This window comes from Blastocatellia bacterium (assembly GCA_025055075.1).
GTDB lineage: Bacteria > Acidobacteriota > Blastocatellia > HR10 > HR10 > HR10.
The window spans coordinates 1-113,229 of record JANWYV010000024.1; the positions used below are offsets into that span (position 1 = coordinate 1).

Below are 113,229 nucleotides of genomic sequence, written 5' to 3' on the forward strand. Positions count from 1 at the left end.
GGCATCATAAAGAATGCTCAAGCCAAGAGCCATAATAAAGACCACGATCACGAATTTAAGATTGCGTTTGATGGTTCTACTCATAGATCACCTCCAGAAGTAAAGTTGAAACACCAGAGAACTCAGATCATAGGCGAGACAGTTATCTGATACGAGGTCGTGTCAGGCCTGGCGCTGACTTGACCCGTCTCAGTGACGCATTGTTGATCAACGGCTCGAAAGCATCCAGAAGCGGAACTCATTCACTGACTCCCTTCATCAGGATTTCATTCCTTATCAGTCCGGCACGCGGCAAAATCATACAAGCTGATAAGCGGAGCGAACCCTTGGTCAGCATTTCATTCCTTATCGGTCCAGCACAGGGTCGTTGTTTTCGGCGCGGCTTGTCTACATCGCCTGCAACCGCGCTTCGAGTTGTTTCAGTTCATTCGTGATTTCCTGTGGGAGTCGCTCGCCGAACTGGCTATAGAATTCTTCCAGCTCACGGACAGCATTGAGCCAGCCCGGCACATCCACTGAGGTGAGCTCTTGCATTGCTCCCGGTTTCAGTGGAAGGTCGCTTACATCAATAGCGTCAGGCGTTGGCAAGAGGCCAATGGGTGTTTCCTTCGCTTCGCCCTTACCGCGTACGCGGTCTACGATCCATTTCAGCACGCGGGCATTTTCTCCGAATCCGGGCCAGAGAAAGTCGCCTTCAGCATCCTTTCGGAACCAATTGACGCGAAAGATGAGCGGGGGCTTCTTGAGGCGCTTTCCCATCTCAAGCCAGTGGCGGAAGTAGTCGCCCATGTGATAGCCGCAGAAGGGAAGCATGGCCATCGGGTCACGCCGCTTGACGCCCACACGGCCGACGGCTGCTGCGGTCGTCTCGGCGCCCATGCCGGAGCCCATAAAGACTCCATGTTGCCAGGAGAGCGCCTGCATCACCAGTGGCACGACGGCTGAGCGCCGGCTGCCAAAGATGATGGCCGAAATCGGGACGCCCTTGGGGTCTTCCCAGTGCGGCGAGATGATCGGGCATTGACGGAGCGGCGTGGTGAACCGCGAGTTTGGATGAGCGACCGGCTCGCCTTCGGGTTTCCATGGTTCTCCTTTCCAGTTGACCAGTCCTTCCATCGGCTCTGTCCCGATGCCTTCCCACCACGGTTCCTTCGTCGGGGTTAGACCGACGTTGGTGAACAGCGAGTTCTTCTTGAGCATCTCCAGCGCGACCGGATTGGTGTGCGGTCCGGTGCCGGGAGCGACGCCGAACATGCCGGCTTCGGGATTGATCGCTCGCAATTGTCCTTCCTCGTCAATGAACATCCAGGCGATGTCATCGCCGACCGTCCAGACTTTATAGCCCGCCAACGCAGGGAGCATAAGCGCGAAATTGGTCTTGCCCGAGGCGCTCGGAAATGCAGCAGCCACGTAGGTGATCTCGCCGCTCGGTTCTTCAAACCCGATAATCAGCATGTGCTCGGCCATCCATCCTTCCTGTCGCGCGAGCCAACTGGCGATGCGCAGTGAGAAGCATTTCTTTCCGAGCAGCGCATTGCCTCCGTAACCCGAGCCGTAGCTCCAAATCAATTGCTCTTCAGGAAAATGAAGGATGTACCGGCGCTCCGGCGACAGGTCGCCAACGGAGTGTAACCCCGGCACAAAGTTGTTGGTCTGCTTCAGGTGGTCCAATGCAGGCTTTCCCACCCGTGTCATGATATGCATGCTGGCGGCGACATAGAGGCTATCGGTTGCCTGCACACCGACGCGACTGTAAGGCGAACCAACCGGTCCCATCAAGTAGGGAATGACATACATTGTTCGTCCCTTCATGCAGCCGCGGAACAGCGCTCCCACTCTCTCTTTGGCTTCGGCGGGGTCCATCCAGTTGTTGTTTGGGCCTGCATCATCGCGATGGCGCGTGCAAATGAACGTCAGATGCTCGGTTCGAGCTACATCCTGTGGGTGGCTGCGGTGCAGGTAGCAGTTGGGATACGTTTGCCGGTTTAGCTCCAGGAATGTTCCGTCTCGCAACCCCTGTTCGATAAAGCGGTCATATTCCTGTTGCGACCCATCGCACCAGTAAATGTTGTCGGGTGTGGTCAGTGCTGCTGCCTGATCAACCCATGCATTCAGGTCTGTGTGGTTCATACGTTTCCTCTCAGGACTAAAATTGGTTTGATTCTGTGTCAATCCCATCAACCGATCGGTATCCCGCCCTGGCGCCGAATCTTGCTCGCCGGCGAAGTATAATCCGGGAGAATCATCGGGGCGATCAACCCGTTGAGGCTGCCGGTGGCAGCCAGCGCGTGATGGTATTGCTCAACGTGCCTCAGCGTCAGCGCTCCGAGTCTGGTCTGCAGAGCGGCGCGCGCGGCCGTTTGCCCGGCGCGACGGCCAAACACAAGGATGTCGAGCAAGGAATTTCCCATCAGACGGTTTCGCCCGTGCACGCCGCCGCTGGCTTCACCAGCCACATAGAGACCTGGGATACTGGTCTCAGCTCGTTCATTGATCAGGATGCCCCCATTTTGATAATGCTGTGTAGGATAGACAAGGATCGGCTCGCTGGTGATGTCAATGCCGTAGCGTTTGTACTGTCGCACCATCGCGGGCAGCGCTCGCGCTGTCGTTCCGGGTCCGCGTTTGATGTCAATCATCGGCGTATCGAGCCAGACGCCGAGCATGCCGGTGGGTGTGACGACGCCACGATTGCGCTGAGTGCATTCCCGGATGATGGCGGCTGAGACCAGATCGCGCGTCTCTAATTCGTTGACGAACTGCTCGCCTTCGACGTTGAGCAACTGAGCGCCTAAGCCACGCACTTTTTCGGTCACTAGTTGACCGAGAATCTGTTCGGGATAGGCCACGCCGGTGGGATGGTACTGAACCGTGTCCATAAAGACGAGTCGGGCGCCTGCTCGGTATGCCAGTACGATGCCGTCGGCTGTGGCGCCGTAATGATTGGTCGTGGGGAATCCCTGCACGTGCAATCGTCCCATGCCGCCGGTGGCGATGATGGTCGAGCGCGCGCGCACGACAAAGAATTCTTCCGTCTCCAGATCACACAAGATCGCGCCGGCGCACTGGCCGGACTCGTCCAGCAGCAATTCGACGGCTGGAGAAAATTCCAGGACCTGGATGCCGCGATTGCGAGCCTCGTCGCGCAGCACGCGCATGATTTCCATGCCGGTATAGTCACGACACGAATGCATCCGTCGGCGCGACGTGCCGCCGCCATGTACGGTGCGCATCGTTCCATCCGGCTCCTTATCGAACATGACGCCGAGCTCCTCGAGCCAGCGGATGATAGCCGGCGCGTCTGTCACTAATGCGCGGGCCAATTCCGGGATATTCACAAAGCCGCCTCCACCGACAAGGTCCAGGTAATGTTGAGCGGGCGAGTCATTCTCCTTGTCTGCGGCCTGGATGCCGCCTTGCGCCATGATGGTGTTGGAATCGCCCCAGCGCAATTTGGTGGCGAGCAACACGCGGACGCCTTGCTCCGCGGCTGTCAATGCGGCTGCTGTCCCTGCGCCCCCGCCGCCCAGAATCAACACGTCAGTATCGTAGTCAATGCGGGTCACATCGAACATGGCCGGATCAATGCGGCTGCGAGCTTCTAGCAGGTCGGCCAGCTCGTGAGGGACGCGGTCACCTCTATTCGGCCCAACGGCCAGTGGCCGAAAGCTCTCAGCTCGATAGTCGGGATGAAACGACTCCAGCACCTGCTGTTTTGCAGCGAGCGACATGCGGGGCATGGTCTCTTTCAATCGGCGAGCGCGCGTGGCCTCGACTGCAAGAAGCGAAGCGTGCATACATTCCGGATATGGCATAGCATTCTGCTCCTTTTAATCTTCGTCTTTCTTTGCCGGCGTGGTTTCTTCCGGCTCAATCTCGCGCTGCGCGTAGAGCGACTCCAACTCCTGTCGGCTCATGCGCTGCAATCTGGACAGTTCATCATCGAACTGCCCCTCGGTGATTTCTGCCAAACGTCGGCTCAGATGCGCCGCCAGTGGCTGCCGATACCGTCCGTACAAGCGCCTTCCCAACTGCGCCACGTGGTAGTGGGCGATCTCTGCCGGACAACGGCTCGCGCACAGGCCGCACTGTAAACAATCGAACGACAGATCGGCGACGCGGTCTACCTCGCCCCGCTGCGCGGCGGCGATGTAGCGCATGACGTCAAGGTCTTGGGGACAAACTTTTCGACAGGTGTTGCACTGTAAGCAGCGGAGGATTTCCGGATAAAAACGGATGAACACGTCGCCAGCAGGGCGCAGCGCCCGCAGGTCGTATGTCGCCTTTTGCGCGGGATAGAAGGGAATCTGCGTCAGGTACATATTCTCTTCGATCATCGTCTGGCAGGCCAAGCCGATCTTCAGACGGTAATCGTCAGCGACCCGGTAGACCGTGGCGCATGCGCCGCAGAAGCCCCCACGACAGCCAACGCCGCGCACGAGTCGGTAGCCGGCATACTCCAGCGCCTTCAGGATTGTCAGCCCTTCCGGCACGGCGTAGCGCTTGCCGGCAATCGAGATGCTGATCAGGCGAGGCTGCACCGCTTCATTCAATTCGCTCTGTTTTTCGAGCACTTCAACGAGTGTTTCCATAAGCGCCTCTCATCCTGATAATTTTTCTTCGACACTGCGCACTTTGTCTTCCATCGTTTGATCGCGATCAACACGGGTTCCGATCTTCACAAAACTGGAGATGCGCGGCACGCCGCGCTGATGGATCACTTCGTGACACTGCCGAATGGCCGCCATGACCTCATCCCATTCGCCTTCAATATTGGTTCCATGCGCATGCAGATGAATCTTCAATCCGCTTTCTTTGAGAATCTTCTCGCACTCGGCGATGTATGGTGAAAGCGAAATGCCAACACCGAGCGGAATCAATGAAAAGTCAGCGATCACCTTCATATTGCTCCTCCTTTCCATTGTGAGGTCATCTGTTGGTGAAGCGCGTCCGTGCGCAAGCCGAGTTGGTCCTGATCGAGCCCCAGCGCCAAGCCCAGAAGCTGGGTAAAGTACGCGACCGTCATCGCCGTATGATTCGGTCCCATATAGGCGATGTTGTAGGAGCAAAGCGGACAGGTTGTCACAAGCATCTCGGCTCCAAGCTGGGTCGCCCGCTGAACAATCGTTTGTGAACATTGACGCGCCAGTTCCGGCTTGCTGACCGAGAGAAACGAGCCGCAGCACTCAGTCTTCCAGGGAAAGTCCACTACGGTGCAGCCGAGCGTGTGCAGCAGGTCCTCCAAGATGGTGGGCTGTTCCGGGTCGTCCATGCCGATTTCGTCTGAAGGTCGCAGTAACAAGCAACCGTAATACGGAGCGACGCGCGCGCCCTGAAGGGCCTGCACAGCGCCGTTGGCCGCGATTTTCTGACTGATCGCTTCATAGCCGATGTCGTCTCGCAGCACCTCCAGCAGATGCACCACCCGGACCTCAGCTCGATAGGGTTCTTCCAGATATTCGGAGACGATGGCGCGTTTTTGGGCATCCTGCGCCAGCGTGTAATGGGTGCGCTTGAGCGTGTTGTAGCAGAACGTGCAGAGCGTCATCAGGCGCTGTGCAGGATCGGTGCGTTGCGCGTGTACCAGCACGCGCGCCGGCGCAAGCAAAGACATAAGGTTGTCGGTCGTCTGCGGGAATAGGCCGCCACAGCAGGTGAAATCGGTCAGCTCCACCAGTTCAATATCCAGCGCAGCGGCCACCGCTTTGGCCGAGAGGTCGAACGTCTGGGCGACCGTGCGCAACGTGCAACCTGGATAGTAGAGCAGTTTCATTTTTCACCCCGAATGTTTTCTCAACGCGCTGACGGCTGCTTGCTGTGGCAACTGAGCCGCCAGTTCCGCTGGCAAGCGAAAGACCTGAATCGGCGCGTATCCCGCGCGAATCAGCAGCGCGCGTAATGCTTCCATCACACGCGCCAGATCAACCCCCTTCGGACAGCGTGAAGAGCATGTCAGACACGCCGCGCAGTGCCAAGGCGTATTGCTGCTGAGCACGGGTTCCAGTTGACCAAGCTGCATCAATCGAATGATCGTATGTGGCAGAATGTCCATCGAAAACGCAAGCGGACAGCCCGCCGTGCACTTGCCACACTGGTAGCAGGCATAAAGGTTCTGGCCGCTCAGTTCTTCGACTTCACGAAGCAGGTCCTTCTCCTGCATGTTGTTTTTGTGAATGAGCGCGCGCATGGTTACCTCACGGCAAGGGTGACGGAGTCCATCTCTTGAACCGAAACGCCGAACTGATAGCCGGCTTCGAATGCTTTGAGATTGAGCTGCTCCGTCCCCTTAGGCACGGTTGTGGCAATTGCGTGCTTGAGCGCCTCTTTGCCCACGCACGAAGTGATGGCTGCTACGAATCCTAACATCACCATGTTAGCAACGATCTTTTTGCCTAATTCTTCGGCCATCCGCGTGGCCGGAATGGCGTAGACGGTCTGCTGTTTGTCCTCGTCGCTGAGTTCGACCAGCTCTTCCTCAATAATAAACGTGCAATGCTGCGGGCGCTTTCGTCCGTAGGTATTATAGGCGTCTTGCGAGAGCACGACTAAAACGTCCGGCTCAGTGACCTTTGGATAATCAATTTCATCAGGCGAGATGAGCACGTCGCAGGCGCTCGCGCCGCCGCGCGATTCCGGCCCATACGATTGGGAGAGCGTGGCGTTTTTCTGCTCGAAAATGGAGGCGGCTTTTCCGAGCACGTATCCCATCATCACGACACCCTGACCGCCGAATCCACTGATGCGTATCTGAAGCAGCTCAGGCATTCTCATGGTTCACCTCACCGACAAGGGGGCTGCCTTTTCTTTTGCCCAGCGTCTCTGAGGCAGCTCAAGCATTCTCATGGTTCACTCCTGTTGAGCCTTTCGATCAATTTCGGCCCGCACCAGATCAAGGAACGTAGGCTTTTCCTTATCAACGAACCTCCCACACACAATGGGACCGCCCAGCCTCAGTTCTGTTTCGTCAAACGAGGCATTATGTTTGATAACGGTGTTTTCCCGGTAGTAGCGCATCTCCTCGATCGCTTCGCCGATTTTGTTTCGCCTGCCGTAATTGGTTGGGCACGGCGAGATCACTTCCACGAACGAGAAACCTCGCTTGTTGAGCGCTTCGACCATCGAGTGTCGGAGTCGTCGTGGGTCCAGCGTTGTCCAGCGGGCGACATAGGTGGCTCCGCTGGCTGCCGCCAGCAGCGGCAGATTGAACCCGTACTCAACATTCCCGTAAGGCGTGGTTGTGGTCTTTCCGCCCATGTGAGTCGTCGGGCCGCTCTGTCCACCGGTCATGCCGTAGTTGAAGTTGTTCACACAGATCACCGTGATGTCCACATTGCGCCGCGCAGCATGGATGAAATGGTTGCCGCCGATGGCCACAATATCGCCGTCTCCGCTGAAGACCACGACCTTCAACTCCGGGTTGACAAGATGCAACCCGATGGCAAATGGAATGGCGCGACCATGTGTCGTGTGGAAGCTGTTACAGTGCATATAGCCGGCCACACGCCCGGTGCAGCCAATGCCGGAGACGACGCAGAGCTTATGCAGATCAATCTGCAGCTCTTTCAATGCTTCGATGAAGGCAACCAAAGCCGTTCCGATTCCGCAGCCTGAACACCAAATGTGCGGAATACGATCAACGCGCAGCGCCCATTCTGCCGGGTGAACGAGCTGTTCCAGCACATCCTCGTACCGTTCTTCCTCGATGAATTCTATCGAGCGTTCCTCGCGTACCATTGGCATAGGTTTAGAACTCCTTGGGCAGTCGCTCCAATTGCGCTGCTGTAAACACTGGTCCATCTTTGCACACATAGACGCTGCCCACGTTGCAACGTCCGCATTTTCCGAATCCGCATTTCATCTTGTTTTCCAACGTCGTCACGACGCGCTCTTTGGGATAGCCGCATTTTTCCAGTGTCAGCAGCATGAAATGAATCATGATGGGCGGACCACAGGTGATGACAATTGAATCGCTCGGCGTGGGCGCGATTTTTTCAAACACGTGCGGCACCAGTCCGACCTCGCCGTCCCACTCCGGCGTCTCCCCGCCGGGATCAACCGTGCGAATGAGTTTCACGCCATCAAACGCGCTCCATTCGTTCATCTCCTCTTTGTAGACGAGATCAGCCACGGTCCGCGCGCCATTGAGGATGAGAATCTCGCCATAGTCCTTGCGATGATCGAGCACAAACTGCAAAGGCGCTCGCAACGCTGCCATCCCGATGCCGCCCCCGACGAAGATCAAATTGCGTCCGCGCCAGCTCTCCAGCGGGAAGAAATTCCCATAGGGACCACGCAAGCCGACCGCGTCTCCGACGGCGAGCTCGCGCAATGCGCCGGTCACTTTGCCCATCAGTTTGAATGTGCATTCGACGTACTCGGCGCGTGTCGGCGAGTTGGCAAACGTGAACGGGCACTCGCCGACACCGAATACAGTAAATTGGGCAAACTGGCCGGCGCGCCAGCTCAGTCGGCTGCCGTTGCTCGGCAAGCGCAAGCGTAGCGTGCGGACATCGGGCGTCTCATCCCGGATCTCATCCACCGTGAGAATACTCGGTACGTAAGGATTCTTCATGGCCATCGCGCTCTCGCTTGATAAATGTCTAGGCCGACAGGGCAGAATTTAACGCAGCGCCCGCACCCGACGCACATATTGGCGCCGGTGGCCTCAAGAAAGTAGCAGAACTTATGCATCACCCGTTGCCGATACCGCTCCAGAGCGGTTGGACGTGGATTGTGCCCCGACGCATGAAGGGTGAAGTAGCCAAACGCGCAGGAATCCCAATTCCGGCAGCGGCTCCAGATGCGCCCCTGGCGCTCTTCAGACAGGTCGTAGCAATGACACGTGGGGCAAACGAACGCGCATACGCCGCAGCTCAAACAGGCGCGGGCAATCTCTTCCCAGGCGGGATGCTCGAAATCTTTCTTCAGCTCATCTGGCGAAGGAGTGAGCGCCCGTCGAGGCAGCATCTCCGCCTGCACGGCGCGCAGGTGAGCGGCTTTCAGCTCATTCAACCAGGTGCTGTGGTCGCTGCCGTTCGGCTTAACCCACGTAGCCTTCACATTGGCCACCAGTGCTTCGCCCTTTTCACTCAGGACTTCCGCGACAAATCCGGAACCAATATCGAGTTCATCACACAGATCAGCTCCGAGCGGCATGAGGAAGATGTCGCAGCCCTGGGTCGAAACAGGCGACAGGCCAACCGTCGTGCAGAAGCACTCCGGCTGCGCATGCGAACAACTACGCCCGATGACGATGAGGTTCTCTCTTCGCCGCGCATAGAACGGATCAGGCGGATCAGCAAGAAAGACATGATCCAACACAAGCAGCGAAGCAGCATCGCACGGCGTGGCGCCGACAACAACCACCTCGCCTTGGACGGATGCGCTAGCATTCTCCGCGTCGGCGCTCGTTTCTGCGGCAGCATCTTCAACAACGGGCCTTCGCTCTCTCCACTCGTACCGAAACACGGTCTCCGTCTGCGGGAAGAGTATGTGCTTGAACGAGAAGTCCGGCTTGGCGCGCGCGTGAAGATCAATCGTCTCGGCGCGGGTGACCTCACGATAGACGACAAGGCCGTTCTCTGATTGAGGCGCGATCACGCGTCTGCCGGTAGCTATGATCTCAGCCAACCAGTCACGCAGATACTGCTCTTGAATCAGGTAAAGAGTCATCGGATGAACTCCTGCTGATCATCGGGCCGATAAGTAGCCAGTGGCGGCGCGCTCTCCACCGACTGTCCCGCTTCATAATCAAATTCGTTCTTAATCTCGATAGCGATCTTTCGATTGAGAATGTCCAATCGTATGTTGACAGGGCAAACCCGAGCGCACTCGTTGCAACCGACGCATCGGCCTGCCAAGTGCGCGGCGCGAATGATATTCCAGGCCGTGTTTCCTTCTGGCTGCGCGCTTGGCGTGATCCACTGTGGCCGATGTTTATCGGTGATGCACGTCTCGCAATAGCAGAAAGGACAGACCGCGCGGCACGCATAGCAGCGAATGCAGCGGCTGAATTCGTCCTGCCAGAAGTTCCATCGTTGCTCTGGCGAGGCGTTGTCGAGCAGGCGAACAATCTCGTCCAGTGGATTGCTCGAAGCGGTCGGTCGTTCACCGCCTGCTCCGATGAGCGTGTCATACAACGTTGGCGTGCGCTGCGTGCAGGAGAGACATTTCAGTGCCATCGCTCCGCCCGTCTCAACGCCTTGACACACCATACCGATGAGATGCACCTCGTGGCGCTGAATCTGATGTTCCTGCAGAAGCCCGACGACGGCCCTCGCATCACACGGTTTGACGACCACGGCGATCTTACCAAGCTTGCGAACGAGCGGCCGGGTCAGGTACACAGCCAGATTCGTCTGACAGTAGCGATTCCAAACGAGTTGATCGGCGACGTCTGGCGACAATGCGAAGAATGAGTTCGCTGTTTGGGGGAGCGTTCCACTGGTGTAGCCCAGCACAGCGTTGACCTCGCTCGCGTCTAACAATTGCTTGGCCTGTTGCCGCAATTGCTGCGTCATGGCGGCTTCCTGGGCTTCAATACTTGACTCCTGGAATGCAACGCGGTGAGCCTGTTCAATCGCTGCGATTTGCTCGCGCAGTGATTGTGCCTTTTTACCGTCGGCAGGAGGCGTTGCCCAGGTGAATGGTTCGCCGCTCAACTGCTTGATCTCATCGGCGACGGTATTGACCACTGCTGTCCATTTCGCGCCTTCGGCTGCCGAAACCCAGGCAAATTGCAGCCGCCGCTCATCCAGTCCCAAAAACAGCATCAATTTGCGGAAGATGTTGAATCGCCTCCGCGCCAACAGATTGCCGGTCGCGTAATGACAATCGCCAGGATGGCAACCGGAGACCAAAACGCCGTCAACGCCCTGTTCCAGTGCTTTGATGATGAAGAGCGGATCAATCCGCCCTGTGCAAGGAAATCGAATAATGCGCACGCCGTCGTCGTATTGCAGGCGGCTCGTCCCGGCAGCGTCTGCGCCGGCGTAACTGCACCAGTTGCAGACGAAGGCAGCAATCTTTGTTTTCCGTTCGACCTGGTCTTTCATAATCCTATGCTAGAGCTAACACCTCTGAGAATATCTCTTCGTCGGTGTATCCCAGCAGGTCCATGCTGTGGTTGCGACAAGCGACGGCGCACGCGCCGCATCCGCTACAGACAGCTTCGTTGACACCGGCAACGGTTTTCATGAGGCGTCCTTGTTTGTCGCGAATTTCTTTTGCTTCGATCGCCCCGAAAGGACAGACGCGACGACAATCGAAGCAGGCCACGCAGGTCGCTTCGTTGACGCGCGCCACGGTCGGCTCTCGCTCGATCTCACCTCTGGAAAAGAGCTCCAGCGCCTTGCTGGCAGCGCCGCTTGCTTGCGCGACCGTCTCCAGAATATCTTTCGGAGCCTGCGCCGCTCCGGCAATAAACACGCCTGAAGTCAGCGTCTCAACGGGACGCAGTTTCGGATGCGCTTCTTTGAAAAAGCCGTGCTCATCGGCGACAATGCGCAGTTTGCTGGCCAGGCCGTTTTGCGACGATGCCACCATGGCCGTGGCCAGCACCACCAGGTCTGCCGGTATTTCAACCTTTTGATTGCTGAGCGTGTCAACTCCCTGCACGAGCATCTTCCCATCCAACGGGATCACCCGCGAAACACGCCCGCGAATGTAAAGCACGCGCTCTTGTTCCATCACGCGCTGAATGAACTCTTCAAATCCTTTTCCGCCGGCGCGGATGTCCATGTAGAAAACATAGGCCCTACCGTCGTGCACCTTGTGCTTGTAGAGCAGCGCATGCTTGGCCGTATACATGCAGCAGATCTTCGAGCAGTACGGAACGCCGTGCGCCGGGTCGCGCGAACCGACACATTGAATGAAGACGACGTTCTTGGGAACGCGATGATCCGATGGCCTACGTACTTCTCCGCCCGTCGGTCCCGAAGCCGAAAGCATCCGTTCAAATTCCAAGCCATCCACCACGTCAGGATGCACGCCCCATCCATATTCGCGCGCCTGCTCGGCAGGAAGTAACTCGTACCCAGTGGCAACGATGATGGCTCCAACGTCGCGCTCCAGCACCTGCGGCTTTTGATCAAAGTCAATTGCCTTGGGAAGGCATGTCTGCGCGCATTTTTCGCAGGCTAGCGGACTGAGCCCAAGGCAATTCTTCTCATCGAGCGTGTAGACAGCGGGCACAGCCTGTGGAAACGGAATGTAGATGGCCTTGCGCCAGCTCAAGCCACGATCAAACTCATTGGGCACTGACACAGGGCACACGGCGACACAGTCGTTACAGGCGGTGCAGAGGTCTTCCCGCACGTAGCGCGGTTTTCTCAGAATCTTCACTTTGAAGTTCCCGATGTAACCCGACACTTCCTCGACTTCAGAATAGGTCAAGAGTTCTACATTGGGGTGGCGGCTGACCTCCACCATACGCGGCGTGAGGATGCACTGTGAGCAATCGAGCGTAGGAAATGTTTCGGACAGCCGCGCCATGTTCCCGCCGATGGTCGGCGCGCGTTCCACCAGCGTGACCTTGTAGCCAGCATTGGCCAGATCAAGCGTCGCCTGGATGCCGGCGATGCCGCCGCCGATGACCAGCGCCGTTCGCGTGATCGGAACCCGAATCGGTTGCAGCGGTCGCGCGCGCTTGACCTTTTCGACAAGCATCCGAATCAGCTCGCTCGCTTTTGCTGTGGCTGCCTCTCGGTCTTGATGCACCCATGAGCAATGTTCTCGGATGTTGGCCATCTCCACTCGATAGGGATTTAACCCAGCGGCGGCCGAAGCGCGACGGAACGTTGTCTCGTGCATGAGTGGAGAACACGCGGCGACCACAACGCCGGTCAGGCGATGCTCGCTGATTGCCTCACGGATCAGTTTTTGTCCAGGCTCGGAGCAGACGTAGCGGTAATCGCACGCGCAGACAACACCGGGCAGCGAGCGTGCCTCTTCGGTGATGCGCGCCACGTCAACCGTGCGAGCAATGTTTTCGCCACAATGACAGACAAAGACTCCAATCCGCGCCATAACCTAAACCCGACTTTCGTTGGTTTTGACCATGTTCAAATCTCAGCTCCGCTTCTTTCCGACAGGGATGAGGTAAATAGGTTCTTCATGACCCTTCATGCCCATCACCTGCCGCAGTTCGTGATCGTAAAAGGCGCCGATCGGCACAGCGCCGAGTCCTAGCGCGACGGCCTGCAACAATACATTTTGCGCCGCGTGCCCGACTTCGATCAGGGCGTATTGCCTTCCACGCTCACGATACTTCTGTGTGGTGCGCTCATAGATGACGGAAAAGACGATGGTGGCAGGAGCTTCATACAATGCCTCTTGCTGTAGGGCCGCGCGAGCTATCTGCTTTCGTCGGTCGCCAAGCGCCACGCGCCTGAGCTGATGGCCGTCCGGTTGGTAGTGGTAAATGCCCGCTGGCAGGTTTTGTACGTGGCCTGCCACCAGGTAGACTTCAAGCGGATAGAGCGCGCCGGCCGAAGGGGCTGTCCGAAACCCTCCGCTGGCCGTGATGCCTTGAGCCGACCAGAGCAGTTGTGAAATCTCTTCCAACGAGATCATCCGCTTGCTGTCGAATTCTCGAACCGAGCGGCGTTGATGCAACGCTCGTTCCAGCGACACCGCGCTCTCCAGTCGTGGCGTGGGCAGGCGCAGCCGTTCCGTTTCGCCCGCCTCCTTGCTCTGTGGCGCATGGGCGACAGCCAGCGTCACTGGTATGATGAATTGCGCTATCATCGTCTTGACAACCCACATTGTGTTCATTGGCATGCTCACGCATGCGCCCGGTTATCAGCAGCACAAATCCCCTCGCCTTGGCGCTTTCCCTTGATGGACTCGCATGATGGCTTCCAAGATTGTCTCCGGCTCGTGAATATCGCCGCCAGCGTGCGGCACCAGCAACACCTGACACGCGTCAACGGCGGCGCGTTCGACTTCGCGCGCCATCTGCCCATAGTTGATTTCCGGAACGACAAAGCCTTTGATGTTTTTGGAAATGGCTGTCACACGTTCGTCGGGGAACGGCCAGGCCGTGATCAGCCGGAATAGACCAACCTTGACGCCTTTGGACCGCGCCAGCGCAATAGCTCGTCTGGCGATGCGGGCAGAGATGCCGTAGGAGAGCACGACCACCTCGGCGTCGCCAATGTCGCGCTCTTCCCACTGCATGATGTCATGTCTGTTGACGTGGATTTTCTGAATCAGTCGCCGGACCAGCCTTTCGTGTGCATCGGCTTTCATCACAGGATAACCGCGATCATCGTGCGTGAGGCTTTCAAAAAAGACTCGATATGGACTGCCCGCATGCGCCATCGCCGGGACGAGGTCACTGTTGGTTTGGTACGTCTTGAAAAACTGCGGCTCGACCGTAGGCTGTCTTCGTTGCCAGATGTCCAGTTTTTCCGCCGGCGGGATGACGACTTTCTCCGTGAGGTGTCCGATCTCTTCATCGGTCATGACGAACACCGGCAGGCGATACCGCTCCGACAGATTGAACGCGCGGATGGTCAAATCGAAGCATTCCTGCGCTGATGCTGGCACAACCGCAATGATTTCATAAGGACCATGCGAACCCCATCGCACCTGCATCATATCGCCCTGACCGACCATTGTGGGTAAGCCTGTCGAAGGCCCAGCCCGTTGCACGTTGATGATCACAGTCGGCGTTTCGGTCAACACGCCAAGCCCAATCGCTTCCATCATGAGCGAGAAACCGGGACCGGAGGTAGACGTCATCGTTTTCGCGCCAGCCCAGGCGGCGCCCAAAATCGCCGTTGCCGAAGCAATCTCATCTTCCATTTGAATGTACAAACCGCCAATCTCCGGCAACCGCTCCGCCATCCGCTCAGCGACCTCCGTGCTGGGCGTGATCGGGTAGCCCGCAAAGAATGTGCAGCCGGCTGCCAGCGCGCCTTCAGCGCAAGCAAAATCGCCTAAGAGAAAATGTTCACCTGTCAGTACTGCTGGGCGACGCATCCTTAACCCTCTTTCAATAGTCTGTTCTTTCGATTCTCATTCCTTTCGTTTACTGCCGTGACGAAGATCGCAAATTCGGGACACAGGTAGTAGCACAGTTGACAGTTGACGCACTCCTCCGCTCGCACCGCGACAGGGAAGTGATACCCTTTCGCATTAAATTTTGGCGACATCGCCAGGACATCCTTGGGACAGAACTCAACGCAAAACTCGCAGCCTTTGCACCGTCCCTCCAACACCGTGACTCGTCCGCGTGGTCGCTTCGGAGCCTCGACAATCGGCTGACGCCTTTTCTGCTGGTTCATCATTGGACTTCTCATCGCAGGTCTCCCCTGTGTGCAATCATTCAATCTCCAGCCGCCGTATTGACGCGATCTTCCTCATGCGATCTATCGTCACAATCGAGCTTCTACTGAGTCTTCGTAAGTTTCCAAGTCCTAAGAGCGGACACTCTGGCGCAGCGCCTTTCACGCACAGGGCTGTCTGGCGCTCTATGCCATGATGTACGCCTGCGCGTGAGCCTGCAGGCGAGCGCATGTTCAATAAAAATTCGCCAATGGTGAGCGATCAGGCCGATTCACTCGTTTGCTGTGGGCAGCACATCCATCATCCACGTGATGGCAGCAAATGCGCCCGACCAACCAATCGTCGTGATGGCCAGAAGCCCCACATGAATCAACTCGTCGGCGCTCACGCCGGCTTTCAAAGCGCGTCGCGCATGTGAATGCACGGCTCCTTGCCGACCGGCGCCGATTGCGAGCGCCAATTTCACCAATCGTTGTGTTCGCTCATCCAGTGGTCCGGCCTCAGCCGCGGCTTTTCCCAGTTGATTATACGCTTCCCACACTTGCGGGTACTTCTGGGCAAACTCGCGCAAAGCTTGAGGCAACTCGTTCTCCTGATTCACCATTGTCAGCGCCTCCGATTCAAACGCTCTCCGAAAGAGCTGTCTCTTGGGGCAGCGTCCCCCCTGACCATTGTCAAGTAGCTCAGGTCACTCTCGATGAACGTTGTCGTGCAGTCGGCCAAGCTTCGGTAAAAGAGGTTGCTCGTTCCGTCCTTGATAGCCTGGGCAAAGTCTCGAACCCAAGCTCCCAAGTGCCGCGCCAAAAAGGCCTGTTGGTCTTCGAGTCGTTGCCGGGCAGCTTCACCATCTCCCACCCGCCATGCCTCTCTCTCTTTCCAGATCAAGTAGCTCATGAACTCTAACTCTACGGCGATATGATCCGGCAGGTCCTTTTGTGCGTGATCAAAGCTGACGCCCGCCTGTTGATACCAGCGGATCACATCGGCTGTAGAATCACCCATGAGCTTGCGCTCCGGCTCCAGGTAAACGGAGCCATAGGGCGGAGCCAGCAGTTTGAACGGGCCGAGGAAGAGCTTTGAGTAATCCACCAGCAGCGCCCTCTCGGTGTACTGGGACAAAGCGGCTTTCATCTGCTCGGCAAAACCGACGGCCTCACGACACACACCATCAAGCGAACCCGTCAAGCGATCCAGCAACGCCGGCTCGCGCAGCTCAGGCTCCGGCACGCAGTAGCAGGCCGAAAGCAGCCTGTAGACATCTTCCCGGTGGCCTTCCGTCTCTAGAAACTTGTCGGGCAATTTCATTGGCGATTCCTCCAAGAATCTCCCTGTGAGCGCACGCCCTGCCCCTGCGGGGAAACTCGAAGCACGAAATCCCAAATCCGAAACGTTTCGGATTTCGATATTCGGATTTTGGATTTCCTGTTGCAAGGGCACTCCCAAGGTCGCATCGTTTCTGAGCAGGGCCGGGACTCCATGAATAACTCCTTCAGAGGAGGATCGAAGACCGAGGGGCGCACCAACTGTCCTCACGTCTCGATCCTCCATTTTCAGTTGTTCACACGCGGAAGCTGAACTTGTCCCAGTTCTTGTAATAGACCTGGGGCGAAAGCCACGCTGCTGTTGGGTCGTTAGGCTCGACGAACTCCGGATAGAGTCGGCTTCCCGGCTTCAAGACGCGGGCGCCGGGTGAAGGCGATTCGCCGGGCTTGAGCAGTCGTCTAGCGCCTGCCGGACAAGCCAACACGCAGTACGGCCGCCGTGCGCCTTCCCCTGCAGTTGGACCAAGGTTGCTGTCCAGAATCCGGTGGATGCAGAGGTGGCACTTCTCCACAGCTCCCTGACGCCGCACGTTGGAGAAACCGGGGAGATCACCGCCCACGTAGCGCGTCCGATTCGGTGGCGCGTTGCCTCCTGCGGCTGTCCTCACTTCTCTGGGTGTGGCTGTGCCGCCGGCAATGACCGCTTCCGTGCCATTCCAGAATTGATGCGGCGTTTCGGCGTTGAAGCTGATGACGCTGAATTGCGCACGACCTGTGGTTCCATTCTGGCTGATGGGAGCGGTCATGCTCAAGGCGCTGTACGGACAGGCTTGCTGGCAGCTTCGGCAGCCGATGCACCGATCACTGTTGGTGACCACAATGCCGGCGCCTGGCTGGCCAGCCGGTATCTTGTAGACTGCCTTTCGGCCTTGCGCATCTGGAGGCACCGGGCACACAGCAACACAGGCCGGATTCGCGCAATGGTTACAGTTGACCGGAGTCGCTTGCCACCTGGTGTTGGGGAATCGTCCCGTCGTGTTGAACAAGAAATCTGCCCAGTTGAAGCTCTGGTCAGAACTTCTCCATGGCGTATTATTGCCGGCCTTACAAGCCAGCCCACATGCGCCACATCCTGTGCACTTTAATAGGTCAATTTCCATTCTCCACTGAGTCATACTTGCCTCCTATGTTTGACGATTCCCTCACAAGGGTTCGATTCTCACCCTTGTGATCGCGTGTCTGGCTCCGGAGCCGCTCAGGCGCTCTGGATTATTCGGAATGATGTGATTGTTGCTGCCGCCCCGAGCGCTCAGACCGAATCGCTCAGAGGCAAACCGTCCATAAGCCCAATGCCCCTGACCAAAGGCTTTGGCTGCCGTTTCGGGTCCGACTCCTTCCCAGAGTTTCAACGTGCACACGATTCCATGATTCGGGTTCGAGGGCGAGGTGACCTTGACTTTCTGTCCATCACGTAGCCCGAAGCGAGCGGCATCAGCCGGGTTGATCTTGATGACATCGTCCCACCGCTCATCGCCAGGGTCAGCCGCTTTGAACTGGAAGTACCACGGACAGTTCTGGCTCCTTCCCTCGCGGTTTAGCCGTGACTTGTAATCAATCAGGATAAAGGGATACACGGCTGGGTCACCGGCAACATCCGGAGGCTCCCAGTGTGGCATGAACGCCAGATCATTGATCGGATCAGTGTCTACTTCGGTCATCCGGCTAGCCGTCGCGGGATAATTGGTCGCGGCCAGTACACTTTTCAGATTGACGCCGTGATTGGCTGCGTGGGTTCGGAGCATCCGGTTCAGATCGCTTCCAGTGGCGGCTGTGCGAGCGCCCACATCAACAAACTCAAACTTCCCACTTCGCGTGGGGAAGTTCGGACTGGGCGGTGTCGCAGCCAGCGCATTGCGCCATCGTGCGCCTCGGCCTTGCTCATCGAAGTATCCCGCTGCATACGTGATCTGACGGATGCCGTTGCCAACGCCAGTATTGGCACCAGTTGCCGCGTAGGGACCAAGCAACGCCTCCCAGTTGGCCTTACCCGTAGCTCCACTGCCACAGGTGCGGAACTGAACGGCAAATCGGTGGAACTGCTCAGCGGTTCTTGGCTCCATCCCGACAGTTTCACCCGGCGTCCCATCATCAAACGGCTTGGTGTAACTCTGAACGTAGGTCCACAACGGCGTCCAGTTGTAAGGCGCTCGACGCAAGCGTTCGGCCAGTAGCCAAACGAATTCCGTCTCAGCCTCACGCACGTCGTAGAGCGGATCAATCACCTTCTGGTTCAATGTGAGCACGTTGTACCGGCGTGCTTTTTGAACCATGTAAGCCAGCGATTCAAACATGTGATGCGGCGTCGGCAGCACAATGTCGGCAAACGTCGTTGACTCGCAGGCATGGGTTCCAAGCTGAACGAAAAAGACTTTGCTGAGCGCTTGCTCCCAGCGCTGCGCTTCGTAGCAACTGAAAGCGAAGTTCTGCCAGTAGCCGATCACCATCTCGACCTTGTACGGCGATTCGTCGTTGATGGCATCGGCCACGCGGTTGGTCACCGCCACGCCGCCCAGCGATTTGGACATCGCCGGCATGTCCAGTGGGACGGCTGGTCCCGATTTCACATATCGGTCTACTCTTCTGGCTGCGGTTCCTGGTCCGGGATTGCCGTAAGGCGCACCTGTAGGCCGACTGCGCCACGCGGTCAATCCAGGTACTACTTCAGGCCACCACGGGAGCACGCCGCCGATGTGATCGGCTGAGCCAACAAGCCCGTTGAGGGCGGCAATCGCAAATCCGGCGTAATGACCCCGCGGTTGCATCGAGGGGCCAGGTCCGAGCCAGGAAATCGCCTTGGGTTTAGCATTGGCAAATTCCTCGGCGACGGCCTTGATCGTCTCCGCCGGTATTCCAGTGATGGCTTCGGCCCATTCAGGCGTCCTGTCCTTTAGCTCCAGGTTCCACCACGCGACTAAGCCCTTGGTGCCACGCTCGACAAAGGTGCCCGTGAATTCCTTGCCGGCGACAAATTGCCCAGGCGCAGGCTCTTGCTCGACACCGCCGACGCTGACTTTCCCTACGAATTCGCCATTCCACAGTCCCCGCACGAGAATCCAGTGGGCGATTGCCAATGCCAGCGCACCGTCTGTTCCCGGCCTGATGGGAAGCCAGCGATGGGCCTTGGCTGCCGTGGTGTGGAGCCTCGGATCAATGACGGTGACTTTCTTGGTTGCAAGAATATCGCCAAGGGTCGCAATTGACCCCGAAACCAGTCTGTTGGACGACACGGGATCAACGCCCCAAAGCAGCAAGTAATCAGCGTTGTCTATGTCATAATCGGGATAGCCAAATATGCCCATCGTGTCGCGGTAGCCAGCTTTCTCGGCCTCGGCACAGATGCTGCTATGAGAAATACTATTCGGCGTGCCATAGATCGCCGCGAAGTCACTGAAGAGAATGGGATTCATCTCCGTGTATCTTCCTCTCAGGATGACCACCGTATGGCTCTTTCCCGCCTGCCAGAGTTCCATCAATTTATTGGCGATTATATCTATGGCCTCGTCCCACGTGATGGGAACAAATCCCGGATCCACTCCTCGACCTTTGTTTGGATTGGTGCGCTTCATGGGCACTTTGATCCGATCGGGATCGTACACCTCTTGCAAGGCGAGAAGACCTCGTGGACAGGTAAAGCCGTTGTGCGTATGCGACGCTTGGTTGCCTCTGACCCACACAGCGCGTTTGATCCCCGCTTCTTCTTGTACACCAATTTCCACCGCACACCAGGTTGTGCATCCTTCGCAGACGCTCGGCTTCCATGTGATGGTCGGCGTCTCGCCGATGAGAGTGGACGCTTCGGAGGAGAGGATCTGAAGGGAATTGAGAAAAGGGTGACTGAGAGCGGCTGCGCCGCCGATCATACCACACGTCTTCAGAAAGTCTCTTCGTCTGATCCGAATCATATGGCTTTGCCTCCTTAGACCATTTCCCTTCGTTTTTCTGCCGGCTTAGTAATGCAATTCCTATGCCAAAGTGAGCTATCGGCGCTGGTAGGTCGGACGGCCTGCAACTCAAAGAATTTGAGCGGGTTAAACCATCTCTCCCAGCGAGTCCGCAGCCTCCGGGATTGATCGAACCGCCCTTGCTGGGGGATTTCCCCCGAGCAAAGCAAAAATGCGCATTTCTTTGAAGCGCTTTGGGCTCGTGTTGCCATTGGGACCGACACTCGTCGGCGCGAGGAGATCTGGCCGAGGCGAATCACTTGGGCCAGCTCTTTAGGCCATCTTGCTTGTTTTGCGACCAAGTCGCCCTGGTTACCCATCCGCTTCAACTGGATGGGCACTCGCGATGGATTTTGCGCTGATCATCCTATGCCTCTTCAAGCTCTTCGAAGTAGACTTCGGCCTTAGCCGCAGTTTTCAGCATCTTCACCGCATCGTGGCAACTCGGACGTTTCCGGCGCTTGATTAAGCGAGCATCTCCATGTAAAATCTCACTTAAATTATCAGGGGCGGACGAGACGTCTCATGGGTATCGCTTGTGTGGAAGGCCGTGAGTATAGGGGAGACCACAGGAGATTTAGTGTGACCGCGAGGTAAGCGTTCGTATGGCGCAGATCTTTCATCGCAGTACGAATCTCATCGCGAGGGTGAGCATTCTCGGAGCGGTGTTCATCATCGGGGCTGTGACATGGGCCTTAGCGGCGCTCAATCGGTCCCCTTATGTGACGCAGGTGGGTGTAGCCCGTGAACAACCTGTTCCATTCAGCCATAAGCATCATGTGAAGCAGCTCGGTATTGATTGCCGCTATTGTCATACTTCGGTTGAGGAGAGCAACTCTGCGGGGATTCCGCCGACGGAGACGTGCATGACCTGTCATTCGCAAATTCACGCGACGAGCCCCATGTTGGAACCCGTGCGCGAGAGCTGGCGTACGAATCGGCCGATCCCGTGGACGAAGGTTTACGATCTGCCGGATTTCGTCTATTTCGACCATTCGATCCACGTGAAGAAAGGGGTCGCGTGCGTCACCTGTCATGGTCCGGTGGATGAAATGCCGCTCGTGTGGAAGGCAAGTACGTTGCATATGGAGTGGTGCTTGGAGTGCCACCGGAAGCCGGAGCTATACGTCCGTCCGCGGGAGTATGTCTTCCGCACGGATTGGGTTCCATCTGAAGATCAGCGGGAATTAGGACGACGGCTTGTGCGTGAGTACAGGATTGATCGACCCGAGAAATTGACCGATTGCTCTGTGTGCCATCGGTGAGAGGGAGGCAGAAGGTGGTGAGGAAGGAAGACGGAGCGTCTTGGGATATCGCCGCGGTGCGAGCACGTTTAGCTGAGCAACGCGGCCTGGTCTTCTGGCGCAGTTTGGAGGAGTTGGCCGAGGATCCAACGTTCGTTCAATTTTTGAAGAGCGAGTTTCCGACACCGGCTCCGGAGGGAGTGGATCGGCGCACGTTCTTGAAGCTGATGGGGGCATCGCTTGCGCTTGCGGGGCTCTCCTCGGCATGCACGCGCCAGCCGACCGAACAGATCTTCCCCTATACGCGGGCTCCGGAAGAGATCATCCCTGGTAAGCCGCTCTTTTATGCGACGGCGATGGTATTTGGAGGATTTGCTACTGGCCTCATCGTCGAGAGTCACATGGGGCGGCCGACTAAGATCGAAGGGAACCCGCAGCATCCATCGAGCTTGGGAGCCACGGACGTCTTCGCGCAAGCTGCGATCTTGATGTTGTACGATCCCGATCGTTCGCAGGTCGTTTTGCATCGTGGCGGGATCAATACGTGGACGGCATTCTGGGGAGCGTTGGGGATAGAACGAGAACGATGGGAAGCGACGCGTGGAGCTGGCCTGCGCATTTTGACGGAGACGGTGACTTCTCCAACGTTGGCGGATCAGTTGCGACAGGTCCTCGCTCGCTTCCCCGAGGCTCGATGGCATCAATACGAACCTGTCTCGCGAGATCATCAGAAGGCGGGAGCGCGCTTGGCCTTCGGCCGCATCGTGGACGCGCAGTATCGCTTGCGAGAAGCGCGCGTGGTGCTCTCGCTGGAGGCGGACTTTCTGACGTGGGGGCCGAACCATCTCCGACAAGCACGCGAGTTCATCTCACGACGGCGCGCGGAGACGGAGATGGCTCAGTGGAATCGCCTTTACGTGTTCGAGAGCACGCCCTCATTGACGGGGGCGATCGCTGATCATCGGTTCTCGGTGCGATCGAGCGCGATCGAGCTGATCGCGCGAGCGCTCGCGCGGCGACTGGGGGTGGAAGTGCCGGAGCCGGATCTGGCGTCGCTCGGTGTTGATCCGCGCCTTGTGGAAGCGATCGCGCGCGATTTAGAGCGACATCGCGGAGAGAGCCTGGTACTCGTCGGCGAGACGCAGCCGCCGTTTGTACACGCCATCGGGCATGCGTTGAACTCCCGCTTGGGGAACGTCGGGCGCACGGTCGTCTACACCGAGCCTGTGGAAGCCGAGCCGATGGAGCAGATGGCCTCGCTTCGAGAACTGGCGGAGGATATGGAGGCCGGTCGCGTGGATGTCCTTTTCATCTTCGGAGCGAATCCGGTTTACACGGCGCCGGCTGATCTTCAGTTCGCCGAGCGAATGAACCGTGTTCGTCTGCGCGTCCATCTGGGGCTCTATGCGGACGAGACGGCGCAGCTCTGTCACTGGCATCTCCCGGAGAGTCACTTCTTAGAGGCGTGGAGCGACGGGCGCGCGCCTGATGGAACGGTGACGATCATGCAGCCGCTCATTGCTCCCCTCTACGAGACGCGATCGGCACACGAAGTGCTCGCGGCACTTCTCGGGCAAGTGGAGCGCTCCGGCTATGAGATCGTGCGCGAGTATTGGCAGCGGCGGTTCGAGGCGGGGCGTATCGGAGCGTTCCCCGATTTCGAGACGTTTTGGCGAACGGCCCTGCACGAGGGGATCGTCCCCGACACTCATCTTCCGCCCGTCTCGGTCTCGGTGCAATGGGAGGCGATCAAAGCAGAGGCGGCGAAGCGACCCGCGCGGGCGCCCGAGGGCGTGGAGATCGTCTTCCGTCCGGATCCGACCGTTTGGGATGGGCGCTTCGCGAATAACGGGTGGCTGCAAGAGTTGCCGAAGCCGCTCACGAAGCTGACGTGGGACAATGCGGCGCTTATTTCGCCGTCGCTAGCGGAACGCCTTGGGGTGAAGAATGGAGACGTCATTGAGCTGCAGCGGGGAGATCGTCGGGTGCTTGCTCCGGTTTGGATTATGCCCGGGCAGGCGACGGAGACGGTGACCGTACATCTCGGGTACGGGCGGTGGCGCGCCGGACGCGTGGGATCACATCTGGGATTCAACGCCTATCGCCTGCGCACGTCAGCGGCGCCATGGTTCGAAGCGGGGATCGAACTTCGACGGACCGATCGTCGTCATGAGCTCGTCAGCACGCAAAATCATCACAGCATGGAAGGACGGCATCTTGTGCGCGTGGCGACGCTCGATGAGTATCAAGCGAATCCTCAGTTCGCTCGGGAGCTCGGACATGATCCGCCGCCCGATCTCACGCTTTATCCTGAGCATCGGTACGACGGTTACTCTTGGGGCATGGTCATTGACCTGAACGCCTGCATCGGGTGCAATGCCTGCGTCATTGCCTGCCAGGCTGAGAATAACATCCCCGTTGTCGGAAAGCGCGAGGTGAAGATCGGGCGCGCGATGCATTGGATCCGCATCGACCGATACTTCGAGGGGCGCGATCTGGAGCGTCCGGACATCTACCATCAACCGGTCCTGTGCATGCATTGTGACCAGGCGCCGTGCGAGGTCGTGTGCCCAACGGGAGCGACGGTTCACAGCCACGAGGGCTTGAACCAAATGGCGTACAATCGATGCGTGGGAACCCGCTATTGCTCGAACAACTGCCCGTACAAGGTGCGCCGGTTCAACTTCCGGCTCTACGCGGATTGGACGACCGAGACCTTGAAGATGCAGCGGAATCCCGACGTGACCGTGCGCAGCCGCGGCGTCATGGAGAAATGCACCTATTGCGTGCAGCGGATCAACGCCGCGCGCATCGAGGCGAAGAAACAGGAGCGGACGATTCGAGACGGAGAGATCCTGACGGCGTGTCAGCAGGCTTGTCCGACCGAGGCGATCATCTTCGGGAATTTGAACGATCCTGAGAGCCGCGTGGCGCGGTTGAAGGCGCACGTACTCAATTATGGAATTCTGACCGAGCTGAACACGCGACCGCGCACGACTTATCTGGCGCGGTTGCGGAATCCGAATTCGGAAGTGGTCGCGCTTCTGGGAGAGGAGACGTCATGAGTGAGGAGAGGAGGCGAACAGTAGAGATCGCGACGCCATTTGATCCACAGGCGACGATCTTAGCCCCCGGGTATACGTATGCTTCGATCACGGATAAGATCAGCGCCATCGTGCTCACGCGGCGCACGCCGCGCGAGTGGTTCCTGGGGTTCACGATCGCTTTCCTTTTGCTCATGTTGCTCCTCTTCACGGCGGCTTATCTGCTCGCGGTCGGCGTGGGCATTTGGGGCGTCACGGTCCCGGTCGGCTGGGGATTCGACATCATCAATTTCGTCTGGTGGATTGGGATCGGGCATGCGGGGACGTTGATCTCGGCGATCCTGCTGCTCTTGCGGCAGAAGTGGCGGACTTCGATCAACCGCTTCGCGGAAGCGATGACGCTCTTCGCCGTCGCGTGCGCTGGGTTGTATCCCCTGTTGCACATGGGCCGACCGTGGCTCTTCTACTGGCTTTTGCCCTATCCGAACACGATGGGGACGTGGCCGCAGCCGCGCAGCCCTTTGGTTTGGGACGTCTTCGCGATCACGACGTACGCGACGGTCTCGTTCCTCTTCTGGTTCATCGGACTGATCCCCGATCTGGCGACGCTGCGAGATCGCGCGCGGCGTCGGTTCTGGCGCATCCTCTATGGATTCCTCGCCATGGGATGGCGTGGATCGGCCCGCCATTGGGCGCGATATGAGATGGCGTATTTGCTATTGGCGGGATTGGCGACTCCGCTGGTTGTCTCCGTGCATACCGTGGTGAGCTTCGATTTCGCCATCTCGATTATTCCCGGATGGCACGCGACGATCTTCCCGCCGTATTTCGTCGCCGGAGCGATTTATTCGGGGTTCGCCATGGTGATGACCTTGGCCATTCCGCTCCGAAAGTATTACGAGCTGGAGGACTTCATCACGATGAAGCATTTGGACAACATGGCCAAGGTCATGCTGGCGACGGGACTCATCGTCGGCTACGGCTACATGATGGAAGCCTTCATGGCGTGGTATAGTGGGAACCCGTACGAGCGCTACATGCTCCTCAATCGGTTACGTGGTCCGTATGCGCCCATCTATTGGGCGTTGCTCGTGTGTAATGTGGGGATCATTCAAGCGCTCTGGTCGGCGCGCGTGCGGCAGAACGTGCGCGCGCTCTTTGCTATCGCGCTTGTCGTGAACGTGGGAATGTGGCTGGAGCGCTTCGTGATCGTTGTGACGAGCTTGCATCGGGATTTCCTCCCCTCATCGTGGGGGATGTACAGGCCGACCGTCTTCGATTGGACGATGTTCCTGGGCTCGATCGGACTCTTCCTGACGCTGATGTTTCTGTTCATTCGACTGCTGCCGGTCATCTCGATCTTCGAGATGCGAGCGCTCTTGCCGGAGGTCGCTCCGACGCCTCATGGCGGAGCGGGACGACCGGCGGAGGCCTCGACGGCCTCGTGAGGAGGGGATGGCATGGCCGAGCGAACGGACATTTATGGACTATTGGCCGAGTTCGATGCGCCGGAGAAAGTCGTCGTGGCGGCGCAGCGCGCGTATGCCGAGGGGTATCGGCGGATGGACGCTTACACGCCGTTCCCGGTCGAGGGATTGGCCGAGGCCATTGGCTTTCATCGCACGCGCCTGCCAGTAATCGTGTTGCTCGGCGGACTCTTCGGTGGCGCCCTCGGTTATGCGCTTCTCTACTATGCCGAGGTCATTGATTATCCGCTCATCGTCGGTGGGAAGCCTTTTCATAGCTGGCCGACATTCATCCCCATCGTGTTCGAGACGACGATCTTTTTCGCTGCGCTCTCAGCCGTTCTGGGGATGCTCGCGTTGAACGGATTGCCAATGCCCTATCATCCCGTCTTCAATGTGCCGCGCTTCGCATTGGCCAGTCGCGATCGCTTCTTCCTTCTGATCGAAGCGCGCGATCCGAAATTCGACCGGGAGGCCACGCGCCACTTTTTGGAGAGCTTGGGAGCTGACGGCGTCTGGGAGGTGGAGCCGTGAGAGGGATCGCTCGACAGACCAGCGCGCGCACACGAGGTTGGTGGGGAGTGGGCCTTCTCCTTGCGCTCGCCTTGGGCGGAAGCGCGTGCCGCCAGGATATGCATGATCAGCCGAGATATGAACCGCTAGAGGGAAGCACCTTTTTCGCGGATAGTCGGGCCTCTCGTCCCTTGGTCGAAGGGACGGTCCCGCGCGGCTTTGCGAGGATGGATGAGCATCTGTATACCGGCAAGGTGAGAGGGCAGCTCGCCGAGACTTTCCCATTCCCCATTACGCGTTCCATCCTCGAGCGCGGACGCGAGCGCTACGACATCTTCTGCGCGCCATGTCATGGGCGCGATGGTTATGGCGAGGGGATGATCGTCCAGCGCGGATTCCGGCAACCGTCCTCATTTCACACGGACCGGTTGCGACAGGCTCCAGTTGGATATTTCTTCGATGTCATCACAAATGGCTTCGGGACGATGTACAGCTATGCGTCCCGCATCCCGCCGGAAGATCGGTGGGCGATCGTCGCTTACATTCGCGCCTTGCAACTCAGTCAAAACGCGAGGCTGCAGGACGTGCCGCCGGCTGAGCGACGACGCTTGACGGAGGGAGGGGAGTGAACGTGCAGGGCCTCGAAACACTGTCGCGTCGTGCCGCAAGCATTGGTATCGCGGGGATCGTGTTGGCGCTCATCGCGGCGCTTACGGATCCCGAACATTTCTGGCCGTCGTATCTCTTCGGATATCTCTTTTGGCTTGGGATCTCAATCGGCTCTGCGGGGTTGGTGATGCTGCATCATCTGACCGGCGGTCGTTGGGGAATCCCCATCCGGCGTATCTTGGAAGCGGGAGCGCGAACGATCTTCTTGATGGCTGCGCTCTTCGTCCCTCTCTTCTTCGGGCTCTCTCACCTCTATGAGTGGACCCATGCGGAAGTGGTCGCTGCTGACGAGGTCCTCCGACACAAGAGCCGGTATTTGAATGTCCCCTTCTTCTCCCTTCGCGCTGTCCTCTATTTCGTCGTGTGGATCGCGCTGGCGTATCTGGTGACGAAATGGTCCTACGAGCAAGATCGCACCGGAGAGCCCACGCTCGGGAATCGAATGCGAGCGCTCAGCGGGCCAGGACTGGTCCTCTATGGAGGAGCGATCACCTTCGCGGCCGTGGACTGGGTCATGTCGTTGGAGCCGCATTGGTATTCGACGATCTACGGCATCAAATTCATCCTCGGGCAGGTGCTCACGGCATTCGCTGCCGCGATCCTTATCGCAGCCTGGCTCTCGCGCGCTCGACCGCTCTCGGAACTTGCGACGAGCGACGTGTTCCATGATCTGGGGAATCTCTTGCTGGCGTTCGTCATGCTGTGGGCGTATGTCGCTTTCTCGCAGTTCCTGATCATCTGGTCGGGGAATCTGCCGGAGGAGATCCCGTGGTACCTGCGCCGGATGAGAGGGCACTGGGAGGTGGTGGCTGGACTTTTGATCGTCTTTCATTTCCTGATCCCGTTCCTGTTGTTGCTCTCTCGTGCGATGAAGCGAAATGTGCGAACGCTGGCGATCTTGGCTGGGATGATCTTGATCATGCGCGTAGTGGACCTGTATTGGATCGTCATGCCAGCGTTCGAGGAGAAGGGGATCGGAGTCCATTGGTCGAACGCCGCCGTGTTCTTGGGAATTGGGGGATTCTGGCTCGCTTTCTGGGCGAGGGAGGTGAAGCGACATGAGCTGATCCCCATCCACGATCCTCGGATACTGGAGGTGCGAGCTGCTTATGAGTGAGCCGACCGAACCGCGCTATGAAAAACGGGATGTGAGTCCGCGAATGATCGCGGCCTTGGTCTTGGGATTGGCTGCCCTGACGGTGGGGGCTGGACTCCTCATGTGGGGGGGCTTCGCCTTCTTCCAGAAGCGCGTGGAACGAGCCGAGGAGCCGCCTTCGCCTTTTCGTGAAGAGCGCGTGTTGCCACCTCAACCGCGGTTGCAGGTCGTTCCGGAGCTGGATCTGCAAGCGCTTCGTCAGCGGGAGGAAGAACGGTTGAACAGCTACGCATGGATTGATCGGGGGGCGGGCGTCGTTCGCATCCCTATCGAACGGGCGATGGACCTCCTCTTGGAACGCGGCGTTCCGGTTCGCCCCCATGGCCAGGTGAGGGAATCTTCTCCTCCTTCTGCACGAGACCTTCGCGCCGATGGGGACCCGGCGCGAGAGAACAGGAGCGAAAGACGATGAGGATTCAAGGGACTTGCGTTCGCGCGATATCATGGGCGAGCCTCGGCCTGGTGTTGGCCGTGAGCTTTGGGCTCTTGGTCGTCCGCGAGGGGCGAGGGCAGAACGTGTCTTCGGAGCAACCGGCGCCGATCTTACAAAATGTCGGCATTGACCAAAAACTCGATGCGCAGATTCCGCTCGAGCTTGTTTTCCGCGACGAACAGGGGCGCGCCGTCTCGCTCCGGGAATATTTCGGCGAGAAGCCAGTCATCCTCTCGCTCGTCTACTACGAGTGCCCGATGCTCTGCACGCTCATTCTCAACGGATTATTGCGGAGCTTGCGCGCGCTCCCGCTGACGGTGGGGAAGGAGTTCACTGTCGTGACCGTGAGTTTCGATCCCCGCGAGGGACCGGAGCTGGCGGCGGCGAAAAAGCGCACGTATGTGCAGAGTTATGGGCGTCCGGAAGCCGAGGCGGGCTGGCATTTCCTGACTGGAGAGCAGGAGAGCATTCGACGGCTGACGGAAGCCGTGGGCTTCCGCTATGCCTTCGATCCCCAGACCGGACAGTTCGCTCATGCCAGTGGGATCATGGTGCTCACACCACAAGGACGCGTCGCTCGATACTTTTACGGGATCGAATATGCACCGCGAGACCTGCGGCTTGGCTTGATCGAAGCGGCGCAAGGAAAAATCGGCTCGCCAGTGGATCAGATTTTGCTCTACTGCTACCACTACGATCCGAAGACGGGCCGATATAGCCTGCTCATCATGAACGTCCTTCGGCTGGCTGGGATAGCGACCGTGCTTGTTCTGGGGGGCTTCATATTTGTGATGTTCCGCCGCGATCGGCGGAAGAAGCGTATGGTGGGATAAGAGGGAGCTATGTGGGAAAACTTTCCACTTTTGCCTAAGCGCGCTTCCTCGTTCGCGCCTGAAGTGGACGCGCTCTACGGGTTCTTGGTCGGGGTGAGCCTTTTCTTCATTGCCCTCATCTTCCTCTTGATCACGGTCTTCGCGATCAAATATCGGCGGCGTTCCGAGGCGGAGGTGCCGCCACCGGTTCGCGGTTCGCTAGCGCTCGAGATCACGTGGATCGTCATTCCCTTGGGGATTGTGTTGGTGGTCTTCGGATGGGGAGCAGTCTTGTACTTCAAGATGTACGGGCCAGCGCCGAAAGAAGCGCTAGAAGTCTATGTCGTCGGTAAGCAGTGGATGTGGCATATCCAGCATCCGACGGGTCAGCGGGAGATCAACGAGTTGCATGTTCCAGCTGGTCGTCCCATCAAACTGACGATGGCGACTGAGGATGTGATTCACAGCTTCTACATCCCCGACTTTCGCGTGAAGAAAGACGTGGTGCCGGGTCGCTACACCACGCTCTGGTTCGAAGCAACGCAACCCGGGCGGTACCGCTTCTTCTGCGCGGAATATTGCGGTACGAAGCATTCGGAGATGGGCGGGTGGGTCATCGTCATGGATCCGGTCGAATATCAAAATTGGCTGGGTAGCGGAGGAGCAAGCGCGCCCACGGAATCGCTGGCCCAAGCGGGGGAGCGTCTGTTTCAACAGTTGGCCTGTCATACTTGCCATCGCGAGGACACTCAAGAATTGGGCCCATCACTGCGCGGGCTCTTCGGTCGCTCGGTGAGATTGGCTGATGGGCGGACGGTCGTCGCCGACGAAGCGTACCTGCGGGAATCCATCTTGAATCCCGACGCGAAGATCGTCGCTGGATTCTCATCGCCGTCAGTCATGCCGACTTATCAAGGGCAGATCACCGAGGAGCAACTGCTGCAGCTTGTGGCCTATCTCAAATCGCTCGGAGGGGAACAGCGATGAGCACGCCTTTGGTGGAATTGCCGCGCACGTCGCGCGTGAACTATTTGAACGTGAGCTACGGGATACGGTCGTGGCTGTTCACGACCGACCACAAGCGGATCGCCCTGCTTTATCTGGCTTCGGTCACGCTCTTCTTCTTCCTGGGGGGATTCTTCGCTGTCCTGATCCGTTTGGAGCTGATGACGCCGCAGGGAGATTTGGTGCAATCGGAGACGTACAATCGGCTCTTCACGATGCATGGCGTCATCATGATCTTCTTCTTCCTCATTCCGGCTATTCCCGCCGTGCTCGGGAATTTCCTCGTACCGCTGATGATCGGGGCGCGCGATCTGGCCTTTCCGCGGTTGAACCTGTTGAGCTGGTATATCTACACGCTGGGAGGACTGTTCACGCTGGCGGCGACCGTCTTCGGCGGGGTGGACACGGGTTGGACGTTCTACACGCCCTACAGCAGTACGTACTCGAACTCTAACGTCATGCTCACGGCCGTGGGGATCTTCATCACGGGATTCTCCTCGATCCTGACGGGGCTGAATTTCCTGGTGACCATTCATAAGATGCGAGCGCCGGGGATGACATGGTTCCGGTTACCGCTCTTCATCTGGGCGCACTACGCGACGAGCATCATCATGATCCTGGGGACGCCGGTCGTTGCCATCGCTATCCTGCTTGTGGGCTTGGAGCGGCTGTTCCACATCGGCATCTTCGATCCGAAGCTCGGCGGCGATCCGTTGCTCTTTCAACATCTGTTTTGGTTCTACTCGCATCCGGCCGTGTACATCATGATCCTCCCAGCCATGGGGGTCATCAATGAATTGATCACTTGCTTCTCTCGGCGACGCATCTTCGGCTATTCCTTCATCGCCTTCTCCAGCATTGCCATCGCGGTCTTGGGCTTTCTCGTGTGGGGTCACCACATGTTCACGAGCGGACAATCCATCTACGCCGGCATGGTGTTTTCCGTGCTCACGATGTTGGTGGCGATCCCCTCAGCCGTGAAAGTATTCAACTGGACGGCTACGCTGTATAAGGGCTCGGTCTCCTACCAAGCGCCGATGCTCTACGCGCTTGGCTTTATCGGGCTCTTCACCATTGGCGGGCTGACGGGGATCTTCTTGGCGACGCTGGCAGTGGACGTGCACGTGCACGACACGTATTTCGTCGTCGCGCATTTCCACTACATTATGGTGGGCGGGACGATCATGGCTTATTTGGGCGGGCTGCACTATTGGTGGCCGAAGATGACGGGAAAGATTTACCCAGAGGGGTGGGCCCGCTTCGCCGCGCTCGTGATCTTCGTAGGGTTCAACTTGACTTTCTTCCCGCAGTTCATCCTCGGATATTTGGGGATGCCGCGGCGGTATCACGTGTATCCGGAGGAGTTCCAAGTGTTGAATGTCATGTCCTCGGCGGGCGCTTCGATCTTGGGCGTTGGCTACCTCATCCCGATGATCTACTTCATTTGGTCGCTGCGCTACGGGCCGAAGGCGCCGGAGAACCCCTGGGGAGCGAAAGGTCTGGAGTGGCTTGTGCCTTCGCCACCGCCTCCACATAATTTCGACGTGACACCGGTGGTCACGGGCGAGCCTTACGATTACACGCCAGAATCGGAGGAGGCCCATGCGCGCTGAGATGGCATCGGGAGCATCTTCAGCGACATCCGTCGAATTGGGACGTTCGCCGTTGGCTCATCATTTCGATGATCTAGAGCAGCAATTCGAGGCCTCTACGCTCGGCATGTGGGTGTTCCTCATCACGGAGGTCATGTTCTTCGGTGGCCTGTTCGCCAGCTATGCCGTCTATCGTTCGCTCTATCCGGAAGGGTTCGCCGTGGCGAGTCGGCGTCTCGACTATCTGCTCGGAGCCTTCAATACGGCCGTGCTCATTTGCAGCAGCTTGACGATGGCGCTCGCCGTGCGCAGCGCGCAACTCGGGCAATCGCGTGCGCTGCGACTCTTTCTGGCCGTGACGATGGCTTTGGGGTTGGTCTTCCTCGGAGTGAAGGTCGTCGAATACTCGCATAAGATTCATGAGCATTTGGTGCCCGGGCCCTCCTTTCGCTTCGAGGGACCGCATGCGCGTGCGGCGCAGCTCTTCTTCTCCCTGTACTTCGCGATGACCGGACTTCATGCTCTTCACATGGTCGTGGGGATCGGCATCCTGGCCGTGCTTTGGATCCTGGCATGGCGCGGACGTTTCTCCCCGCAATATTACACTCCGGTGGAGGTCGCCGGGCTCTATTGGCACTTCGTGGACATCGTTTGGATTTATCTCTTCCCCTTGCTGTATTTGATCAGCCGGACGTGAGGAGGGAACTATATGGCGCATTCGCCCATCGTCCCGCAGCGGGTCTATTGGCTCGTCTTCATCACGTTGTTACTGCTGACGCTCGTGACGGTGGACGTGGCCTTTTACGATTTCGGATGGTTGAACATCTATCTGGCGCTCGCCCTGGCGACGACTAAGGCGCTCCTCGTCGTCCTCTATTTCATGCATTTGAAGTACAGCTCGCGCTTGATCTGGGGATTTGTCGGAGCTGCGCTCTTTTGGTTCCTCCTGCTCGTCGGCCTGACGGGAGCCGATATCTTCACCCGAGAGTGGGTGCCAGATCCGCCCGGATGGGGGGCAAACGGAAGCGGGCCATGACGGCGGGGTACCCGGAGACGGCCGCCAGCGTCGAGCACCCGTCGTTGACAGCCTCCATCCCCCTGGCGTAGATTTCCCAAGGGTTTTCTCGGGGAGCAACGCGATCGAGGCGATGGAGGCCATGGTGATCCAAGGCTTGCGATTCGACGAGCGCGGATTGATCCCCGTGATCATTCAGGATCATGAGACGGGTCGCATCCTCATGCTCGCCCATATGAATGCCGAGGCGTTGGCCCTCACGCTGCGAACGGGCGAGACGCATACTTGGAGCGCGCACGCACGGCGCGTGCGGCGGGAAGTCGGCGCGGAAGGGAATACACAGCGCGTCGTGGACATCATCGTGGATTGCGACGGAGATGCTTTGATCGTGAAGGTAGATCCGCGGGGACCGGCCTGCCACACGGGCGAGGAGACATGTTTTTCCCGAGCGCTCACGGAACTTGAGGAGAAGCGGGAGGGAGTCTCGGTCGTGGGGCTCGCTTCGATGGAGATGGGGATTTTGCTCGGCGAGTTGTTCGAGTTCATCCAGGAGCGAAATCGTGAGCGTCCGGAGAATTCGTACACGGCCTTGTTGCTCAGCAGCGGCGTGGATGCGATCTTGCGGCGTCTGGGGGAACAGCTCGTGGACGTGACCATCGCGGCCAAGGCGGGATCGAAGAAAGAGCTGAGCGGCAAGATCGCCGATCTCTTCTATCATCTGCTCGTGCTCATGGCCGATCGAGAGCTGAATCCGCGAGATATCCTCTTCGAGCTGCGGAGTCGCACGGGGCGAGCGAGTGAGAGCCGTGTCTTGCCCTCGAGGTGAACGCATGGGCGTGATTCGACCGACATTCGGAGAAGTGCGCGAGCTGGCGCGGCGGGGGAATATCATCCCCGTGACGAAGGTGATCGCTGCCGATCTCCTCACGCCCGTCTTGGCCTTCCTGCGCCTTCGCCCTCAGGCGCGATTTCCCTTTCTCCTCGAGTCGGTCGAGGGGGGAGAGAAGATCGCTCGATACTCTTTCATCGGGGCGAATCCGCACACGGTCATTCGCGCGCGGGAAGATCGCTGCGTGATCGAAACAAATCACGAACGAGTCGAGCGGGCCGACGCCTTTCTCGATCTCTTGCGAGAGCTGACGGCATCGTATCATCCCGTGACATGGCCGGGCTTGCCGCCCTTCACGGCGGGCGCAGTCGGTTACATGTCCTACGATGCGGTCCGATGGTTCGAGCGCATTCCGGCGCGCGCGCGGAACGATCTGCCGCTCGATCTCGCGCAGATGATGTTCTACTCGACGCTCTTGGCCTTCGATCACGCGCGCCATCAAATTCATCTCATCGCCAACGTCTTCACCGGTGGGCGCGAGCATCGGTTGAAGGAGAAATATGAGCAAGCCGTCGCGGAAATCGAGGCGATGGAAGCGCGGCTGCAGCGCTCCGTGGAAGTGCCACGGGCGAAGGCACCCGCGTCCTCGCTCCTTGTGCGCTCGAACATGATGCGGGACGAATTCGAGCAAAGGGTCCGGCAGGCGAAAGATTATATCGCGCGCGGCGAGGCCTTTCAGATCGTCCTCTCGCAGCGATTCGAGGTCGAGGTGGGCGATCTGGATCCGTTCCAAGTGTATCGCGCGCTGCGAATGCTCAATCCCTCGCCGTACATGTTCTACATGGAGTTGGAGGAGACGCATCTGGTCGGCGCGTCGCCGGAGATGCTCGTACGGATTGTGGGGGATGAGATCACCTACCGTCCGATCGCGGGGACGCGCCCGCGGGGGATGACCGACGCTGAGGATCGCGCGCTCGAAGCCGACTTGCTCGCGGATGAGAAAGAGAGAGCGGAGCATGTGATGCTCGTGGACCTGGGGCGCAACGATGTCGGGCGCGTAGCCGAATATGGTTCGGTAGAGGTCACCGACCTCATGGTCGTCGAACGCTATTCGCACGTCATGCATTTGGTCTCGACGATCCGAGGCCGGCGCCGGCCGGACAAGGATCGCTTCGATGTGCTGGCCGCGTGTTTCCCGGCCGGCACGGTCACCGGCGCTCCGAAAATTCGCGCCATGGAGATCATTGACGAGTTGGAGCCGACGCGGCGCGGCATTTATGCTGGGACCGTTCTTTACGCCGATTATTCGGGGAATCTTGATTCCTGCATCGTCATCCGCACGGCGCTCATCCGGAATGGGCGGGCGTACGTCCAAGCGGGTGCGGGAATCGTCGCTGATTCCATTCCCGAACGGGAGTATCAGGAGACGGTGAACAAAGCCCGTTCGGTGATTCGGGCCATCGAAGTGGCGAGCACAGAGTTATGAGGGCACGGGAGATTGCGCTCGTGATGTTTATGCTCGCGGTCGTGGCGTCGCTTCCTGGAGGTATCGCCCAACAGCGACGCCCACGGGCGGAAGCGCCGCCGCCTCCTGAGCGGATTGACGTCGAGGAGTTGAAAGACCTCCAGGCGGTCATCGAGACGGAGTTTGGAACGATCGTGATCGAGTTCTTCATTCAGGATGCGCCGCGGCATGTCGCGTATTTCATCCATCTGGCGCGGCAGGGGTTTTACGACGGGACGACGTTCCATCGCATCTTGCCGAAGAGTTTGATTCAAGGAGGCGATCCTCTGAGTCGCGATCCGCGCACGCCGCGCGAGGCATTGGGGCGAGGCGGATTGGACCGATTGTCGCCGGAATTCAATGACCGTCCGTTCACGCGGGGAGTCGTAGGAGCGGTCCTGCGTCCGGGAGATCCCAATAGTGCGGGCTCGCAGTTCTTCATCTGCGTCACCGACCAGGGTCAGCTCGATCGGAAGTTCACGGCCTTCGGGCGCGTTGTCGAAGGAATGGACGTCGTGGAGAAGATCGCAGAGACGCCGACTGATGCTGACGGATTGGCTCGTCAGCGCATCGTGATGAAGTCGGTGCGGATTCGTCCGTCACCGCTCGCGCATCCGGAGGAGTTGAAGAAGTATCGCGTTGTCCTGGAGAGCCCCTTGGGGAGTATCGCGATCGCGATGATGCCGGAAGTTGCCCCGCGTCATGCGCGGCATTTCGTCGCGCTCGCTGGCGGCGGCTTTTATGACGGCACGACCTTTCATCGTATCTATCCGGGGTATCTGTTGCTCGGCGGCGATCCGTTGACGCGTGGCGAGGATCGGTCGCTCTGGGGGCGCGGTTGGTCGGGTGAATTCCTCCCGGCTGAGATCGGTCGGATCGAGTTCGATCGTGGAATCGTGGGGATGTTGCCGATGAAACCGGACGATCCGAATTCGGGGAGCGCCATCTTCTTCATTTGCTTGGGTCGTGCTCCTCATCTCGATGGGAAGTATACGGCTTTCGGACGCGTCGTCGAGGGAATGGAGGTCCTGGAGAAATTCGAGAAACTCGAGACCGATGCCCAGAAAGCTCCGGTGACCAAAGTGCCGATCCGCTTCCGTGTCGTGCGGGTGGAGGAAGGGCGATGATTCTCGTCATTGATAACTACGACTCGTTCACCTTCAATCTCGTGCAATATCTGGCCGAATTGGGGGCGGAGGTCGAAGTCTATCGGAACGATCGAATCCGCGTGGAAGAAATCGCGGCTCGTTCGCCGCGAGCGATCGTGATCTCGCCGGGGCCGGGCACGCCGGAGGAAGCCGGGATCACGTTGGACGTGATCCGGACGTTCGCCGGACGTATTCCTCTTCTCGGTGTCTGTTTGGGGCATCAAGCCATCGGACAGGCTTTTGGCGGGCGTATCGTGCGCGCTCCCGTGCTCATGCATGGGAAGACGAGCATGATCATGCACGACGGCCGCACGATCTTTCGCGATCTTCCCAATCCCTTCCCGGCCACGCGCTACCACTCGCTCGTCGTGGATCGAGGATCGGTGCCTTCGTGCTTGGAGATCTCAGCCACCTCCTCGGATGGATTGATCATGGGCTTGCGGCATCGAGAATTTCTATGCGAGGGGGTGCAGTTCCATCCCGAATCCATCATGACGGGACAGGTGGGGAAACTCCTGCTCAGAAATTTCCTCGCATTGTGCGGGTCCTTCTCATGATTCGCGCGTGGATGAGAGCGGTTTCGTTGCCTTGCGCGATCCTCGCCCACGAGGCTATGATCTTCTCTTGATTCGAGAGAGCCGTGGGCAAGAAGTGGGGCGATGCCGATGTGAGCGTTTGCCTCTTCGGATGTGCACGACGCATGCCCGCGTGAGACGGGGGAGACGATGATACCCATTCGCGATGACATTCCATCTCGGCGCTATCCCATTGTCACCGTCGTCTTGATCGTCATCAATGTCCTCGCCTTCTTCTACGAATTGTCTCTGGGGCCAGAGGAGCTTCAACAATTCTTCTACGCTTACGCCGTCGTCCCGGTGAGATATTTCGCGGAAGGACAGTTCGACGTATGGGGGGGCTTTCACAGGTACGAGGCGTCCGATCTGATCCTCCCGATCTTCACGGCGATGTTCTTGCACGGCGGGTGGCTGCATCTTGGGGGGAACATGCTCTATCTTTGGATCTTCGGAGACAACGTGGAGGATCGGATGGGGCATTTCCGATTTTTGATCTTCTATCTTCTGTGCGGCGTGCTGGCGACGGCGGCGCACGTGGTGACCAATGCCGACTCGCACGTTCCGAGTTTAGGGGCGAGCGGCGCGATCAGCGGCGTGCTGGGCGCGTATTTCATGCTCTATCCTGGCGCACGCGTGGTGACGCTCCTTCCGATTTGGATCTTCCTGCAGCTCATCGAGATTCCGGCCTTCTTCTTTCTCGCTTTCTGGTTCGTGCAGCAATTCTTCTATGGGGCGTTGAGCCTCGGCGTTGAATCGGCGCAAACGGGGGGAGTCGCCTGGTGGGCGCATATTGGTGGGTTCGTCTCCGGCGCCGCCCTCGTTCACGTCTTCAAACGGCGCGATTACTTCAATTACTTTCGCCCGAGGCGCCTTTCTTGGTGAGATGGAGTTCGGAGACCGCCCGGAAGGGATGCGGGCGGGAGGATGAGTGAGGAGCTTATGGCAGAACGAGAGCGTATGGCGGTGCAGCCGCTCCTTGCCGAAGAGCGCCTGCGTACGCTGATTCATACCTTTCGGTTGGTGAGCGTTTCGCTCGATCTCGGCGAGATCCTGCAAGGGATCTTGCGCGCGGTGAAGCAGCTCATCCCGTACGATGCGGCTGGCGTCTTCATCTTCGATCCCGCGACCGGGCTTCTGCATGGGTACGAGACGGTGGGGTATCCGGGGAATTTGGCGCATGCTGGTCCGCTCCATTGCTGCGAGGGGATCGTCGGACACGTCTTACAGACGAGCCGAGGGCGCGTCGTTCCCGATGTCACGGCGGATCCGTATTATGTCCGGGCGCGCGAGGAGACGCGATCGGAGCTGGCGGCACCTCTGATCGGAAGCGGAGGGAAGACCATCGGAGTGATCAACTTGGAGTCGGATACGCCGAATGCGTACAGCGAGGCGGACCTGGAGCTGCTCACGTTGTTCGCGAGTTTGGTCGCCATCGCTATCGAAAAGGCCGACTTGCATCAGGAGATGTTAGAGAAGCGACGTCTGGAGAGCGAGCTGCGCGTCGCGCGTCAGGTCATGGAGGCGCTTATGCCGGCGCGCGCGCCCGAGGTCGTGAACTTCGAGATCTTCGGACGTATGATCCCCTCGGCCGAAGTGGGCGGCGATTATTACGATTTCATTGATGTGGCCGATGGGCGCTTGGGCATCGTGATCGCCGACGTCTCGGGCAAGGGGGTTCCAGCAGCGCTGATCATGGCGACGTTCCGCGCTTCCTTACATGCGCTTTTGGGGAATGACTTCGCCTTGCGCGCAGTCTTCTCTCGGCTCAATCGGCTGCTTTTAGAAAGCACGCACGATCGCCATTTCGTCACGGCGTTCTATGGGGAGTTGGATGCAGAGGGGCGTCGGATGTTCTATCTGAACGCGGGGCATAATCCGCCTCTCTTCATCCGCGAAGGAGAACCGGTGCGATTGCTCTCCACTGGCGGCATTCCGCTCGGCGTCTTGAAGAATGCCGCTTTCTCCGAGGACATCGTGTATTTCATGCCGGGGGATAGCCTCATCCTCTATACCGACGGCGTCACCGAAGCGGAGAACGCGGAGGGTGAACCCTATGGCGTTCATCGGCTCGAGCAGATCGTTCGGCGCAACCTTCGACGTTCCGCTTCCGAATTGTGCGACGCTATAATTGAGGACGTGCGACAACACGTGGATTCCGAAACACGATCCGATGATTTGACGGTCGTCGTGGTTCGCGCCGTGTGAGCAGAGGAGAGGGAGCCGGACGATGGCGGAGAGGCGAGATCTGCTCTGGCTGCTCATGCGTGGCGAACGGGTTTCCGAGATGACCTGGAGCCCAGCCGCCGATGTCTATCGAACGCCTTATGGATGGTTGGTGAAAGTCGAATTGGCGGGGGTGAGTTTGGAGGATGTGGAGATCTCGCTCGATGGAGCGGATCTCTACATTCGCGGTGTGCGCCGCGATATGGAGCTGGGCGAATGCTTGGAATGCTACCAGATGGAGTTGGTTTACAGTCGCTTCGAGCGCATCGTCTCGTTTCCTCGCACTCCGAATCCTTGTCGCATCGAGACCGACTACCTGAATGGACTGCTCATCATCCGGTTAGTCTGCGAGGAAGGATGAAAGGAGGGGGACGGTGAAAGAGGGCACGAATGCAGTCCTCAAGGAAGAGACAATTGCGTCCGGACGAAAGGTCTTGGAGCTTCCCGTCCTGCCGCTTCGCAATACGGTGGTCTTCCCGTTCATGCCGGTTCCACTGGTGGTGGGGCGGCGACGATCGGTCGCGGCCGTGGAATCGGCGGTGGCCACGGAGGAGCGATGGCTCGTCGCGGTCGCCCAACGGCGTCAGGTGGAAGATGAACCGGCGCCGGAGGACCTCTATACGGTAGGCACGCTGGTGGTCGTCAAGAAGATGCTGCGCACCTCCGAAGATACGATTCAGATCCTCGTCCAAGGGATGGAACGGGTGCGCGTCCTGGAGTATCGTCAAGGTGAGCGCTATCTGTCGGCCCAGGTCGAAGTCATGGAGTTGCCCGAGGAGGAGAGCCTCGAGATCGAAGCCCTGCATCGGAACATTCTCGATCTCCTCCAACGTGGACTGAACCTATTGCCAAATGTGCCGCAGGAGATCGCGACAGCCATTACGACTTCGACGGATGATCCGGTGCGCTTGGCGTTCACGCTGGCTGCGCTCTTGAATCTGGAGGTGGAGAAAGAGCAAGCGCTGTTGGAGGCGCCGACCCGTCGTGAGCTGCTGCGGTTGATCCACCGATACCTTGCCCGCGAGATTGACATCTTAGAGTTGCGGCGGAAGGTCGCCGGAGAAGCGCAAGCGGAGATGGACCGCGCTCAGCGGGAGTACTTCTTGCGCCAGCAGTTGAAAGCGATCCAGCGGGAATTGGGTGAGGAAGAGCCAGAGATGGCCGAGGTCAATCTCCTGCGGGAACGATTAGAGGCGACCGATCTCCCCGACGAGGTGCGCGCCGAAGCCGAGCGCGAATTGCGTCGTATGGAGCGGTTGCCCGCGACGGCTCCGGATTATCACGTCATTCGGACGTATCTGGAATGGATCCTGGAACTGCCCTGGCGCAAGAGCACAGAGGATAACCTCGATCTGGAACATGCGCGTCAGATCCTGGAGGAGGATCACTATGACTTGGAGGAAGTGAAGGATCGTATCCTCGAGTTCTTGGCGGTGCTCAAGCTCAAGCCGGGGGCCAAGAGTCCGATCCTCTGCTTCGTCGGACCGCCGGGTGTGGGGAAGACGAGCCTGGGACAATCCATTGCGCGCGCGCTCGGGCGGAGATTCGAGCGCATGAGCTTGGGGGGCGTCCGCGATGAGGCAGAACTGCGCGGACATCGTCGGACGTATGTGGGGGCCTTGCCCGGACGCATCATTCAAGCGCTGCGCCGAGCCGGGACGAATAATCCCGTCCTCATGCTCGACGAGGTGGATAAGCTCGGCGTGGATTTCCGCGGAGATCCGGCGGCCGCCCTCCTGGAGGTGCTCGATCCGCAGCAGAACCATACCTTCCGCGATCACTATCTCGACCTGCCGTTCGATCTCTCCCGTGTCTTCTTCATCTGCACGGCGAATACGCTGGCGACGGTTCCTCCAGCCTTGCGCGATCGCATGGAGGTCATCCCCTTGCCCGGATACAGCGAGGAGCAGAAGTTCGAGATCGCACGTCGGTTCTTGCTGCCGCGGCAGATCCATGAGAATGGGCTGCAGCCGGAACAGCTGACGCTCACCGATGAAGCCCTGCGGCACATCATCTCTCGGTACACGCGCGAGGCCGGCGTGCGTCAGCTCGAACGGAGCATCGGGCAGATCGCGCGCAAGGTCGCGCGAAAGGTGGCCGAAGGGAAGGCAGCCGCCGTCTGTGTGGACGTCGCGGAGGTGAAGGAATATCTCGGGCCGGAGAAGTTCTTCACTGAGCAAGCGCGGAAGACGTTGCCTCCAGGGGTGGCGCCCGGATTGGCATGGACGGAGACCGGAGGAGAAGTCATCTACGTCGAAGCGACATTATTGCCTGGTGGCAAGGGACTGACGCTCACGGGACAGTTGGGCGAAATCATGCAAGAATCCGCACGGGCCGCTCAAAGCTATCTCTGGGCGCATGCGCGCCAGTTGGGCATCGCGCTGTCGCTCTTCGAGAAAAACGGCGTGCATTTGCACGTCCCAGCCGGAGCGGTGCCTAAGGATGGCCCATCGGCCGGCGTGACGATGGTCGCCGCACTGGCTTCGCTCTACTTGAATCGTCCCGTGCGAGCTGACGTGGCGATGACCGGGGAGATCACTCTCTCGGGCCTAGTGCTTCCCATCGGAGGGGTGAAGGAGAAAGTCTTGGCTGCACGACGCGCCGGCATTCGAACGGTCATTCTCCCCAAGCCGAATCTGCAAGAGGTGGACGCGCTGCCTCCGGAAGTGCGGGCGGATCTCACGATCCTCCCCGTCGAAACGATTGATGAGGTCTTACAGCATGTCTTCGTGGACTCTCCGACGGGGAATCGCAATGGACACAAGCGGCGACTCTCCATGAGCGCCCGAAGCAAACGAGCGCACAAGGCGGTCAGAAGATAAGGTCGCGGGCGTGGCGGAGGGCACTGGACCGCCACGCCCGCAGATGCAAGGGCTCACGGTAGGTCCAAACCGAGCGCCTTCCGGATCGTTCGCCGAGGCTCTGGGCTGAGATCCACATCCAGCAGGCCGAGGGAGAGGAAAGCGGGAGCCGCCTGTTGGTTCTCCACGAATTGTTCCAGACCTGCGAGCCTCCGCTTCTGAGCTTCCGTCAGAAGGGCGAGGAACCCGTTGCGGAACGTATCTTGAACATTCTCGATTTGAGCCCGCGTGCCTCGCAACGCGATGACGACGCTCCCGACGGCGACCGGATCGGGACTCGGCGCTTGAAGTAAGCGAGAGAGTTCCGCCGATTGAGCCGCAAGGGCCCGAAGCAAAGGAGCCAATGTTTCCTCCCGCGTGCGCAGCAACGCGGTCAGGCGTTCGGTCTGCGACGGCGTCAAGCTCAGATAGGTTCGGACGACCTCCACGCGCGGATCCGGAGGCGATGAACCCTGCGCCGCCTCTTGATCCTGCGCGTTGGCCGAGAATCGGCCCGAAATAGCGAGCATAAGAAGGATGAAAAGGCCGAGCAATCTATGTTTCCAACCCATCGCCGTTCACCTCCTCATTACGGTATCACCACTTGGATAAGACGGTCCTCCTCGGGTGAAAGTCTGGCGACATTTTCGCCGGGGAGGGGTGGCCATTACGATGGCTTTCGCGCTAGGAGGAGACGAAGGTCGCGGACATTATTCCCCGTCGGCCCAGTGATTACCGTGTCCCCGAGGTGGTGGAAGAACGTGTATGAGTCGTTCTCCTGAAGGAAGCGCTCCGGATCGAGGCCCAAAGCACGCGCGCGAGCAACCGTCTGCGCGTCAGCGACGGCGCCAGCAGCCGGGCTGATCCCGTCAATTCCATCCGTGCCGGCGCTCAGCACGGCGATCTCGCCGCCAGCCGCCAATTCGGGGAGTCGCAGCGCCGCGTAGAGGACGAATTCCTGATTCCGCCCACCAATTCCTGATCCGCGCACGGGGCAGCTTACTTCGCCACCCGCGATCAAGCAAACAGGATCTCCCACGTGGGCTTCGCGCAGGAGGACGAGCTGGGCCAGGAGGTGATCGGCCACGTCGCGATAATACCCCTCATACGGTTCGGGATCCACACTCACGTAGAACCCAAGCGATGTCGCGATGTCGGCCGCCGCTTGAAGGGCCGTCCGGTTATCCATGAGCAAGTGGTAGCTGCTGCGCGAGAAGATCGGGTCACCCGGCTTCGGAGTCTCGCGCAAACGGCGTTCCCGAATGAGTCGAGCGATTCGCTCGGGAAGGCGCGGCAGAAGATCATAGCGTTCGATCACTCGATAGACGTCTTCGAGCGTCGTCTCATCAGGTCCCGTCGGATTCGAAGCGATGGAGGAGAGATCGCCGGGATTCACATCGGAGATGTACAGCGTCACCTGTCGCGCCGGATAAGCGAGGGCGGCCAATCGCCCCCCTTTGATAGCCGAGAGATGCTTCCGAATGGCGTTGATCTCCGCGATGGTCGCTCCTGCCGTGACCAGGATGCGATTCAATTGCTGCAGGTCGTCTAGGGTGATCGAATCCTCGAAGGGCTTCTCGACTAAGGCCGATCCGCCTCCGGAAACGAGGAAGATGACGAGCGTGCGATCGTCGGCGGTGCGAAGGTGATTCATAATCCGCTCGGCTGCTTCTAGGCTCCCTGCGTTAGGAATGGGATGACCGCCCTCGATCAGGATGAAGTGCTTCGCCTCGCGGAGATCATGCTGCGGAGGGAGCGCGTTCGTGACGACAATGCCAGCGGTGATGCGCGGTCCCAGTAATTCGTGAAAGGCATTCGCCATGGCGAGGGCCGCCTTTCCGAACGCGATCACAAAGAGGCGCGAGTAACGGGACAGATCGAACGCTTCCCCGCAGAGCACAAGTCGTTCACCCTCTAATACAGCTTGAGCACGCACGACGGCGCGCACATCAATCCGCTCGAGCGTGCGCAAGAAGATGTCCCGCGCTGCTTCCTTCATCGCTCCCGAATTGTAGCATACGCGAGTCGGCTTTCCAGGCGGAGAGGTGCGTGCCGATGATCGTTCTCGTCCCGCAACGACGGCGGGCACAGGAGGGAGAGCAGCGTTCGTCTCGGCGAGAAGAGACCCCGCCCTTTGTGCCTTCCCACGATGTGGTATAATTAACCGCGCTTTTCATCGCGCGGGGCTGGAATCGAGGGGGAGATCGTCGCCGATGGCACAGGTGCCTTTTGCGACATTACGGAACGGAGTGCCGAAGCGGGCGATCGTCACGAGCACGTTCTCCCACTTTCTCGCCAATGAGCTGCCGACCTCGGCGGCAGCCATCTCCTATTTCGCCATGCTCGGCCTCTATCCGTTTTTGCTTCTCCTCTTCACGTTGAGCCAGGAGTACCCGACGTTCCGAGAGCTGAATCTTCGGGCGATTGAGATCATCCTTGCCTTCTTACCGGCCTCGCATGAGGCCATCAGAGGGCATCTGAGTTCCTTCCCCTCGCTTTCGCGGGGACAAGTGCTCACCTGTCTCGCCATCATCCTATGGGTCGCTTCGTGGGCGTTCACGATCACAGAGAAGGCCATCAATCGCATCTGGCGCACGCCTTGCCGCTCGTTCGTGCGAGGGCGGTTGTTGACGCTCGCGATGCTGATCGTCGTGGGGATCCTCTTGGTCCTCTCCGCGCTGATGACAGGGCTTCTCACCTTCCTTCAGTCGGGAATAGGGAGTTTCTCAGCAGCGGGAATGGCGCTCGTCCTGGATGGATATTTCTGGCAAGTGGTCTTCGGAGCGGTCGGTCTCGTTCTCACCGTGGCCCTCTTCCTCCTCGTTTACAAGATCATGCCGAACACGAGGGTGACTGTGATCGAGGCCCTGCCGGGAGCCCTCATTGCGGGACTCGCGTGGGAGATCGCCAAGTACCTCTTCGCGTGGAGTCTTGTGAAGTTCCCTTACGATCAGCTCTACGGCTCCATCGCCGCCGTCGTAGCGACGTTGACGTGGATTTACATTTCGAGCCTCATCATGCTCTTTGGCGCTCAGATGACGGCGGTGCTGCACTGCGCGCATCTGATCGAGGAACGGGGAGGCCGATTGGCGACCGTGCGCATTGTTGCGACACGAGGTGAGCCGTTGCCACACTGAAGGGGATCCTTCTTGACAACCTTCGGCTAGTCGCTATGATTGATGGGCGAACCGGAGGGATCGTGCGGGCGAAGGAAGGGACATGATGGATTTCTATCGGGAGACACACTGGTTCGCCATTCACACGAAGCCTCATCGAGAGGAGGTAGCCGCTTTGAACATCGCGCGCCTCGATCTGGAAGTCTTCCTTCCGAAGGTCAGGCAGGAGCGCTTGATTTATGGCGTTCCGCGCGAGGTGATCAAGCCCCTCTTCCCGGGATATCTCTTCGCGCGGTTCTGCCCGGCGACCTATCTTCATCTCATCCGATATGCGCGCGGGGTCTTGCGCGTCATCAGCTGCGGCGACGTCCCTCTCCCGGTGGACGAAATGATCATTCGGGAGATCCGATCGCGCGTCGGTCCGGATGGGTATGTCCGTTTGGAGGACCGATCGCCTCAACCTGGCGATCGCGTTCTCGTCCGCGAAGGGCCTCTGCGCGGGCTGACGGGCATCTTCGAGCGCGAGTTGGATGATCGCGAGCGCGTGATCTTGCTCTTGGAAGCCATCGAGTATCAAGCCCGTGTGGTGATCGAACGGCGATGCCTCTCGCGAGCGGAAGATCCGACATGATCATCGTGCGCTTGCTTCCGTCGCCATTCCTTCCATGAGAGCGGTCGCGCTTGGGATTGGGATTCTCAACCTCTTAGTGTGGGGAGGTTCTTTGACCCTTGCTCTCGCGGCTCCGCGCGAGAGCATATCCCGGCCTTTGGGGGAGGCATCCTCATCCACTTTTGCCCGCGTCCGTTACGCCCGCTCGCTGCAAGCGCTTCAGGTCGAGATTGAGGCCGATCGTCTCTCGCGCGAAGGAGGGCGCGTCACATACGAGGGAAGGGTGGAGATCCGATACGCGACGGTTCGTCTGGAAGCAGACCGCGTGGTCTATAACGAGGCGACCGAGGATGCAGAGGCCATCGGGAACGTCGTTCTCCTGGCTGAGGGACAGCGTTTCACCGGACGTCGAGCTTGGTTCAATTTCAAGACGGGGCAGGGGACGGTGTGGGAGGTTCAAGGATTTACCGATCGGACCCCGGATGGGACGAGACTCTATATCGAGGCAGCGCGGGTGGATCGAATTGCTCCCCACACGTTCATCATCTCACATGGCCGTGTTACCTCTTGCGAGGAGCGGGTTCCGAAGTGGAGCTTCACCACGCGCCGAATGACGCTGCGGGTGAACGAACGGGTATCGCTCCTTTGGCCGGCCTTTCGCGTGAAGGGAGTCCCAGTATTCGCCCTCCCATATGCGTCCGTCCCGATCAGCAAGCGGGTGCGAAATTCGGGCTTCCTGCTGCCGGGGTTCAGTAATTCCACTGTGAAGGGGATCTCCCTCACGATTCCCTATTACCAGACCCTCGGGCGCAGCGCCGACATCACGCCGCGCTTCCACATCTTCACCGCTCGAGGATTGGGCTATGGAGCCGACCTCCGGTGGCGAACGCGCGAAGACTCCTCGGTGGAAACCGGGTTCTTCCTCGTCCAAGATCGGCTCTTTGGGCCTCCCGGTCCCAATCAGGGAGGGAGCGCCTATTACCTGCGGGCGGTGCAATACTTCCCGATGGGATTCGTAGGAACGGCCGACGTCAGCCTCACGAGCAGTTTCGCCTTTCGACAGGTCTTCTCGGATAACTTCCAGCAGGCCATTTCTCCGGAAGAACGCATTCAGATCTCGCTCTCGAACAATTTCGGCGATTACAGCTTCAACATGCTCTTCCTTTCGCGCGATGTTATTCTCCCCGGGGCTCTTGTCACGCTGCGCCAGCTTCCTTCGTTCATCCTCTCCGGGCGCCCGCAGTTGCTCTCCACAAAGGTCCCGATCTATTTCTCCTTCGACGCCGCCGTCGAAGGGATCGCCCGTAAGGAACCGACGTTTCGGACGCCTTCTCTTGTGCAACGCTTCGACGCCCATCCCCGGTTCACATTCCCCATCTTCTCGTTAGGAGGCATAACGCTGACACCCGAGCTCGCCCTGCGCGCGACATTCTACTCCGAGAGCACTGATCCTCACGATCGGACGCGCCTTCGGGGGCAAAGCTGGACGCGCCGTTATGCAGACGCGAGCGTGAATGTGGAATTGCCGACGCTGGAGCGGAGCTTCCACCATCGCGACGGACATCCTTGGTTCCGACATCTCATCGAATCCACGATCGCATATCGGCGCATCGCGGGGATCGGAGCCAACGCCCTTCGGGCAATCCGCGTGGACGAGCGCGACACCGTCGTCGACACCCACGAGATCGAGTATGCGATGACTCATCGCTTTCTCGGGATTCGCAGCAAGGCGCAAGGAGAACGCTCCTTCGCCGATCGGCGCATTGGAGATGGTCAGTCGGATGTCCTGCCGGAATCCGAGGGAAGTGCCGAGTGGCTCTCCATCCGCATCGCGCAAAAGTACTTCTTCGATCCCTGGTTCGGAGGAGCGCTGCAACCCGATCAGCGAAATCAATTCCTTCCGACTTACGCGTTCTCCGGATTCTCCTTCGGCGGACGCGCGCGTCGCTTCTCTCCGATCCGAGTGAGCGCGCGCGCGCAACCGCTCGCCTCGCTCTTCGCTGACGTGCGCTTCGATTACGATCCTTCGAAGAAAACGATCCGCGCGTTCGGAATGACGGCAGGGATCAAGCGAGAAACGCTCGCCTTCGCTCACACGTGGTATTGGACGAAACGCCTCGCGCTCCCCGATGGTCGGTTTGAACCTGGGACGTTTTCTGGGAATTTGTATCACGCGTCCTTCGCCGTGGGGAACGCGACGCGCGGGCTCTTCGTGAGCGCGGATGTGCTCTACGATTTCACGGACAGACGCACGGGCGATCACCTATCGTCCGGGCGCTTGATTTCTTCCTCAGTGCGGATCGGATACGGATTCGATTGTTGCCAACTTCTCTTTCAAAACACGACGTTCAAAGTGGGCGTGCGGAGCGAAAACCGCTTCGCCGTCGCTATCGTCCTCAATGGAATTGGAAGCTTCGGGCCTCATACGGCAGCCGGACGCCGGTTCTTCGAACCATATTCGCCGTTTTGAGAATTCGACAAGGAGGAGGGAAGCCATGAGGCTCCTCTTCATGATCAGCGCGATGCTCCTAGGAGGGACTTCGGCCGGTGGTGGGGATAAAATGCCACCACAGGAATCGCGACCGCGGGCGCGAGAAGTCGGCGTCATAGTCGGCGTGCTCCCGCCGGGACCATGGAATGCGATCACCGACGTAAAGGGCGTTCGCGTCGGTCACGTGACCCTCATCCGCGGAGACGACATTCGCACGGGAGTGACGGCTATTCTCCCCCATGGGGGGAACATCTTTCGCGAGCGAGTCCCCGCCGCCATCGTCGTCGGCAATGGGTTCGGAAAATTGATGGGAGCGACGCAGGTCGCTGAGCTGGGAGAGATCGAGACGCCGATCGTCTTGACGAACACGTTGAGCGTACCCCGTGCGGCGGATGCGCTTTTGGATTACGTGCTCTCCTTGCCGGGGAACGAAGAGGTGCGGTCAGTGAATCCCATTGTGGCCGAGACGAACGATGGGCTCTTGAACGACATTCGCGGTCGTCACGTCTCCAAGGAAGACGTCTTGGCAGCTGTGCGGAGCGCTCGAGAGGGACCGGTTGAGGAGGGATGCGTAGGAGCTGGGACAGGTACAGTGGCGTTCGGGTTTAAGGGAGGAATCGGAACGGCTTCGCGCGTGCTCCCTCCTCAATTCGGGGGCTACACGGTCGGCGTCCTCGTCCAGACGAATTTTGGCGGGATCCTCACAATCAATGGAGCGCCGGTAGGACGAGAGCTCGGGCGATATTATCTTCGAGACGAACTGGAAGGGCGAGCTCGTGATGAGGAATCTGAAGGGGGATCGGTCATCATCGTCGTGGCGACGGACGCGCCGCTGGATGCACGAGGGCTTCGGCGGTTAGCCATGCGCGCTTTGTTCGGGTTGGCGCGGACGGGATCAATCATGTCGCACGGCAGCGGTGACTATGTGATCGCTTTCAGCACGGCGGAATCCGTTCGGATCAAAATTGGAACCGGACGAGAGCGAACGCTCACCGTTTTGAGCGATGACGCGCTCTCGCCGCTTTTCCTCGCTGTCATCGAGGCGACTGAAGAGGCTATCTATAACTCGCTCTTTCGAGCGACGACGATGCGCGGGCGCGGAGGACGGGTCGTTGAGGCGCTTCCTCTGGAGCGGACGCTGGAGATCCTGCGCGCGTATAACGTTGTGGGAAAAAATGACCGCCTTCGATGAGACGATCACAGGGGGCGTCGAATCTTTTTCATTCCTCGTGCGGTGCGATCGGTGTGCCATCGAGGATTCGCCACACGCCGCGCTCACGAGCGAGAGCGCTCGCCTGTGGGGTAATCCCTCGACCGGCGACGACGGCGATGACCGGACGCTCGAGCGCTCGTCGGAGCAGCTCGGCTCGTCGCGTGGCGCGTTCCACATCATCCTCGCCGATTCCCACCGAGATTTCCGCAATGAGAAACGCTTCCGCATCGTCGGCCCAACGCCGTCCGCGAAGGACGATGTCGCTCATGAGGATCTCTTTACGTTCGGCACGCGAGAGCGCTCCTCTCGCCATTGGCTCATCGAGGAGGTTCGCTAACTCTTGGGTGGAGAGTACGTGAATTCGCCGCAGAAGATCGTCGAAATAAGCATGAGCATGCTCTCGATAGCGCCATTCGAGCACTCGGCCTTGAACATCTGCCATTCTGTCGGTGAGCAACTTAATTCGTTCGTCCGCATGTCGTTGCGCTTCTGCGAGAGCGCGAATTTGCTCCTCCGCGCGTTGCTGAGCCTCGGCCAGAGCACGAATCTGTTCTTCCGTTCGTCGTTGGGCTTCAGCGAGAGCACGGACTTGCTCCTCCAGGGCGGAGACTCGCTCCTCAGTCCGCCGCTGGGCTTCGGCTAGCGCGTGGACCTGTTCTTCCGTTCGTCGTTGGGCTTCAGCGAGAGCACGGACTTGCTCCTCCAAGGTGGAGACTCGCTCCTCAGTCCGCCGCTGGGCTTCAGCCAGCGCGCGGACTTGCTCTTCGAGAGCGGAGATCCGTTCCTCAGTGCGCTGTTGAATCTCGGCAAGAGCGCGGACCTGTTGCCCTAGGATGAGGAGCTGTTCCACGACTTGTCGTTGGGCATCCGCCAACTCGCGGACGAGTCCCGGGAGCGCCAGCAGTTCCTCAGTCAGAATCAGGCGGCGCAACTCGGCCTGCCACTCCGGGTGCTTCTCTAAGATGCGCACCAAATCTCGAAAATCTTTCACCGTGAACGGCATGATCAACCTCCCGATAGCGGGGACATTATATCACATGGGCGTCCTCAGACGCTTTCCTCAATGGAGAAATCAGGAGGCGCCGGCTCAGGTCATTCACCGGCGCCTCTTCATCCGAAACGTTCAGAAGATCAAGCGCACGCCGATTTGAGCTTGGAAGGGCGTGCCGGGGATATTGTCCTGGTTCAGGGTTCCATCGGGGAGTCGAAGTTGCCGGAACCGCGGATCCACAGGAGCTGGATTGCCCGTCGCGGGATCAATCCCCAAGCCGTAGATACGGCTCGATCCTCCGAAAGTAACATTGTCGAAATTGAAGAGGTTGAAAAACTCCACTGAGAGCTGCAGCTTCGCCGTCTCACTCCACAGGTTAAATCCCTTCAGGATGCGCAAATCTACGACGCGTACGGCTCGATCACGGAACGAGTTCCTCTTCATGAGCACGCCAGGAGCTGCCATCGGACGATCGTTGGTGGCGAAATCTTCATTCGTATCTCCACCCGTCAGTGGATTCAGCGGTCGCCCTGATTGCATCCGAACGATGCTCGAAGCTTCAAATCCGAAAGGCAGGCTCACGACCGTATTGAATGTGAAGAGATGACGAGCATCGAGCCGAGAGAAGTGAAATTCCGGTCGCAGGTCGTAGACATTGACGGTGTCCTCCTGGCCGGTCGCGCTGCGCTCATTATCGTCATCGGAGTAGTTCCACGAGAGAGTGTAGAAGGCATTGAATTGAACCCGCGAACGCCGCAGGTTCGCGCTGAAGGTGAATCCCCGATAGAGGGAACGAGCGGAGGATTCGCGCACCCAGACGGCACCGAGCGTCGGGATCGGTCGAGATTGAACGCGCGAGCGCAGGCCGAAGAAGGGGCGTCGGCTGAGGTCATTCGCCCGGATGATAGGAAGTGGCAGATTGTAATCGCGCGTGCGCTGCAGATTCACCGTGTTGACGTAGCGGAAGTCAAGCCCGGTCGTGAAGCCCTGGAACAGCTCGTGCTCGATCCCCCCGCTCCATTGCACAGCGCGCGGATTCCGGTAATCATCGGCCCATGTGATCACGTTCACCCCCGTGAAGGGATCCGGAGCCGGGATGCCCAAAGCGGCAGCGACGCGCTGCACATCCTGCGCCGAAATGATCGGCAGCTTGTCCAGCGTGAACTTATTCAGGTCAATGCCAATGGCGAGCAATTGCCGATAGACCGTTGTGTTCGGATTCCCCGCGGGAACTCGAAGCGGAAGCTGGATGGAGAGATCACCCGGTGGCTGGCGGAAGTTGTTCATCGGCGCGGCCATCAGGAGCAAAGGCGTGCGCGCATAGTAGATCCCGAAGTTCGCCCGCACGACCGTCCGCGCTCGCCCGAAGGGATCCCAGGCGATCCCCATCCGCGGCATGATCTGATCGGTGTTGTCCGGGATATACGCCGGATCCACTTGGCCGAGCGGGAAGCGGAAGTTCCTCACCAAATTGTAGAGGGCCGTGTTATTCACTTCCGGCTCGGGATTGAATTGCCCTTCGTAGCGGAGCCCATAGTAAAGCGTGAGGTTCCGTCGCGCGCGCCAGCTGTCTTGGCCAAAGAAGGCGATCTCGTTACTCCGAGCCTCCAGCAGCAGGTTCCCAATCTGCCGGACATAGGTAACGCTCGGGTCATCGAAGCGATTGTCGTTCGGATCACCAGGGGTAAGCGAGAGGATCCGCAGGTGAGCGTCGGCATTCGTCCCCGCGAGATTGAACGTCCCTGTTTGATTGAAGCCGAAGAGTTGGTTCACGAAGACGTGATTCCACTCGAATCCGAATTTCAAGCTGTGCGATCCCACGTTCCACGTCAAGGCCTCGACGATCTGCAAGCGCCAATCCGTCAGCGTCGTGGGCAGGAAGTTCCGCGTGCCGAAAGATCCGATGAAGGTATTCACGTTCGGAGCGAGTGTATTAGCTGTGCGCGGACGTTTCTCCCAGGAATATTGCGCGCGCAGCTCGTTGAGCAAGCGAGGGGTCAAGACGGAACTCAACTGGCCGACGACCGTGCTCGTTCGGTCTCCCTCCGTCCCATTGTTGCTGAGGGCGCGATTCGTGAAGGGGCTGAGTTGCTCACCCGTCGCGTTCGCATTCTCCGCCTTATTGTCGCTGAAGTTGTATCGCACGGCGAGTCGGTGATTGGCACCGAATTGAGCGTCCGTCCGGATCAAGAAGGTGATGGCGTCGTTGGTCTGCGTGAAGGGGACCTCGAGGGATTTGTAGAAGTCATAGGCCTCCTGGTTCTGGGGCGTTCGCGCGATCCCGATGAGACGGGGGAAGAAGACCTGGCGCGGTGTTGAGAACTGCTGGTCCTCGATCGCACCGAAGAAGAAGAGCCGGTCGCGCTTGATCGGGCCTCCGATCGAACCTCCGAATTGGTGTTGCTTCGCCAACGAGAGCTGGCCAAAGGCGTCTTCGACCGTCAGCTCCTTGTGGCGGAGCAGGTAGAAAGCACTCCCATGCAGCTCATTCGTTCCCGTCTTCGTGATCGCGTTCACGAGCCCTCCGGTCGAGCGACCGAACTCCGCCGCATAGTTCGTCGTCACCACTTGAAATTCCGCAATGGCTTCCTGCGGAATCGTGAAGGCGCTGTTGGAGCGTTCGCCGCCGCGGATGCCTCCGAAGAACGGTTCGTTGTAATCGGCGCCATCAATGGAGATGTTGCTGTTGATCCCTCGCTGACCGGCGAAGGAGAGCTGACCGCGTTGTGGTTCGACTTGAACGGTGGGAGTAAGCTGGATGAAATCTTGGAATCGGCGTCCGTTGATTGGCAGATTGCGAATCGCGAGAGCATTGACGATGGCGCCAGATTCCGAGCGAGTGGTGTCCACACCGAGACCCGCGGTGACCTCGACGATCTCCGCGAGAGTGCCCACCTTGAGCGTGAAGTTGACATCAACCGCGCGGCCCACATTGACCTCAATGCCCGTTCGCGTCTCCGTTTGAAAGCCCGATGCCTCCACGGTCACACTGTAGCGTCCCGCCGGTAGCAGCACAGCTCGATATTGACCGGCTTCATTTGTGAAGACCTCGCGTCGAAATCCCGTCGTGGTCTCCACGACGGTGATCTTCGCATTCGGTACGGCAGCGCCTTGCGGGTCCAGGACGAGGCCCACGATCTGTCCTGTGCTGGCCTGCGTTTGAGCTATTGCGGAAGTCACCGTGAGGCAGATCAAGAGAAAAGCCCCTATGGGGCCTGTCCAACGCCGGGTAATACGCGTCATGAGGTTCATGGTCATCTTCCTCCTTAGCTCAGGATTTCACCACAGGATGGGTGCCCCCATGGTTGAAGAAGGATTCGGACATGAAAGTCCTACGCTCATCGTTATCTCACGCCCATCTCGGACTAGGGAAGATTTTAGCCCGATCCGGATGCCGCTGCAAGTAAAATTTCCGTAAAGCGTCCACCGCTCGAAGGAAGCAGCGGTGGAAGGGGACGCTTGACAGGAGAGAGACGCGCCCCCTACATTCCCAATGGGAATTCGCCGGAGGAGACCACGCAGAGGTGACCGTCGAAACAGGCGCACTGAGACCGCGCGGATTCAGGCATATCTTTCGCGCGCTCCGAAACCGCAATTATCGCCTTTTCTGGATGGGGTCTTTCTTCTCCAACGTTGGGACGTGGATGCAATCGGTCGCGCAGGGGTGGCTCGTGTTGCAACTCTCGAATTCGCCCTTCTGGCTCGGGTTCGTGGGGTTTGCCGGATCGCTTCCAGTCCTCGCTTTCTCGCTCGTCGGAGGAGTGGTCGCGGATCTCTTCGATCGGCGGCGGCTCTTGATCATGACGCAGACGGCGCTGATGGTTTTGGCCCTAGGATTGGGGATACTGACGGAGCTCCACGTGGTGACGGTCGGACAAATCGTCGTCATCGCGCTCTTGAGCGGTGTGATGACGGCGTTGACATTGCCGACCTATCAGGCGATTGTTCGCGATTTGGTTGAGCCCGAAGATCTGATGAACGCGATCGCGCTGAATTCCATCCAATTCAACCTCTCGCGGGTGATTGGTCCGACGCTCGCAGGATTCGCCGTCGGCGCGATCGGTGTAGCGGGATGTTTCTACCTCAATGCCGTGAGTTTCCTCGCCCTCATCTTTGCTCTGCGGCGCATGCAGCTGCCGCAGGCGCCTGGTCCTCCGAGGGTGAACTCCCTGTGGGAAGGATTTCTCGAGGGCATCGCTTACATCCGCGCGCAGGGCCAGGTCCTTCGTCTGCTCGCCATCGTCGCGGCGATCAGCCTCTTTGGTCTTCCGTATATCACGCTTCTACCCATTTTCGCTCGCGACGTCCTTCAGTGTGGAGCGACGGGCCTCGGATATTTGATGGCGGCCAGCGGATCCGGGGCCGTCCTCGGGGCTTTGGTGCTCGCTCGCCTGGGAGATTTTCGATCCAAAGGAACGCTCGCCGTTCTCGGCGGAATTACCTTCGGCCTTTCGACGTTTGGCTTTGCGCTCTCGCGCACTTTTGGGCTCTCGCTCTTCTTCCTCTTCGTGGATGGATGGGCGATGGTGAGCAGCGCGGCTGTCGTCAACACGCTGTTGCAAACGCACGTGCCCGGCCATATGCGCGGTCGCATCATGAGCCTGTACACGCTCTCGTTCATGGGATTGATGCCGGTTGGGAATCTCGTGATGGGATCGCTGGCAGAGTGGATCGGCGCTCCGCGGGCTTTAGCCATCGGGGGGCTTGTCATCGCCGCTTTCGTCAGTGGATTGGCCGCTTCCGCCCGCGACTTGTTGCGATTGCGCTAGGGAGTCGGATCGCCTGTGGGAAGCAATGCGCGCAGTTCCGTCGCGTCGAAGCAATACGTGGCGTTGCAGAAGTGACAAACCATCTCGGCCCCTCCATCCTCTTGGAGCATGGCACGCAGTTCCTTTGGATCCAAAGCCGCGAGAATACGGCGCGCTCGTTCCAGGGAGCACGTACACGCGAAGCGGATCTCCTTCTCCTCGAGGATCTCAAAAGCATATTGGCCAAGCGCCGTTTGCAAGATCTCGCGCGGTCCCATTCCCCGGCGGATCATCTCCGTAACATAGGGAGCCGCGAGCACAGAGGCTTCGAGCTCTCGGAGGACATCATCCGAGGTGCCCGGGAACGTTTGGATGAGAAACCCTCCGGCAGCCTCAACGCGGAAGAACCGCTCTGCATCGGGGAGGACGAAAACACCTAGGGAAACAGCAGAGGGAATCTGCTCCGACTGTGTCAAGTAGTAGGCGACATCCTCGGCGATCTCTCCCGAGACGATGGGAACCGAGCCGCAATAGGGATCGCAGAAGAGACCCGTGCGATAATAATCGGCCTCGCGCAGAACGTAAAGCATCCCGCCGCCGATGATCCCGCGGACGTCGAATTTCTTTTTCTCGTTGAGCGGCAAATCGACCTGCGGATTCTTGGCGTATCCGCGGACGTTTCCGTGCGCATCGGCTTCGACGGTGATGCTGCCGATCGGACCCGTGCATTGCAGCAGGAGCGTCACCTTCTCCGTATCCTTCAACATGCTCCCTAAAAGCGCGCCCGCCGTCAAGGTGCGCCCGAGGGCTGCCGATACGGTTGGCGAAGTGCGATGCCGACGGCTCGCTTCATCCACGAGATTCGTCGTGATCGCCGCGACGCACCGAACCATGCCATCGCATGCTGTCGCTCGAACCAGCAGATCTTTCGATCGCTCCATCATGTGCACCTCGCACCGCCCATTATAGCACACGTCCATTCGTGCTCATTGAGGGAATGAGGGAATCTCTCTTGATGAGGAAGGGATGAGATCGCGCCCGATTGGGGGAGGGCGTAGGGAGAGCGTTGAATCTCTCCCTACGCCCAGGGCGCTCTTCAGAAGTTGTACTTCAAGGCGAGTTGCATCTTTCGCGAGCTGCTGACGACGCTATCCCGCACCCGGCCGAAGACGGTACTGGTGACCACCGCCGTCGGGAATCCGAACGAGGGCGTATTGGTCGCGTTCTGAATCTCCAGACGGAATTGCAGGTTTTGTCGTTCGGTGACGCGGAACTGCTTCCCGATGGTGAGGTCGAGGTTGAAGAGTGAAGGACCGATGAAGAAGTTCCGCCCGGTGTTTCCGAGTCTCCCAGGAGCCGGGATCGAGAAGAGCCCGCGTTGTTGAGCGTCGAAGTAATAGTAGGTTCCCGCCTCCATGATCAAGCGCCCCATCTCTCGCGTGCACCCGTTGCAATCGGCCGGGGAGGAGACAACGTTGCTCAGCGTATTCGCGCCGGAATAGACGGTGAAGGGACGACCCGAATGCCAGCGCACGATGCCAGCGACCTGCCAGCCTCCGGCGATGTGGTTCAGCACGGGATGCCAGTTGGATCCCCAGCGCTGGCCCAAGCCGAAGGGGAGATCCCACGTCCAATAGCCTTGGAAGGAGTGGCGACGATCGAAGTCCGAGAGCGCGTAGTTCAATCGCCGATTGCGGAGATCGAAGGGCGTGCTCGAAGCCGCCTGTGCGGTTCCCGTCGCAGCCGTCGTGAAGGTTGGGTCGAAGGAGCGAGTGTCGAGCGACTTGGCAAAGGTGTAGCTGAACTGGAAGCTCAAGCCGCGGCTGAGCTGCCGCGAGATCTGCGCTTCGAAGGCGTGATAGGTCGAGAAGTCGTTGCTATCGAGCACGACGAGACCACCAGAGAACTGCGGGAAGGGGAAGAAGAAGAAGGGGCTGAAGCCGCTGGCGACAACCAGGGGTTGACCCGCTTCCGTGCGCGTCGCCAGAGAGGCCGCCAGGGCGCCCACGGAGTTCAAATTCAGCGTCGAAGTGAAGAGGCGTCGGAGCATTTGCGAGCCGGTCTCTCCCGTCCGTCGCCGCGAGTCTCTCTCCAACAAGCGGTTGATCAAGTCACTCTCTCCGCCAGCTTGCACGATGCGGAAGGCCTCCAGGAATCCATTCTGGAAGATCTCCGCCTGATTGATGTTGTAGGCACCGAGCAATCCCACGCCACGACGTCCGATGTAGTTCAGCTCGAGCACGGTCTTCCACGCCAATTCGCGTTGAATGCTCAATCCCCACATGTTCGTCTTCGGCGAGCGCATGCTCGGATCCACGACGTGAATGCTCGCCGTTGAGAAAGGCGCCGGTTGCCGCAGTTGCGCAGGCGTCAGGCCAGCCGGAGGGGCCAGCACCGGCAACCCATCACGGATGCGCCCGCCACGCTGTCCGAACTCTTGATTGATCACTGGCAGCGCGATTCCCGGCATCGTCGGGAAGATGAACGACGAGAAGAGGAAGGTCGGCACGCGATCGTAAGCCAGACGATAGTTCGCTCGGATCGAAGTCTTCCCCGTGCCGAACGGATCCCAGGCGAAGCCGATCGTGGGACCGAAGTTGTTCCAGTCGTCGTCATACAGCTCCCCCTTCACCCAGCGGATCGTGTTGCTCGGAGGTGCACCCAGGACGACGGGACGGTCCGGACGCAGGATCCGATTGCGCGGATCGCTCGGCGAGAGCTTGATCTCCCAGCGCAGACCGAGATCGAGCGTCAGATTCGGGCGAATCTTCCACGTATCCTGCCAGTAGAAGTCGTATTCGGGATAGCGTGCATCGAAACTGAAGGTCGTCCCCGGCGGTCCGTACTGATCGTCGCTGATGGCGACAAAAGCTCGGCTGAGCGTCCCCACGCGTCCGAGCAAATCGTTGATCGCCGCCTGCAGGCGAGGACGATCGAACGTGGTGTTGATATCCGCCGGGAGCCTGAAGGCGACGGGATCCACCGTGTTCACGGCCGTGCTCAGATCGGCCGAGAGACGCGTGTTCAGTCCGGCCACCGACGTCCGCCGATCAATGTGACGCTGATAGCGGAAGTTGATCCCAGTTTTGAACGTATGCGCCCCGCGAACGTAGGTCAGGTTGTTCACTAGCTGATACGTCGTCAAGGCGCGCGCGTTGTAGAAGAAAGGATCCGTTCCCGGCAGCGGTGTTGTCACGTTGTTCAAGACGAACGGGGGCGTTTGTGGGTTCGGATCGGGATTGTTGAAGCTGAAAGTGAACCGGTTCATCCCGATGACGAACTCGTTCGTCAGGCGAGCCGTTGGCGTCCAGCGCCAGTTGATCGCCAGATTCCGCGGATCGCGCGTCGTGTCTACAAAGCGTGGGGTGTTGGGGAAGCGCGCCCATCCGCTGTTGGCGAAGTCGCCGAGCGTATCCTGACGCCCATGCGCCCATCGGCCGAAGAGCGTGTGTCGCTCGTTGAAGACGTGGTCGATCCGCAAGACGAAGTCTTCTTGCTCTTCCCGCTGAATGGCCGACCACGTGAACCCGGCGACGTTCAAGCCATCGCCCACGGTGAAGTTGTTGGGCAGCGGGGTCATGTCGATCAAGCGCTTGATCACAGGATCAAGGCCGTAGCCAGCCGGATCGTTCGCCGCGATGTCGTAAACGCCAATGCTGAGCCCCGGCAGCGGATTCCCATTGAAATCCACGGAAGCGCCCGGGACGCCCGCCGGGAGATTCCGCCCACCTCGGACATAGCGGAAGAGCCCACGTCGCGCCTCGGCCGTATAGACGGTGCTGGTGATAGCACGGGTCTCGCGGGTGCGCAGGACCTGCAGGTTCGTGAAGAAGAAGGTCTTGTTGCGGACGATGGGACCGCCGAAGCTGAAGCCTGGGATGTGCTGGACGAATTGGCGCTTCGGTAAGCTATTGAGGTTGTTCTCGTACTCATTCGCGTGCAGGCGAGGCGTTTGGTAGAACCAAAAGAGCGTGCCGTGGAATTCATTCGTCCCCGAGCGCGTCACCATCGTGACCTGTCCGCCGCTGTTGCGGCCGTATTCAGCCGTGAAATTACCCGTCAGAACGCGAAACTCGGCCAACATATCGGGATTCGCGCGCAGCGGCGAGAAGTTCGATCCTCCAGCGCTCGTCTCATTAATGTCAATGCCATCGAGCGTGAAGTTCCATGCGCGATCGCGCGAGCCATGCACGTGAACGCCACCTCCCGTATTCGCTCCCGAGACCACACCGGGTTGGAAGAGAACGAAGCTCAGGGGATTGCGCCCCCGAACGCCGACGATCGGTAGGTTCAGGATCGCTTGCTGGCTCACGAGGTTCCCAAAATTCCCAGAGGTGCTGGTCTGAACCAACTCAGCCGCTCCTGTGACTTCCACCGCTTCCGCGATTTGTCCCACTTCGAGCCTCACGTTGACGGTCATCGGCTGCCCGATCGTCAACACGTTCCCCATGGAGATGAACTTCTTGAATCCCTCTTTCTCCACCGTCACCGTGTAGGTTCCAATGGGGATGGAGTCAAACACGTACGTCCCCGCCGACGTCGTTCGGGTCGTGTAGGAGACGCGCGTGGCTTCGTTGGTGATTGTGACGACGGCGTCAGGGACGACGGCTCCTGTGGGATCGGTCACCACACCGACGACTCGCGAGGTCGTCCCTTGGCCGAACGCCATTGTGAATCCAGAGACCACGAGCGCTAAACATGTCACGCCCACAATGAGTCTTTTCATAAGCTTCCTCCGGCGTTATCTTGCAGGGCCTCAGCACAGTGGCCGGGCCCTGAAATGTGTTAAAAATCACGCACACACGCGGTTCTCACCTTGAGAGCCGCTGCAGAATCCAGAAGCAATTTCCGTTCCACGGTGCGGATGAACTCGCGCTCCTGTTCAAGTTGCTCCATGAGAGATAGATAGCGTTGGGGAACCTTCTTCGCTTCGTCCCAAGGCCGAAGCCATGCTTCCAAAAATCTGGAAGAAATTTCCAAATCTTCGGAAACGAGCGGCTTCCTTTGCCGATTCTTATGGTGAGCATAACTTCTCCTCAGGCATTTTGGCTGCGGACGAGCAGCTTGAGCACTCCAACGCCTGCGAGCAATCCGATGCCAAACGAGAGGAGGGCCTCGGTCCATTGACCGAAAATCAGGGCGCCGATCCCGAAGAGAGCGCCGTAAATGAGCACGCATCCGAGCGCCCAGCTCGCCAGATATGGGACCAGCGAATTCGGAGTAGGAACGTTGAGCCGTCGGAGGAGAGGAGCCCAGCCAGGACCGCCCGGGCGAACGCGCTGGTAGAATTCGAGCAGCTTCGCCTCGGGTTCGGCCGGTGTGAGCCAGGTCACCGCGAGCCAGACGATTGTCGTCACAGTGACGGTCACGAGCATGGACTTAGCGTAGAGCAGGGGGTCATCTTCGGGAAACGGACGCACGATTTTCAGTCCTATGGTGACGACGAGAGCCGTCGCCATGGCGGCGATCTCCGACCAGGCATTGATCCGCCACCAGAACCAGCGCAACAGGTAGACGAGCCCCGTTCCCGCTCCAAGACTGAGAAGGAGTTCCCACGCGCCGGTGATTCGTTGCAGGTTCAGCGTCACAATGATCGAGATGAGCGCCAGGGCACCTGTCGCCAGGCGCGAGACGCGAACATAGTGTCGCTCATCGGCCGAAGGGCGAATGAAGCGGCGATAGAAGTCATTGATGAGGTACGACGTGCCCCAATTCAGGTGAGTTGCGATCGTCGACATGTAGGCTGCGGCGAAGGAAGCCAGTAGCAGTCCGCGCCAGACCGGGGGCAGGTGATCCACCATCACGCGCACGTAGAGCGCCGTCGGATCCGTCGCGCGCAATTGCGGATAGAGGACGACGGCTGAGAGAGCGACCAGGATCCACGGCCACGGCCGCAATGCATAATGGGCGATGTTGAACCAGAGGGTGGCCAGGACGCCATGCCGCTCATCTTTGGTCGAGAAGATGCGCTGGGCGATATATCCTCCGCCTCCCGGCTCCGCTCCCGGATACCAAGAGGCCCACCATTGGAGGCCGATGTAAACGAGGAGCGTCTCAAGCGGCAGCCAAGGGGAATTCCACCCCGGCCAGATCGCCGTGGCCGCCTCCACGCTCCCGAAATGCTCTGGGAGTCGCGCCATGAGCCCGGACATTCCTCCGACGACCTGAAGGGCGAAGAGGGCGAGCGCGACCGATCCCACCATGGCGATGACGAACTGGACGGCATCCGTGACGACGACGCCCCAGAGTCCCGAGAGCAGGGAATAGATTGCGGTGATCCCCAGGCAGAGGAAGGCTGCTTCCAACTTCCCAATATTGAGGGACAGGCCAATGACCTTCGCCATCCCCAGAGTCACCCATCCCATGATGAGGCTGTTCACGAGAAGCCCGAGATAAATCGCGCGAAAGCCGCGCAGGAAAGCGGCCGCCCGCCCAGCATATCGCAGCTCGATGAATTCCACATCCGTCATCACTCCGGCGCGTCGCCAGAGCCGAGCGTAGAGGAAGACCGTGAGCATGCCGCTCATGACGAAGTTCCACCAAAGCCAATTGCCGGCTACGCCATGTCGAGCGACCATCTCGGTGACGGCCAAAGGGGTATCGGCCGCGAAGGTCGTCGCGACCATGGACGTGCCGGCTAACCACCACGGCAAGTGCCGACCCGAGAGGAAGTACTCCGCCACATTGCGACCCGCTCGCCGGGTGTACGCTAGTCCGATCCCCAGCGAGAGGACGAAATATGCCGCGATGATGATCCAGTCGCTTTGCGTCAGCTCCATATGACCTTCGACGACGTGCTCATGATCGCTCGATTCGCATCAGCTCGACTCTTCGGACTGCGAGCTCTCTCAGTGTTTGAATCGCCCAGCCCGTGATGAACGTCGCTGCCGATCCGATCACGACGAACCACGGCCAAGCGATCGAGGTGAAGAACTTGACGTAGAGCATGACCAGAAGACCGCTCATCATCCCCCCCAACGCCGCCGATTCGCCGACGCGCCGCGTGAGCGTGCCGAGGAAGAAGACGCCAAGAATAGCGCCGTTGGTGAAGGCCGCGATCGCCAGGACTTCATCCACGACGCGCTGCGAGAGCGCGCGGGCAACAAGTGCGACGCTGATCTGAATGATCCCCCAGCCAAGGGTCAGTCCACGAGCGACGCGGAGATAATGGGCCTCCGGGAAACGTTCGCCCCGAAGAGGGCGATAAAAATCCGTCACCGCCGCCGCGGCCGAGGAGTTCAGGGAGCTGGAGAGGGTCGACATCGCCGCCGCGAAGATGGCCGCTACGATGAGCCCCACAAATCCGGCCGGCAACTCATGCACGATGAAATAGGGGAAGATGCGATCGCTTTTTGCGAACGGGGTCGGCGGAGGAAAATGCGCGTAGAAGACGAAGAGTAGGACGCCGATGAGCAAGAAGAGGAGGAACTGCAAGAAGACGATGAGGGCGCTCACCAGAAGCGCAGCCATCGCCTGTCGCGCTGTGCGGCTCGTCAAATAGCGCTGCACAATAAGCTGATCGGTCCCGTGGGTCGCCATCGCCAAGAAAGCGCCCCCGACGATCCCCGACCAGAAGGTGTAGCTCCGCGTCAGATTCCACGTGAAGTCGAAGACTCGCCACTTCCCATGTGCTTCGGCCACGGTCCAGGCTGTTGTCCATCCGCCGGGAATACCTCCCAAGAGCACGTCCACCGCAGCCAGCGCGCCCAGCATGTACACGCCGAACTGGATGGCGTCCGTCCAAACAACGGCTCGCTGCCCTCCCACATACGTGTAGAGGATCGTCGCTGCGCCAATCACTGCGATCGAGATGGGATCATCCCATCCGGTCACCGCGGCGAGCACAATAGCCGTAGCGAAGAGTCGAAAGCCGTCAGCTAAGCTCCGCGTGACGAGAAAGAGCCCAGAAGCCGCGCGGCGCGCGCGCTCACCGAAGCGATGGGCGAGGACCTGATACGCCGTCAGCAGCTCCCCACGAAAGTAGAGGGGGATGAAGAAGACGCTGACGATAAGGCGCCCGACCAGGTATCCGCAGACAAGTTGCATGAAGGTTAGATCTCCCCCTTCGCCGTTGGCGCCTTTCATGTACGCGTATCCGGGCACGCTGATGAACGTGACCGTACTCGTCTCGGTCGCCACGATCGAGAGGGCGATGGCCCACCAAGGGAGATTTCGTCCACCGACGAAATAGTCCTTCGTTGTGCGCTGCCCGCGCCCGAGCCACAGCCCGAGGAGCGTCGTCCCCACAAGATACGCGATGAGGATCGTCAGATCGAGCGGATGCAGGCGCATCGTTGCGCGAGCCCCTCACACGGATTCTTCCTTCACCAAGTCCTCGTAGCTTTGGCGAGGGCGAATGAGCCGCACATCTCCGGACGAGGTGATCCACAAGATGGCCGGAAACGGCCGACCATTGTAGTTCGACATTTGCGCGACCGTGTACGCGCCGACGTCCAGGATGGCCAGTATATTCCCAATGCTCAAGCCTTTCGGCAAGAAGCGATATTGAGGGAGCTGCCCCGTGCCTTCGATGTCGAAGTACACATCCCCGCCGTCGCAGAGTGGACCGGCCAATTTATAGGGCGCCTCGTGCGGTTCGGCCGTTCGATCGGCCGAGATCACGTGATAGTACCACTTGTAGTGGCTCATCGAGGGGAGCAGCTCCGTCCCGGCGTCTAGAAAGAGCCACGTATCGCCCGTCTCCGGCCGCGTCTTGAGATTGCGAATCCTCACCAGGAGCGTTCCAGCATCCGCGACCACCCGGCGTCCCGGTTCGAAGATGATCTCCAATCCTTCGAGCAGGTCGCGCGCCGCGCCATCTTCGAGAGCCGTTTTCAGCACGGCCTGTAGGAGCGCGCCGATGTCCCACGCGGCGCGGAAGAGTTGTCGGCGTTCTCCGACATCTGCCATTGCTCGCTCGTCGTGCGCATAGATGATGGGCAAGCCCCCGCCCAGGTTCACGTGACGCACGCGATGGCCGGTCTCCCGATAGAGATCGAGAGCTAATCGCCACAACATCGTGAAGGCGCGCACGTAGGGTTCGCGCGTCGGCGTTTGCGAACCGACGTGCACGTGAAGCCCGACAAGATGAATGGAGCGCGAGCAGGCCAACGCGCGCCGAAGGGCTTCGGTGATCTCCGAGGGCGAGAAGCCGAATTTCGAGGTGAGCAAAGCCGTCTGCAATCCTGCGTGCGAGCCCGTCTCGACCTCCGGAACTAAGCGAAGCGCGACATTGGCGCGTTTGCCGAGGCGCTCGGCGAGGGTCGCGATCATCTCCAGCTCCGCTAACGAGTCCACATTGATGGCATAGATCTCAGCGCGAATCGCGTCTTCCAATTCCTCGGGCGTCTTGCTCACGCCGTTGAAGACGATCTGCTCGGGCTGAAAGCCGGCGCGCAGGGCTTTGTAGAGTTCGCCCCCGCTGTTGACCTCGATGTCCGCCCCTGCTTCGCGGACGGCTCGGAGGATCGCCAAGAGCGAGTTCGCCTTCGCCGCGTAGCAGAGCCGCACGCGCGGGTAGACGCGCTGAGCGCTCTCCAACAACTCGTGGACGTTGGCCTTCACGCGCGATTCGGAGAAGACGAAGAGCGGAGTCCCATAACGTTCGACCAGGTGTTGGGTGCTCACGCCATCCACGTGCAAGTGGCCATGGAGGACCTCACGATACCCGGCGATCTCCCATCCCATCAGCTCCTCCTCGACAGCGATCACCGCACGCCCAGTTTGGGCAGCGAGCAGGCGACTTCAGATTCCCGATCGGAAGGGCCAAGCCGCGCCAGCGCCAGCTTGAGCGCACCGACGGCAGGTGGAAAGAGCGGGGGGCCGAGTTCGGCCTTTGGAGCGACTTCCCGAATCTTCTGGCGAATTGGTTCCAGGATCAATTCTCCCGCGGAGAAGACGCCGCCGACGTAGGAGACGCGAAAGACCTCCTGCTGCAAGCGCAGGCGTTTGATGACAGCGATGGCCGTTCGCGCCAACTCCAAGCCCGCTTCGCGCAGAATCGCTCGAGCGACGGCGTCTCCCTCTCGCGCCGCTTCGATGACGACTTCGCTCAAGGGAGCGATATTAGGGCTCGTCGCGTCTCCGTAGATGACGCGCGGCAGTTCGGCCGGGCTCTCGATACCGAAGTAGCGGCAGACCCGCTCCGTGAGGAGCGTCGGCGGCATTCGTCCATCGTAAGCCGAGGCGACGGCCACTAGTGCGCGCCGCGCGATGTCGTATCCACTCCCCTCGTCGCCAAAGGTTGGTCCCCATCCCCCGGAACGCGCCTTCTGTCCCCGCGCGTTCATCCCATAAGCGATCGAGCCCGTCCCGGAGATGATGACGACGCCCGGTTGACCATCGGTCGCTCCATAGAGCGCGATCTCAGCGTCAGTTGTCAGCACAACGTTCTCCACCTGTTGGGGATCGCGCGCGCCATAAGCCAGGCGCTCGACGAGCCCTCGCAGAAGGGCTTCCCGCATGCGCCGATAATGCGCGGGGTGGGCGATCCCCGCTAAGCCGATGCCCAGCGCGCGGAGATCTGCGGGCGTGAGTCCAGCTTGACGGCAGGCGTCCTCAAGAGCCTCAAGGACGGCGATGACAGCCGCCTCCACTCCGACGCGCAAGAAATTCGAGGGGCCGGAACGTCCTTCTCCGAGGACAGTCAGTCGTTCATCGGCGACCAAGGCTATCGTCTTCGTCCCTCCGCCATCAACACCGGCCAGGAACGACTTCTGCCCCTCGGGCATCACATCCAGCCCGTGTCTTCGAAAGGTGTGCGGCGATTCGAGCGCGTCGCTCGTCATTCGTTCCATCGCACGATCCGCGTCAATCGCGGCGGGGCATCTGGGTTCACGCCGACGGCCGCAGCTCTCCAAAGAGCCAATTGCTGAATGAGATGGGCGAAAAGGATGGGACGCAGGAGTTCGCTCACGCGACTTCCCAGAATGAGCTGCGGGGCTGACGTCTCCATCGCCCGAGCGCCGATAAGGAGGACGCGCGCCTCCGCTGCGCGCGCTTCCTCAATCACTCGATTCACATACGGACCCTCCGCCTCGGCCGGAAAGATCACCAGCAGTGTCTCCGGCGAGAGCAGGAGGTGCGGCCCGTGTCGAAACTCTAACATGGGATAGAAGTGAGCGGGGGTGAGCGCCATCTCGATCACCTTGAGTGCCGCTTCCGCCGCCAGCGCGTAGAAGGGACCAGACCCCAGGAAGATGAAACGAGCGAGCGTGCGATCCTCCGCATAAGCGCGCACAATGGGTTCGTTCTCTCGGAGACTCCGTGCGACTTCCGAAGGGAGAGCCGCTGCCTCCGTCTGAAGTGTTCCTCCGTCGCGGGCATCAGCCAGTAGCAGCAGACCGAGCATCATGCACGTCAGCGATCCCGTCGTGACCAAGCTCTGTTCAAGGCATTCGGAGAAGGACAAATGCACATCGGCAGTGCGCGCGAGCGGACATTCGGGATTCGTCGTCACGCTGACGACCGTCGCCCCCACTGCCTTCGCCCGTTCTGCCGCGAGCACGGTCTCATCAGTCCCTCCGCTGCGTGAGATAGCGAAAATCAAAGGTCGCGCCTCCGCGTGGAAATGCGCCTTCGAGAAGTTCAGGATTTCGGAGGCCGGGAGGGCGCGCGCGCGAAGTCCCAGAAGCGTCCCCCAGGCGTGCGCGGCATAGAGGGCGATATGATAGGACGATCCGCATCCGGTGAAGATCACCTCCGTGAAGCGTTCCAGAGGACCTACCGAGACCATGCGCGCGAAGCGAGCGGGCGCGCGTCGCAACGTCTCGCTCATCGCTTCCGGTTGGCCATAGACCTCCCGATACGTGAACGTTCGTTCCAGTCCGTCCTTCATCGTCCACCCACGTCGTTATGCGTCCGGCGCATCTTCGGCGCTCACGCGGGAATTCTAGTACAATAGGCGAGGTGAAGGGAAACGGAGAGTTTTAATGAGATGCATGAAGATTGCTAATGCAAGGGGGGAACGCCATGGAGTTGCGACACCTGCGCACCTTTCGAGCGGTGGCCGAGACGGGAAGCTTCACGCTCGCCGGACGCCGCGTGAATCTCTCGCAAGCGGCCGTGAGCCTGCACATCAAGGCATTGGAGGAGGAGCTGGGGATGAAGCTCTTTGCGCGGGTGCGCAAGCGAGCTACGCTCACGCCTGCCGGACGAGCGCTGCTCAAACATGCGCAAGCGATTTTGAGCGCGTGCGATTTGGCGCGCACGGAGATCGCGGCGCTCGCCGAGGAGCAGCGGATCATGCTGCGCGTGGGAACGGCTTCGACGGTGATCGCCATTCACCCGCTGCCGGAGATCCTCAGCGAGTTGAAGAAGCGCTTCCCGCTTTTGGATCTCGTCGTCTTCGCCGGCACGAGCGAGGCCATTGTCCGACGCCTTCTGGAGCATCGGTTGGATGTCGGTTTGATCTCCCTGCCCGTCGAAGCGCCGCTGCTTCAAACCGAGCCGCTCTACGGCGATCGGTTGGTGGCCGTCGTTCCCCCTGGGCACCCTTTGGCTCAGGCGCGGGAGGTGACGGTCATGCAGTTGGCCGCCGAGCCGCTGATCCTCGGAGAGCGCGGGGGAAATCGGCGGCGGATCATTGATCTCTTCTTCGAGCATGCGGGAGTGCGTCCGCATGTCGCCATGGAACTGAATCGCGATGAAGCGATCAAGAAGATGGTCGAGGTCGGTCTTGGAGTGAGCATCCTCCCCTGGCTCACGGTTCAACGAGAAGTGCATGCGGGGCTTCTGCGCGCGCTCCCCATTCGGGGATTGAAGAGTCGGTGGGAATTGGGGGTCGCCTATCGGAAGGAGGATGCGCTGTCGGAGCCCCTGGTGGCCTTTCTGGAGTTGTGTCGCGCGTATTTGGGGAAGGGGGGAGAGCGAAAGCGCGTCGTGGCACGACGTTCCTGACGGAGGCTTGCTTGAAGGCGGGGGTAGCCCTGCGGTAAGATTCCGTTTCGCGCGAAGGCGTGGGAATCACGCGAGCGAGGAGTCATCATGATGAATGAGTGGCATACACGGCCGCTACGCGTGGTGGATCCGGAGATCGCCGAGGCCATCCTTCGAGAGACGGAGCGACAGGCACAAGGGGTGGAGTTGATCGCATCGGAGAACTTCGTCAGCGAAGCCGTTCTCGAGGCCATGGGATCGGTCTTCACGAACAAATATGCCGAGGGATATCCGGGCAAACGCTACTATGGGGGATGCGAATTCGTGGACGTCGTGGAATCGCTGGCGATCCAGCGGGCGAAGCAGCTCTTCGGCGCCGAGCACGTGAACGTGCAGCCCTATTCGGGGTCGCAGGCGAACATGGCCGTCTACATCGCCGTGTTGCAACCCGGAGATACGATCCTCGGGATGAACCTCTCGCACGGCGGGCATCTGACGCACGGGCATCCGTTGAATTTCTCGGGGAAATATTTCCGCGTGATCCCTTACGGCGTGGACCGTGAGACGGAGCAAATTGATTATGAGGAGTTGGAGCGGTTGGCGCACGAGCATCGGCCCAAGATGATCGTCTGTGGGGCGAGCGCGTATCCGCGCATCATTGATTTCGAGCGCATCGCGGCGATCGCTCACGATGTTGGAGCCGTCGTCATGGCGGACATCGCGCACATCGCCGGGTTCGTGGCGACAGGCCTGCATCCGAGTCCTGTCCCTTGCTGCGATTTCGTGACGACGACGACGCATAAGACATTGCGCGGCCCGCGAGCGGGCATGATCATGTGCAAGGAGAAATACGCGCGGGAGATTGACCGCGCCGTCTTCCCCTGCGTGCAGGGCGGACCTCACGTCCACATCATGGCGGCCAAGGCCGTATGCTTCAAAGAAGCCATGCAACCCGAATTCCGCGCGTATCAAGAGCAGGTCATCAAAAACGCTCGCGTCTTGGCAGAGGAACTGGCGCGGGCGGGGTATCGGATCGTCTCCGGGGGGACGGATACGCATCTGGTGCTCGTGGACGTCTTCTCGCGAGGGTTGACGGGAAAACAGGCTGAGAGCGCCCTAGAGCGCGCGGGAATCACCGTGAACAAGAACACCATCCCCTTTGACACGCAGCCGCCGATGATCGCCAGCGGCATTCGCTTGGGGACGCCAGCGGTCACCACGCGGGGAATGAAGGAGCCCGAGATGCGAAAGATCGCGCAGTGGATCGCCGAGGTCTTAGATCAGCCCGAGAGCGAAGAGGTCCAACGTTCGGTCCGACGACGAGTGCTGGAACTGACGGAACAATTCCCGCTCTATCCGCATCGGTTGCATCGGCTCCGCGCGCTGTGACCACCTCCGGCTCGACGTCGAGGGATCGGCCATGACCCGACGCAGCGAAGAGATCGTCCGCATGGAGGACGTCTTTGGGGAGCGAGGGCTTCTGGGAAAGCATCACCCGCAGTACGAATATCGGCCCGGGCAGATTCAAATGGCCGAGGCCGTCTATCGCGCGATCGTCGAAGGGGAACATTTGCTGGTCGAAGCAGGGACGGGGACGGGGAAGACGCTCGCGTATCTCATTCCGGCGCTAGCGGCCTCCGAGCGCATCATCATCTCGACGGGGACGAAGAATCTGCAAGAGCAGCTCTTCCTCAAGGACATCCCCTTCTTGGAGAAGGCCCTCGGGCGGAAGCTGCGCGTCGCGTACATGAAAGGCCGATCGAATTACGTCTGCCTCTACCGCTTGAAGAAAGCGGAAACGCAGCCGATCCTCGCCGATTGGGACGATGTGCGTTATTTCGACGAGATTCGCCAGTGGGCCTTTCGATCGGAGACGGGAGATCGTGCGGAGCTAGCGGATCTCCCGGAGAATCTGAGCTTCTGGTCGGCGATCGATGCGCGCTCGGAGATCTGCCTCGGACAGAAGTGTCCGGAGTACGACGCCTGCTTCATCACGAAGATGCGCGAGCGCGCCTTGAAAGCGGACATCGTGATCGTCAATCACCATCTGTTCTTCGCCGATCTCGCGCTGCGGGGAAACGATCTCGGCGCGGTGATCCCGGATTATGGGATCGTGATCTTCGACGAGGCGCACGAGTTGGAGGAGATCGCTTCGGAATATTTCGGGGCGCAGGTGAGCAATTATCGCGTAGCCGAGCTGATCCGCGATGTGCAGAATCTCCCGATCACGGACACCGCGGCGATGGCGGAGCTGATGCGCGTCACCTTGCGCGTGCAGCAGCGAGCCGAGAGTTTCTGGATGCATTTCCTGAACGATGGGAGGCCCGAAGGACGATATCCTCTGGAGCCGGATCTCCTCGTCCGCGCAGAGGCGACCGAGGAGAGGCTTCCCATGGATCTAGTGGAGGAGGGAGGGGAGACGCTCCCGGTGACACGCGTGGGAGAGAGCTTCCTCGCCCTTCGAAACGCCCTCTCGCTTCTGGAGACGACGCTCGCGATGGTGAAGGACCCCCCGCCGGAAACGGAAGCCCTCATCCGTCGAACGGCGCAGGTGCGAGCTGATCTTGACTTCATTCTCCTTCAACGCGATCCACAATTCGTCCGATGGTACGAACGGCGCGGGCGTGGGGTTTTCCTTCAAGCGACGCCCATCGATGTCTCCGAGATTTTGGCCGAGCGGCTCTTCGATCGCGTGCGCACGGTGATTCTGACGTCGGCGACCTTGACGAGCGGGGGGAGCTTTCACTTCATTCGGTCTCGCCTCGGGATTCGCCACGCGCGCGAAGTGATCGTCCCCTCGCATTTCGATTATGCCGAGCAGGCGATTCTCTACCTTCCGCCACACATGCCAGATCCTCGAAGCGCGGAGTTCACCGAAGCCGCCGTGGAGGAGATTGTGAAGCTGTTGCATGTGACGCAAGGACGGGCCTTCGTCCTCTGCACGGCGATTCAGCCGATGGTAGAAATGTATGAGCACGTCCGGCGTCGCGTGCCGTTCCCTTGTTTCCTCCAAGGGCAGGGCTCCAAATCCGGACTTCTCACGCGATTTCGTACGACGCCGCATTCGGTCTTATTCGCCACGTCGAGCTTTTGGCAGGGCGTGGATGTGCAAGGGGAGGCGTTGAGCTGCGTCATCATTGATCGGTTGCCCTTCGCCGTTCCGACGGATCCCATTGTGGCGGCGCGCCAACGCTATATCGAGCAGAGCGGCGGCGATCCGTTCTACGAGTACGCCGTCCCTCAGGCCGTCATCATGCTCAAACAAGGATTGGGACGATTGATCCGCAGCCGATCTGATCGAGGCGTTCTCTCGATCCTCGATCCTCGGATTCGCACGAAGGGATATGGCGCGGTCTTCTTGCAAAGCCTCCCCCCGTGTCCGATCACAACGCGGATCGAGGACGTGGAGCGCTTCTTCGCGCGCTGGGCATCCGTATGAAAGCATGGGATCGTCCCCCTGCGGAGGGATGATCTCCGACGAGCGCCGCGCGCGATCTCGATCCTGGGGACGAGACCTCGCGGGCGCACGATCTTCGGAGGAGAGCGCTATGGGAATCGTCGCCCGATTGAAACAATACCTCGATGAGCAACGTGTCCCCTACGTGGTCTGCACCCATTCGCAGGCGTTCACGGCGCAGGAGATCGCCCATGCGCTTCATGTGCGAGGCCGTGAGATGGCCAAGGCCGTGATCCTCAAGGCCGATGACCGATATGTGATGGCCGTCTTGCCCGCGCATCACAAAGTGGATCTGACGCGCTTCGCCGAAGTCGTGGGAGCGACCTATGTCCGATTGGCAACGGAAGCGGAGTTCAAAGACCTCTTCCCGGATTGCGAGATCGGCGCGATGCCGATCTTCGGGAATCTCTACGGAATCCCCGTCTACGTGGCCGAGCCCTTGTTGCAAGATGAAGAGATCGTCTTCAATGCGGGGACGCACACGGATTCGATTCGGATGCGGATGGCTGACTTTCTTCGACTGAGCGAGCCGGTCGTGGCCGCATTCTCTGAAGTGGCGTGAGGGGAGAGCGCAGGCTCTCCCCTTCCGGAGGTCAGGCCTCAAGGGAAGGCCGTCGCCGATGCCAGTCGGTCTCCCGTTGATAGGCATTGGCGAGAGTGATGAGTGTGGCCTCGCTGAAGGCGCGCCCCATCAATTGGAGAGCCGTTGGAAGTCCAGCTTGTCCGAATCCGTTGGGGATGGAGAGCGCCGGAACGCCAGCCGCATTGCCCGCGGGAATGAGCGCAGGGCCCCCCCCTGTGCCCGGATATGCGCGCTCGAATTCCACGCCGATCGGATAGGCGACAGTCGCTCGCGTGGGAGCGATCACAGCATCGTATCGAGAGAGTATCTCGTCGAGCGCTTGACGAATTCGAACGCGGACGCGCTGGGCGTGCAGGTAATCCACTGCCAGGACCGTCATCCCCACATACCCCCCAATTCGATCGCGCGGATTCTGTAACTCCGCCAAGCGCCCGCTTTCGATCAAATCTCGGAAGGCGCTGGCTCCCTCCGCGTTGACGATGATCCCGACGACTTGTCCGTACGGAAGATCGGGCAGGGGGACTTCGGGATCAATCGTCGCGTATTTCTTGAGGACCTCCACTGCGGCTTCGAAGTTCTTCTGCACTTCCGGTTGCACGCGCTCGAGCGCACCTTTGACGATGCCCACGCGCATCCGCCGAGTAGGCAGAAGCGGCTCCGAATATGCGAATTTCCGCGCCACGCTCGAGGGGTCTTTCGGGTCCTTTCCGGAGATCGCAGCGAGCACGATCCCGCAGTCGTCGGCCGTGCGGCACATGGGGCCGAGCTTGTCGAGCGTCCAGCAGAGCGCCATAGCTCCGTATCGGCTCACGAGTCCATAGGTCGGGCGCAACCCAGAGATGCCACAAAAAGCCGCGGGCGTGAGGATGGAACCGGAGGTCTCTGAGCCGATGGCGAAGGCGACCAAGCCGGCCGCGACAGCGGCTCCTGATCCCGAAGACGATCCCCCACTCCAGTAATCGAGGTTCCACGGTGTACGTCCGGGTCCTGTGAAAGAGGCATCTGCCGTGTTGTATCCCATGCCGCCCGCTAATTCCACCATGGCGAGCTTCGCTACCAGGATGGCTCCCGCTCGCTCCAGGCGCCGCACGACTGTGGCATCGTAATCGAAGACTTGATTTCGATATGGCGCCGCCCCCCACGTCGTGGGAATGCCTTTGGTCGCCAGCAGGTCTTTCACGCCATACGGGATGCCGTGCAACAATCCTCGATACCGGCCACGCATGATCTCTCGTTCAGCGCGGCGCGCTTGTTCCAACGCCAATTCGTGGGTGATTGTGACGACCGCGCCTAATTTCGGTCCCAGATGCTCCAGTCGCTCCAGATAAAGCCGCGTGAGTTCCACGGGAGAGAGGCGTCGGGATCGGATGAGTTGAGCCAATTCCCGAATCGAGAGGAAAGCGATCTCGTGATCGCGCATCGTGATGTCCTCCTCGAGATCGGTTTTGATGGAGCGGCCGCGGAAGAGGCTCATGGTACCGCGCGGAAGATCAAATCCGGCTCATCCGCATTCGTGAGCGGAAAATTCCGGAGGCGTTCTGCCGAACGGAGACCCCGCTCGATCTGTCGCTTGACCTCCGCGAGCTGTTCCTCCGTCAAGAAGCGTCCATAACGCACGCGCACCAGCTCGCCCAAGGCCTCAGCGGCTGCCGAGGGGGTGAGCGGTTGTTGCGTCGCTTGCGTCGTGACGCTCACGGCGTCTTCCCTCTTTTCCGCCTCCTCGAGAAGGGGAAACGTCGAAGGAAGGACGGCCGTGGCCGCGACCGTCTTGAGAAATTGTCGTCGCGTTGCCCCCCTCTTCTTGTTCATCGCCTTGCCTCCCCACTTTCCGAAGTGGCCGGATTATTATTTTCAGGTGCTTCGTTAAATGCAAGGGCGTGTCTCCCGTTTCAATTGCTGAGGGATCGCCTTTAGTTTATCATTGGGCTGAAGCTCGGCGCCACTTTTCAGCGATGAGGCGAGGCAGATGAACGAAGAGCCGGACGAGAATCGAGACGGGCGATAGAGGCGAGAGCCATGGGGGAAGTCATGGGGCCGCGGAGTCTTCAGCCTGGAACGATCCTCTCCCGGTACCAGATCCAGGCTTGGGTCGCCCGAGGGGGGATGGCCGACGTCTATCGCGCCGTGGACCTTCAGCTCGGACGAACGGTCGCCATCAAGGTCTTGTCTCCTTCGCTCGTCGCCGACCCAGACGCTCGACGTCGTTTCTTTCGCGAAGCGCGCGCGGCCTCCGCTTTGCAGCATCCGAACATCTGCACGGTCTACGAAGTCGGAGAAGTCGGAGACATCGTCTTCATCGCCATGCCCTATATCGCTGGGAAGACGCTCAGGGAGCTTCTCGACGAGGGACCGCTCCCGATCGAGCGCGCGTTGGGCTATGCCATTGACATTGCTGAGGCGTTGGAGGAAGCCCATCGGCAGGGGATCATCCATCGCGACATCAAACCCTCCAACGTCATCGTGGACGAGCGCGATCGCGCCATTGTGTTAGATTTCGGATTGGCCAAGCGCGTGCGCTGGGAGGGGCAGGAAGCGGATGACGCGCTCACGCTCTCGCAGATCACAGCGACTTCGGCGCTCATTGGGACGACGCCCTACATGTCGCCCGAACAAGTGCGCGGCGAGCCGCTCGATGCTCGAAGCGACATTTTCTCCTTCGGTACGCTGCTCTACGAACTGTTCACCGGGCGAAGACCCTTCGTCGGGGCGACAGATGTCGAGGTCCTCCACGCCATTTTGCATGCGGAGCCGAAGCCGATGAGCGCGCTCGCGCCGGAAGTGGACTTCGAACTGGAGCGCATCGTGCGGAAGGCGCTGCGGAAGGATCCGGCCGATCGGTATCAAACGATCTCGGAGATGAAGGAAGAGCTGGTGGCATTCGCGCGCGAGCGAGGGCATGCGGTGAGCGGATTTCGGACCGTCTCCCTTTCGCGGACGGTTGGGGAGGAGCGGCGCCGGTCGTGGCGCTTGCCGTCGGCGCGCGCGATGGGCATCGCGCTGATCGCTCTGATCGCCGCGCTCGCGTTCTGGTTCCTCTGGCACCCTGACGATCGTCCGAAGGGAGAATGGACCGATACTCTGCAGCACGCGCAGTTGGTGAGTTGGAAGAACGAGCCGGGCGAGAGTCTGCCACGTCCCCGCTTCTCGCCGGATGGAAAGATGATCGTCTTCGCTTCCCGAAAGGGAGGAGATCCCGACCTGTGGGTTCAGCAGACCCTCGGTGGGGCCGCCGTGCCGATCACGCGCGATCAATGGAACGATCGCTCTCCCGTTTGGTCGCCGGATGAGCAGCAGATCGCCTTCCTCTCAGATCGCGGGGGGCAAATGGGGATTTGGGCGGTACCGGCTTTGGGGGGGATCCCGACACTGCTGCACGTCATCCCTCAGGCGACGACAGGTCGCTTGAGTCCGGTGAACTTGATCGCGTGGTCGGCCAAGCGAAACGCTCTCTATTACGAAGCGCAGCGAAATCTCCATATGCTCGATCTCGCCTCTGGACGAGCGACGGTTCTGACGTCATTCGATCCGCAAACGTCGCGCGTCACGGACTTCAGCCTCTCGCCTGACGAACGGCGGATCGCTTATGTGGACGTTCAAGGGGGACAGGTGGACATTTGGATGCTCTCTCTTGGTGGAGGGAAACCGGAGCGAGTGACCGCGAGCCCCGAGGAGGAACGGTTTCCGATCTGGCATCCCGATGGACGGCGCCTGCTTTATGCATGTAAATGGGGAGAGGCCTACCAAATCTGCCTCATTGACCTGGATGAGCGAACGCCGCAGCGGCTGACTTCGAGCGAGACCGATCTTTTCATCGCCGATATTTCCCCGGATGGGCGGCGTGTACTGTATGCGCTCTCGAAGGACGAATCCGACATTTGGGGCGTCGACCTTCAAACGGGAGAGGAGGTGCAAGTGACGACGGAGATCGGCCTGGAATTATGGCCGACCGTCTCCCCCGATGGACGCGCCCTCGCTTTTCAAGCGAAACCGGAATCGAGTGCGGGCGGTGATCTCTTTCGCGCGCGCATCGTGGTGAGGGCGCTCGAGGGAGAAGAAGCTGCGGTTCAATTCGTGACCCCCGGATTCGATCCGGCGTGGTCTCCCGATGGGCAGCACCTGGCGTTCTTGCGTCGTGGATCGGACGGGCAATTCGAGCTCTGGATCGTTCCAGCTTCTGGAGGGGTCGAGCGACGGGTGGCGCGCGGTGTCTATCATGGGGGGTATGGGCTCTTACCGTTCCATCGGTTGCAGACGCGGGATTTCAGTTGGTCGCCCGACGGGCGTCGTCTCGCTTACGCCTCGATGCGAACCGGCGCTTCGAACATCTGGGTCACGACGCTCGATCCTCTCGAGGACATTCGAATGACGGAGAACGCGGATCGCTCGCTCGTCTTCTCGTGCCCGCTGTGGGCCCCCGACGGGCATCGTCTCGCCTTCGTCTCGGAAGCCCGAGGAGGGGCCGAAACGCTGTGGACGGTATGGGTGAGTGAGATCGAACGGAGGACAGTCTTCCCGCTCCTGCGGAGTCGGGAGGTGGTGCGACTCGTCGGATGGATGGATTCAGGCGCGACGCTGCTCGTTGCGATCGGCGAGGGATCGCGTCTCGTCCCCTACATGGCCCGGCAGATTCGCCTCTTTCGCGTTACGGTGCCTGAGGGGAGAAGATACCCGCTGGGTGTACTCGCGCAAGCGAGCTTGGTGACCGTTCACCTCTCGCCCGATAGGCGCACTATCGCCTACATCTCGCGAGCTGACGGGCGCGATAATTTGTGGACGCTCTCCGTCGGGGGAAGACGGGCGGCGAAGCGGACGGAGAATCGAGATCCGCGAGTCTATTTCTCCACTCTCGCCTGGGCGCCCGATGGGCGGACCCTCTACTATGGGCGACAGGCGAGCTGGAGCGTGATCAGGATGATCGAGAACTTGCCATAGAAAGGAGAGCCTCCGATGAAGAAGACGAAAGCGGGGAAGACGACTTCCCTGAGGATTCGTGTACCGGTGCGGCGAGTCGGACGGAGAAAGAGACGCGCGGACGCCGTTGGTGAGCTCTCGCCGCTTGTGCGAGAACTGGCGATGGCGAACCAATGGGATCGGTGGGATATGCAAACGCGGGAGCTGAGCGGAGAGGATTTGGGGCCGTATCTGCGATTGCGGGAAGTGCTCTCCGCTTTCGAACGGCTCGCTGTCTACTACGTCTTATCCGGTCGGACGACATCGCAGCGAGCCAAGCGCGCGGCGACGGTCGAGCGGCGCGTGCGCGCGTTCTTGCGGGAGACGCTCGGCTTGGACGGCATCTGTCCCATCGGCTATTGCGAATGCGATGGAATGTGTCTGCCGTGTGGGCTGTGCGTCGAAGGGTCCTGAGGACTGACATGCGGCATGGGCGCGTGGTGGGAGAGAGCCGCGAATCTCCTCGGTGAGCTTCGATGGGCGCTCGACGAGTTGCAGCAGCGCATCGGGCGCGCGCTCGGAGAGCGTCTCTCGGAATCAGAGGCGAAGCGTCTTCTCGGCGCGATGGGGAAGACGCTCGGGCAGATTCGCGGCGATGCGCTGGAGAAGCTCGATCGCACCTTGACCGAGCTTCAGTCCTTCGTGCTGGAGAGCCGTTTGGGACAGGTGGCGGCGCGATTGGCCGACCTCTATTTCTACAGTTCCTCCTCGCAGGAATTTTTGGAGCGGGCGGCTGACCTCCTTCTCGCCGAGACGCGTTCGGAGCGCCTCCTTCTTGTGCTCTATCCGGGAGGGCTGCGCGTGGGTGGGGAAGTCGGCGTTGATTCCACGCGCGTCCTGTTGGCGTGCGCACGAAATTTCCAGTCTGGAGATCTCTCGGCGGAAGAGCATACGTTCAGTCGGACGCTGCTTTGGCGCGCGCTCTCCTCCGGTGAAACGCTCCTGGTGCGCGATGCGCTCTCGGAGCCCGCGTATTCGCAAGAGACGAGCGTCATTCAGCGTGGCGTTCGCTCGGTGCTCGTCGCTCCGTTCGCCATCGGGGGGATCAGCTTCGGGGCGATCTATGTGGAGAACAACTCCACCGCCGCGGCGTATTCGGAATCGGACCGGGAATTCCTCGCCCGCGCTGCTCGGCTCATCGCCGTTTACCTGGAGGCGGCTGATCGGTTGCACACAGCGCTCGCTCTTCGCAAGGAAAGCGCGCCAGAAGTGGCGAGCGAGATCGTGGAGGGATTGGTCGGGACTCACGCCGCTTGGCGAAAGGTCGTGCAAACGGTCCTGCAGGTGGCGCCTTCGTCGGCGACCGTCCTGATTGAGGGAGAATCCGGAACGGGGAAGGAGTTGCTCGCGAGAGCGATCCATGCTTTGAGTCCGCGAGCGGGTGGACCATTTATCGTCGTCAACTGCGCCGCGTTGCCGGAGACGTTGGCGGAGTCCGAATTATTCGGGCATGAGCGCGGCGCGTTCACCGGAGCCGTCGAGCGGCGTTTGGGGCGTTTCGAACGAGCTCATCGCGGGACGATCTTCTTGGATGAGATCGGCGAGTTGCCACTCTCAGTACAAGCGAAACTGCTGCGCTTCCTTCAATTTCACGAATTCGAGCGCTTAGGTGGAGGTAAATCCATCCGCGTGGACGTGCGCGTCATCGCCGCCACGAGCCGCCAGCTCGCGCAAATGGTATCCGAGGGGAAATTCCTGGAGGCGCTCTACTACCGATTGAACGTCATCCCGCTGCGCGTGCCACCGTTGCGCGAGCGCCCGGAGGACATCCCACTACTGGCTCTTCACTTCCTGAAGAAATACGCTCCGGCCGCCGGACGTCCCACACTCCGCTTCCATCCCGAGACGCTGCTGGCGCTCCAGGAGTATCCATTTCCGGGGAACGTTCGGGAGCTGGAGAACCTCGTGCAACACCTCGTCCTACTGGCTCCCTCGGAGGAGATTCGAGTGGAGGATCTGCCGGAGGCGTTCCTCAATCGGCGTCGCGCTCTGGAGGTGGAGAAAAATCCCTTCCGCGCCTTTTTGCGCACGGCCCCGGTAGATCGAGAGGATTTGGAGCGCCGCCGCCGCGCCATTTTGAAGATCGCACAGGCGTATATAGACGAGCTGGAGGACGCGCTGATTCAACGCGCCCTCGAACGCGCGAGGGGAAATATCGCTGAGGCCGCGCGATTATCGGGACTGCATCGTTCGATCTTCTATCGCAAGGGACGTCGTTCGTCGGGAACTCCCGCGTCTGATCCCGAACAATTCTCCTCGGGATCGGCGTGAGGGGATAGCATTTCGATACGCCTCGTCGGAAAATCCCATTGTCTATCGCCGTCGTCCTCCGTATAATCTCCCAACGGAGGATGGGACAAACGTGCAGGGTAGGGAGGCGCAAGCCTCTCGAGAGAACTCGCAAGAGTTTCCCCTGCGCTCCGGGAGTTTGGTCCTTCCCTCGATGAGGGAGTTGCGGAGGAGAAGGAGACGATGGGTCGAAGGCTCCGATTTTTCGCTCGGTGGGGAATTGGCATCCTCTGCTTTTGTGCGTGGCTTGGGGACGCCTTGGGCATTCCCCGAATTCTGGCCGATCGCGCGTCCATTTCGAACGGGGTGAGGAGCACGGCTCGTATTCGTCGGGACGAATACGGTCGGCCGAGCATTGAAGCGGAGAACGAATACGACCTCTTCGAGGCGTACGGTTATGCGGTTGCTCAAGATCGGCTGTGGCAGCTGGAAGTCTTTCGGCGAGCGGCGCGCGGACGCTTGGCCGAAGTGCTGGGGAACATCGTGACGAGCGTTGAGGTGAAGGGAACGATCGAGCTCGTGGAATTGGATATCGAGCAGCGCCAGCACGGATATACGGAGCAAGAGTATCAGGCGATGTATGAGGCCATGCCCGATTCTATGCGACAGGCGATAGCGGCCTATCGTGACGGGATCAATCGGTATCTGGAGGAGGCGCGCGCGGATCCGCTTCGGAAGTTGCCGTGGGAGTTCCACGTCCTCGGATATTTTCCGGAGCCCTGGACGGTGACGGATTCGATCGCCATCTGCCGATTGGCCGCGCGAATTTTCGGCGAGCGCGGAGGGCGCGAGCTGCGAAACCTCGTCCTCTATCAGCAGCTCGTGAAGCGTCACGGCGAGGAACTCGGGGGCGAGATCTTCGACGATTTGCGGTGGCTGAACGATCCGGAAGCTCCGGTAACCGTACCGTTGGAGGACGATGCGGCTCGCGCGCAAGCCACTCTGGAAGTGGCCATGCGTGATCCCGCGAGAAGGGGAGGTCCGCTTTTCGCGCTCTATCGTTGGCTTCCCGATTTCCGCGCTTTCCTCGCCATCTCCGAGCAATGGCAGAAGCGGCGTCGAGCGCTCTTTCAGCTCCTGGGATTGCCGGTCACCTTCGGGAGCTTCGGGTTCGTCATTGACGGGACGAAGTCGCGAACCGGACGTCCGCTCTTGCTCGGTGGACCCCAAATGGGATTTCTCTACCCGGACATCGTGCACGAGGTGCACTTGAGAGCTCCGGGCTGGCGCGTGACGGGCATGGCGTTTGCCGGAGGGCCGGTCATCCTGATCGGACATAACGAGCGGATCGCGTGGACGACGACTAGCGGACCTGGCGATAACGCGGATCTTTACATCGAGCGGCTGAATCCCGTGAATCGCGACGAGTACCTTTATCGGGGAACGTATCGGCGCATGGAGGTGCGCGAGGAAGTGATCGCCGTTCGGACATCTCCGCTGGGATTCCCGCTGCGCACGACGAAGGCGAAGACGATCCTTGTGAGGCGAACCGTTCATGGGCCCGTGCTCTTCGTGGACGAAGCAAATCATCTGGCCGTCACGCTCAAGCGGGCTCACTGGATGAAGGAGACGGAAACATGGGTGGGGTTTTGGGAGATCAATCGAGCGCGGGATATGGCGGATTTCGAGCGCGCCATTCGGCGGATCCCGACGTCGCATCATTTCCTCTATGCCGATGTCGAGGGAAACATCGCCTACTGGCTCGCGGGATGGGTTCCCATTCGTCCGGCCGGATATGATCCTCGTCTTCCCCTGCCGGGGACGGGAGAGGCGGAGTGGGAAGCGAACGTTCGTCCGTTGCCCCATGTGCGAAATCCGCAGCAGGGATGGCTCGCGAATTGGAACAACAAACCGACGGTGGACTTCGACAATCCGGACGACGTGCTCTTCGGAAAGCAGCATCGGGTGCTGCGCATCATGAGCGTGTTGGACGAACCCACACGGGTCCTCAGACAAAGGCGAGAAGAGGGGAGCCGAACGCGGCTTGGGATCGAGGACCTGATCGAGATCGAGAAGGACATCGCGCGCTTCGACGATATGGGGCCGAAGATGGAGTTCCTGAGGGAGTATCTCCTGCGCGCTGTCGAAGAAGTGGGAACGGACGATCCGCGCGTGCGCTTGGTGGCACAACTCTTGCAAAATTGGGATGGGGCTCTCTATGCCGATGCGATCGCTTCGCCTGCTGTGGAAGGCGCGAACGTCATCTTCGATGTCCTTTTGCAGCGCCTCGTGCGAAACATATTCGCCGACGAGTTGGGGAGCGATTTCTTGTCGGAGGTGAGCATCAATACCGTGCTTCGCATCCTAGAGAGGGCGCGCGCTGGCGTCCCGTTGACGTACGATTACTTCAATGGCCGGGATTGGCGCGACGTCATCGTGATGAGCATTCGAGAGACGGTGGAGGAGCTGATGCACACCTACGGTCTGATGTGGGCGATGCCTGTGGTCCCGCGTGAGATGATTCGCTTTCGACATCTCTTCGGATTCTACGTTGGGCCCGCGATCCCAGCAGGGAATCGGGCGACGTACACGCAGATCGTCGAATTGACGGATCCCCCACGCGGATGGAATCGCCTGCCGTCCGGACAGAGAGCGTTCCTCCGACCAAATCGCTTCTTTCGATGGCTCCCGTCCATCGAGTCGGCGCTTTACAACCAACGCGCGCTCTTTCGCGAGTTCGGTATGAAACCGATGCCGTTTTGAACGCTCGTCGGAAGCTCTCGGGCGCAGGATACTCGCGCCATGGGGCATACCTCGCGAGAGAAAAGGCTTGACGAAGCGGCGCCGATGTGCTACTTCCTTTTCCGCCATGGGAGCGACAGGGCGGGACAAACGATGGACAATTGATGAGCGCTCGCAGGTGTTCGAAGGATTAGTGCGCTCCGCGTGGCGGTATTGGTCTCTCGAAGACATCACACTCAAGCGAGTCAAGCGCATGGGGCTCGATCCTCCGTGGCCTGAGGAGCTGATCTAGCTCCGTTCAGGCCGACGCAGGATCGGGCCCCTCGGAACCCTCGGTTTCGAGGGGTTTTTTATTTTCGGCGATTTCGAGGAGGCGACCAGTGCGCATCGCGTTGATCGGATACGGTCGGATGGGACGAGAGGTGGAGCGAGCAGCGCGCGAAGCAGGCATCGAAGTCGGTCCCATCTTCACCTCGCGCACGAATCCAGATGGACAGGGGTTGACCGAGGAGGCCCTGCGTGGGGTGGATGTCTGCGTGGACTTCTCCACGCCAGAGGCGGTCCTGATCAATATTCGGCGGGTTGTTGAGGTTGGCACGTCGATGGTCGTTGGCACGACGGGGTGGTACGATCGGTTGGGCGAGGTGCGGCCCTTGATTGAACGTGCGGGAATTGGATTCGTCTACGGGCCGAACTTCTGCCTGGGCGTGAATCTGCTCTTCCGCCTGGTGGAGTATGGCGCGCAGTTGCTTCGAAAGTTCCCAGATTTCGATCCGTATGTCGTCGAATGGCATCACCGGTGGAAGGCCGATCATCCGAGCGGCACAGCGCTGCGGTTGGGGCAGATCCTGCTCAAACAATTGGAGCGGAAGACGCATCTGGTCACGCAACTCGAGGAACGCATTCCCCAACACGGAATCAGCGTCGCCTCGATTCGCTCCGGATCGCATCCGGGGACGCATTTGGTGGGATTCGATGCCCCCTTTGAGACCCTGGAGATCATCCACAGAGTTCGACATCGGCGAGCGTTCGCCGTGGGGGCGCTTTGGGCCGCTCAGTTCGCGAAAGAGCATCGCGGAGTTTTTTCCTTTGAAGAGGTCCTGGATCATCTCTTGCAAGGAGGGGACGTATGAATGGGAGGAGCCGTTTTCGAGGATGCTTCGTCGCGTTGGTCACGCCGTTTCGGCCCAATGGGCAAGTGGATTATGAGCGCTTGGAAGCGCTCGTGGACTTTCAGCTCGCGGCGGGGACGGATGGGATCGTCCCCTGCGGGACGACGGGTGAGAGCGCTACGCTTCGTCCAGAAGAGCAGCGCGAGATCATTCGCCGCGTCGTCGAGCGCGTCCGAGAGCACGTGCCGGTGATCGCCGGTGCGGGGACGAACTCGACCGAGGAAGCCATCACCTTAGCGCGCGCCGCGGAGCAGGCAGGCGCTGATGCGATCCTCTCGGTCACCCCATACTACAATCGGCCGACCCAGGAAGGGTTATATCGGCATTTCCGAGCGATCGCGGAAGCCGTGCGCCTTCCCGTGATCCTCTACAACGTCCCGGGGCGAACGGGATGTCATCTGGAGGTGAAGACCGTGCTCCGTTTGGCCGAAGTCCCGAACATCATCGGCATCAAGGAAGCCTCCGGCAATCTGGAGCACATCATGGAGCTGCTGCGCGTGCGTCCCTCGGGATTTCTCGTCCTCTCTGGGGACGATGCATGGACGCTGCCTATTCTCGCGCTCGGCGGGGATGGAGTGATTTCGGTCGTCGCCAATGAAGCTCCGGCTGAGATGCGCGAGTTAGTGACGGCGGCCTTGGCTGGAGACTTCGCGCGCGCTCGGGCTCTGCACTCTCGGTTGTTGCCGCTCATGCGCGGGAATTTCTTGGAGACGAATCCGATCCCGGTCAAAGCGGCCCTGGCGATGATGGGCTTGATCGAGGAAAATTATCGGTTGCCGCTGGTCCCGCCTCAGGCGGAGACTCGCGAGCGGCTGAGGGCAATCCTCGCGGATCTCAATCTGATCCCGACGGGAGCGCATCATGGAACTGTCGCAACTCAAGGCCGAGATTGAACGGCTCTTCGACGCGCCTCTTGAAGAAGCGCGGGAGCGCGGTCGCCCCGTCTTCGAAGAGTTCAAACGACGGCTCAACGAAGGACAGATTCGGGCGGCCGAGCCATCCGCCGGGCGGTGGATCGTGAACGCGTGGGTGAAGAAGGGGATTTTGCTCGGATTCCGAATCGGCGCGCTCACCGACTACTCGATCAACGAGCAATTTCGATTCTCCGACAAGGACACATATCCGCTAAAGGGGCTCGATGGCGTGCGGCATGGCGTTCGCATTGTGCCCGGGGGGACGGCGATTCGCGACGGCGCCTATGTTGCCTCCGGCGTCGTCATCATGCCGCCGTCGTACATCAACGTCGGCGCATATGTGGATGAGGGCACGATGGTGGATTCGCATGTCTTGATTGGATCGTGCGCGCAGATTGGCAAGCGCGTGCACGTGAGCGCGGGGGCGCAAATTGGAGGAGTCTTGGAGCCTCCCGGGGCATGGCCGGTCGTCATCGAGGATGACGTGTTGGTGGGCAGCCAATGTGGTGTCTTCGAAGGGACGATCGTCAAACGGCGCGCTGTCTTGGGAGCTGGAGTGATTTTAACGGGATCAACGCCCGTATACGATCTCGTCCACGAGCGCATCTATCGAGGTACGCCTGAGGAACCGCTCGTCATCCCAGAAGGCGCCGTCGTTGTCCCAGGCGCGCGCTTGGTTCCAGGAGATTTTGCCCGGGCACACGGACTCGCGGTCGCGACGCCCGTCATCGTGAAATATCGCGATGAGCGAACGGATTGGCGCACGGCGCTGGAGGAGATCCTGCGCATGAGCTGAACCCGTGCTCTCATCGACCGAAGGGAGGATGAAGCAAGACGGTGACATGGCGCGCGCAGCCGCGTGCGAATTCGCACGCGCTTTCGAAGCGCGGTTGGGATCAGGACGACTGCGATCTCAGGAGCCCCTGGCTCCATATGTGAATTGGCGCGTCGGAGGACCGGCGGAGTGGTTCTTCATCGCGCGCACGCGCGCAGACTTGATCGCGGCCGCTAGCGCAGCCCGAGAAGCGAATTTGCCGGTGACGATCCTCGGATACGGAGCCAATGTCCTCGTCGCTGACGCCGGAGTCCGCGGACTCGTCATCCTGAATCGAGCTGAGAGCATTGAGATTTGCGGGGAGGAGATCTGGGCCGAATCGGGGGTGAATCTCGTGGCATTGGCGCGTCGGGCAGGCGAGGCTGAAATCGGCGGCTTCGAATTCCTCATCGGCATCCCGGGGACGCTCGGGGGCGCGATCGTCGGGAATGCCGGAACGCGAGAGGAATGGATCGGCGAACGCGTGCGCGAGGTGGAGGTTTTGGATGAGCGGAACGATGTGGTCGTCTGGCCTCGGGCGCAACTTGATTTCGGCTATCGCCGGAGTCGGTTTCAGCGAACAAGCGAGGTAATTCTAGCAGCGCGGCTGAAAGGCTATCGTGCGTCGCGTTCGAGCATCGAGGCGAAGATGCGGTGCATGCTCGAGGCGAGAAAGCATCAACCTTCCGGACCGAGCGCGGGCTCCGTCTTCAAGAATCCTCCGGGAGATTATGCCGGTCGGCTCATCGAGGCGTGCGGATTGAAGGGATATCGCCTGGGCGGTGCGAAGATCTCCGAGCAGCACGCCAACTTCATCCTTAACGTGGGAGGGGCGACGGCGCGCGAGATTCGCGCCTTGATCGAGCGCGCGAAGGTGGCCGTGTACGAACGCTTCGGCATCCTCCTCGAAGAGGAGATTCGCTACGTGGGCGTATGGGACGTGTGAGATGGCGGATTCGCGGCGGGCGGTCGCTCATCGGGCGCGTGCGCGTGGGCGGAGCGAAGAACACAGCCTTCAAGGCGATGATCGCTGCGCTGCTGGCTGATGGTCCCAGCGTCCTGGAGAACGTTCCCGACGTCGAAGACGTGCGCGTGGTAGCGCGCGCGATCGAAGCGCTCGGTGGGCGCGCGATGCGCGTGGCCCCGACGACATGGGTCATTGATCCGCGTTCACTGGCAGAGGCGCATGTGTCGGCGGATCCGCTGGAGCGGACGCGAGCCTCGCCGCTGCTGATGGTGCCGTTGATGGTGCGATTCGGGGAAGCCAGCGTTCCTCGACCCGGAGGGGATCGCATCGGCCGACGGCCTCTGGATCGAGTGCTCGCCGGACTCGAAGCGCTGGGTGCGCATGTGCAGGAAGGCGGCGAGCGCCTTCTGGTGCGCGGGACGCGACTGCGTGGCGCGCATTATCGCTTCCCGAAGAACACGCACACGGGGACGGAGGCCTTGCTCTTGGCAGCCGTTTGCGCTCGGGGCGAAACGCTCTTAGAGAACGCCGCGCAGGAGCCCGAGGTGGACGACCTCATCGCGTTCCTGAACGCGATGGGGGCGCGCATCTGTCGCACGGACGAGCGGACGATTCGCATTGAAGGGGTCTCTCAATTGCACGGCGCTCGCCATCGCGTGATGCCCGATCGCAACGAGGCCGTCACCTTCGCCTGCGCGGCCCTCGCAACCCGAGGAGAGGTCGAGATCGAAGACGTGCGCCCGGCGGATGTGCGAGCCTTCCTCGAGGTCCTGGAGGAGATGGGAGCGGGATCGCGACTGCGCGGGACGACCTGGCGAGTCTGGTCTCGAGGTCCGTTGCGTCCGGTCGTCATTCGGACGGCGCCTCATCCCGGATTCATGACCGATTGGCAACCGCTCATCGCTCCGGTGCTCACGCAAGCCGATGGGACAAGCGTCATCCACGAGACCGTCTTCGAGAACCGATTCCACTACGCGCGGGAGTTGCAACGCATGGGGGCGCGCATTGAATTTTTCAATCCGCCCCTGGAGGATCCCGAGACCGTGTACAACTTCAATCTCGACGATGATCGTCCCGAATTCTTCCACGCCATTCGGATCTTCGGCCCGACGCCGCTTCGTTCGGCGCGGGTGAGCGCCGCGGATATTCGCGGAGGGGCCGCGCTCGTCATCGCCGCCCTGGCCGCGCAGGGCGAGAGCGTCGTAGAAGGAATCGAGCACTTGGAACGCGGATATGATCGGCTAGATGTCGCGTTGCGTTCCCTGGGCGCGGAGATCGAGCGAGTGGAAGAAGAAACGCTTCAAAGCGATCTCGCCGAGCGATGAGCGATCCGATCATCGAATGCCCTCATCGCTCGGCCCCTTCTGCGGTCATTGGTCCCTCGGTCATTGGCTCGTCGGGGCCGCGGGAGGATCGCTCCCCCACCAATATTGCCGCTCCAGCGCCTTCGGCGTCGGCCAGATTTGATCGAGCGTGTCGCCATCGAAGAGGAATCCGTTCTTCATCACGTATCGGATGCTGATCGTGTGGCGAATATCCGCGAGCGGATTCTTATCGAGCACGATGAGATCAGCGAGCTTCCCGACTTCCAGGGAACCGAGGTCTTGGTGCAGGCCGATGGCTTCTGCGCCGAAGATCGTAGCGACCTTCAGCGCTTCGTGAGGAGACAGGCCTCCCGAGGCGATGCTCCACAGCTCCCAATGCGCGCCGAGCCCCTGAAGCTGTCCGTGGCTTCCGAGACAAACTCGTCCCCCTGCACGGACGATGGCTGCGCAAGCGCGCGCGATCCCCGTGTGACCGTACTCCTCCGCCAAGAACCACTGGCGCCGACGTCGGACCATCGTATCCAAAATCTCGTGAGGGATGAAACGGCGCAGCTTCGGATTCCCGTGCACATCTTCGGACGCAAAGTAGTAGTTCTCCGTGAACGGAGCGCCGTAAGCCACCAAGATCGTGGGCGTGTAGAAGGTCTTCGTGCGCGCGACGAACTCGATGACGTCTTTGTACAGCGGTTGGATGGGAAGGGCGTGCTCCTGTCCGGAGAAGCCGTCTATCATCTGCGTGAGGTCGAGCTTCATGTCGAGCGCGCCCTCGGTCGTCGGCGTGATCCCGAGTTCCCGACAGGCGATGGCGATCCACTGCCGCACAATCCGATCGCCGGCGACATATTGTTTCAGCGTGTTCGACTGATAGGCTTCCTTGTAGCGTTTGAGGAACGCGCGCGTCGCCTCTAGATCGTCGAGTCCCGAGCGCGAGAAGACGCCCGGACCAGTGGAGAAGATGCGCGGCCCGAGGATCTCTCCCGCTTCGACCAAATCGGCATACGCGAAGACGTCAGGCGTCCCGCTCTGCGGATCGCGTGTGGTCGTGACGCCATAGGCGAGATTGGCCAGATATTGCCAGACCTGCGTTTGATGCACGCCGCGCGGCGGCCACATGTGGGCGTGAACGTCCACGAATCCGGGGATGATCGTCTTGCCGGTCACGTCGAGAACGCGAGCGCCAGCCGGGATGGGCACGCGACCTTTCGGACCGATGGCCGCGATGCGATTCCCCGTGATGACGATGTCACCGCGTTCGATGACTTCATCGCCGCGCATGGTGATGAGCCGCGCGCCGCTCAAGACGATCGTGCCGCTCGGTCGCGCGCGCGGGACTTCGACGACGATCTCGGTCACTTCCAGCTTCTCGGCTGAGAGATCCTGCCGATAGAATTTCGCTCCCCAGGACCACAGCAAAGCCTTCCCATCGGCGGACCAGGCGAGCGACTCGCCACCTTCGAGAGACACTCGCTTGACGGGTACGGCCGATTGTCCGTCCGGAGTGATCGTGATGGTGATCGTTTCACGCCCGGCTTTCGGCACGGGGATCACATAGAGCTTATTCTGCAGGCTGATGAACGCGCGCTCTCCATCGGGAGAGAGGCGAATCTCATCGGCATCGGGGGGGAAGGGACCGGGGGCGGAGCCCCGCACGCGGAAGTGGGTGCGTCGGTCCAGTCCATCGAGTCGCAGCGAGACCAGTCCCCGCGAAGTCGTCAAGTAAATGCGATCGGGTTCGCGGGCGAAGTGAGGCGACGTCCCGCCTTGCGTCGGCCCAATGAGTGTGGATTCTCCGCCTTCGGCGGGGATCCATCGTAAGTCGAGCCCGATGCCGGGCGAGATGCCCGTGATCTCTGCGGCCCGCGTCTCATCGGGGAGGAGATCCAGCCGAGACCGCGCGTGAGGCTCTTCAAGCGCGGCGTATAGGTGTTGATGCGTCGGGCCGGAGATGAAGACGATCTTGGAACCATCGGGCGAATAGACGGGGGAAGAGTAATAGGCCGGACGACGGGTCAATTGCTCCGGTGGCGAACTCCCGTCAGCCGCTGCCCGAAAGATATGTCCGCCCTCCGGGGACCACGTCACATACGCGATGTATCGGCCGTCAGGCGACCAAGTCGGCATGAATTCCCCGACCGACGCATTCGTCAGACGTCGAGGCGTTCCCGAAGGCCACTCCATGACCCAAACCTTGTTGAACGCGCTGAAAGCCAATCGTCGGCCATCGGGAGAGAGCGACGGCCAGCGAATCAACCGCGCGCGCACCTTCGGGCCGTCGTCCACGCGATATTGGAAATAGACGCGCGGACCGATCTCCACTTCGACCTTGGCCGTGAAGGGGATCAACGTGCGTCGCCCCGTTTCGAAGTCCACGCGCCAGATCTTCCCCTCGATCGGGACGATGAGCGCACGCCCATCGGGCAAGAACGCATAGCCGGGCATCGTATCGCGCGTGGCGCGCGATTCCTGATCGTCGCGGGTGACGGGGTAAATCAACCATCGTTCTTCACCCGTCTCGAGATCGCGAACCCGCAGACCCGTTCCGGTCTCATAACGCGTGGCGTAGACGAGCTTCTTCCCATCGGGCGAAAGGACAGGGCGCATGGCGCTCCCTTGCGCGTTGGTGATGGTCGTCGTCTCTCCCGTCTCGCGATCGAAGCGCGCGACTTGCCAAAGGGGGAACATGGCATTGTAGGTGAACGCTCCCGTGCGCACGGAGTAGTAGATGTATCGCCCATCGGGCGAGACGACAGCACCCATTTTGTTCTGACGCGGACGCGCTGGCTCTGGCGATCCCGGTTCGGGCAAGGGGGGATCCGGCGGACCGACTTGAACGCCCGTTCCTCCCTCGATGTGGTACATCCACAGGGAGAACGTCCCGATCGGATCGGTCGAACGAGAGACGACGATATATTGGCCATCCGGCGTCCACGTCGGCGAGACGAACATCTGATGGCGTCCTTTCGTCACCGGCTTCGGATCGGAACCATCGGCGTTCGCCACCCAAACGTTCTCGGCGCCGCTACGATCGCTGAGGAAGACGATCTTCTTTCCATCGGGGGAGAACTTCGGCTGACTCTCGAAGGACATCCCACCGAGAAGGCGTTTCGCTTCTCCGCCAGTGATCGGCAAGGCGTAGATGTCGCCCAGAAGATCAAAGACGATCGTCTGACCGTCGGGAGAGACATCGAGCGACATCCACGTCCCCTCATCCGTCGTGAACTCGATCTTCTCGGTTGGTTTGAGCGGCAGCTCCTCCTTCTTCTCCTCTCCTTTGGACTCCGGCTTCGGCTCTTGACCCGACGCGCGGAAGCTGGGCAGCGAAGCCGCGATCACCACGAGGAGGAGAGAAACCGCGGTGCGAATTCGGCGAATCGCTGGCGTCATCACGATCCCTCCCTCATGATAGATGATTCCTCTCCCATGCCGATTTCGGCATCACCTTATCAAGTCGCGGCGAAAGAGTCAACGCGCCGTGTCGAGGAGGAGGCGCGTTATTTCCCTTCCACGAGCGCTTTTGATTTGATAAGATCGAACGCCTTCGTGATGCTCCTTCGAGGAGGCGAGGATGGACGAGAAAGCGAAGAAGACGGCACTGCGCATGATCCCCTATGGGCTATACGTTTTGACGGCGCGGTCATCAGAAGGAATGGCGGCAGCCACGGTCAATTGGGTGACGCAGGCCTCTTTCGAGCCGCCTCTTGTGGTCGTCGCCGTGAAGAGAGAGTCGCGAATCTATGGAGTGATCCGCTCCTCCGGAGCCTTTGCGCTGAATTTCCTCGGAAAAGACCAAGGGGCGGTCGCCTATGCGTTCTTCAAACCGGTCGAAAGCGACGAGCGGCAGATCGGAGGCTACAAGTATGAAGCGGGAGTGACGGGAAGTCCACTGCTGCGCGTTGCGCCAGCCTTCGCCGAGTGTCGGGTCGCCGAAGTCGTCGAGCGAGGCGATCATGCCGTGGTCATCGGGGAAGTCGTCGAGGCCGGTGTTCGACGCGAGCCCGAGGGACGGCCAGATGAAGCCATCTTGTGGTTGAAGGACCTCGGTCCAAATATCTTCTACGGCGGGTGAGCACGCCAAACGGTCCTGGTGCACGCTCTGCGGGCTTCACGGGGCCTCATCCGCTGATCATCGCGGCGGCGTGAGCACGCGGCCAGGGCGCTCGCCGGTCGGACGGTCGCGCTCCCACACGAGTCGGCCGTTGACGAAAACATACTCTATCCCTACGGGCATGAGATGCGGCTCGCGAAAAGTCGAGCGATCTTGAACGCGTCGAGGATCGAAGAGGACGAGGTCGGCTGCGAAGCCTTCGCGAATGAGCCCGCGATCTCTCAGACGCAGGCGAGCCGCAGGTAAATGCGTCATCTTCCGAATGGCTTCTTCGAGCGTGAGCAACCGTTGCTCGCGCACGTAGCGAGCGAGGACACGGGGGAACGCTCCAGCTCCGCGCGGATGACGCATGCCGATGCCCCCATCACTGGCAACCATGACCCATGGTTGACGATAGAAGACGCGAAGATCGGACTCCTGCATGGACCGACAGACGACACTCGCTCCTCCGCCGCGGACGATCTCCATGTAGACCTGAACCGGAGTTGTGCCGCGCTCTCGTGCGATCTCTTGCAGCGTCTTCCCCTCATATTCGGGATGAGCGGGGCACGTCGTGACGAGCACGCGATCCGCTCCGCCGACATCTTCGATACCTTTGGCAACCGCTTGAGGATCGTCGTGGCGGCGGCTCGGCACGAGAACGGTGATCGTTGAAGCCCACGCCTCGTAGGGATACGCATCGGCTGTGATATCCACGCCTTGGCGACGCGCGCGCTCGATCCGCGCGACGACTTCACGCGCTTTCCCCCACACGCTCACGGTCGCCAACTTGATGTGAGAGATGTGAACCGGGAGGTTCGCCTCTCGGCCGATGCGAAGAGCTTCTTCGAGCGCTTCGAGCATGCGATCGCCTTCGTCGCGAATATGAGTCACGTAGAGCCCTCCATAACGGGCCGCGACACGCGCCAAGGCGATGATCTCTTCCGTCGTGCTCGCATATCCGACGTCATATTCAAGCCCAGTGGAAAGACCGAAAGCTCCCTCCTGCAAGCCTCGCTCGACCAGTTGCGCCATCTCCGCGATCTCGGCGTCGGAAGCCGGACGGTTCGTGTCGCGCCCCATGACGAGCTGGCGTACGGTCGCGTGCCCGACGAGAAGCGCGACGTTGACAGCCGCCGGCTGCTCCCGACGCTTTTGAAGATATGAAGCGATAGGCCAGGGTGAGCTACCATCTAAACCGAGGACGACCGTCGTGATCCCCTGGGCGATCTGGCTCGCCGCCGTCGGCTCCGCATCCAATCCTCGATCCGAATGGTTGTGAAGATCAATGAAGCCCGGCGCGAGAATCAGATTCGTCGCGCGCAGCACGCGATCGCCCGGATCAGGGGCGAATCGTCCGATCCGAACAATGCGATCTCCGACGATGCGAACGTTGGCGCGAAAACGAGGCCGACCGCTTCCGTCGACGACCATCGCGCCGACGATCGTCCAGGCAGTCGGTTCGGAAGGCAACGGTGATGAAGGGCGTGGGAAGGAATGAAGGGAAGGCCAAAGCGCAATGCCGAGAAACAGCGCGGCGATCCCCCATCGCCAGCGATCATCACGCCATCGCGTTCTCCTCGGCCACTGCTTCATCTGCGGAAGCGAAGCCTATAAATCCCGGCGCGTCGTTGTCAAGGTACGCAGGGAGAAGGCCGAAGGGAATCCGCCCTCGACTGATCTCTCGCGCGTTATAATTTGAGCGTCGCCGATCGGATCGCTATGAGAACGTCGGAAGCGCCGCTCTCTTCTTTGCTCGATCAACTGGCCGAGCGCGGTTGGGCCATCGCGCGAGACTTCATGCCCTCGTGGATCGTCCGCGGACTGGCCGAAGAAGCCCATCACTTGTGGCATCAGGGGAGATTCCGACCGGCCGGCATCGGGCGCGGCGCGGGATACCAAATTCGCCAAGACGTCCGCGGCGACTTGATCTTCTGGTGGGACGAGCGCGCGCCGACACCCATTCAACGCGCCTACCGATCCGAGATCGAGCGCTTGCGGGAGGCCCTCAACGAGGCGTTGTTCCTCGGTCTTGTGGAGTTCGAAGTCCACTACGCCGTCTTCCCACCGGGAGCCTTCTACGGGCGCCATCGAGACCGATTCCTCACCGCCGACGAACGGGTCATCTCCTGCATCCTTTATCTGAACGCGACGTGGAACGAAACTGATGGCGGCGCGCTGCGGATTTACGATCCCGGAGGAATAGTTTGTGATGTCATGCCACGCGCCGGTACATTCGTCCTCCTGCGCAGCGATGCCGTGGAACACGAGGTATTGCCGACTCGGCGGGAGCGTTTCAGCGTGACGGGGTGGCTCCGTCGCCGCCCTCGAGAATTCAGACTCTCGCGGAGCGTCTGATCCTCTGCTGGTGGAGCGTCCGGTCGAAAAGCCCTTGTCTCTTGATGCTCCTTCCGGAGCTGAAATACACTACACGCTCCAGCACTTCGCGAAGGTCTCGATGCGTCGGGAGGAAAGTGCCATGAGGAAGAAAGGGACGTCAGCGGTGATTCGAATCTCAATGATCGGCGCTCTTCTGCTGTTGACGATGAGTCTTCCGCAATCGTCTTCTCCCGCCGGAGCAGTGGACGAAGCAGTCAGGATGAGCGCCTTGCGCTTTCCTCATTGGGGATTCGATATTCGGCAATTTCAGGCGGTCGTGAGGGAACCGACACTCGCACAACAAACTGCTCTTGAACGACTGCGCGAGCGGATCGGTCGCGACCTGACGATCCGCTTCGATCCCCTGACCGGCGGCGTGCGCCACCTCTTTCATCTCACGCGCTTGCTCACTCCCCCTCAATCTGGGGATCCTGTTGAGGTGGCTTTGACGTTCCTTCGGAACAATGCTGACCTCTTCGGACTCACGCCGGCGGAGATCACGAGCCTTCGCGTCGCGCGAAATTATCGCACGCCGCACAATGGCGTCGTGCACCTCGCCTTTCAGCAATCCCTCGATGGGCTCGAGGTCTTGCACAGCGATCTTCGTGTGAATCTCCTTTCCGATGGTCGCTTGGTCTCCATCAATGGGCGGTATTTCCCCCACCTTATCCCTCCGCGTTTGGACCCAATCCTCACAGCGTCCGAGGCCGTCGTGCGGGCCGTGCGGGTGTCGTTCCCAGACCTTGAGTTCTCTCCGCGTATAAAGCACGCGAGCACTCGCCGAGATCGCTTCACACTCTTCGATCGAGGAGACATGGCGGAGGACATTTCGGCGCGGCTGGTGATTTTCCCGGCCTACGATCGCGCGCGGCTCGGTTGGCGCATTCGCCTGCATTTGCCGGAACGCTCAGCATGGTATGACCTCGTACTCGACGCCCACACGGGAGAAGTGCTCTATCGCCAGAATCTCTATGTTTTCGACCAGCCACAAGGGTTGGTCTTCGAAGTGAATCCCGACGTGGGACCGCAGGTGCTGAAGTCCTTCATCGGAGATCCTCTGGCTTCGCCCACCACATGGGTGTTCCCCCCTCCGAACGCGCGTACCGCGGGGAACAATGCTTTCGTCCTCCCAGCTCCGGTGAGTTCGGAGCGGCAATTCCTCTTCCCCTTCTTGAATCAGTATGAGCGAGTTGGCGCGAGCGTCTTCGATTTGGATCGAAAGACTCTCCGATTCGCGCCGAATGCCAAGGGGGGATACGATGTGAGCCTCGCCCCCTTCCGTTTCGATCAAGCGCTTGGAATCAACATGACGTCGTCCCTGAGAATCGGGCGTAGCGAGAATCGCAATGACGGTTCTCTCCTTCTCGAGCTGGGATTCGGCTTCCCGTTTTTCGGGACCGTCTATCGGGCTGTGTATGTGAACGCCAATGGGAATGTGACGTTCACAGGCCCGAGCGCTTCGCCGACGGAGTCGGCGGAGACCTTGGCTTTCGGACTCCCGCGCATCGCGTGCTTATGGGATGATTTAGACTTGCGATCTTCCGGGGCACTCTTTGTGAAAGTCGTTGGTCCGCCTACGCCCCAGGTGGTGATCACATGGATGGGAGTCCCTGAACTAGGTGCCGCGAATGCAAATACCTGCCAGTTGACGCTGGCTTCGGACGGAACCATCGAGATGAGTTATAACGGCGTGAGCTTGCGAGACGGCCTCGTGGGGCTCTCTCGGGGAATGGGTGAGATGAGCGTGCGCTTCGTCGATTTCAGTGAGCTTCAGACGCCCCTTCGAGGCACGAGCGAAGGGCTTTTCGAGTTCTTCCCATCGGTCGAACTCGAGATGGCCGCGACGAATCTCTTCTATCATCTCAACTTCATGCACGATTACCTCTATCGGCTCGGTTTCAATGAAGCCGCCGGGAATTTTCAGGTGGAGAACTTCGGTCGCGGAGGGTTAGGGAATGATCCCGTGATCGGTTTCGTTCAAGCGGCGGGGACGAACAATGCGAATTTCGGCACGCCGGAAGATGGGTTCCCGCCGGTCACGCGGTATTTCCTCTTCACTCCTCCCAATTTCCGGCAAGTGGATCCGAGTCTGGATGCGGATGTCATTTATCACGAATACGTTCACGGGTTGACCAATCGGCTCGTTGGAGGACCCCACAATGTCGCCGCATTAGCAGGATTCCAGAGCGGAGCCCTTGGCGAGGGATGGAGCGATGCCTATGCGGCGAGCATAACCAATGACCCCGTAATAGGGGAGTATGAGGCGAGAGAGCGCGATCGTGGAATTCGGACGGTTCGCTATGACCGGAGCCCACTCACCTATGGAGATTTCGGAAATCGCCGTTTATACGTGCCGCCCTCCGACGTCACAGTCGGACAAGGGCCCATTTTCTACGCCCAGGTTCATACGGATGGCGAGATCTGGGCCTCCACCCTTTGGGATCTCCGCACAGCGCTAGGAAGAGCATATTTCGAGCAACTGATCACCGATGGGCTGAAGTTCACGCCTCCTACGCCCTCGATGCTCGAAGCGCGCGATGCGATTTTGCTGGCCGATAAGGTGAATGCCAATGGCGCTCATCTCTCGACGATCTGGCGGGTCTTCGCCGCACGGGGGATGGGATTCTCGGCCGAGACGAAAGATGGCAACGATACGCTCGTCTTCGAAGCCTTCGATACACCGTCTGATCCTCTCCCACCTGTGAAAGCGATCCTCTTCGAGGATGATATGGAATCCGGAGAAAGGGGATGGGCCGCGACGGGGCTGTGGCATCGTTCGGCGCGACGGAGCGGCTCGGGAGGGGCGATCGCTTGGTACTATGGCCAAGAGTCGACGGGCGATTATGAAACGGGCGGGCCTAATTTCGGCACGCTTACCTCTCCTCCTCTCACGCTCCCTGCGCTCTCCGGATCAAGCGCCCTGGTTCTCGAATTCGATCACTTCTTCCGGCGCGCGGACGGGCGCACACCGTTCGATTGCGGCTTCATTCGAATCGTGGACACAGCTTCCGGGACGGTCGTACAAAAAGCTTTTGTCATCAATAACACCCCCACGCGATCTCCCTTTGTCGAGTCCATCTTCGAGCGCCGGCGCATCAATCTCTCCGAATTCGCCGGTCGGACCATCCGGATTCAATTCTACTTCGACACGCTCGACCGCAATACGAATACTGGCGAAGGATGGTACATAGACAACGTGCGGGTCGTCCTTCATGCGAGGTGAATCTTTACCTTCATCCGACGCTGATGCACACGGACCGGGTCGTGGCGACCTCGTGTGGGAGTGAAGCACGCTGAGCCCTAGGCTTCTCACGCAGAGGAGATTCCCTTTCTCTACCAATGTCTCCTGATCAAATCTGTCCTAGAGCGAGAAGAGTTGCCACAAAAATGTAGATTTTCTTCCTTGAGCTGACCTGATTGAAGGATGAGACGCCGATGATAGAGAGCGCTGATGGAACATTTCCGTTTCAGTTCTGCCGATAGGAACGAAATTGTCCGAATGTAAGGGCTCGCTCCCTCGGCTTAAAAACTTAAGTCGCTCTTTTTCAATGGAATAGTTGGGCTCTGATCATGCCCCTCTTTTGGCATAGAGCTTGCTCAAAAGCAGTGGGAGATCACCGAAGGGAGGCTTGAAGATGAAAGAACATGAACAGATCATGCAATTCCTGTTGGAACAGTGGGAGCGCTATGGCTCGGGGCAGGAGTTTCGCGAGTTCTTACTTCGAGAGATCCGGCGGTTCATCAAAGATGCGCGGGAGTACGATGTCATTGTCTCGCTGCTCCCAGAATCGCTCTGCGTGAATCTCAGGGAAAGGATTGCTTAGGCCAAGCGAGAGGGAGAAATAGATGGAGTGGTCGGAGTGGAGAGAGGGCGAGCGCGATGCGTGCGGCGTGGGATTTGTGGCGGATCTGAGGGGAACAACTCGACATGAGATTTTGCCGTGGGCGCTCGAGGCGCTTTCGCGCCTTCAGCATCGTGGAGCAGTCTCGGCGGATGCGGAGACTGGGGATGGAGCGGGTGTGCTCTTTCAGTTGCCGCAGAGCTTTTTCCGACGCGAGGCCGCGCGGCGGGGAGCGCGCCTCTGTCACACGGAGAAGTTGGCTGTCGGTATGGCGTTCCTCCCTGCGGAATCGGCGGCTTTGGTGGAGGCGCGGAGGGTCATCGAAACGGTGGTGAACAAATGGGCCTGTCGGCCGGGGCGATTGCCTGTGCGATGGATCGGGTGGCGTCCGGTACCCGTCGTGCGCGCCGTCCTCGGAGAGAGCGCCGCGGCAGAATGTCCGACGATCGAGCAATTCTTGATCTCCAGCGGCGAGGAGCCGTGTTCCGGAGAGCGCTTCGAGCGCGAGTTATATCTCATTCGCAAGCACATCGAGCGACGCATGCGAGAGCTGTCGCTCTCGACCTACATCGTCTCGCTCTCACATCGCACGATCGTCTACAAGGGGCTCATGGTTTCCTCGCAGCTCGGCCGATTCTATCCCGACCTTCAGAATCGGTCGTTCAAGACCGCGTTTGCGATCTTTCACCAGCGATATAGTACGAACACGCTTCCCCGTTGGGCGCTCGCTCAGCCCTTTCGCATGCTCGCGCACAATGGGGAGATCAATACGCTTCAGGGGAATCGGAATTGGATGCGGGCGCGGGAAGCGCATCTTCGAGAATCGCTCTGGGGGGAGGAGGCAGAGGAACTCTTGCCAATCCTGTGGGAGGAGGGAAGCGATTCGGCGAATTTGGACAATGTTTTGGAGTTGCTGGTGCTCTCAGGGCGATCCCTGCTGCATGCGATGATGATGCTCGTGCCGGAGGCCTATGAGGGGATCCCCGATCTGGATGAGGACGTGCGAGCGTTTTACGAGTATCACGAATGCTTGATGGAACCGTGGGATGGACCGGCTGCGCTTTGCTTCAGCGATGGGCGGATCGTCGGAGCGGCTTTGGATCGCAATGGTCTGCGTCCAGCCCGATATGTGGTGACCGATGATGGGCTCGTCTTGGTGGCGTCGGAGGTGGGCGTGTTGCCTCTTCGGGAAGACCGTATTGTGGAGAAAGGACGTTTGGGGCCGGGGACGATGCTCGCTGTGGATACGGTGCGGAGAGAGCTTCTGCGCGATGAAGAGATCAAGCGGGCAATAGCCACTCGCCGCCCATATGCCCGATGGATTCGGACGTATTTGGTGAAGGGACCGAGCGAAGGGAACTGCGGGCCGTCGTCGGCCTATGAGGACGCGCCAGGAACCCAAGCGCTCGTGCGTCGGCAACGGGCCTTCGGATACACAATCGAGGACCTGGACTTTCTCCTTGGGCCGATGATCTCCGAGGGAAAAGAGCCGACGGGGTCCATGGGCGACGATACACCGCTCTCGGTGTTCTCGGAGAGACCGCGATCGCTCTACACCTACTTCCGGCAACGATTCGCTCAGGTGACGAATCCGCCGATCGATCCGCTCCGCGAACGGTTGGTGATGTCACTCTCGATGCTCCTTGGCGCGCGTGGTCCCTGGTTGGAAGAGTCTCCAGAGGCCTGTCGGTTGGTCAAGTTGCGGAGTCCGATTTTGGACGATGAGGGCCTTGCCTGGGTACTTCGCCAATACGATGGACGATGGCAGCGCCTCGAGGCTGTCTTTCCGATCTCGGATGGTCCATCCGGGCTCCGGTCTGCGGTCAGGAATTTATGCGCGGACGCCGAGCGCGCCGTGCGCGAGGGAGCGAGCCTTTTGCTCCTCAGCGATCGTGCGGTGGATGCCGCGCGGGCACCGATCCCGATGCTTCTGGCTATCGGCGCCGTGCATCACCATCTGATCCGATGTGGGCTCCGGTTACGCGCGAGCCTGATCGCGGAGACGGACGAACCGCGCGAGGATCATCATTTCGCGTGTTTACTCGGCTATGGGGCGAGCGCCGTTTATCCCTCTCTCGCCATGGAGACAGTGCGAGCGATGGCGCGCGAGCGAGGAGCGGATCCGATCGAAGCATTACAGAACTATGTTCGCGCCCTCGAGAAGGGACTCTTGAAGATCACGTCGAAGATGGGCATCTCGACGCTGCTCAGTTATCACGGCGCCCAAGTTTTCGAGGCAATTGGGCTGGCGCGCGATCTCGTGGACGAATGTTTTGCGGGGACGCCCTCGCGCATCGGGGGGATAAGCTACGAAGGTGTGGCGGAGGACGTCCTTCGTCTTCATGACGCGGCCTTTCGAACAGCGACACCGCGGCTAGAAGATCATGGCTTCTATCGCTTTCGTCAGCGGGGTGAATATCATGCGTTCCATCCGGGGGTCATTCGCGCGCTGCAACGCGCCGTGCGCGGGAACGAGCGCGATGCGTTTCGCGCGTACGTCCGAACCGTCGAGGAAGGTCCGCCTGTCGCATTGCGGGATTTGCTTGACTTCCGACGCGCGACCGTCCCTCTCTCGATCGAGGAAGTGGAGCCGATCGAGGCGATCGTGCGGCGATTTTCGACTTCGGCCATGTCGCATGGGGCGCTCAGCCGCGAGGCGCACGAAGCGATCGCCATCGCGATGAATCGGCTCGGCGCGCGCTCCAATAGCGGCGAGGGAGGAGAGGATCCGGAACGCTATCGTCCCCGTCCCGATGGGGACTGGCCCAATAGCGCCATCAAACAAGTGGCATCGGCGCGGTTCGGCGTCACGCCGGAGTATTTGTGTTCGGCCCTCGAGTTGGAGATCAAGATGGCCCAAGGTTCCAAACCGGGCGAGGGGGGACAACTCCCCGGGCATAAAGTCACTCCAGAAATTGCCCGCATCCGTCACACTCTCCCTGGTATTACCCTCATCTCCCCCCCGCCCCATCACGATATCTATTCGATCGAGGATCTGGCGCAGCTCATCTATGATCTGCGCCAGGTCAATCCCATGGCACGTATTGCTGTGAAACTCGTCGCCGAAGCCGGGATCGGAACGATCGCGGCGGGAGTAGCCAAAGCGGGTGCCGACGTCATTCACATCAGTGGTCATGATGGAGGAACAGGGGCTTCGCCGTTGGGCTCGATCAAATATGCCGGTATCCCATGGGAGTTGGGAGTGAGCGAAGTGCATCGCGCGCTGTGCGCCAATGGACTTCGCGAACGCGTCTCCGTGCGCGTGGACGGAGGATTGAAGACCGGGCGCGATGTCCTCGTGGCGGCGTTGCTCGGCGCCGATGAGTTCGGGTTCGGGACAGCAGCACTGGTGGCTCTCGGGTGTGTGATGGCGCGACGATGCCACCTGAACACGTGCCCCGTTGGCATCGCCTCACAGCGCGAGGATTTGCGAGCGCGCTTCCCGGGACGTCCGGAACATCTCGAGCGATTCCTCCTCTTCATCGCCGAGCAAGTGCGAGAGCTGCTCGCCGCGCTCGGCGTCCGACGCTTGGATGAGATCATCGGGCGCACGGAGCTCCTCATCCCGAAGGAGATCGAGACGAAAGGCGAGGACCCATCCCTCATCGAAGACTCAAGAAGGATGGCTCCTCTCCTCCATCGGAAGGTTCGCCTCTTCCTAGACGAAGTGCTCCGTAGCCCGGTCCGATGGAGCAGCCGTGAGAGCGCGCACTTCGGAAACGTCCGTCGAGTGGAGTCGCCTCTGCCCTCGCGCGGTGCTCGAACGAATCCCCTCAGCACGCTCGATGAGCGCCTCGTATTGGAGGTGAAGCCAGCTCTCGAGGGAGAGCGAACGGTTCGCCTCAGGCTTCCCATTCAGAACACGGATCGCGCTGTCGGAGCACGTATCGCGGGAGAGATCGCGCGGCGCTACGGTGATGCTGGATTGCCCGGAACGGAGATCGAGCTTCAGTTCCGGGGATCGGCGGGACAGAGCTTCGGCGCGTTTTGCCTGCCCGGAATGCGATTGATCCTGATCGGGGAAGCCAATGACTACGTCGGCAAGGGGATGCGCGGAGGGGAGATCATCGTTCGTCCGCCCGAAAACGCCGCGTACGTTTGGCACGAGAGCGTCATCATGGGAAACACGGTCCTCTATGGGGCGACCGGAGGGCGACTCTTCGCCGCTGGACGGGCAGGCGAACGTTTCGCCGTCCGCAATAGCGGCGCCATCGCCGTCGTCGAAGGGGTCGGCGATCATGGATGCGAATATATGACGGGCGGCATCGTCCTCGTGCTCGGTGAGGTTGGACGAAACTTTGGCGCCGGAATGACAGGTGGGCTCGCCTTCGTGTTCGATGAGCGGGAACAACTTCCGAAGCGATGCAATCCCGAGCTGGTGGACCTGAGGCGACTTCGAGCGGAGGATGAGGAGCTCGTGCGCCGAATGCTTCAGGAGCATCTGCGCGCGACGACGAGCCCCCGCGCACAGGAGATCCTCGATCGGTGGGAAGAGCTGAAGGAGCTTTTTTGGAAGGTCATCCCCTTGACTGCTGACGAGCACATCGAAGCATCCCTGCGAGAGCAAGCGTTCGCCTCGTTGGGAGGGGATGAGGTCTCCGAGGACGTGTTCGCGTGAGGCGGTGCTCATCGGCCGCTCGTGGGCGCGCTCCTCTTCCTCATGGGACGATGACACTTTTCACCGACATCCATCGTGACGTCGCCTCAAGCGCTTCCATCGCACGATTCAGTGGGAAGCGATGGGAGACCAACCGGTCGAACGGGAAGCGATCACCATGTCGTCTCAGGAACTCCAAGGCTTGAGCCATGTGGCGGGGCTCGCTCGCCCATGAGCCGTAGATGGTCAATTGTTTGCGCGTGATCACATGCGGATTGAGCGAGGTCGGACCCGCATCGCCATAATGGCCGAGCACGAGATACTTGCCCCCATCGCGGCACATCTCCCATCCTTCGGAGACGACAGTCGGTATTCCGACGCACTCGATGACGACGTCGGCTCCGTATCCGCCGGAGAGGTGCCTCACTCGCTCGATGCGCTCGACGGGATCGACGACCTCTTCGATGGAGATCGTGTGGTCAGCACCGAAGACTTTCGCTAACTCCAGCCGATGAGTCGGGCCACCGATCACGATCGTTTGAAAGGCGCCGGCCGTCTTCGCCACAGCGAGCGCGGCGAGTCCCACGGGACCACTTCCTTGAATGACCACGGTGTCTCCCCAATGGATCCCTGCCCGTTCGATCCCGTGAATGGCCGTATTGAGCGCGCATCCAGCGCCAATGACCATCTCCGTCGAGAGATCATCCAGTTTGAAGATCGCCGATCCTGGAAGGAGCACGTGATATTCCGCGTAGCCGCCGAGAAAGTGCGGAGGAGCGTCGCACGCATACGTAATCCCGTAGGCGCGGCGGTTGAGGCAGCGCGTCGGTTGTCTCTTCTGCACGCAATAGAAGCATTGGCCGCACAGACGTCCGGCGTACCATGCCACGCGGTCGCCTTCGCACAAAGGCGCTCCTATCCAATCCTTCGTCACTCCCTCGCCCAACTTCACGATCGTCCCAACAGTCTCATGACCGAGGATGATCGGGCGCGGGATCGGCAATTGCCCCTTCCACAAATGAACGTCCGTCCCGCAAATGCCAGCCATCTCGACGCGAACGAGCACAGTGCCGGGCTCCAGTTCCTCAGGAAGCGGATACTCCCGAATCTCCAGCGGTTGGTGAAAATCGGGCATGACGGCGGCCTTCGCCATTTTCATCGCTCAAGCTCCTTTCAGGAATTCGATCACGAGACGATTGAACTCCTCGGCCCGTTCGATGAAGACGAGATGGCGAGCTCCAGGGAAGATGACCAGGCGAGCGTTCGGAATGACTCGCGCGAGCCGCAGCGAATTCTCTGACGGGACGATCGGATCATCACTCCCGGTCACGATCAACGTGGGGATGCGCAGCGCCTTCAGGTGCGATTCCGTCTCGAAGCGAAGGCAGGCAGCGAATTGTCGCTGCCACGCGTATGCCGGCGGGAGATGGGCCTTTCGTCGCGCGAGGAAGTCCCCGACGATCTCCGGATGCTCGGTCAGAAACCGATCGCTGAACCGTAAAGGGAGGCCGCGACGTAAAGCCGCTTCGCGATCTTCCGCTTCGAGTTCCGAACGCATTTGTGCCGCCGTCTCCGGAGACATGAGCACGGCATTTTTCCCCCCGAAGCTCGTCGAGGCCAAGATGAGGGAGGAGACGACCTCGGGATGCCGGAGAGCCAACTCCTGGGCGATGTATCCGCCCATCGAATGGCCGAGCACGTGAGCGCGCGTCACGTTCAGAGCGCGAAGTAATCCCGCCGCATCGTCCGCCATCATCTCGATGGTGTATTCGCAATCGGGCTTCTCCGAAAGCCCAGCACCCCGGTTGTCAAATGCGATGACTCGGACCTGCTGCGATAGCTCCGGGATTTGGCGAAACCAGCTCCAGACGCCGAAGCCTAATCCGGCGATCAACAGCAACGGCGCTCCCGTCCCGTGGACCTCATAATACAGCTCGATCCCGTTGATTCGCGCGTGCGGCATTCACCTCCTCTCAGCTCACGTTGAGATTCAGAACGAGGACGCGGGGCTCAGTCATTTCCTCGATCGCCGAGCGAACGCCCTCGCGGCCCATTCCCGAATCCTTGACGCCCCCGTAGGGCATGTGATCGGCGCGATAAGTGGGGACGTCGTTGACGATGAGCCCGCCGACTTCGATCACTTGATAGGCGCGAAAGACGCGGTGCAGATCGCGGGTGAAGATGCCCGCCTGCAAGCCATAGCGGGAGGCATTCACGTGGCGAAGCGCCTCGTCGAAATCGGCGTAACGATTGACGACGACCACCGGCGCGAACACCTCCTCGCAGCTCACCTTCATCTCCGGCGCGACATCGGTGAGCACCGTCGGCATGAGGAAGGCGCCATGACGTTCGCCACCGATGAGAACCTTGGCGCCGGCCTGAACCGCTTCCCGAATCCAGATCTCGGCGCGTTCGGCCGCCGCCACGCTGATCATCGGACCGACATCGGTCTTCTCATCCCTCGGATCGCCGACGATCAAATTCCTGACCCCCTCCAACATGCGTTCGAGAAATGGCTCATACACGGCCTCGTGCACATAGATTCGCTGTACGGAGATGCAAGTTTGTCCGGCATACGTGAAGCCGCCCTGCACACATCGCTTCGCGGCGAAGTCCAAGTCGGCATCGCGTTCGATGATGACGGCCGCGTTCCCACCGAGTTCCAGCGTCACTTTCTTCTTCGGGACCTGCGCTTTCAACATCCAGCCGACGGCGGCGCTGCCCGTGAATGTGAGCTTCTTGATGCGCTCATCGGTGAGCATTCGTCCGGCGACCTCGTTGGAGCAGGGGAGGACGCTCAAGCCTCCGTCGGGCCAACCCGCCGCGCAGACGATCTCACCCAGTCGCAAGGCTGAAAGCGGCGTCTGCGGCGCCGGCTTGATGATGATGGGATTCCCAGAGGCGAGCGCCGGAGCCACTTTATGCGCCACCAGGTTCAAGGGGAAGTTGAATGGGGTGATGCCGAGAATCGGGCCGATGGGGAAGCGGCGCACGATCGCCCACCGATTCTCCGATCCAGCGAGCCAGTCGAGTGGCAGAAGCTCTCCGCCCAATCGTTTGGCTTCCTCTGCGGCTACGGTGAACGTCTGAATAGCGCGAGTGACTTCGATGCGCGCGTCGCGAATAGGCTTACCCGCCTCCAGCACGATCAACTCGGCGAACTCCTCTCTCCGCGCTGTCAGCTCGTTCGCCACGCGGCGGAGGACATCGGATCGCACATAGGAGGGAAGCCGCCGCGTCGTCTCGAAAGCCATCGCCGCTCGCTCGATCGCTTCATCGGCGTCTCGCGCGGAGGCAAGGTTGACGATGGCGATCACCTCTTGGTCGTACGGATTGCGAATCTCCACGTTCTCCGCCGACGTTCGGCGATCGCCGCCCACGATGAAGGGGTACTCTTTCGTCATGGTTCACCTCCCGCGCCGAGAGTTTTAACGACTCGCGGCGCGGGGCGCAAGCCCTCCCGACTCACCAATTCACCTTCAACGCGAACTGAATCACGCGCGGGCCCGTGCTCGTGCTGGAGATCCGTCCGAACGCCGAGGAGAGCACGTTCGAGTCAGGATTGGCGAAGCTCGGGGTGTTCGTCACGTTGAAAAACTCCGCGCGAAATTCCACGCGCGCCGTTTCCGTGATCGGGATGAACTTGATGATCGAGAAATCCACGTTTCGCTGATCGGGGCCCCGCAAGATATTGCGGCCAGTGTTCCCAAAGGGCGCCCGCGGATCGAATGTCGCACCAAGTGGAGGGACGAAAGCGGCCGTGTTGAAGAAGCGAGTGAGGCGCGCCGTGACCGGACCCGTCAGTTCCGCCGAGCCGCGGAATCCGGGCGCGAAATTAGCCCGCGTGAGGTTCATGCCACCACCGCCTCCGGTGGCGAACACGGTGAACGGCGTCCCGGATTGAAACACGGCAACGCCCGCGATCTGCCAATCGTTGAGCAGCCATCTCCCGACGCCCGAATCGCCGCCGTAGAGTTTCGGCAGGTCATAGACGAAGCTGTAGACGAACCGATGCGTACGATCCCAATCCGAGAGCCCGCGATTCAACCGATGATTCTGCTGGTCGCCGGGATTAGCCGCCAGATCGCCCGCCAGCGGACCCGAATTTGTGTCTATGGACTTGCTGAGGGTGTACGACGCCAAGAACGAGAGGCCATGGCTCAAGCGCTTGGTGACCGACAATTGCAGCGAGTGGTAATAGGATTGGCCCGTCGTCTGAATCAGATGCAGACCGGCGGCGATGTTCCCATTGTTCGAGAAGGCCGGCAGAGGCGTGATGAATTGCCCTGTCGCCGGATTGAAAACGGGCTGGTTGAGATTGAACAGTTGTGTGAGCTTGATCCCGCGCGTTCCCGTGTATCCGAGCTCCAGGAGCCACGATCGCGCCATCTCCCACTGGACGTTCAGCCCAAACTGGTGCGTGTAGGGCGTCCGGAAGCCTCGATCCAGATAAACGCCCGAGATGGGAATGGGATTGCCGAATTGATCGCGCAAAGGCGAGGGGATGGCGGGAACGACAGGGAAGGCCGAAGGCGGAGGTACTTGGATGAAAGGCCGATTGAAAGGAAGGCCAAGCGCGCGCGCCACAGGGGGCGGGAATCCCAGGGATTGCAGGAGGCGCGATCCTGCTCCGACGGGCAAGATGAAGTAGGGGTAGTTGAAGAGCTGAATCCCGCCACCGATCTGTCCCGAAGTGCGAATGAAATAGATCCCATATCCGCCGCGCAGCACCACGCGCTCATATCTTCGGAAGGGCCTCCACGCGAAGCCAAAACGGGGCGCCCAATTGTTCTCGTCTTGCGGGATGAGCGTCTTCTCCACGAGCGGCACGTTGGGCAAAGGCGTCTTCGCGTTCCCGGCGAGTACGAAGCCATTCGGAGGCGGACCCACACGATATTGATCGGGGAAGAAGCCGACGAGCCGTCCACGCACTTCGCTCATGTAGCCGAGCAGCTCGTATCGGAGACCGATGTTGAGCGTCAACCGATCCGTGACTCGAAAGTCTTCTTGCACGAAAGCCGCAAGATCGCGGATGCGTGGCTCGCGCTCGGGATCTCCCGAGCCGATGAAGGAGATGAACATGTCGCCCTGCAGGAAATCCACGAAGTTGAGGAATTGGATGAATCCGCGATTCCAGAGTCGAAAGCGCAGCAAGAAGGGATAATGTCGTCCCTCGAAGCCCATGCGAAGGGTGTGCCGCCCCTTGATCCACGTGATCGTGTCGCCATAGGTGAAATGCTCTTGAACGGCCTCGGTGTCGAACAAGCCCTCGGGCCCCAGGGTGAAGAGCCCGAAGACATTAATCTGCGGCAGGCCGGGGAAGAGCGCACGAAGTGGACTCTCAATCCCGAATCGCGCGGCTGTGAACGGTTCGCGGGGAACAGCCTCCAGGAAAATACGCGCGTAGCCGAACCGCGCTTCGTTGATCAGCGTGGGAGTGAAGATGTGCGTGTCACGGAGTGAGAAGACGCGATTGTTCCGCTGCAAGGGGCCGCCCCAGCCGAGCACGGCATTGGCCGGACGAGCTACGAACGACGTGATCGCCGCATCGGTCGTGTCGTTGTTGAAGAAGAACTTGCCCGAGAGCGTGTGATTACTCGTGAAGCGATGATCGAGATTGAGATTAAACTGATCTTCGCGGAATCGCGAAATGCCCGATTGCGTGAGCGTCGTGAAGGGACCGGGCGAACCCGGCGGAGGGCTAGGAATGACGAAACGTCCGTCCGGGAATCGAGCGTTCAGGAGTGCGAGCGCGACCGGATGGATGTCCGAAGCGCGGAGAGGAGGAGAGCCGGGCGGCAGTAGCGTCGTGCCGACAGCTGCCAAAGCCTCCGCGCTCCGATTGTCGGTCAAAGCCGAAGGGAGAACCAGGCTCGTCAGGCTGTTGATGAGCGAAGCTCCGTTGCGTTCCCGCGTGCCCTGGTAGGAGACGAAGAAGAAGGTTTTGTCCTTGGCGATCGGACCGCCGAGCGTGAAACCGAATTGGTTACGGGTCAAAATCGGACGCTTTTGACCAGAGGCGTTCAGGAAGAAATCGTTGGCGTTGAGCACGCGATTGCGAAAGAATTCGTAAACGTTGCCGTGAAACTCGTTCGTCCCGGATTTGGTGACGGCCGCGATGATGCCGCCACTATTGCGACCTTGCGAGGCATCGTAAAGGCTCGTCTGAACGATGAACTCTTGAATGGCTTCAGTGGCCGGAACGGGCAGATTGAACGTTGAATGCAGGGCGATGGAGTTCGCATCCACACCGTTGATCTGCAGATTGTTTTGCGTCTGTCGCTGGCCATTGACCTGGATGATGGCATCGCCGCGACCTACGTCCGTATTGCGCACGACCGACGCAAGCGTTCCGGGCGAGAGCGCGAGCATCTGTTGGAAATTGCGCGTCGCCAATGGCAGTTGCCGAATCGTGCGCTCTTCGATGACCCGGCCGGTGGTGGGACGATCGGTTTGCAGAAGCGGTGCTTCTTCGGTCACGGTGACAGTCTCCGCGCCGAGCGGAGCGACTTCCAGCGTCACATCCACCGTCGTCGTCAATGTGATGCGCACGGCAATGTTTTCACGCACGAGTCGGCGAAAACCTTCGCGGGAAAACTCGACCGTATAGGTCCCAGGCGGCAAGAGCGGCACCGTGTAACTGCCCGAGACATCGGTCTTCGTCTCTCGTCGAATGCCGGTCAGATTCTCCGTCACCACGACGCTCACATCCGGGATCACGGCGCCCATCGGATCGCGCACCGTCCCGGCGATCTGCCCCGTGGAGGCCGTCTGCGCAAAACTGTGATGGGCGATCCCCATCGTGGTACATGCGAAGAGGCAGGCGATGAAAAATCGCTTCGGGCGAGTCATAGTGTCCTCCTATTTGCGAGGTCTCTCGGTGCGGTGCATCGCGTCTTGGGGGATGTTCTACGCGAGGATCGATAAGCCGACCCCATACTTTGTTGTCTCCTTATGCTCAAATTTCTGAGACGCGATTCATATATCATGCTTCGGTTGGGATGTCAAGGGAGGACGAGCGCGAAACGCAGATCATTCGGGGCGACGAGGCGGGAATGGCACGCCCGCAATTGCCGGTGGCCTCGTGCTCCATCGGGCGCTGGAGCGTATTCGACGGGAATCCCTCGACCGCGGGTCAGGAGGGGAGGCCCTTCAGGCCGCGGAGGATCATGTCCAAGGCGTGGTCGAAGACGCGTTTCGGAAGCGAAGGACGCGAGGACCAAACGACCCAGCGCAAGCCCAGGAAGTGACCGATTCCCATGAGGCTGTACGCCAAAGTCTCGGCGTCGAGCGGACGAATCTCTCCTCGGCGCATTCCTTCCTGAAGTCCGCGGACGTATCCTTGAGCCAATCGCTCGAAGTACCAGCGAGCGGTTGGGGGAGAAACGAATTCGGCTTCGCGGACGATCCGATAGGCCTCGCGATTCCGATGGATGAACTGGAAGAAGGCGCGAAATCCCTCGCGCTCGATCTCGCGGCGATCGGTGAGGCCAGCGATCGCTGCACGCGCGTTCCGACGTAGCTGCGCGTTGAGATCGCGAACGAGTTCGTCGAGGATTTGGGTCTTGCTGGAGAAGTAGAGGTAGAAAGCCCCGAGTGAAACTCCCGCGCGCCGCGTGATCTCCGCGATGGACGTCGCGTAGAAGCCCTTGCGACTGAAGCAGGCCTTGGCGGCTTGCAGAAGCTTGCGGCGAGAAAGCTCCCCTCGCGTCGGAGCGGGAGATGGAGCGCCTTCACCAAGCGCAGCAGCAACGGTGGCGCGTTGGGGTGGAGTCGTGATGGGACGACCAGTGTCCATCCCATGCAGGAGGAACTCGATGGCGGTATGGCGGACGGATTCGGGAACTTCGCCTGGACCGAGAATGAGCCACCGAAGGGTCAGGAAGTACGCCACACCGATCAAAGCGACAGCTGCGACCTCCGGATCGAGCGCGCGGATTTGTCCTTGGCGGCGTTGCTCGCTCAAGAATTCTCGCACGAGTGCGATGAGTCCGTCGTAGAACTGATGGTGCATCTGCTTGTTGACGAATTCGATCTCTCGAAAGATCCGATAAGAAGCCCGATGATGACGAATGAAGGCGAAGAAGGTCGTCAGGATGCGATCCAGGTGCGCGCGAAGATCGCCCTCCGAACGTAGGGCATGGGTGAGATCCACTTGCAGGGCCATACTAGCGCGCGCGACCAGCTCTGAGAAGATCGCCTCCTTATCGGCGAAGTATTGGTAGAACGTCCCCAACGCGACACCTGCGCGGCGGCAGATGGCGGAGACAGAAGCCCTATGGTAACCGCCTTCGGCGAAGACCTCTTGAGCGGCGGCCAAGAGGCGTTCTCTCGTCGCCAAACCTCGCGCGGTCGAAGGAGCTCGCGTTTTTTTCGCCACGCGCGTCATCATCGAGGGGAAAGCGTAGCAGAGGCGATGGGGATGTCAAGATAGGCGAGGTGGCGGATCATCATTTGGGTTCAGACACGTCGTCCCGATTTCGAACTCTTGGGGCGAGGACGACGGCCTCACCGCGCACGACCTCTTCCCCGTGTTGATTCGTGCATCGCGTAGCCAAGGTGACTACGGGCTTGTCCTCGCGAAGGTGAATCACTTCTACCGTCGCGGTGATCGTATCGCCCGGATAAACCGGTCGAATGAATTCTAAGCGTTGACTCAGGTAGATCGTCCCCGGTCCGGGGAGCTGTCGGCCTAAGACCGTCGAGATCAAGCTGGCCACGAGCATTCCGTGGACGATAGGTCGTCCGAAGGGGGTATTTCGGGCGAAGGCCTCGTCCAAGTGCAGCGGGTTCTCATCTCCGCTCAGCGCGGCGAAGGCTTGAACGTCCGCGCTCGTGATGGTCTTCGACCATGAGGCGGTTGCGCCTATGTGCACGTCATTCATGAGGACCTCCCCATCGGATCACTGTAGCCCCCCATGAGTATCCGGTCCCGGCACTCACGAGGACCACGATGTCGCCGTCTCGTAATCGCCTTGCTTGACGAGCGAGATAAAGTCCCAACAACGGATCAGCGGCCGAGAGATGGCCGTAGTCCGAGAGATAGATGGCTTGAGCATCCGTCAGTCCGAGAGCAGACAGCAGGGCTTCGAAGAGCGATCGTTTGGTGTGCAAAGGGATGAGGAAATCGAGGTGATGGCAGCCGCTGCGGGCCAGGGCTTCGCGAATCACCCGCACGAAATGGTCCAGGGTGATGGGATCCAGCATCTCTTTCATTCGAGCTGGGTCGGTGACGTCCAAGTAGTGCCATCGGCGTCGGAGAGTTTCTAGGCTCGGGGGAAATACCGAGCCGCCAGCCGGCACACGCACGAAGTCTGCAAAGCGACCGTCCGTGAGGGCAGCGGATTCCAGGACGATATTCCGCCGATGCCCTCGTCGAAGCACGCAAGCAGCTGCTCCGTCGCCGAAGTTGAACATAAAGCGCGAGCGGTGATTGGTGTAGTCCAGAAGCATGGATTCGGTAGAGGCCGCGACCAGTAACACGTGGAGGAGGGAAGAATCCACGAGCATCAGACTGCGGGCGACTTTTAGGGCGAAGGGGAGGCCGGCCGAAGCCCCACTGAGTTCAAATGCATAGGCGCGTCGAGCTCCAAGATGCTCTTGGATTCGCGGCGCGGCCAGCCAGACGTAGTAATCCTTGTGCATGCTCCCGAAATAAATGAGGGCATCCACTTCTTCCGGAGTCACCCCAGCATCTTGCAGCGCGCGCCGTCCGGCCTCGACCGCCATCATGGAGACCGTTTCCCCTTTCCCCGCCACGTCGGCGATGTGTTTCCGATTCAACCCGAACTTCGTTCGGATCACCTCGGCGGGAATACCGGAAGCAGCGGCCACCTCTTCGGCCGTCATCACGCGCTCGGGAAGATAGATGCCCAAGCCGGCGATGCCGATTTCAGTCATCGGCGTCTCCGTCAAACGAGGACCTCGCTTACTCGTGCTGGATTCCATATTGGCGTTTTAGCGCTATTCGATCAATTTTTCCGGCTCCGGTCTTGGGCAGCTCGTGCACAAAAACCACGGATCTTGGAATCTTATAGCCCGCCAGGCGAGAGCGCAGATAAGTCAGTAATTCTGCTTCTGTCAGCGCACTCCCTGGCCGACGCGCGACGATTGCTCGTCCGACTTCTCCCCATTCGGGATCCGGCACGCCGATGAGGGCGGCTTCCATCACGTCCGGATGCCCCAACAGCACGCTCTCGACTTCCGCCGGATAGATGTTCTCTCCGCCCGAGATGATCACGTCTTTGATCCGACCAACAATGTAAAAGTCCCCTTCCTCATCGAACTGAGCGAGGTCCCCAGTCCGCAACCAGCCCTCCACAATTGTGCGCGCCGTTTCCTCTGGGTGATTCCAGTAGCCGGGGACCACATGGGGACCCCGGATCCACAACTCTCCCACTTCGCCGGGCCCGACGTCGCGATCCTCGCGGACTATTCGAACTTCCACGTGGAAGAGCGGACTGCCCACCGACCCTGGCTTGCGGTGGGTTTTTTCGTCCGGGAGCCA

85 protein-coding genes are annotated in these 113,229 nt (G+C 60.1%); 43 read left to right on the forward strand and 42 right to left on the reverse strand.

Translation table 11 applies throughout. The features are described 5' to 3' along the window. Positions 1-387: 387 nt before the first annotated feature. From NZ746_06665 to NZ746_06755, 19 genes are all read right to left on the reverse strand, one after another. Positions 388-2,178, reverse strand: a complete 1,791-nt coding sequence (locus NZ746_06665) for a phosphoenolpyruvate carboxykinase (GTP) (GenBank protein MCS6817044.1) — start codon at positions 2,176-2,178, stop codon at positions 388-390. Next, positions 2,178-3,815 carry an FAD-binding protein gene (locus tag NZ746_06670; protein ID MCS6817045.1) on the reverse strand — a complete coding sequence of 546 codons (1,638 nt, stop codon included), beginning with the start codon at positions 3,813-3,815 and terminating at the stop codon, positions 2,178-2,180. The genes NZ746_06665 and NZ746_06670 overlap by 1 nt, the downstream gene beginning before the upstream one ends. Before the next feature lie 15 nt (positions 3,816-3,830). After that, a complete protein-coding gene (locus tag NZ746_06675; GenBank protein MCS6817046.1) occupies positions 3,831-4,592 on the reverse strand; it encodes a 4Fe-4S dicluster domain-containing protein in 762 nt (253 codons plus the stop codon). A gap of 9 nt (positions 4,593-4,601) precedes the next feature. Then, positions 4,602-4,904: an MTH1187 family thiamine-binding protein gene (locus tag NZ746_06680; protein ID MCS6817047.1), complete on the reverse strand. Its 303-nt coding sequence runs from the start codon at positions 4,902-4,904 to the stop codon at positions 4,602-4,604. Beyond that, positions 4,901-5,773 carry a CoB--CoM heterodisulfide reductase iron-sulfur subunit B family protein gene (locus tag NZ746_06685; GenBank protein ID MCS6817048.1) on the reverse strand — a complete coding sequence of 291 codons (873 nt, stop codon included), beginning with the start codon at positions 5,771-5,773 and terminating at the stop codon, positions 4,901-4,903. Before NZ746_06685 ends, NZ746_06680 begins: the two co-directional genes overlap by 4 nt. 3 nt (positions 5,774-5,776) lie before the next feature. Then, positions 5,777-6,187 carry a 4Fe-4S dicluster domain-containing protein gene (locus tag NZ746_06690; protein ID MCS6817049.1) on the reverse strand — a complete coding sequence of 137 codons (411 nt, stop codon included), beginning with the start codon at positions 6,185-6,187 and terminating at the stop codon, positions 5,777-5,779. A gap of 2 nt (positions 6,188-6,189) precedes the next feature. Next, positions 6,190-6,771, reverse strand: a complete 582-nt coding sequence (locus NZ746_06695; GenBank protein MCS6817050.1) for a 2-oxoacid:acceptor oxidoreductase family protein — start codon at positions 6,769-6,771, stop codon at positions 6,190-6,192. Positions 6,772-6,846: 75 nt separating this feature from the next. After that, positions 6,847-7,740: a thiamine pyrophosphate-dependent enzyme gene (locus NZ746_06700; protein ID MCS6817051.1), complete on the reverse strand. Its 894-nt coding sequence runs from the start codon at positions 7,738-7,740 to the stop codon at positions 6,847-6,849. A 4-nt stretch (positions 7,741-7,744) separates the two neighbouring features. Continuing rightward, complete coding sequence (locus tag NZ746_06705) at positions 7,745-8,578, reverse strand: FAD/NAD(P)-binding protein (protein ID MCS6817052.1); 834 nt, start codon at positions 8,576-8,578, stop codon at positions 7,745-7,747. Continuing rightward, entirely contained in the window at positions 8,569-9,672 is a 1,104-nt protein-coding gene (locus NZ746_06710; GenBank protein ID MCS6817053.1) for a 4Fe-4S dicluster domain-containing protein, read from the reverse strand. Before NZ746_06710 ends, NZ746_06705 begins: the two co-directional genes overlap by 10 nt. Continuing rightward, positions 9,669-11,054 carry a hydrogenase iron-sulfur subunit gene (locus tag NZ746_06715; protein ID MCS6817054.1) on the reverse strand — a complete coding sequence of 462 codons (1,386 nt, stop codon included), beginning with the start codon at positions 11,052-11,054 and terminating at the stop codon, positions 9,669-9,671. The genes NZ746_06710 and NZ746_06715 overlap by 4 nt, the downstream gene beginning before the upstream one ends. A gap of 4 nt (positions 11,055-11,058) precedes the next feature. Next, positions 11,059-13,026: a CoB--CoM heterodisulfide reductase iron-sulfur subunit A family protein gene (locus NZ746_06720; GenBank protein ID MCS6817055.1), complete on the reverse strand. Its 1,968-nt coding sequence runs from the start codon at positions 13,024-13,026 to the stop codon at positions 11,059-11,061. 42 nt (positions 13,027-13,068) lie between these two features. Next, positions 13,069-13,773, reverse strand: a complete 705-nt coding sequence (locus NZ746_06725) for a SagB/ThcOx family dehydrogenase (protein MCS6817056.1) — start codon at positions 13,771-13,773, stop codon at positions 13,069-13,071. 27 nt (positions 13,774-13,800) lie between these two features. Further along, complete coding sequence (locus tag NZ746_06730; GenBank protein ID MCS6817057.1) at positions 13,801-14,985, reverse strand: 2-oxoacid:acceptor oxidoreductase subunit alpha; 1,185 nt, start codon at positions 14,983-14,985, stop codon at positions 13,801-13,803. Between the two features lie 2 nt (positions 14,986-14,987). Beyond that, positions 14,988-15,290 (reverse strand): 4Fe-4S dicluster domain-containing protein, encoded by a 303-nt coding sequence (locus tag NZ746_06735; protein MCS6817058.1) that lies wholly within the window; start codon positions 15,288-15,290, stop codon positions 14,988-14,990. A 272-nt stretch (positions 15,291-15,562) separates the two neighbouring features. Beyond that, positions 15,563-15,895, reverse strand: a complete 333-nt coding sequence (locus tag NZ746_06740) for a carboxymuconolactone decarboxylase family protein (protein MCS6817059.1) — start codon at positions 15,893-15,895, stop codon at positions 15,563-15,565. Positions 15,896-15,897: 2 nt separating this feature from the next. Next, on the reverse strand, positions 15,898-16,596 hold the full coding sequence (locus NZ746_06745; GenBank protein MCS6817060.1) for a molecular chaperone TorD family protein: 699 nt from the start codon (positions 16,594-16,596) through the stop codon (positions 15,898-15,900). 253 nt (positions 16,597-16,849) lie between these two features. Continuing rightward, the gene (locus tag NZ746_06750; GenBank protein MCS6817061.1) at positions 16,850-17,713 is read right to left on the reverse strand and encodes a 4Fe-4S dicluster domain-containing protein; all 864 of its coding nucleotides are present in this window, start codon (positions 17,711-17,713) and stop codon (positions 16,850-16,852) included. 42 nt (positions 17,714-17,755) lie between these two features. Further along, on the reverse strand, positions 17,756-20,515 hold the full coding sequence (locus NZ746_06755; GenBank protein MCS6817062.1) for a molybdopterin-dependent oxidoreductase: 2,760 nt from the start codon (positions 20,513-20,515) through the stop codon (positions 17,756-17,758). A gap of 644 nt (positions 20,516-21,159) precedes the next feature. On the opposite strand from NZ746_06755, the gene NZ746_06760 reads away from it, so the two are divergent. From NZ746_06760 to lon, 20 genes are all read left to right on the forward strand, one after another. Next, complete coding sequence (locus tag NZ746_06760) at positions 21,160-21,819, forward strand: cytochrome c family protein (GenBank protein ID MCS6817063.1); 660 nt, start codon at positions 21,160-21,162, stop codon at positions 21,817-21,819. Positions 21,820-21,833: 14 nt separating this feature from the next. Then, on the forward strand, positions 21,834-24,863 hold the full coding sequence (locus tag NZ746_06765; protein ID MCS6817064.1) for a TAT-variant-translocated molybdopterin oxidoreductase: 3,030 nt from the start codon (positions 21,834-21,836) through the stop codon (positions 24,861-24,863). After that, complete coding sequence (nrfD, locus tag NZ746_06770) at positions 24,860-26,290, forward strand: polysulfide reductase NrfD (GenBank protein ID MCS6817065.1); 1,431 nt, start codon at positions 24,860-24,862, stop codon at positions 26,288-26,290. The genes NZ746_06765 and nrfD overlap by 4 nt, the downstream gene beginning before the upstream one ends. Before the next feature lie 12 nt (positions 26,291-26,302). After that, positions 26,303-26,842, forward strand: a complete 540-nt coding sequence (locus NZ746_06775) for a DUF3341 domain-containing protein (protein ID MCS6817066.1) — start codon at positions 26,303-26,305, stop codon at positions 26,840-26,842. A 98-nt stretch (positions 26,843-26,940) separates the two neighbouring features. Further along, entirely contained in the window at positions 26,941-27,450 is a 510-nt protein-coding gene (locus NZ746_06780; protein ID MCS6817067.1) for a cytochrome c, read from the forward strand. Beyond that, positions 27,447-28,607: a hypothetical protein gene (locus NZ746_06785; protein ID MCS6817068.1), complete on the forward strand. Its 1,161-nt coding sequence runs from the start codon at positions 27,447-27,449 to the stop codon at positions 28,605-28,607. Before NZ746_06780 ends, NZ746_06785 begins: the two co-directional genes overlap by 4 nt. Beyond that, the gene (locus NZ746_06790; GenBank protein MCS6817069.1) at positions 28,600-29,058 is read left to right on the forward strand and encodes a hypothetical protein; all 459 of its coding nucleotides are present in this window, start codon (positions 28,600-28,602) and stop codon (positions 29,056-29,058) included. Before NZ746_06785 ends, NZ746_06790 begins: the two co-directional genes overlap by 8 nt. Then, on the forward strand, positions 29,055-29,912 hold the full coding sequence (locus tag NZ746_06795) for an SCO family protein (GenBank protein MCS6817070.1): 858 nt from the start codon (positions 29,055-29,057) through the stop codon (positions 29,910-29,912). Before NZ746_06790 ends, NZ746_06795 begins: the two co-directional genes overlap by 4 nt. Before the next feature lie 9 nt (positions 29,913-29,921). Continuing rightward, entirely contained in the window at positions 29,922-30,878 is a 957-nt protein-coding gene (gene coxB, locus NZ746_06800) for a cytochrome c oxidase subunit II (GenBank protein MCS6817071.1), read from the forward strand. After that, positions 30,875-32,509, forward strand: coding sequence for a cytochrome c oxidase subunit I (gene ctaD, locus NZ746_06805; protein ID MCS6817072.1), 1,635 nt, complete (start codon positions 30,875-30,877; stop codon positions 32,507-32,509). Before coxB ends, ctaD begins: the two co-directional genes overlap by 4 nt. Next, positions 32,499-33,185, forward strand: coding sequence for a cytochrome c oxidase subunit 3 family protein (locus NZ746_06810; GenBank protein ID MCS6817073.1), 687 nt, complete (start codon positions 32,499-32,501; stop codon positions 33,183-33,185). The genes ctaD and NZ746_06810 overlap by 11 nt, the downstream gene beginning before the upstream one ends. Before the next feature lie 12 nt (positions 33,186-33,197). After that, complete coding sequence (locus NZ746_06815; protein ID MCS6817074.1) at positions 33,198-33,524, forward strand: cytochrome C oxidase subunit IV family protein; 327 nt, start codon at positions 33,198-33,200, stop codon at positions 33,522-33,524. 121 nt (positions 33,525-33,645) lie between these two features. Next, entirely contained in the window at positions 33,646-34,329 is a 684-nt protein-coding gene (hisIE, locus tag NZ746_06820) for a bifunctional phosphoribosyl-AMP cyclohydrolase/phosphoribosyl-ATP diphosphatase HisIE (protein ID MCS6817075.1), read from the forward strand. A 4-nt stretch (positions 34,330-34,333) separates the two neighbouring features. Beyond that, positions 34,334-35,818: an anthranilate synthase component I gene (gene trpE, locus NZ746_06825; protein MCS6817076.1), complete on the forward strand. Its 1,485-nt coding sequence runs from the start codon at positions 34,334-34,336 to the stop codon at positions 35,816-35,818. Continuing rightward, positions 35,815-36,963, forward strand: a complete 1,149-nt coding sequence (locus NZ746_06830; protein ID MCS6817077.1) for a peptidylprolyl isomerase — start codon at positions 35,815-35,817, stop codon at positions 36,961-36,963. Before trpE ends, NZ746_06830 begins: the two co-directional genes overlap by 4 nt. Continuing rightward, positions 36,960-37,541 (forward strand): aminodeoxychorismate/anthranilate synthase component II, encoded by a 582-nt coding sequence (locus NZ746_06835; protein MCS6817078.1) that lies wholly within the window; start codon positions 36,960-36,962, stop codon positions 37,539-37,541. The genes NZ746_06830 and NZ746_06835 overlap by 4 nt, the downstream gene beginning before the upstream one ends. Positions 37,542-37,709: 168 nt before the next feature. Further along, positions 37,710-38,441, forward strand: coding sequence for a rhomboid family intramembrane serine protease (locus NZ746_06840; protein ID MCS6817079.1), 732 nt, complete (start codon positions 37,710-37,712; stop codon positions 38,439-38,441). Positions 38,442-38,498: 57 nt separating this feature from the next. Further along, positions 38,499-39,764: a SpoIIE family protein phosphatase gene (locus tag NZ746_06845; GenBank protein MCS6817080.1), complete on the forward strand. Its 1,266-nt coding sequence runs from the start codon at positions 38,499-38,501 to the stop codon at positions 39,762-39,764. A 22-nt stretch (positions 39,765-39,786) separates the two neighbouring features. Beyond that, positions 39,787-40,143: an Hsp20/alpha crystallin family protein gene (locus tag NZ746_06850; protein ID MCS6817081.1), complete on the forward strand. Its 357-nt coding sequence runs from the start codon at positions 39,787-39,789 to the stop codon at positions 40,141-40,143. Between the two features lie 13 nt (positions 40,144-40,156). Further along, positions 40,157-42,604 carry an endopeptidase La gene (gene lon, locus NZ746_06855; GenBank protein MCS6817082.1) on the forward strand — a complete coding sequence of 816 codons (2,448 nt, stop codon included), beginning with the start codon at positions 40,157-40,159 and terminating at the stop codon, positions 42,602-42,604. 53 nt (positions 42,605-42,657) lie between these two features. Here the strand turns inward: lon and NZ746_06860 are convergent, their stop codons facing one another. After that, a complete protein-coding gene (locus tag NZ746_06860) occupies positions 42,658-43,194 on the reverse strand; it encodes a periplasmic heavy metal sensor (protein MCS6817083.1) in 537 nt (178 codons plus the stop codon). A gap of 95 nt (positions 43,195-43,289) precedes the next feature. After that, the gene (locus NZ746_06865; protein ID MCS6817084.1) at positions 43,290-44,621 is read right to left on the reverse strand and encodes a DUF4147 domain-containing protein; all 1,332 of its coding nucleotides are present in this window, start codon (positions 44,619-44,621) and stop codon (positions 43,290-43,292) included. A gap of 214 nt (positions 44,622-44,835) precedes the next feature. On the opposite strand from NZ746_06865, the gene NZ746_06870 reads away from it, so the two are divergent. From NZ746_06870 to NZ746_06885, 4 genes are all read left to right on the forward strand, one after another. After that, positions 44,836-45,759 carry a YihY/virulence factor BrkB family protein gene (locus tag NZ746_06870; protein ID MCS6817085.1) on the forward strand — a complete coding sequence of 308 codons (924 nt, stop codon included), beginning with the start codon at positions 44,836-44,838 and terminating at the stop codon, positions 45,757-45,759. A gap of 82 nt (positions 45,760-45,841) precedes the next feature. After that, positions 45,842-46,369: a hypothetical protein gene (locus NZ746_06875; protein MCS6817086.1), complete on the forward strand. Its 528-nt coding sequence runs from the start codon at positions 45,842-45,844 to the stop codon at positions 46,367-46,369. A gap of 262 nt (positions 46,370-46,631) precedes the next feature. Continuing rightward, the gene (gene lptD / locus NZ746_06880) at positions 46,632-48,818 is read left to right on the forward strand and encodes an LPS assembly protein LptD (GenBank protein ID MCS6817087.1); all 2,187 of its coding nucleotides are present in this window, start codon (positions 46,632-46,634) and stop codon (positions 48,816-48,818) included. Positions 48,819-48,909: 91 nt separating this feature from the next. Then, on the forward strand, positions 48,910-50,031 hold the full coding sequence (locus NZ746_06885) for a P1 family peptidase (GenBank protein MCS6817088.1): 1,122 nt from the start codon (positions 48,910-48,912) through the stop codon (positions 50,029-50,031). A 28-nt stretch (positions 50,032-50,059) separates the two neighbouring features. Here the strand turns inward: NZ746_06885 and NZ746_06890 are convergent, their stop codons facing one another. Together NZ746_06890 and NZ746_06895 are read right to left on the reverse strand one after the other, a co-directional pair. After that, positions 50,060-51,055 (reverse strand): hypothetical protein, encoded by a 996-nt coding sequence (locus NZ746_06890; GenBank protein MCS6817089.1) that lies wholly within the window; start codon positions 51,053-51,055, stop codon positions 50,060-50,062. Between the two features lie 120 nt (positions 51,056-51,175). Beyond that, positions 51,176-54,301 (reverse strand): TonB-dependent receptor, encoded by a 3,126-nt coding sequence (locus NZ746_06895; protein MCS6817090.1) that lies wholly within the window; start codon positions 54,299-54,301, stop codon positions 51,176-51,178. A gap of 266 nt (positions 54,302-54,567) precedes the next feature. Between NZ746_06895 and NZ746_06900 the strand changes: the two genes are divergently transcribed. After that, positions 54,568-55,812: an MFS transporter gene (locus tag NZ746_06900; GenBank protein ID MCS6817091.1), complete on the forward strand. Its 1,245-nt coding sequence runs from the start codon at positions 54,568-54,570 to the stop codon at positions 55,810-55,812. Here the strand turns inward: NZ746_06900 and hslO are convergent. From hslO to NZ746_06935, 7 genes are all read right to left on the reverse strand, one after another. Next, entirely contained in the window at positions 55,809-56,735 is a 927-nt protein-coding gene (gene hslO / locus NZ746_06905) for an Hsp33 family molecular chaperone HslO (protein ID MCS6817092.1), read from the reverse strand. The genes NZ746_06900 and hslO overlap by 4 nt on opposite strands. Before the next feature lie 152 nt (positions 56,736-56,887). Next, positions 56,888-60,517, reverse strand: a complete 3,630-nt coding sequence (locus NZ746_06910; protein MCS6817093.1) for a carboxypeptidase regulatory-like domain-containing protein — start codon at positions 60,515-60,517, stop codon at positions 56,888-56,890. A gap of 310 nt (positions 60,518-60,827) precedes the next feature. Continuing rightward, positions 60,828-62,570, reverse strand: a complete 1,743-nt coding sequence (locus NZ746_06915; GenBank protein ID MCS6817094.1) for a Na+:solute symporter — start codon at positions 62,568-62,570, stop codon at positions 60,828-60,830. Positions 62,571-62,589: 19 nt separating this feature from the next. Continuing rightward, positions 62,590-64,083, reverse strand: a complete 1,494-nt coding sequence (locus NZ746_06920) for a sodium:solute symporter (protein ID MCS6817095.1) — start codon at positions 64,081-64,083, stop codon at positions 62,590-62,592. A 15-nt stretch (positions 64,084-64,098) separates the two neighbouring features. Continuing rightward, the gene (gene lysA, locus NZ746_06925; protein ID MCS6817096.1) at positions 64,099-65,478 is read right to left on the reverse strand and encodes a diaminopimelate decarboxylase; all 1,380 of its coding nucleotides are present in this window, start codon (positions 65,476-65,478) and stop codon (positions 64,099-64,101) included. Positions 65,479-65,498: 20 nt separating this feature from the next. Continuing rightward, positions 65,499-66,587, reverse strand: coding sequence for a hypothetical protein (locus NZ746_06930; GenBank protein ID MCS6817097.1), 1,089 nt, complete (start codon positions 66,585-66,587; stop codon positions 65,499-65,501). After that, positions 66,575-67,627 carry an SIS domain-containing protein gene (locus NZ746_06935; GenBank protein ID MCS6817098.1) on the reverse strand — a complete coding sequence of 351 codons (1,053 nt, stop codon included), beginning with the start codon at positions 67,625-67,627 and terminating at the stop codon, positions 66,575-66,577. Before NZ746_06935 ends, NZ746_06930 begins: the two co-directional genes overlap by 13 nt. 134 nt (positions 67,628-67,761) lie before the next feature. On the opposite strand from NZ746_06935, the gene NZ746_06940 reads away from it, so the two are divergent. The 4 genes from NZ746_06940 to NZ746_06955 all read left to right on the forward strand — a co-directional run bounded on the left by NZ746_06940 (position 67,762) and on the right by NZ746_06955 (position 72,686). Next, entirely contained in the window at positions 67,762-68,688 is a 927-nt protein-coding gene (locus NZ746_06940) for a LysR family transcriptional regulator (protein MCS6817099.1), read from the forward strand. A 90-nt stretch (positions 68,689-68,778) separates the two neighbouring features. Further along, complete coding sequence (locus NZ746_06945) at positions 68,779-70,056, forward strand: serine hydroxymethyltransferase (GenBank protein MCS6817100.1); 1,278 nt, start codon at positions 68,779-68,781, stop codon at positions 70,054-70,056. Positions 70,057-70,087: 31 nt separating this feature from the next. Next, on the forward strand, positions 70,088-72,106 hold the full coding sequence (locus tag NZ746_06950) for a DEAD/DEAH box helicase (GenBank protein ID MCS6817101.1): 2,019 nt from the start codon (positions 70,088-70,090) through the stop codon (positions 72,104-72,106). A gap of 109 nt (positions 72,107-72,215) precedes the next feature. Then, complete coding sequence (locus tag NZ746_06955; GenBank protein ID MCS6817102.1) at positions 72,216-72,686, forward strand: YbaK/EbsC family protein; 471 nt, start codon at positions 72,216-72,218, stop codon at positions 72,684-72,686. A gap of 31 nt (positions 72,687-72,717) precedes the next feature. Here the strand turns inward: NZ746_06955 and NZ746_06960 are convergent, their stop codons facing one another. Together NZ746_06960 and NZ746_06965 are read right to left on the reverse strand one after the other, a co-directional pair. Continuing rightward, on the reverse strand, positions 72,718-74,127 hold the full coding sequence (locus tag NZ746_06960) for an amidase (GenBank protein ID MCS6817103.1): 1,410 nt from the start codon (positions 74,125-74,127) through the stop codon (positions 72,718-72,720). Positions 74,128-74,177: 50 nt separating this feature from the next. Then, entirely contained in the window at positions 74,178-74,516 is a 339-nt protein-coding gene (locus tag NZ746_06965; GenBank protein MCS6817104.1) for a twin-arginine translocation signal domain-containing protein, read from the reverse strand. Positions 74,517-74,723: 207 nt separating this feature from the next. Here NZ746_06965 and NZ746_06970 point away from each other — a divergent pair, with 207 nt between their 5' ends. The 9 genes from NZ746_06970 to murA all read left to right on the forward strand — a co-directional run bounded on the left by NZ746_06970 (position 74,724) and on the right by murA (position 87,820). Further along, on the forward strand, positions 74,724-77,639 hold the full coding sequence (locus tag NZ746_06970; protein ID MCS6817105.1) for a protein kinase: 2,916 nt from the start codon (positions 74,724-74,726) through the stop codon (positions 77,637-77,639). 15 nt (positions 77,640-77,654) lie between these two features. Beyond that, positions 77,655-78,071: a hypothetical protein gene (locus NZ746_06975; protein MCS6817106.1), complete on the forward strand. Its 417-nt coding sequence runs from the start codon at positions 77,655-77,657 to the stop codon at positions 78,069-78,071. A gap of 15 nt (positions 78,072-78,086) precedes the next feature. After that, positions 78,087-79,928, forward strand: coding sequence for a sigma-54-dependent Fis family transcriptional regulator (locus NZ746_06980; protein MCS6817107.1), 1,842 nt, complete (start codon positions 78,087-78,089; stop codon positions 79,926-79,928). A 201-nt stretch (positions 79,929-80,129) separates the two neighbouring features. Next, positions 80,130-82,649, forward strand: a complete 2,520-nt coding sequence (locus tag NZ746_06985; GenBank protein MCS6817108.1) for a penicillin acylase family protein — start codon at positions 80,130-80,132, stop codon at positions 82,647-82,649. A gap of 359 nt (positions 82,650-83,008) precedes the next feature. Beyond that, complete coding sequence (dapB, locus tag NZ746_06990) at positions 83,009-83,761, forward strand: 4-hydroxy-tetrahydrodipicolinate reductase (GenBank protein MCS6817109.1); 753 nt, start codon at positions 83,009-83,011, stop codon at positions 83,759-83,761. After that, positions 83,758-84,693, forward strand: a complete 936-nt coding sequence (gene dapA / locus NZ746_06995; protein ID MCS6817110.1) for a 4-hydroxy-tetrahydrodipicolinate synthase — start codon at positions 83,758-83,760, stop codon at positions 84,691-84,693. Before dapB ends, dapA begins: the two co-directional genes overlap by 4 nt. Then, a complete protein-coding gene (locus NZ746_07000; GenBank protein MCS6817111.1) occupies positions 84,662-85,510 on the forward strand; it encodes a 2,3,4,5-tetrahydropyridine-2,6-dicarboxylate N-succinyltransferase in 849 nt (282 codons plus the stop codon). The genes dapA and NZ746_07000 overlap by 32 nt, the downstream gene beginning before the upstream one ends. Before the next feature lie 28 nt (positions 85,511-85,538). Beyond that, the gene (murB, locus tag NZ746_07005; protein ID MCS6817112.1) at positions 85,539-86,474 is read left to right on the forward strand and encodes a UDP-N-acetylmuramate dehydrogenase; all 936 of its coding nucleotides are present in this window, start codon (positions 85,539-85,541) and stop codon (positions 86,472-86,474) included. Continuing rightward, positions 86,462-87,820 (forward strand): UDP-N-acetylglucosamine 1-carboxyvinyltransferase, encoded by a 1,359-nt coding sequence (gene murA / locus NZ746_07010; GenBank protein ID MCS6817113.1) that lies wholly within the window; start codon positions 86,462-86,464, stop codon positions 87,818-87,820. The genes murB and murA overlap by 13 nt, the downstream gene beginning before the upstream one ends. A gap of 60 nt (positions 87,821-87,880) precedes the next feature. Here murA and NZ746_07015 read toward each other — a convergent pair whose 3' ends face one another. Then, positions 87,881-91,204 carry an amidohydrolase family protein gene (locus NZ746_07015; GenBank protein MCS6817114.1) on the reverse strand — a complete coding sequence of 1,108 codons (3,324 nt, stop codon included), beginning with the start codon at positions 91,202-91,204 and terminating at the stop codon, positions 87,881-87,883. A 181-nt stretch (positions 91,205-91,385) separates the two neighbouring features. On the opposite strand from NZ746_07015, the gene NZ746_07020 reads away from it, so the two are divergent. Then, positions 91,386-91,886 carry a flavin reductase family protein gene (locus tag NZ746_07020; GenBank protein ID MCS6817115.1) on the forward strand — a complete coding sequence of 167 codons (501 nt, stop codon included), beginning with the start codon at positions 91,386-91,388 and terminating at the stop codon, positions 91,884-91,886. A gap of 57 nt (positions 91,887-91,943) precedes the next feature. Here the strand turns inward: NZ746_07020 and NZ746_07025 are convergent, their stop codons facing one another. Next, a complete protein-coding gene (locus NZ746_07025; protein ID MCS6817116.1) occupies positions 91,944-93,338 on the reverse strand; it encodes a D-aminoacylase in 1,395 nt (464 codons plus the stop codon). A 288-nt stretch (positions 93,339-93,626) separates the two neighbouring features. Here NZ746_07025 and NZ746_07030 point away from each other — a divergent pair, with 288 nt between their 5' ends. From NZ746_07030 to gltB, 4 genes are all read left to right on the forward strand, one after another. Further along, the gene (locus NZ746_07030) at positions 93,627-94,262 is read left to right on the forward strand and encodes a 2OG-Fe(II) oxygenase (GenBank protein MCS6817117.1); all 636 of its coding nucleotides are present in this window, start codon (positions 93,627-93,629) and stop codon (positions 94,260-94,262) included. A gap of 121 nt (positions 94,263-94,383) precedes the next feature. Then, positions 94,384-97,506, forward strand: a complete 3,123-nt coding sequence (locus NZ746_07035) for a M36 family metallopeptidase (GenBank protein MCS6817118.1) — start codon at positions 94,384-94,386, stop codon at positions 97,504-97,506. A 412-nt stretch (positions 97,507-97,918) separates the two neighbouring features. Further along, positions 97,919-98,107 (forward strand): hypothetical protein, encoded by a 189-nt coding sequence (locus NZ746_07040; GenBank protein MCS6817119.1) that lies wholly within the window; start codon positions 97,919-97,921, stop codon positions 98,105-98,107. Between the two features lie 22 nt (positions 98,108-98,129). Continuing rightward, positions 98,130-102,743 (forward strand): glutamate synthase large subunit, encoded by a 4,614-nt coding sequence (gene gltB / locus NZ746_07045; GenBank protein ID MCS6817120.1) that lies wholly within the window; start codon positions 98,130-98,132, stop codon positions 102,741-102,743. Positions 102,744-102,783: 40 nt separating this feature from the next. Here the strand turns inward: gltB and NZ746_07050 are convergent, their stop codons facing one another. The 8 genes from NZ746_07050 to NZ746_07085 form a co-directional block, all read right to left on the reverse strand. Next, a complete protein-coding gene (locus NZ746_07050) occupies positions 102,784-103,881 on the reverse strand; it encodes a zinc-binding dehydrogenase (protein MCS6817121.1) in 1,098 nt (365 codons plus the stop codon). 3 nt (positions 103,882-103,884) lie between these two features. After that, positions 103,885-104,685: an alpha/beta hydrolase gene (locus tag NZ746_07055; GenBank protein MCS6817122.1), complete on the reverse strand. Its 801-nt coding sequence runs from the start codon at positions 104,683-104,685 to the stop codon at positions 103,885-103,887. Positions 104,686-104,695: 10 nt separating this feature from the next. Further along, a complete protein-coding gene (locus NZ746_07060; protein MCS6817123.1) occupies positions 104,696-106,126 on the reverse strand; it encodes an aldehyde dehydrogenase family protein in 1,431 nt (476 codons plus the stop codon). Positions 106,127-106,187: 61 nt separating this feature from the next. Next, positions 106,188-109,574, reverse strand: coding sequence for a TonB-dependent receptor (locus NZ746_07065; protein ID MCS6817124.1), 3,387 nt, complete (start codon positions 109,572-109,574; stop codon positions 106,188-106,190). A gap of 283 nt (positions 109,575-109,857) precedes the next feature. Next, positions 109,858-111,102 (reverse strand): TetR/AcrR family transcriptional regulator, encoded by a 1,245-nt coding sequence (locus NZ746_07070; protein MCS6817125.1) that lies wholly within the window; start codon positions 111,100-111,102, stop codon positions 109,858-109,860. Positions 111,103-111,172: 70 nt separating this feature from the next. Then, positions 111,173-111,607, reverse strand: a complete 435-nt coding sequence (locus NZ746_07075) for a MaoC family dehydratase (GenBank protein ID MCS6817126.1) — start codon at positions 111,605-111,607, stop codon at positions 111,173-111,175. Continuing rightward, entirely contained in the window at positions 111,600-112,622 is a 1,023-nt protein-coding gene (locus tag NZ746_07080; protein ID MCS6817127.1) for a 3-oxoacyl-ACP synthase, read from the reverse strand. The genes NZ746_07075 and NZ746_07080 overlap by 8 nt, the downstream gene beginning before the upstream one ends. Positions 112,623-112,650: 28 nt before the next feature. Further along, positions 112,651-113,229 (reverse strand): AMP-binding protein (locus tag NZ746_07085; GenBank protein MCS6817128.1); only part of this gene is annotated, 579 nt, incomplete at its 5' end.

What these genes read in the sequence shown, in the direction of transcription:
- NZ746_07060 (MCS6817123.1), bottom strand. Translation starts at nt 106,126, where the DNA reads ATGACGAAAGAGTACCCCTTCATCGTGGGCGGCGATCGCCGAACGTCG.
- NZ746_06735 (MCS6817058.1), bottom strand. Translation starts at nt 15,290, where the DNA reads ATGAACCAGCAGAAAAGGCGTCAGCCGATTGTCGAGGCTCCGAAGCGA.
- NZ746_07075 (MCS6817126.1), bottom strand. Translation starts at nt 111,607, where the DNA reads ATGAATGACGTGCACATAGGCGCAACCGCCTCATGGTCGAAGACCATC.
- NZ746_06980 (MCS6817107.1), top strand. Translation starts at nt 78,087, where the DNA reads ATGGGCGCGTGGTGGGAGAGAGCCGCGAATCTCCTCGGTGAGCTTCGA.
- hslO (MCS6817092.1), bottom strand. Translation starts at nt 56,735, where the DNA reads ATGATGGAGCGATCGAAAGATCTGCTGGTTCGAGCGACAGCATGCGAT.
- NZ746_06680 (MCS6817047.1), bottom strand. Translation starts at nt 4,904, where the DNA reads ATGAAGGTGATCGCTGACTTTTCATTGATTCCGCTCGGTGTTGGCATT.
- NZ746_06830 (MCS6817077.1), top strand. Translation starts at nt 35,815, where the DNA reads ATGAGGGCACGGGAGATTGCGCTCGTGATGTTTATGCTCGCGGTCGTG.
- NZ746_07055 (MCS6817122.1), bottom strand. Translation starts at nt 104,685, where the DNA reads ATGCCGCACGCGCGAATCAACGGGATCGAGCTGTATTATGAGGTCCAC.
- NZ746_06915 (MCS6817094.1), bottom strand. Translation starts at nt 62,570, where the DNA reads ATGGAGCTGACGCAAAGCGACTGGATCATCATCGCGGCATATTTCGTC.
- NZ746_06935 (MCS6817098.1), bottom strand. Translation starts at nt 67,627, where the DNA reads ATGAAGGACGGACTGGAACGAACGTTCACGTATCGGGAGGTCTATGGC.
- NZ746_07030 (MCS6817117.1), top strand. Translation starts at nt 93,627, where the DNA reads ATGAGAACGTCGGAAGCGCCGCTCTCTTCTTTGCTCGATCAACTGGCC.
- NZ746_06970 (MCS6817105.1), top strand. Translation starts at nt 74,724, where the DNA reads ATGGGGGAAGTCATGGGGCCGCGGAGTCTTCAGCCTGGAACGATCCTC.
- NZ746_06885 (MCS6817088.1), top strand. Translation starts at nt 48,910, where the DNA reads ATGCCACCACAGGAATCGCGACCGCGGGCGCGAGAAGTCGGCGTCATA.
- NZ746_06695 (MCS6817050.1), bottom strand. Translation starts at nt 6,771, where the DNA reads ATGAGAATGCCTGAGCTGCTTCAGATACGCATCAGTGGATTCGGCGGT.
- NZ746_06705 (MCS6817052.1), bottom strand. Translation starts at nt 8,578, where the DNA reads ATGGCCATGAAGAATCCTTACGTACCGAGTATTCTCACGGTGGATGAG.
- NZ746_06750 (MCS6817061.1), bottom strand. Translation starts at nt 17,713, where the DNA reads ATGGAAATTGACCTATTAAAGTGCACAGGATGTGGCGCATGTGGGCTG.
- NZ746_06945 (MCS6817100.1), top strand. Translation starts at nt 68,779, where the DNA reads ATGAATGAGTGGCATACACGGCCGCTACGCGTGGTGGATCCGGAGATC.
- NZ746_06985 (MCS6817108.1), top strand. Translation starts at nt 80,130, where the DNA reads ATGGGTCGAAGGCTCCGATTTTTCGCTCGGTGGGGAATTGGCATCCTC.
- NZ746_06975 (MCS6817106.1), top strand. Translation starts at nt 77,655, where the DNA reads ATGAAGAAGACGAAAGCGGGGAAGACGACTTCCCTGAGGATTCGTGTA.
- coxB (MCS6817071.1), top strand. Translation starts at nt 29,922, where the DNA reads ATGTGGGAAAACTTTCCACTTTTGCCTAAGCGCGCTTCCTCGTTCGCG.
- NZ746_06890 (MCS6817089.1), bottom strand. Translation starts at nt 51,055, where the DNA reads ATGCCGTTCACGGTGAAAGATTTTCGAGATTTGGTGCGCATCTTAGAG.
- NZ746_06910 (MCS6817093.1), bottom strand. Translation starts at nt 60,517, where the DNA reads ATGAAAAGACTCATTGTGGGCGTGACATGTTTAGCGCTCGTGGTCTCT.
- NZ746_06810 (MCS6817073.1), top strand. Translation starts at nt 32,499, where the DNA reads ATGCGCGCTGAGATGGCATCGGGAGCATCTTCAGCGACATCCGTCGAA.
- NZ746_07020 (MCS6817115.1), top strand. Translation starts at nt 91,386, where the DNA reads ATGGACGAGAAAGCGAAGAAGACGGCACTGCGCATGATCCCCTATGGG.
- NZ746_06665 (MCS6817044.1), bottom strand. Translation starts at nt 2,178, where the DNA reads ATGGGATTGACACAGAATCAAACCAATTTTAGTCCTGAGAGGAAACGT.
- NZ746_07035 (MCS6817118.1), top strand. Translation starts at nt 94,384, where the DNA reads ATGAGGAAGAAAGGGACGTCAGCGGTGATTCGAATCTCAATGATCGGC.
- NZ746_06850 (MCS6817081.1), top strand. Translation starts at nt 39,787, where the DNA reads ATGGCGGAGAGGCGAGATCTGCTCTGGCTGCTCATGCGTGGCGAACGG.
- NZ746_07080 (MCS6817127.1), bottom strand. Translation starts at nt 112,622, where the DNA reads ATGACTGAAATCGGCATCGCCGGCTTGGGCATCTATCTTCCCGAGCGC.
- NZ746_06920 (MCS6817095.1), bottom strand. Translation starts at nt 64,083, where the DNA reads ATGCGCCTGCATCCGCTCGATCTGACGATCCTCATCGCGTATCTTGTG.
- murB (MCS6817112.1), top strand. Translation starts at nt 85,539, where the DNA reads ATGAAGCAAGACGGTGACATGGCGCGCGCAGCCGCGTGCGAATTCGCA.
- NZ746_06930 (MCS6817097.1), bottom strand. Translation starts at nt 66,587, where the DNA reads ATGGAACGAATGACGAGCGACGCGCTCGAATCGCCGCACACCTTTCGA.
- NZ746_06860 (MCS6817083.1), bottom strand. Translation starts at nt 43,194, where the DNA reads ATGGGTTGGAAACATAGATTGCTCGGCCTTTTCATCCTTCTTATGCTC.
- NZ746_06715 (MCS6817054.1), bottom strand. Translation starts at nt 11,054, where the DNA reads ATGAAAGACCAGGTCGAACGGAAAACAAAGATTGCTGCCTTCGTCTGC.
- NZ746_07015 (MCS6817114.1), bottom strand. Translation starts at nt 91,204, where the DNA reads ATGACGCCAGCGATTCGCCGAATTCGCACCGCGGTTTCTCTCCTCCTC.
- NZ746_07050 (MCS6817121.1), bottom strand. Translation starts at nt 103,881, where the DNA reads ATGAAAATGGCGAAGGCCGCCGTCATGCCCGATTTTCACCAACCGCTG.
- NZ746_06940 (MCS6817099.1), top strand. Translation starts at nt 67,762, where the DNA reads ATGGAGTTGCGACACCTGCGCACCTTTCGAGCGGTGGCCGAGACGGGA.
- gltB (MCS6817120.1), top strand. Translation starts at nt 98,130, where the DNA reads ATGGAGTGGTCGGAGTGGAGAGAGGGCGAGCGCGATGCGTGCGGCGTG.
- NZ746_07025 (MCS6817116.1), bottom strand. Translation starts at nt 93,338, where the DNA reads ATGGTCGTCGACGGAAGCGGTCGGCCTCGTTTTCGCGCCAACGTTCGC.
- murA (MCS6817113.1), top strand. Translation starts at nt 86,462, where the DNA reads ATGGGACGTGTGAGATGGCGGATTCGCGGCGGGCGGTCGCTCATCGGG.
- NZ746_06955 (MCS6817102.1), top strand. Translation starts at nt 72,216, where the DNA reads ATGGGAATCGTCGCCCGATTGAAACAATACCTCGATGAGCAACGTGTC.
- lysA (MCS6817096.1), bottom strand. Translation starts at nt 65,478, where the DNA reads ATGGGATGGGAGATCGCCGGGTATCGTGAGGTCCTCCATGGCCACTTG.
- NZ746_06790 (MCS6817069.1), top strand. Translation starts at nt 28,600, where the DNA reads ATGAGTGAGCCGACCGAACCGCGCTATGAAAAACGGGATGTGAGTCCG.
- NZ746_06960 (MCS6817103.1), bottom strand. Translation starts at nt 74,127, where the DNA reads ATGCGCGATCACGAGATCGCTTTCCTCTCGATTCGGGAATTGGCTCAA.
- NZ746_06875 (MCS6817086.1), top strand. Translation starts at nt 45,842, where the DNA reads ATGATGGATTTCTATCGGGAGACACACTGGTTCGCCATTCACACGAAG.
- NZ746_06815 (MCS6817074.1), top strand. Translation starts at nt 33,198, where the DNA reads ATGGCGCATTCGCCCATCGTCCCGCAGCGGGTCTATTGGCTCGTCTTC.
- NZ746_06720 (MCS6817055.1), bottom strand. Translation starts at nt 13,026, where the DNA reads ATGGCGCGGATTGGAGTCTTTGTCTGTCATTGTGGCGAAAACATTGCT.
- NZ746_07000 (MCS6817111.1), top strand. Translation starts at nt 84,662, where the DNA reads ATGGAACTGTCGCAACTCAAGGCCGAGATTGAACGGCTCTTCGACGCG.
- NZ746_06835 (MCS6817078.1), top strand. Translation starts at nt 36,960, where the DNA reads ATGATTCTCGTCATTGATAACTACGACTCGTTCACCTTCAATCTCGTG.
- NZ746_06745 (MCS6817060.1), bottom strand. Translation starts at nt 16,596, where the DNA reads ATGAAATTGCCCGACAAGTTTCTAGAGACGGAAGGCCACCGGGAAGAT.
- NZ746_07065 (MCS6817124.1), bottom strand. Translation starts at nt 109,574, where the DNA reads ATGACTCGCCCGAAGCGATTTTTCATCGCCTGCCTCTTCGCATGTACC.
- NZ746_06730 (MCS6817057.1), bottom strand. Translation starts at nt 14,985, where the DNA reads ATGCGTCGCCCAGCAGTACTGACAGGTGAACATTTTCTCTTAGGCGAT.
- NZ746_06760 (MCS6817063.1), top strand. Translation starts at nt 21,160, where the DNA reads ATGGCGCAGATCTTTCATCGCAGTACGAATCTCATCGCGAGGGTGAGC.
- NZ746_06775 (MCS6817066.1), top strand. Translation starts at nt 26,303, where the DNA reads ATGGCCGAGCGAACGGACATTTATGGACTATTGGCCGAGTTCGATGCG.
- NZ746_06725 (MCS6817056.1), bottom strand. Translation starts at nt 13,773, where the DNA reads ATGAACACAATGTGGGTTGTCAAGACGATGATAGCGCAATTCATCATA.
- NZ746_06740 (MCS6817059.1), bottom strand. Translation starts at nt 15,895, where the DNA reads ATGGTGAATCAGGAGAACGAGTTGCCTCAAGCTTTGCGCGAGTTTGCC.
- NZ746_06965 (MCS6817104.1), bottom strand. Translation starts at nt 74,516, where the DNA reads ATGAACAAGAAGAGGGGGGCAACGCGACGACAATTTCTCAAGACGGTC.
- NZ746_06950 (MCS6817101.1), top strand. Translation starts at nt 70,088, where the DNA reads ATGACCCGACGCAGCGAAGAGATCGTCCGCATGGAGGACGTCTTTGGG.
- NZ746_06670 (MCS6817045.1), bottom strand. Translation starts at nt 3,815, where the DNA reads ATGCCATATCCGGAATGTATGCACGCTTCGCTTCTTGCAGTCGAGGCC.
- NZ746_06845 (MCS6817080.1), top strand. Translation starts at nt 38,499, where the DNA reads ATGGCAGAACGAGAGCGTATGGCGGTGCAGCCGCTCCTTGCCGAAGAG.
- hisIE (MCS6817075.1), top strand. Translation starts at nt 33,646, where the DNA reads ATGGTGATCCAAGGCTTGCGATTCGACGAGCGCGGATTGATCCCCGTG.
- NZ746_06780 (MCS6817067.1), top strand. Translation starts at nt 26,941, where the DNA reads ATGCATGATCAGCCGAGATATGAACCGCTAGAGGGAAGCACCTTTTTC.
- NZ746_06865 (MCS6817084.1), bottom strand. Translation starts at nt 44,621, where the DNA reads ATGAAGGAAGCAGCGCGGGACATCTTCTTGCGCACGCTCGAGCGGATT.
- NZ746_06675 (MCS6817046.1), bottom strand. Translation starts at nt 4,592, where the DNA reads ATGGAAACACTCGTTGAAGTGCTCGAAAAACAGAGCGAATTGAATGAA.
- NZ746_06870 (MCS6817085.1), top strand. Translation starts at nt 44,836, where the DNA reads ATGGCACAGGTGCCTTTTGCGACATTACGGAACGGAGTGCCGAAGCGG.
- NZ746_06840 (MCS6817079.1), top strand. Translation starts at nt 37,710, where the DNA reads ATGATACCCATTCGCGATGACATTCCATCTCGGCGCTATCCCATTGTC.
- NZ746_06685 (MCS6817048.1), bottom strand. Translation starts at nt 5,773, where the DNA reads ATGAAACTGCTCTACTATCCAGGTTGCACGTTGCGCACGGTCGCCCAG.
- NZ746_06710 (MCS6817053.1), bottom strand. Translation starts at nt 9,672, where the DNA reads ATGACTCTTTACCTGATTCAAGAGCAGTATCTGCGTGACTGGTTGGCT.
- ctaD (MCS6817072.1), top strand. Translation starts at nt 30,875, where the DNA reads ATGAGCACGCCTTTGGTGGAATTGCCGCGCACGTCGCGCGTGAACTAT.
- NZ746_06755 (MCS6817062.1), bottom strand. Translation starts at nt 20,515, where the DNA reads ATGATTCGGATCAGACGAAGAGACTTTCTGAAGACGTGTGGTATGATC.
- trpE (MCS6817076.1), top strand. Translation starts at nt 34,334, where the DNA reads ATGGGCGTGATTCGACCGACATTCGGAGAAGTGCGCGAGCTGGCGCGG.
- NZ746_06690 (MCS6817049.1), bottom strand. Translation starts at nt 6,187, where the DNA reads ATGCGCGCGCTCATTCACAAAAACAACATGCAGGAGAAGGACCTGCTT.
- NZ746_06895 (MCS6817090.1), bottom strand. Translation starts at nt 54,301, where the DNA reads ATGACCATGAACCTCATGACGCGTATTACCCGGCGTTGGACAGGCCCC.
- NZ746_07040 (MCS6817119.1), top strand. Translation starts at nt 97,919, where the DNA reads ATGAAAGAACATGAACAGATCATGCAATTCCTGTTGGAACAGTGGGAG.
- nrfD (MCS6817065.1), top strand. Translation starts at nt 24,860, where the DNA reads ATGAGTGAGGAGAGGAGGCGAACAGTAGAGATCGCGACGCCATTTGAT.
- NZ746_06795 (MCS6817070.1), top strand. Translation starts at nt 29,055, where the DNA reads ATGAGGATTCAAGGGACTTGCGTTCGCGCGATATCATGGGCGAGCCTC.
- dapA (MCS6817110.1), top strand. Translation starts at nt 83,758, where the DNA reads ATGAATGGGAGGAGCCGTTTTCGAGGATGCTTCGTCGCGTTGGTCACG.
- NZ746_06700 (MCS6817051.1), bottom strand. Translation starts at nt 7,740, where the DNA reads ATGCCAATGGTACGCGAGGAACGCTCGATAGAATTCATCGAGGAAGAA.